At 70.2% G+C, this 112,551-nt stretch carries 101 protein-coding genes and 1 tRNA gene (2 of these 102 only partly in view); 47 read left to right on the top strand and 55 right to left on the bottom strand.

Annotated elements, in window-relative coordinates; all coding sequences use genetic code 11:
• The 3 genes in view from ric to ACZ5MC_RS12630 are tightly spaced (at most 32 nt apart) and all read left to right on the top strand, a layout consistent with a single transcriptional unit that may run on beyond the window.
• On the top strand, positions 1-29 hold the 3' end of the coding sequence (gene ric / locus ACZ5MC_RS12640; RefSeq protein WP_306600838.1) for an iron-sulfur cluster repair di-iron protein. The gene continues 694 nt to the left of window position 1, outside the view; only the last 29 of its 723 coding nucleotides appear in the window; the start codon falls outside the window, past its left edge; it ends in the stop codon at positions 27-29.
• Positions 30-61: 32 nt separating this feature from the next.
• On the top strand, positions 62-2,320 hold the full coding sequence (locus ACZ5MC_RS12635; protein WP_306600837.1) for an exo-beta-N-acetylmuramidase NamZ domain-containing protein: 2,259 nt from the start codon (positions 62-64) through the stop codon (positions 2,318-2,320).
• The gene (locus ACZ5MC_RS12630; protein ID WP_306600836.1) at positions 2,320-2,787 is read left to right on the top strand and encodes a GNAT family N-acetyltransferase; all 468 of its coding nucleotides are present in this window, start codon (positions 2,320-2,322) and stop codon (positions 2,785-2,787) included. The genes ACZ5MC_RS12635 and ACZ5MC_RS12630 overlap by 1 nt, the downstream gene beginning before the upstream one ends.
• On the opposite strand, the gene ACZ5MC_RS12625 is transcribed toward ACZ5MC_RS12630, so the two are convergent.
• Genes ACZ5MC_RS12625 through ACZ5MC_RS12615 form a run of 3 tightly spaced genes read right to left on the bottom strand, consistent with a single transcriptional unit; the run spans position 2,716 to position 6,284 of the window.
• A complete protein-coding gene (locus ACZ5MC_RS12625) occupies positions 2,716-3,504 on the bottom strand; it encodes an N-acetylmuramoyl-L-alanine amidase (RefSeq protein ID WP_306600835.1) in 789 nt (262 codons plus the stop codon). The genes ACZ5MC_RS12630 and ACZ5MC_RS12625 overlap by 72 nt on opposite strands.
• Complete coding sequence (gene lysA, locus ACZ5MC_RS12620) at positions 3,501-4,850, bottom strand: diaminopimelate decarboxylase (RefSeq protein ID WP_306602280.1); 1,350 nt, start codon at positions 4,848-4,850, stop codon at positions 3,501-3,503. The genes ACZ5MC_RS12625 and lysA overlap by 4 nt, the downstream gene beginning before the upstream one ends.
• 21 nt (positions 4,851-4,871) lie before the next feature.
• Positions 4,872-6,284: a M15 family metallopeptidase gene (locus tag ACZ5MC_RS12615; protein ID WP_306600834.1), complete on the bottom strand. Its 1,413-nt coding sequence runs from the start codon at positions 6,282-6,284 to the stop codon at positions 4,872-4,874.
• Positions 6,285-6,319: 35 nt separating this feature from the next.
• Between ACZ5MC_RS12615 and ACZ5MC_RS12610 the strand changes: the two genes are divergently transcribed.
• From ACZ5MC_RS12610 to ACZ5MC_RS12595, 4 genes are read left to right on the top strand one after another with little or no spacing between them, the layout of a single operon-like run.
• Positions 6,320-7,228, top strand: coding sequence for a serine hydrolase (locus ACZ5MC_RS12610; RefSeq protein ID WP_306600833.1), 909 nt, complete (start codon positions 6,320-6,322; stop codon positions 7,226-7,228).
• 55 nt (positions 7,229-7,283) lie between these two features.
• Positions 7,284-8,156 (top strand): C40 family peptidase, encoded by an 873-nt coding sequence (locus ACZ5MC_RS12605; protein ID WP_464515951.1) that lies wholly within the window; start codon positions 7,284-7,286, stop codon positions 8,154-8,156.
• Positions 8,153-9,283, top strand: a complete 1,131-nt coding sequence (locus ACZ5MC_RS12600; RefSeq protein ID WP_306600831.1) for a dipeptide epimerase — start codon at positions 8,153-8,155, stop codon at positions 9,281-9,283. Before ACZ5MC_RS12605 ends, ACZ5MC_RS12600 begins: the two co-directional genes overlap by 4 nt.
• Complete coding sequence (locus tag ACZ5MC_RS12595; RefSeq protein WP_464515950.1) at positions 9,280-10,377, top strand: gamma-glutamyl-gamma-aminobutyrate hydrolase family protein; 1,098 nt, start codon at positions 9,280-9,282, stop codon at positions 10,375-10,377. Before ACZ5MC_RS12600 ends, ACZ5MC_RS12595 begins: the two co-directional genes overlap by 4 nt.
• On the opposite strand, the gene ACZ5MC_RS12590 is transcribed toward ACZ5MC_RS12595, so the two are convergent.
• From ACZ5MC_RS12590 to murQ, 6 genes are read right to left on the bottom strand one after another with little or no spacing between them, the layout of a single operon-like run.
• The gene (locus ACZ5MC_RS12590; RefSeq protein ID WP_464515949.1) at positions 10,364-11,137 is read right to left on the bottom strand and encodes an N-acetylmuramoyl-L-alanine amidase; all 774 of its coding nucleotides are present in this window, start codon (positions 11,135-11,137) and stop codon (positions 10,364-10,366) included. The two genes, ACZ5MC_RS12595 and ACZ5MC_RS12590, sit on opposite strands and share 14 nt — an antisense overlap.
• The gene (locus ACZ5MC_RS12585) at positions 11,134-12,078 is read right to left on the bottom strand and encodes an N-acetylglucosamine kinase (protein WP_464515948.1); all 945 of its coding nucleotides are present in this window, start codon (positions 12,076-12,078) and stop codon (positions 11,134-11,136) included. Before ACZ5MC_RS12585 ends, ACZ5MC_RS12590 begins: the two co-directional genes overlap by 4 nt.
• Positions 12,065-13,528 carry a glycoside hydrolase family 10-like protein gene (locus ACZ5MC_RS12580; protein WP_464515947.1) on the bottom strand — a complete coding sequence of 488 codons (1,464 nt, stop codon included), beginning with the start codon at positions 13,526-13,528 and terminating at the stop codon, positions 12,065-12,067. Before ACZ5MC_RS12580 ends, ACZ5MC_RS12585 begins: the two co-directional genes overlap by 14 nt.
• Positions 13,510-14,625, bottom strand: coding sequence for an acyltransferase family protein (locus ACZ5MC_RS12575; RefSeq protein ID WP_464515946.1), 1,116 nt, complete (start codon positions 14,623-14,625; stop codon positions 13,510-13,512). The genes ACZ5MC_RS12580 and ACZ5MC_RS12575 overlap by 19 nt, the downstream gene beginning before the upstream one ends.
• Positions 14,622-15,887: an MFS transporter gene (locus ACZ5MC_RS12570; protein WP_306600825.1), complete on the bottom strand. Its 1,266-nt coding sequence runs from the start codon at positions 15,885-15,887 to the stop codon at positions 14,622-14,624. The genes ACZ5MC_RS12575 and ACZ5MC_RS12570 overlap by 4 nt, the downstream gene beginning before the upstream one ends.
• A gap of 1 nt (position 15,888) precedes the next feature.
• Positions 15,889-16,776, bottom strand: a complete 888-nt coding sequence (gene murQ / locus ACZ5MC_RS12565; protein WP_464515945.1) for an N-acetylmuramic acid 6-phosphate etherase — start codon at positions 16,774-16,776, stop codon at positions 15,889-15,891.
• Positions 16,777-16,862: 86 nt separating this feature from the next.
• Here murQ and ACZ5MC_RS12560 point away from each other — a divergent pair, with 86 nt between their 5' ends.
• Both ACZ5MC_RS12560 and ACZ5MC_RS12555 read left to right on the top strand, forming a co-directional pair.
• Positions 16,863-17,876, top strand: a complete 1,014-nt coding sequence (locus ACZ5MC_RS12560; RefSeq protein WP_464515944.1) for a glycoside hydrolase family 3 N-terminal domain-containing protein — start codon at positions 16,863-16,865, stop codon at positions 17,874-17,876.
• A gap of 15 nt (positions 17,877-17,891) precedes the next feature.
• Positions 17,892-19,391 (top strand): sodium:solute symporter, encoded by a 1,500-nt coding sequence (locus ACZ5MC_RS12555; RefSeq protein ID WP_306600822.1) that lies wholly within the window; start codon positions 17,892-17,894, stop codon positions 19,389-19,391.
• A gap of 13 nt (positions 19,392-19,404) precedes the next feature.
• Here the strand turns inward: ACZ5MC_RS12555 and ACZ5MC_RS12550 are convergent, their stop codons facing one another.
• The 12 genes from ACZ5MC_RS12550 to ACZ5MC_RS12495 form a co-directional block, all read right to left on the bottom strand.
• The gene (locus ACZ5MC_RS12550) at positions 19,405-19,557 is read right to left on the bottom strand and encodes a hypothetical protein (RefSeq protein WP_306600821.1); all 153 of its coding nucleotides are present in this window, start codon (positions 19,555-19,557) and stop codon (positions 19,405-19,407) included.
• Positions 19,558-20,161: 604 nt separating this feature from the next.
• Positions 20,162-20,479, bottom strand: a complete 318-nt coding sequence (locus tag ACZ5MC_RS12545; RefSeq protein ID WP_306600820.1) for a GxxExxY protein — start codon at positions 20,477-20,479, stop codon at positions 20,162-20,164.
• 601 nt (positions 20,480-21,080) lie between these two features.
• Positions 21,081-24,008, bottom strand: coding sequence for a TonB-dependent receptor (locus ACZ5MC_RS12540; RefSeq protein WP_306600819.1), 2,928 nt, complete (start codon positions 24,006-24,008; stop codon positions 21,081-21,083).
• Positions 24,009-24,262: 254 nt separating this feature from the next.
• On the bottom strand, positions 24,263-25,663 hold the full coding sequence (locus tag ACZ5MC_RS12535; protein WP_306600818.1) for a M14 family zinc carboxypeptidase: 1,401 nt from the start codon (positions 25,661-25,663) through the stop codon (positions 24,263-24,265).
• Positions 25,663-26,709, bottom strand: coding sequence for a S66 peptidase family protein (locus ACZ5MC_RS12530; protein ID WP_306600817.1), 1,047 nt, complete (start codon positions 26,707-26,709; stop codon positions 25,663-25,665). The genes ACZ5MC_RS12535 and ACZ5MC_RS12530 overlap by 1 nt, the downstream gene beginning before the upstream one ends.
• 175 nt (positions 26,710-26,884) lie before the next feature.
• Complete coding sequence (locus ACZ5MC_RS12525) at positions 26,885-29,116, bottom strand: NADP-dependent isocitrate dehydrogenase (protein WP_306600816.1); 2,232 nt, start codon at positions 29,114-29,116, stop codon at positions 26,885-26,887.
• Between the two features lie 86 nt (positions 29,117-29,202).
• Entirely contained in the window at positions 29,203-30,477 is a 1,275-nt protein-coding gene (locus tag ACZ5MC_RS12520; protein ID WP_306600815.1) for a chloride channel protein, read from the bottom strand.
• A gap of 20 nt (positions 30,478-30,497) precedes the next feature.
• Positions 30,498-31,055: a hypothetical protein gene (locus ACZ5MC_RS12515; protein ID WP_306600814.1), complete on the bottom strand. Its 558-nt coding sequence runs from the start codon at positions 31,053-31,055 to the stop codon at positions 30,498-30,500.
• Between the two features lie 77 nt (positions 31,056-31,132).
• Positions 31,133-33,442 carry an alpha/beta hydrolase gene (locus tag ACZ5MC_RS12510; protein ID WP_306600813.1) on the bottom strand — a complete coding sequence of 770 codons (2,310 nt, stop codon included), beginning with the start codon at positions 33,440-33,442 and terminating at the stop codon, positions 31,133-31,135.
• Between the two features lie 3 nt (positions 33,443-33,445).
• Positions 33,446-33,781, bottom strand: coding sequence for an STAS domain-containing protein (locus ACZ5MC_RS12505; protein ID WP_306600812.1), 336 nt, complete (start codon positions 33,779-33,781; stop codon positions 33,446-33,448).
• 78 nt (positions 33,782-33,859) lie between these two features.
• On the bottom strand, positions 33,860-34,858 hold the full coding sequence (locus ACZ5MC_RS12500) for a tRNA-dihydrouridine synthase family protein (protein ID WP_306600811.1): 999 nt from the start codon (positions 34,856-34,858) through the stop codon (positions 33,860-33,862).
• A gap of 2 nt (positions 34,859-34,860) precedes the next feature.
• Complete coding sequence (locus ACZ5MC_RS12495; RefSeq protein WP_306600810.1) at positions 34,861-36,282, bottom strand: MFS transporter; 1,422 nt, start codon at positions 36,280-36,282, stop codon at positions 34,861-34,863.
• Between the two features lie 186 nt (positions 36,283-36,468).
• On the opposite strand from ACZ5MC_RS12495, the gene ACZ5MC_RS12490 reads away from it, so the two are divergent.
• The 3 genes from ACZ5MC_RS12490 to ACZ5MC_RS12480 are packed head-to-tail and all read left to right on the top strand — an operon-like array spanning position 36,469 to position 39,847.
• A complete protein-coding gene (locus tag ACZ5MC_RS12490) occupies positions 36,469-37,299 on the top strand; it encodes a class I SAM-dependent methyltransferase (protein ID WP_306600809.1) in 831 nt (276 codons plus the stop codon).
• A 47-nt stretch (positions 37,300-37,346) separates the two neighbouring features.
• Entirely contained in the window at positions 37,347-38,213 is an 867-nt protein-coding gene (locus tag ACZ5MC_RS12485) for a hypothetical protein (RefSeq protein ID WP_464515943.1), read from the top strand.
• Complete coding sequence (locus tag ACZ5MC_RS12480) at positions 38,210-39,847, top strand: hypothetical protein (RefSeq protein WP_464515942.1); 1,638 nt, start codon at positions 38,210-38,212, stop codon at positions 39,845-39,847. Before ACZ5MC_RS12485 ends, ACZ5MC_RS12480 begins: the two co-directional genes overlap by 4 nt.
• A gap of 101 nt (positions 39,848-39,948) precedes the next feature.
• On the opposite strand, the gene ACZ5MC_RS12475 is transcribed toward ACZ5MC_RS12480, so the two are convergent.
• The 10 genes from ACZ5MC_RS12475 to ACZ5MC_RS12430 form a co-directional block, all read right to left on the bottom strand.
• The gene (locus ACZ5MC_RS12475) at positions 39,949-40,992 is read right to left on the bottom strand and encodes an ABC transporter ATP-binding protein (protein ID WP_306600806.1); all 1,044 of its coding nucleotides are present in this window, start codon (positions 40,990-40,992) and stop codon (positions 39,949-39,951) included.
• The gene (locus ACZ5MC_RS12470; protein WP_306600805.1) at positions 40,993-42,678 is read right to left on the bottom strand and encodes an ABC transporter permease; all 1,686 of its coding nucleotides are present in this window, start codon (positions 42,676-42,678) and stop codon (positions 40,993-40,995) included. It abuts the gene before it with no gap.
• Position 42,679: 1 nt separating this feature from the next.
• Complete coding sequence (locus ACZ5MC_RS12465) at positions 42,680-43,681, bottom strand: ABC transporter ATP-binding protein (RefSeq protein WP_306600804.1); 1,002 nt, start codon at positions 43,679-43,681, stop codon at positions 42,680-42,682.
• A 1-nt stretch (position 43,682) separates the two neighbouring features.
• Positions 43,683-44,669: an ABC transporter substrate-binding protein gene (locus tag ACZ5MC_RS12460; RefSeq protein ID WP_306600803.1), complete on the bottom strand. Its 987-nt coding sequence runs from the start codon at positions 44,667-44,669 to the stop codon at positions 43,683-43,685.
• Positions 44,670-44,720: 51 nt separating this feature from the next.
• Positions 44,721-46,664 carry an APC family permease gene (locus ACZ5MC_RS12455; RefSeq protein ID WP_306600802.1) on the bottom strand — a complete coding sequence of 648 codons (1,944 nt, stop codon included), beginning with the start codon at positions 46,662-46,664 and terminating at the stop codon, positions 44,721-44,723.
• 163 nt (positions 46,665-46,827) lie between these two features.
• On the bottom strand, positions 46,828-47,589 hold the full coding sequence (locus ACZ5MC_RS12450) for a cyclic nucleotide-binding domain-containing protein (protein ID WP_464515941.1): 762 nt from the start codon (positions 47,587-47,589) through the stop codon (positions 46,828-46,830).
• On the bottom strand, positions 47,590-48,042 hold the full coding sequence (locus tag ACZ5MC_RS12445) for an RrF2 family transcriptional regulator (protein ID WP_306600800.1): 453 nt from the start codon (positions 48,040-48,042) through the stop codon (positions 47,590-47,592).
• A gap of 140 nt (positions 48,043-48,182) precedes the next feature.
• Positions 48,183-48,962 (bottom strand): ABC transporter permease, encoded by a 780-nt coding sequence (locus tag ACZ5MC_RS12440; RefSeq protein WP_306600799.1) that lies wholly within the window; start codon positions 48,960-48,962, stop codon positions 48,183-48,185.
• Positions 48,955-49,692, bottom strand: a complete 738-nt coding sequence (locus ACZ5MC_RS12435) for an ABC transporter ATP-binding protein (RefSeq protein ID WP_306600798.1) — start codon at positions 49,690-49,692, stop codon at positions 48,955-48,957. Before ACZ5MC_RS12435 ends, ACZ5MC_RS12440 begins: the two co-directional genes overlap by 8 nt.
• A gap of 67 nt (positions 49,693-49,759) precedes the next feature.
• Entirely contained in the window at positions 49,760-51,433 is a 1,674-nt protein-coding gene (locus ACZ5MC_RS12430) for a M4 family metallopeptidase (protein WP_306600797.1), read from the bottom strand.
• Between the two features lie 199 nt (positions 51,434-51,632).
• Between ACZ5MC_RS12430 and ACZ5MC_RS12425 the strand changes: the two genes are divergently transcribed.
• From ACZ5MC_RS12425 to ACZ5MC_RS12400, 6 genes are read left to right on the top strand one after another with little or no spacing between them, the layout of a single operon-like run.
• The gene (locus ACZ5MC_RS12425) at positions 51,633-51,857 is read left to right on the top strand and encodes a HypC/HybG/HupF family hydrogenase formation chaperone (protein ID WP_306600796.1); all 225 of its coding nucleotides are present in this window, start codon (positions 51,633-51,635) and stop codon (positions 51,855-51,857) included.
• Positions 51,854-52,948, top strand: coding sequence for a hydrogenase formation protein HypD (gene hypD / locus ACZ5MC_RS12420; protein ID WP_464515940.1), 1,095 nt, complete (start codon positions 51,854-51,856; stop codon positions 52,946-52,948). The genes ACZ5MC_RS12425 and hypD overlap by 4 nt, the downstream gene beginning before the upstream one ends.
• Before the next feature lie 13 nt (positions 52,949-52,961).
• A complete protein-coding gene (gene hypE / locus ACZ5MC_RS12415) occupies positions 52,962-54,002 on the top strand; it encodes a hydrogenase expression/formation protein HypE (RefSeq protein WP_306600795.1) in 1,041 nt (346 codons plus the stop codon).
• A 16-nt stretch (positions 54,003-54,018) separates the two neighbouring features.
• Positions 54,019-54,912 (top strand): polysaccharide deacetylase family protein, encoded by an 894-nt coding sequence (locus ACZ5MC_RS12410; protein WP_306600794.1) that lies wholly within the window; start codon positions 54,019-54,021, stop codon positions 54,910-54,912.
• Positions 54,913-54,965: 53 nt separating this feature from the next.
• Positions 54,966-55,742 (top strand): tyrosine-protein phosphatase, encoded by a 777-nt coding sequence (locus ACZ5MC_RS12405; protein ID WP_306600793.1) that lies wholly within the window; start codon positions 54,966-54,968, stop codon positions 55,740-55,742.
• A gap of 57 nt (positions 55,743-55,799) precedes the next feature.
• Positions 55,800-57,836, top strand: coding sequence for an SPFH domain-containing protein (locus tag ACZ5MC_RS12400; protein ID WP_306600792.1), 2,037 nt, complete (start codon positions 55,800-55,802; stop codon positions 57,834-57,836).
• Positions 57,837-57,919: 83 nt separating this feature from the next.
• Here ACZ5MC_RS12400 and ACZ5MC_RS12395 read toward each other — a convergent pair whose 3' ends face one another.
• Together ACZ5MC_RS12395 and ACZ5MC_RS12390 are read right to left on the bottom strand one after the other, a co-directional pair.
• Positions 57,920-58,369: a GNAT family N-acetyltransferase gene (locus ACZ5MC_RS12395; RefSeq protein ID WP_306600791.1), complete on the bottom strand. Its 450-nt coding sequence runs from the start codon at positions 58,367-58,369 to the stop codon at positions 57,920-57,922.
• An 84-nt stretch (positions 58,370-58,453) separates the two neighbouring features.
• Positions 58,454-59,146, bottom strand: a complete 693-nt coding sequence (locus tag ACZ5MC_RS12390) for a hypothetical protein (protein ID WP_464515939.1) — start codon at positions 59,144-59,146, stop codon at positions 58,454-58,456.
• 151 nt (positions 59,147-59,297) lie between these two features.
• Here ACZ5MC_RS12390 and ACZ5MC_RS12385 point away from each other — a divergent pair, with 151 nt between their 5' ends.
• Positions 59,298-61,646 carry a winged helix-turn-helix domain-containing protein gene (locus ACZ5MC_RS12385; RefSeq protein ID WP_306600789.1) on the top strand — a complete coding sequence of 783 codons (2,349 nt, stop codon included), beginning with the start codon at positions 59,298-59,300 and terminating at the stop codon, positions 61,644-61,646.
• Positions 61,647-61,655: 9 nt separating this feature from the next.
• Here the strand turns inward: ACZ5MC_RS12385 and ACZ5MC_RS12380 are convergent, their stop codons facing one another.
• Positions 61,656-62,708 (bottom strand): threonine aldolase family protein, encoded by a 1,053-nt coding sequence (locus ACZ5MC_RS12380; RefSeq protein WP_306600788.1) that lies wholly within the window; start codon positions 62,706-62,708, stop codon positions 61,656-61,658.
• Positions 62,709-62,759: 51 nt separating this feature from the next.
• Here ACZ5MC_RS12380 and ACZ5MC_RS12375 point away from each other — a divergent pair, with 51 nt between their 5' ends.
• The 9 genes from ACZ5MC_RS12375 (at position 62,760) to ACZ5MC_RS12335 (ending at position 69,612) form a co-directional block, all read left to right on the top strand.
• Entirely contained in the window at positions 62,760-63,641 is an 882-nt protein-coding gene (locus tag ACZ5MC_RS12375) for an undecaprenyl-diphosphate phosphatase (RefSeq protein ID WP_306600787.1), read from the top strand.
• Positions 63,642-63,736: 95 nt separating this feature from the next.
• Positions 63,737-63,934, top strand: a complete 198-nt coding sequence (locus tag ACZ5MC_RS12370; protein ID WP_373432565.1) for a helix-turn-helix transcriptional regulator — start codon at positions 63,737-63,739, stop codon at positions 63,932-63,934.
• 2 nt (positions 63,935-63,936) lie between these two features.
• Entirely contained in the window at positions 63,937-64,134 is a 198-nt protein-coding gene (locus tag ACZ5MC_RS12365; protein ID WP_306600785.1) for a hypothetical protein, read from the top strand.
• A gap of 49 nt (positions 64,135-64,183) precedes the next feature.
• Complete coding sequence (locus ACZ5MC_RS12360) at positions 64,184-64,948, top strand: ABC transporter ATP-binding protein (RefSeq protein ID WP_306600784.1); 765 nt, start codon at positions 64,184-64,186, stop codon at positions 64,946-64,948.
• On the top strand, positions 64,945-66,156 hold the full coding sequence (locus tag ACZ5MC_RS12355; protein ID WP_306600783.1) for an ABC transporter permease: 1,212 nt from the start codon (positions 64,945-64,947) through the stop codon (positions 66,154-66,156). The genes ACZ5MC_RS12360 and ACZ5MC_RS12355 overlap by 4 nt, the downstream gene beginning before the upstream one ends.
• Positions 66,157-66,196: 40 nt before the next feature.
• Positions 66,197-66,715, top strand: a complete 519-nt coding sequence (locus ACZ5MC_RS12350; RefSeq protein ID WP_306600782.1) for a hypothetical protein — start codon at positions 66,197-66,199, stop codon at positions 66,713-66,715.
• Positions 66,716-66,722: 7 nt separating this feature from the next.
• Positions 66,723-67,712, top strand: coding sequence for a gluconeogenesis factor YvcK family protein (locus ACZ5MC_RS12345; RefSeq protein WP_306600781.1), 990 nt, complete (start codon positions 66,723-66,725; stop codon positions 67,710-67,712).
• 44 nt (positions 67,713-67,756) lie between these two features.
• Positions 67,757-68,878, top strand: coding sequence for a DUF4388 domain-containing protein (locus tag ACZ5MC_RS12340; protein WP_306600780.1), 1,122 nt, complete (start codon positions 67,757-67,759; stop codon positions 68,876-68,878).
• Positions 68,879-68,907: 29 nt separating this feature from the next.
• The gene (locus ACZ5MC_RS12335; protein ID WP_306600779.1) at positions 68,908-69,612 is read left to right on the top strand and encodes a hypothetical protein; all 705 of its coding nucleotides are present in this window, start codon (positions 68,908-68,910) and stop codon (positions 69,610-69,612) included.
• On the opposite strand, the gene ACZ5MC_RS12330 is transcribed toward ACZ5MC_RS12335, so the two are convergent.
• Together ACZ5MC_RS12330 and ACZ5MC_RS12325 are read right to left on the bottom strand one after the other, a co-directional pair.
• Positions 69,609-70,157, bottom strand: coding sequence for a GNAT family N-acetyltransferase (locus ACZ5MC_RS12330; protein ID WP_306600778.1), 549 nt, complete (start codon positions 70,155-70,157; stop codon positions 69,609-69,611). The two genes, ACZ5MC_RS12335 and ACZ5MC_RS12330, sit on opposite strands and share 4 nt — an antisense overlap.
• 65 nt (positions 70,158-70,222) lie before the next feature.
• A complete protein-coding gene (locus ACZ5MC_RS12325; protein ID WP_306600777.1) occupies positions 70,223-70,507 on the bottom strand; it encodes a 2Fe-2S iron-sulfur cluster-binding protein in 285 nt (94 codons plus the stop codon).
• A gap of 239 nt (positions 70,508-70,746) precedes the next feature.
• Here ACZ5MC_RS12325 and ACZ5MC_RS12320 point away from each other — a divergent pair, with 239 nt between their 5' ends.
• From ACZ5MC_RS12320 to ACZ5MC_RS12290, 7 genes are read left to right on the top strand one after another with little or no spacing between them, the layout of a single operon-like run.
• Positions 70,747-70,839 carry a potassium-transporting ATPase subunit F gene (locus ACZ5MC_RS12320; protein WP_306600776.1) on the top strand — a complete coding sequence of 31 codons (93 nt, stop codon included), beginning with the start codon at positions 70,747-70,749 and terminating at the stop codon, positions 70,837-70,839.
• A complete protein-coding gene (gene kdpA, locus ACZ5MC_RS12315; protein ID WP_464515938.1) occupies positions 70,836-72,587 on the top strand; it encodes a potassium-transporting ATPase subunit KdpA in 1,752 nt (583 codons plus the stop codon). The genes ACZ5MC_RS12320 and kdpA overlap by 4 nt, the downstream gene beginning before the upstream one ends.
• Positions 72,588-72,596: 9 nt before the next feature.
• Complete coding sequence (gene kdpB, locus ACZ5MC_RS12310; RefSeq protein WP_306600774.1) at positions 72,597-74,696, top strand: potassium-transporting ATPase subunit KdpB; 2,100 nt, start codon at positions 72,597-72,599, stop codon at positions 74,694-74,696.
• Between the two features lie 8 nt (positions 74,697-74,704).
• Positions 74,705-75,274, top strand: a complete 570-nt coding sequence (gene kdpC, locus ACZ5MC_RS12305) for a potassium-transporting ATPase subunit KdpC (protein ID WP_306600773.1) — start codon at positions 74,705-74,707, stop codon at positions 75,272-75,274.
• Entirely contained in the window at positions 75,271-75,450 is a 180-nt protein-coding gene (locus ACZ5MC_RS12300; protein ID WP_306600772.1) for a hypothetical protein, read from the top strand. The genes kdpC and ACZ5MC_RS12300 overlap by 4 nt, the downstream gene beginning before the upstream one ends.
• Position 75,451: 1 nt before the next feature.
• Entirely contained in the window at positions 75,452-76,930 is a 1,479-nt protein-coding gene (locus tag ACZ5MC_RS12295) for an ATP-binding protein (protein WP_306600771.1), read from the top strand.
• A complete protein-coding gene (locus tag ACZ5MC_RS12290; protein ID WP_306600770.1) occupies positions 76,927-77,622 on the top strand; it encodes a response regulator in 696 nt (231 codons plus the stop codon). Before ACZ5MC_RS12295 ends, ACZ5MC_RS12290 begins: the two co-directional genes overlap by 4 nt.
• On the opposite strand, the gene ACZ5MC_RS12285 is transcribed toward ACZ5MC_RS12290, so the two are convergent.
• Positions 77,612-78,838: an IPT/TIG domain-containing protein gene (locus ACZ5MC_RS12285; protein WP_306600769.1), complete on the bottom strand. Its 1,227-nt coding sequence runs from the start codon at positions 78,836-78,838 to the stop codon at positions 77,612-77,614. The genes ACZ5MC_RS12290 and ACZ5MC_RS12285 overlap by 11 nt on opposite strands.
• A 235-nt stretch (positions 78,839-79,073) precedes the next feature.
• Here ACZ5MC_RS12285 and ACZ5MC_RS12280 point away from each other — a divergent pair.
• Positions 79,074-79,149, top strand: a tRNA-Ile gene (locus ACZ5MC_RS12280).
• A 40-nt stretch (positions 79,150-79,189) separates the two neighbouring features.
• Here the strand turns inward: ACZ5MC_RS12280 and ACZ5MC_RS12275 are convergent.
• On the bottom strand, positions 79,190-79,345 hold the full coding sequence (locus tag ACZ5MC_RS12275) for a hypothetical protein (protein WP_306600715.1): 156 nt from the start codon (positions 79,343-79,345) through the stop codon (positions 79,190-79,192).
• Positions 79,346-79,595: 250 nt separating this feature from the next.
• Between ACZ5MC_RS12275 and ACZ5MC_RS12270 the strand changes: the two genes are divergently transcribed.
• Positions 79,596-79,925 (top strand): TfoX/Sxy family protein, encoded by a 330-nt coding sequence (locus tag ACZ5MC_RS12270; RefSeq protein ID WP_306600714.1) that lies wholly within the window; start codon positions 79,596-79,598, stop codon positions 79,923-79,925.
• On the opposite strand, the gene ACZ5MC_RS12265 is transcribed toward ACZ5MC_RS12270, so the two are convergent.
• Positions 79,912-80,763: an MBL fold metallo-hydrolase gene (locus tag ACZ5MC_RS12265; RefSeq protein ID WP_306600713.1), complete on the bottom strand. Its 852-nt coding sequence runs from the start codon at positions 80,761-80,763 to the stop codon at positions 79,912-79,914. The genes ACZ5MC_RS12270 and ACZ5MC_RS12265 overlap by 14 nt on opposite strands.
• 42 nt (positions 80,764-80,805) lie before the next feature.
• On the opposite strand from ACZ5MC_RS12265, the gene ACZ5MC_RS12260 reads away from it, so the two are divergent.
• Positions 80,806-81,873 carry an NAD(P)/FAD-dependent oxidoreductase gene (locus tag ACZ5MC_RS12260; RefSeq protein WP_464517785.1) on the top strand — a complete coding sequence of 356 codons (1,068 nt, stop codon included), beginning with the start codon at positions 80,806-80,808 and terminating at the stop codon, positions 81,871-81,873.
• A complete protein-coding gene (gene ribA, locus ACZ5MC_RS12255) occupies positions 81,870-82,604 on the top strand; it encodes a GTP cyclohydrolase II (RefSeq protein ID WP_306600712.1) in 735 nt (244 codons plus the stop codon). Before ACZ5MC_RS12260 ends, ribA begins: the two co-directional genes overlap by 4 nt.
• On the opposite strand, the gene ACZ5MC_RS12250 is transcribed toward ribA, so the two are convergent.
• Entirely contained in the window at positions 82,605-86,069 is a 3,465-nt protein-coding gene (locus ACZ5MC_RS12250; protein ID WP_464515937.1) for a PAS domain S-box protein, read from the bottom strand.
• Between the two features lie 281 nt (positions 86,070-86,350).
• Between ACZ5MC_RS12250 and ACZ5MC_RS12245 the strand changes: the two genes are divergently transcribed.
• From ACZ5MC_RS12245 to ACZ5MC_RS12230, 4 genes are all read left to right on the top strand, one after another.
• The gene (locus ACZ5MC_RS12245) at positions 86,351-87,778 is read left to right on the top strand and encodes a hypothetical protein (RefSeq protein ID WP_464515936.1); all 1,428 of its coding nucleotides are present in this window, start codon (positions 86,351-86,353) and stop codon (positions 87,776-87,778) included.
• Positions 87,779-87,849: 71 nt separating this feature from the next.
• A complete protein-coding gene (gene xdh, locus ACZ5MC_RS12240) occupies positions 87,850-90,450 on the top strand; it encodes a selenium-dependent xanthine dehydrogenase (RefSeq protein ID WP_306600709.1) in 2,601 nt (866 codons plus the stop codon).
• A 10-nt stretch (positions 90,451-90,460) separates the two neighbouring features.
• A complete protein-coding gene (ygfK, locus tag ACZ5MC_RS12235) occupies positions 90,461-93,754 on the top strand; it encodes a putative selenate reductase subunit YgfK (protein ID WP_464515935.1) in 3,294 nt (1,097 codons plus the stop codon).
• 27 nt (positions 93,755-93,781) lie between these two features.
• The gene (locus tag ACZ5MC_RS12230) at positions 93,782-95,032 is read left to right on the top strand and encodes a carboxylate--amine ligase (protein WP_306600707.1); all 1,251 of its coding nucleotides are present in this window, start codon (positions 93,782-93,784) and stop codon (positions 95,030-95,032) included.
• On the opposite strand, the gene ACZ5MC_RS12225 is transcribed toward ACZ5MC_RS12230, so the two are convergent.
• A complete protein-coding gene (locus ACZ5MC_RS12225; RefSeq protein ID WP_306600706.1) occupies positions 95,029-95,439 on the bottom strand; it encodes a hemerythrin domain-containing protein in 411 nt (136 codons plus the stop codon). The two genes, ACZ5MC_RS12230 and ACZ5MC_RS12225, sit on opposite strands and share 4 nt — an antisense overlap.
• A gap of 353 nt (positions 95,440-95,792) precedes the next feature.
• Between ACZ5MC_RS12225 and ACZ5MC_RS12220 the strand changes: the two genes are divergently transcribed.
• Entirely contained in the window at positions 95,793-96,038 is a 246-nt protein-coding gene (locus ACZ5MC_RS12220; protein ID WP_306600705.1) for a hypothetical protein, read from the top strand.
• A 45-nt stretch (positions 96,039-96,083) separates the two neighbouring features.
• Here ACZ5MC_RS12220 and ACZ5MC_RS12215 read toward each other — a convergent pair whose 3' ends face one another.
• The 13 genes from ACZ5MC_RS12215 to mgtE form a co-directional block, all read right to left on the bottom strand.
• On the bottom strand, positions 96,084-96,353 hold the full coding sequence (locus ACZ5MC_RS12215; RefSeq protein ID WP_306600704.1) for a hypothetical protein: 270 nt from the start codon (positions 96,351-96,353) through the stop codon (positions 96,084-96,086).
• Positions 96,354-96,372: 19 nt separating this feature from the next.
• Positions 96,373-96,555: a hypothetical protein gene (locus tag ACZ5MC_RS12210; RefSeq protein WP_306600703.1), complete on the bottom strand. Its 183-nt coding sequence runs from the start codon at positions 96,553-96,555 to the stop codon at positions 96,373-96,375.
• A gap of 150 nt (positions 96,556-96,705) precedes the next feature.
• Entirely contained in the window at positions 96,706-97,074 is a 369-nt protein-coding gene (locus ACZ5MC_RS12205) for a VOC family protein (RefSeq protein ID WP_306600702.1), read from the bottom strand.
• 52 nt (positions 97,075-97,126) lie between these two features.
• Positions 97,127-97,894 carry an alpha/beta fold hydrolase gene (locus tag ACZ5MC_RS12200; protein WP_306600701.1) on the bottom strand — a complete coding sequence of 256 codons (768 nt, stop codon included), beginning with the start codon at positions 97,892-97,894 and terminating at the stop codon, positions 97,127-97,129.
• Positions 97,891-99,465 (bottom strand): hypothetical protein, encoded by a 1,575-nt coding sequence (locus ACZ5MC_RS12195; RefSeq protein ID WP_306600700.1) that lies wholly within the window; start codon positions 99,463-99,465, stop codon positions 97,891-97,893. Before ACZ5MC_RS12195 ends, ACZ5MC_RS12200 begins: the two co-directional genes overlap by 4 nt.
• Complete coding sequence (locus ACZ5MC_RS12190; RefSeq protein ID WP_306600699.1) at positions 99,456-100,202, bottom strand: ABC transporter ATP-binding protein; 747 nt, start codon at positions 100,200-100,202, stop codon at positions 99,456-99,458. The genes ACZ5MC_RS12195 and ACZ5MC_RS12190 overlap by 10 nt, the downstream gene beginning before the upstream one ends.
• A gap of 34 nt (positions 100,203-100,236) precedes the next feature.
• The gene (locus ACZ5MC_RS12185) at positions 100,237-101,994 is read right to left on the bottom strand and encodes a hypothetical protein (protein ID WP_306600698.1); all 1,758 of its coding nucleotides are present in this window, start codon (positions 101,992-101,994) and stop codon (positions 100,237-100,239) included.
• A 56-nt stretch (positions 101,995-102,050) separates the two neighbouring features.
• On the bottom strand, positions 102,051-104,066 hold the full coding sequence (locus ACZ5MC_RS12180; protein WP_306600697.1) for a methyl-accepting chemotaxis protein: 2,016 nt from the start codon (positions 104,064-104,066) through the stop codon (positions 102,051-102,053).
• Positions 104,067-104,126: 60 nt separating this feature from the next.
• Positions 104,127-105,539 (bottom strand): NAD(P)(+) transhydrogenase (Re/Si-specific) subunit beta, encoded by a 1,413-nt coding sequence (locus tag ACZ5MC_RS12175; RefSeq protein ID WP_373432563.1) that lies wholly within the window; start codon positions 105,537-105,539, stop codon positions 104,127-104,129.
• Positions 105,540-105,541: 2 nt separating this feature from the next.
• Entirely contained in the window at positions 105,542-105,823 is a 282-nt protein-coding gene (locus ACZ5MC_RS12170) for an NAD(P) transhydrogenase subunit alpha part 2 (protein WP_373432562.1), read from the bottom strand.
• A 20-nt stretch (positions 105,824-105,843) separates the two neighbouring features.
• On the bottom strand, positions 105,844-106,983 hold the full coding sequence (locus ACZ5MC_RS12165; protein ID WP_306600694.1) for a Re/Si-specific NAD(P)(+) transhydrogenase subunit alpha: 1,140 nt from the start codon (positions 106,981-106,983) through the stop codon (positions 105,844-105,846).
• A 59-nt stretch (positions 106,984-107,042) separates the two neighbouring features.
• The gene (locus ACZ5MC_RS12160) at positions 107,043-107,864 is read right to left on the bottom strand and encodes an ATP-binding protein (RefSeq protein WP_306600693.1); all 822 of its coding nucleotides are present in this window, start codon (positions 107,862-107,864) and stop codon (positions 107,043-107,045) included.
• Between the two features lie 193 nt (positions 107,865-108,057).
• A complete protein-coding gene (gene mgtE, locus ACZ5MC_RS12155; protein WP_306600692.1) occupies positions 108,058-109,446 on the bottom strand; it encodes a magnesium transporter in 1,389 nt (462 codons plus the stop codon).
• Between the two features lie 80 nt (positions 109,447-109,526).
• On the opposite strand from mgtE, the gene ettA reads away from it, so the two are divergent.
• The 3 genes from ettA to tnpA all read left to right on the top strand — a co-directional run bounded on the left by ettA (position 109,527) and on the right by tnpA (position 112,408).
• The gene (gene ettA / locus ACZ5MC_RS12150) at positions 109,527-111,209 is read left to right on the top strand and encodes an energy-dependent translational throttle protein EttA (protein ID WP_306600691.1); all 1,683 of its coding nucleotides are present in this window, start codon (positions 109,527-109,529) and stop codon (positions 111,207-111,209) included.
• Positions 111,210-111,267: 58 nt separating this feature from the next.
• Complete coding sequence (locus tag ACZ5MC_RS12145; protein ID WP_306600690.1) at positions 111,268-111,861, top strand: methylated-DNA--[protein]-cysteine S-methyltransferase; 594 nt, start codon at positions 111,268-111,270, stop codon at positions 111,859-111,861.
• Between the two features lie 115 nt (positions 111,862-111,976).
• Complete coding sequence (gene tnpA / locus ACZ5MC_RS12140; RefSeq protein ID WP_306600627.1) at positions 111,977-112,408, top strand: IS200/IS605 family transposase; 432 nt, start codon at positions 111,977-111,979, stop codon at positions 112,406-112,408.
• 110 nt (positions 112,409-112,518) lie between these two features.
• On the opposite strand, the gene ACZ5MC_RS12135 is transcribed toward tnpA, so the two are convergent.
• On the bottom strand, positions 112,519-112,551 hold the end of the coding sequence (locus tag ACZ5MC_RS12135) for a S9 family peptidase (RefSeq protein WP_464515934.1). It continues 2,373 nt past the right edge of the window; 33 of the gene's 2,406 nt are visible here — the last part of the coding sequence; its start codon lies off the right edge, out of view; the stop codon is at positions 112,519-112,521.

The raw sequence follows: 112,551 nt of genomic DNA, 5'->3' as shown, positions 1-112,551 counted from the left end.
CAGCCGAAATGGAGACTGCGAAGGCCTGAGAAAAAAGCGGGAAGTTGGAGTAGGCTGGGTCATGCGAATCATGGTCCTCCTGCTTTCCGCATTCGTGCTGAGCGCGCAGCCGTTCAACCCGAAAGGGCTCGACGAGCTCAGGGCCGCCCTCGCCGGCGCCATCGAGCGCAAGGTCACGCCCGGGGCCGTGGTGTGGGTGGGCCACGGCTCCGGGGACGCCCACTGGGCCCAGGGGAACCGCGCGCTGGTGCCCTCGGTGGAACCCATGACGGAAGCCACGGTCTTCGACGTGGCCTCCCTCACCAAGGTCGTCGCCACGCTCCCCTCCGTCCTGCTGCTGGTGGAGCGTGGCAAGGTCGACCTGTCGGCCCCGGTCCGCGCCTACCTGCCGGAGTTCGCCAGCGGCGAGGTGACGGTGCGCCACCTGCTCACCCACACGTCCGGGCTGATCGCGGACCTGGCGCTCACCGAACCCTGGAGCGGGTACGAGGAGGGCATCCGGCGGGCCTGCGCCTGCGTGCCGGACCCGCCTCCGGGCCGGGAGTTCCGATACAGCGACGTGAACTTCATCCTCCTGGGCGAAATCGTGCGCCGGGTGTCGGGGCAGCCCCTTGACCTCTTCGCGGCCCGCGAGGTGTTCGGGCCGCTGGGCATGACCTCTTCCACCTTCCATCCGGACCCGTCGCAGGTCGCCCCCACCGAGCGGGACGAGCACGGCGTCATGCTCCGGGGCGTCGTCCACGACCCGACCGCGCGCCGCATGGGCGGCGTGGCGGGGCATGCCGGGCTCTTCTCCACCGCAACCGACCTCGCAACGTACGCGCGCTTCCTGCTGCGCGGCGGCCCCCTCCTCAAGCCCTCGACCCTGGCGCTGATGCGCAGCGTCCAGACCCCGGCCTCGGTGTACGAGCGCCGGGGCCTCGGCTGGGACCTGGACTCCGCGTTCAGCCGGCCCCGGGGCGCCCTCTTCGGGCTGGGCTCCTTCGGCCACACGGGCTGGACGGGCACGGCCCTGTGGATGGACCCGGCCTCGGAGACCTTCTACGTGCTGCTCACCACCCGCCTCCACCCCGACGGCAAGGGCGTGACGCGCGAGCTGTACTACGAGGTGGCCACGCTCGCGGCCCGCGCGTCGGGGCTCACGGAGCGCCGGGACGGGACGCTGTTCCCCCGCGCCAAGGACGAGGTGCCCACCGCGCTCAACGGCATCGACGTGCTCGAGCGCACCGGCTTCGCCGCCCTGAAGGGCCTGCGCATCGGCCTGTGCACGAACCACACGGGCATCGACAACGAGCGCCACGCCACGGCCGATGTCCTCAAGGCCGCGCCCGGCGTGCGACTGGTGCGGCTCTTCAGCCCCGAGCACGGCATCCGCGGCCAGCTGGACCAGGAGGGCATCCCGGATTCCGTGGACGCCCGCACCGGCCTGCCGGTGGTCAGCCTCTACAAGGCCGGCCAGCGCGCGCCGTCGCCCGCGGATCTGGCCGGCCTCGACGCCCTGGTCTTCGACGTCCAGGACATCGGCTGCCGCTTCTACACCTACATCGCCACCCTGAAGGGCTGCCTCGAGGCCGCCGCCGCCGCCGGCATCCCCCTGATCGTCCTGGACCGGGTCAACCCCGTGCGGGGCGACCGGGTCGAAGGGCCCGTGGTCCCGTCCGAGTTCGGGTTCACGGCCTGCCATCCCGTCGCCATCCGCCACGGCATGACCGTGGGCGAGCTCGCCGGGATGTTCAACGGCGAACTCAAGCTGGGCGCCAGGCTCCAGGTGGTCCAGGTGCAGGGCTGGCAGCGCGGGCAGTGGCTCGACGCCACGGGCCTGCCGTGGACGGACCCCTCGCCCAACATGCGCAACCTCGACGCCGCGGCGCTGTATCCCGGCACCGGCCTGCTGGAATCGGCCATCAGCGTGGGCCGGGGCACGGATACGCCCTTCCAGGTGCTGGGCGCCCCGTACGTCAACGACCGTGCCCTGGCCTTCGAGCTCAACAAGCTGGGGCTGCCCGGCGTGCGCTTCGTCGCCGTGCGGTTCCGCCCCGCGGCCAGCGTCTTCAAGGACCAGGACTGCGGCGGCGTCCGCATCCTCCTCACGGACCGGGACGCCCTGCGGCCCGTGGAACTGGGCCTGGCGGTCGCCCACACCCTGCGCCGGCTGTACGGCAAGGCCTTCGACCTGGCCAAGCTCAACCGCCTGCTGCGGGACGACGCCTCCATCGCGCTGCTGGCCGCGGACAAGCCCTTCCAGGCCGTCGTGCGGGGCTGGGAGGAGGCCCGGGACGCCTTCCTGAAGCGGCGCGCGCCCTTCCTCCTCTACCCCTGATGGACGCGCTCTCGATCCGGCCGCTCCACACCGACCTCGAGCCGGAGCTGTGCGCGGACCTCCTGGCGTCCTCGGACCCCTGGCGGACCCTGGGCATAGGCCGGCCCTCCCTCCTGGCCCAGATCCGGGACCCGAGCCGGGAGCGCTACGTGGCGCGCGCGGGCGACCGCCTCGCCGGATTCCTGATGCTCAACCTGCAGGGCGCCTTCGTGGGCTACATCCAGGCGATCTGCGTGGCGCCCGGCTTCAGGAACCTGGGCCTGGGCGCCTCGCTCATCGGCTTCGCGGAGGAGCGGATCTTCCGGGACTACCCCAATGTCTTCCTCTGCGTCTCCGCCTTCAACCACGGCGCCCGCCGCTTCTACGAACGGCTGGGCTACCGGGTGGTGGGGGAGCTACCGGATTACCTGGTTGCCGGGCAGTCCGAGATCCTGATGCGGAAGACCCGCGGTCCCAAGCTGCCTTGACTGCAGGTTGAAGAGGATCCTCCGGTCCAGGCCGTCCAGCTCCCCGGCCTCGGTGGCGCGGTAGTGGAGGTGGAAGGCGCCCAGGGTGGCGGCGGGGTTCTTCAGGGAGTAGCCCAGGATCCGCAGGGCGGCCCAGGGGTTGAAGTCCGCCGGGGGTTCCGGCAGCTCGGCGTCGGGCCACAGGCCGAAGCCCTTCTCGGCCAGGAGCTTCCAGGGGAAGGCCGCGTTGGGGTCGTGCTTGCGCACCGGGTCCACGTCGGCGTGGGCGATGATCTGGGTGCGGGGGATGTCGTAGCGGCGCACCAGGTCGTCCAGCAGCACCAGCAGCTTGTCGATCTGGGGCTGGGCGAAGGGCTCGAACCCGTTGTTGTCCAGCTCGATGCCGATGGAGAGGGAATTGATGTCCCGGGAGGCCCCCCAGGTGCCGCCCCCCCCGGCGTGCCAGGCGCGGTGGTCGTCCGAGACCAGCTGGGCCAGGCGCCCGTCCCGGCCGATGAGGTAGTGGCTGCTCACGGGCCCGCCGGAATTCGCGGTCTGGAGGACCTTCAGCGCCTCGTCGAAGGTGTTGCAGGCTGTGTGGTGGATGATGACCATCTGGGGCCGGCGGGCGTTGAAGTTGGGCGACGGGGACCACTGGGCCAGCGGATTGCGGGGAGCATGGTGGCAGCCGGCGCAGAGGAGCAAGAGCGCGCCGAGCGCGATGCCCGGGGCCCTCACTTGCCGGTGTTCCGGAAGATGTCGGCGAAGCCCGCGCGGCGGCGGATGACGCGCACCTTGGCGCCGTCGACCAGGAGCTCGGCGGGCATCGGCCGGGAGTTGTACTCGCTGGCCATGGAGAAGCCGTAGGCGCCGGCGTCCAGGATGGCCAGGAGGTCGCCCGCCGATGCCCGGGGCAGGGTGCGGGCCTCCGCGAGGATGTCGCCGGTCTCGCACACGTCGCCGGCGATGTCCACGGTGACCGGGTCCGCGGTCTTCCCCAGGACGCGCACGCGGTGGTAGGCCTGGTAGAGGATGGGGCGCATGAGGGTGTTGAAGCCCGCGTCCACGTTCACGAAGGTCTTGACCGGGGTCTGCTTGACCGTGTTGACGCGCACCAGGACGAAGCCGGCGCCGCCCACGAAGAAGCGCCCCGGCTCGAGCCACAGGGTGGGCTCGTAGCCCGCCGCGGCCACGCCTTCCTTCCAGATGGGCTCCAGGACCTTGGCCAGCTCCCCGGGGGACATGACCTCCTGGCCGTCCTTGTAGGGGATGCCCAGCCCGCCGCCCAGGTCCACGAAGGCAAGGCGCAGGCCCAGCTTGTCCTTGAGCTCCTTGACGAAGCCCAGCATCTTCCTGGCGGTGAGGGCGTAGCCCTCGGTCTCGGTGATCTGGGAGCCGATGTGGCAGTGCACGCCCTCGATGCGGATCCCGGGCATGGCCTTGGCCTTCTCGTAGGCCCGGAAGGCGATGCCGTCCTGGAGGTGCAGGCCGAACTTGGACTCGGTGATGCCGGTGTTGATCTGGTGGATGGTGTGGGGGTCCACGCCGGGGTTGACCCGGAAGCTGATGCGGGCCTGCTTCTTCTGCCGGAGGGCCTCGGCCTGCGCCTGGCCCAGCTCGTCCATGGAGTCCACGTTGAGGACGGCGCCCAGGGCGATGGCGCGCCGCAGTTCGGCGGGGCTCTTGGAGGAGGAGGTGAACATGATCTCCGGGCCCTTGTAGCCCGCCCTCAGGGCCCACTCGATCTCGCCCTGGGACACCACCTCGGCCCCGAGGCCCTCGCTTTTCAGGAGGCCGATGATCGCGGGGTTGGTGTTGGCCTTGAGGGCGTAGAGGAGGCGCAGCTTGGGGAACCTGGGGGCGAAGGCGGCCTTGAGGGCGCCCACCTGGCCGAGGATGTGGGCCTGGTCGTAGACATAGACCGGCGTGCCGTGGGCCGAGGCCAGGGCCTGGAGGGTCCTCGCCACCCCCGGGTCGCCGGCCCTGTCCGCCCTGACGGCCACGAGGGCTTCGTGGACGGTGGGGTCCGCGGCCCGCACCAGGGCCGGGGCGAGCAGGAGAAGGGCGAGGCTGAGGGGGCGCATGGACACGGGGACTCCCGGTTCTTAGGGGTTGAGGGCGGCGGGCAGGTGCCAGGCGGCGCTCGCGGCATCCAGCAGCTCCCCGGGGAGCTGCACGAGCAGGGGATTGCGCGCGGGATCCAGCCACGTCAGGACGGTGAGGAGGTCCTCCGGGGCCAGGGCGGTGCAGCCCGCGGTGCCGCCGCCGGGGGGCGGGGCCACGTGCAGGAAGATGCAGCTGCCGGCGCCCTTGACGGGGCGCTGGTCGTTGTAGTGGATCACGGCCAGCCAGCGGTAGTGGTCGGTCTCCAGGCGCATGCGCTCCGCGGAGCGCCAGGTGGGGGCTGTGTCGGCGGTGCTGACGATGCGGCCGTAGTCGGCGTGGTCGGGGTCGTCCACGCAGCGGTCGCATTCGGTCGAGGAACGGTAGGGCAGCTTGACGCCCTCGGGCGCCCGGGGCGCGTAGCCCCACATGCCGCCGAAGGTCAGCACGCCCGCGGGGGATCGGCCGTCGCCTTCGCGCTTGGCGGGGCCCGGGGCGGGGGCCGCGGGCGCGCCGTCGTCGCTGCGCCAGGCCAGGCCGGATTTCCCGAGCCACACCGGGAGCGGGGCCCCGGCCTTCACGAGGGTGCCGCCGACCCGCTCGAAGCGCTGCATGCGGCCCTGGACGGCATTCCAGCCGGAGGTGGTGACCAGGAGCACCTGGCCCGCCGCGGCGAACTCCGCCGACCGGTCGCGGATGGCTTCGAAAGGCACGTTCAGGACGCCGTAGCCGGGGCTGGAGGCATGGTCGAAATGCCACCACTCCTCCTTGAGCACCCGGAAGCCCTCCTTCTCCATGGCGGCCCTCAGCAGGTCCCGGTTCCGCCGGGCCTGGGCGTCGCCGCCCGCGTAGGCGGCGTGCGACTTCGGGGACATCTCGTCGTAGGCGCTGGGCATGGGGAGGGGGGTCCCGTCCGGCCCGAGGAGGTCCACGTCCACCGCGCACCCGCGGTTGTGGACAGAGCCCTTGGCGGGGTCGGCCACGTAGTCCCGGTCGGCCTTCGGCGTGGCCTCCCAGAAGACCCGCGTGACCCACCAGGGCCGGTAGGCGTCGTGGACCCGCAGGCGCAGGCCCGTGGCCTGGAGGGCGCGGTCCGCCCGCAGGAGGGCCTCGGCCACGGGGCGCTGGAGGAAGGCCCGGGCCTGGGCGTACACCGGGGCCTTGAGGAAGTTGTCGCGGGTGGCGTAGCGGATGTCGAGGCGGATGGAGGGATCCAGCTCCACCAGGTCCGGCGCGGCCGTGCTCCTGGGAAACGCGGGCATCGCCGCCGCCCGGGATTCGGCGATCAGCTCGTCGAGCCTGGGGGTCTGCGCGCCCAGGGACAGGGCCAGCGCGGCCAGCACCGCGAAGGGAATCCGGCCGCGCCCTCCCCGGTACGGAGCGGCATGGGTTCCACGGATGCTGGGGTTGGACATAACGTGAGCATAATGGATTTGTCCCAGGAGTGGAAATGCTCAGATCCTTCCGCGCGTGCGCCCTCTGCCTCGTGGCCGCGGCCAGCCTCCGGGCCCAGGCGGACCCCTCCTGGGCCTGGGCCCGCATGACCCGGGACGTGACCCGGATCGCCGATGCCGCGGAAGGCCGCGTGGGCGTGTTCATCCAGAGCCTGGACACGCGCGAGACCTTCTCCCTCCGGGCCGACGAGGTCTTCCCCGCGGCCAGCACCATCAAGCTGGCCCTCCTGCTGGAGCTGTACCGCCAGTGCGAGAAGCCGGGCCCCCGTCTCACCGATCCCTACGCGGTGGACCCCCGGGACCTGGCCGAGGACAGCGCCATCCTGGGCAACCTCGCCCCCGGCACCCGCCTCACCCTGCACGACCTGGCCCTGTTCACGGTGGTGGTGAGCGACAACAGCGCCACCAACATCCTCATCGACCGGGTGGGCATGGACCGCGTGAACGCGGCCCTGGACGCCCTGGGCCTGACGCGAACCCGCCTGCGCCGGAAGATGATGGACGCGAAGGCCGCCGCCGAAGGCCGGGAGAACGTCGCCACCCCCCGGGAGCTGGCCCGGCTGGTCACCGAGATCCACAGCGGCCCCACCCTCTCCCCGGCGTCCCGGGCCGGGCTCATGAAGCTGCTTTCGATTCCCAAGGACAGCTACCTCTCCCGCCTCCTCCCGGACGGCCTGGTGGTGGCCGACAAGACCGGCTCCCTCCAGGGGGTGCGCAACGACGTGGGCATCGTGTTCGTGAAGGGCCGCCCCTTCGTCGTCGCCGTGATGGCCTCCCACCTCCGGGACGACCGCGAAGGGGAGGCCGTCATCGCCCGCATCGCCCGGAAGGCCGCGGCCTGGATGGAGCTGGCCGGGGCCTCCTCCCCGGAGGGCAGGGTGTCGGGGACGCTCCAGGTCCCCTAGGTCCTTGCCTTGTGACATGATGTATCAGCCAGCTCTCTCCAGTCCGAGGTACCCCATGCGTCCTGCCTTCATCCGCGGCCTCATCGCCTCCCTCCTGATGGTCCTGCCCGGATGGGCCGGGGATCCGCAGGCCCACGTGGTGACCCGGCCCGTCGTGAACGTCTTCTCGGGCCCCCGGGAGGACGCCGACGTGGTGTCCCAGGCGCTTCTGGGCGCGCGCGTGGTGGAACTGGAGCGAAAGGACGGCTGGGTGCGCATCAAGGGGGACGACGACTACCCCGGGTGGGCCGAGGCCTCGGCCCTGCGGGCCCTGAAGGCCGGCGAGGGCTACCCCGCCGGGACGATGGTGGAAGTGGACGTCCTGGGCGCGAACGTGTACCGCGAGCCGGACGTGACCAGGCACGCGCCCCTGCTCACCGCGCCGTTCGGCGCGCGCCTGGAGCGGGTCCCCGGACCCATGGACAGCGCGCGCTGGCTCGGCGTGAGGCTCCCCGACGGGCGCGGCGCCTGGATCCAGAGCGGCGACGTGCGCACGGACTTCAGGCCCATCGGCATCGAGGCCTCCCTGGAGCTGGCCCGGCGCTTCCTGGGCGTCAACTACACCTGGGGAGGGTGCTCCTCCTTCGGGTTCGACTGCTCGGGGTTCACCCAGGCCATCATCCGGCGCCGCGGGGCCATCATGCCCAGGGACGCCAACGTGCAGGCGGAATGGAAGGGCCTGGTCCCGGTGCCGGACCGCGCCGCGCTGGAACCCGGCGATCTGCTCTTCTTCGGCAGGGACAAGGACCACATCAGCCACACCGGGATGTACCTCGGCAAGGGCGCCTTCATCCACGACACACCCAGGAACCGCCCCATGGTGCAGATCTCGGAGCTCGCAAGCCCCGAATGGTCCGCGATCCTCGTGGCGATGCGGAGGCTCAAGTGAAACGACGCGAACTCTTCCAGGCAATCGCCGCGGCCACCGCGGGTTCCGCGCTCCTCGGGAGGGACCTGCTGGAGACCCCCGCCGCCAGGCCCGCGGCCCCGAAGGCCGCCGGCTTCACGACCCGGATCCGCCGGCTTGAACTGCGGCACACCTGGACCACCACCATGTCCTCCAGCGCCTACCGGGACACGCTGCACACCCAGTTCACCCGCGACGGGATCACGGGCTACGGCGAGGGGGCCGGCATCGTGCGCTACAAGCAGGACGCCCTGGGCGGACAGCACGCCCTGGAGGCCGTGAAGGCGCTCATCACCGGCGGCGACCCCTGGAGCTTCGACAAGCTCCTGGCGGAGCTGGACCGCCGCCTCCCCGGGCAGCGCGCGGCCCTGGCCGCGGTGGACCTGGCGCTCTTCGACTGGATGGGCAAGAAGCTGGGCGTGCCCGTGTGCCGCCACTTCGGGCTGGACCCGGCGGATGCCGCGGTCACCAACATGTCCATCGGCATCGACACCCCGGAGATCACCCGCCAGAAGGTCCGCGAGGCCGAGGACTTCCCCTTCCTGAAGGTCAAGGTGGGCCTCGCCACGGACGAGGCCACCATCGAGGCGGTGCGCAGCGTCACGAAGAAGCCGCTCCGGGTGGACGCCAACGAGGGCTGGACCTCGAAGGAGGAGGCCGCCCGCAAGATCAACTGGCTCGAGTCCCAGGGCGTGCAGCTCATCGAGCAGCCCCTTCCCGCGCACATGGTCGAGGAGACCCGCTGGATCCGGAACCACGTGCACATCCCGATCTTCGCGGACGAGGCCTGCCACGATGCCGCCGACATCCCCAAGCTGCGGGACGCCTTCGACGGCATCGTCGTGAAGCTGGACAAGGCGGGAGGGCTCCTGGAGTCCTACCGCCAGCTCACCGTGGCCCGGGCCCTGGGCATGAAGACCATGATCGGGTGCATGGTCTCCAGCTCCTGCTCCATTACGGCCGCCGCCCACCTCTCCCCCCTGGCGGACTACGCGGACCTGGACGGGTTCCTCCTCATCGGCAACGACCCCTACACGGGCGTCACGGCAAGCAAGGGCAAGCTCATCCTGCCCGACGCCCCGGGCCTCGGCGTCCGGCTCGTGCGATGAGGCTCCTGGCGCTGGCCCTGGCCTTCTGCCTGGGCCTCGGCGCCCAGGAGCGCTTCCTGGACGCCCCCCGGCCCCCGCAGGACGGGCCGCGGCTCGTGGTGTTCAACCCGACGGTTTACAACCTCCGGTGCCTGGCCGCGCTGCGGGAGAAGGGCATCCTGGACGTCCCCGGACTCACGGTGGTCGGCGTCTATCACGTGAAGCAGAAGGAGGACTTCGAGGCTTCCCGGAAGTTCGCCGGGGACCACGGCTACGCCTGGGTGAAGTTCCACGCCGTCTCCGCGGCCCTGGCCGAGGCGGACCTGTTCAGGCCCAACGCCTGCACGCCGGAGTTCGAGGCCGTCGCCGCGAAGTCCGACGGCGCCGTCTTCTTCGGCGGCCCGGACATCCCGGCGGCCATCTTCCACCAGAAGACGAACTTCCTCTCGGAGGTGGACGACCCCCACCGGAACCGGCTGGAGCTCTCCGCCATCTTCCACCTGCTGGGTGGCACCCAGGACCCGGGCGCCAAGCCGCTCCTGGCAGCGCGGCCGGCCTTCCCCGTCCTGGGCATCTGCCTGGGCTTCCAGAGCCTGAACGTGGGCACGGGCGGGAGCCTGGTCCAGGACATCTGGACCGGCATCTACGGCGCCGCGAGCTACGAGGACGCCATCGCCCTGGGGCCCGAGCAGTGGCACAACAACCCCTACAGGCGCCTGCTGCCGCAGGAGAAACTGATGTCCTACAACTTCCACACCCTCCAGCTGAGGGAGGGCCGGTTCCTGAAGGAGAGCGGCTTCGGCCCGGCGGACCATCCGCGCATCCTCAGCTCCCACCACCAGGCGGTGGTGGAAGCCGCAGGGGGCTGGTCGGTCCTGGCCACCTCCCGGGACGGCAAGCTGGTGGAGGCCATGGAGCACAAGCGGTTCCCCAACGTCCTGGGCGTGCAGTTCCACCCGGAGCACTTCCAGCTCTGGGAGACGGAACCCCGCTTCCGGCAGCGCCCGGAGGACGTTCCCGTGAGCTACAACGCGATCCTGGCGGGGACGCCCCGGAGCCTGGAGTTCAACAAGGCGGTTTGGGCCTGGCTGGGGAAGGCGCTCAGGGCGCGGTAAGCACGTCGAGGATGGCGGCGGTCTCGGCGTCGGGCCTGCCGTCGTAGACCGCCGGGCGGTACTTCATCTGGAAGTTGCCCAGGATCCGCGTCGTGGCCGCGTCGAACTGGCCGCTGGCGGTGATCTCGAAGCCGTGCTTCGCCAGCCGCGCCTGGAACCAGGCCGCGTCGGGCAGGGCGGCCTCGAAGGCCGGCCTTCGGGCGGCCACCTTCGCGGCGTCGGGCCAGGTGATCAGGCCTTCGTCGGCCAGGCGCTTCCAGGGGAAGGTCGGGCCCGGGTCCACCTTGCGCATGGGCGCGATGTCGCTGTGGCCGAGCACCCGGTCGGGGCGGATCCCGTGGCGGGCGACGATCTGCCTGACGAGCTCGACCACGGTGTCGACCTGCTCCTTGGGGTAGGCGTGGTAGACGATCTTCCCGTCCGCCCCGGCCACGTCGCCCAGGTTCTGGATCTCGATGCCGATGGAGGCCGCGTTGAGCTGGGTCTGCCCCTTCCACGAGCTCGCCCCCGCGTGCCAGGCGCGCCGGTTCTCGTCCACGAGGCGGTAGACCTTCACCGGGCTGTCCCGCACCAGGTAGTGGGCGCTCACGTTGTCCTCGGTGAGGATCTTCATGGAGCGTTCCCAGGGCTCGCCGGTGAAGTGCAGGATGAGGAACTGGGCCCGGCTGTCCTGGCTCCTGGCCGGGTGGGAGGTGTCGATGGCGGGCCGGGCGCAGCCCGCCGCGAGGAGAAGGAGGAGGCAGGGAAGGGCGAGTCTCATGACGGGTGGTCCTCGGGGGGGACGCCGGCGGCGGCCAGGGCGAGTCGGGCCGCGGCGTGCTCGCCGCGGCTGGCACGGACGGCGAAGTCGGTGCCCGGTGGCAGCGCCTCGCGCATGGTGTCGGGGATGAGGGGATGGAGGGTGGCGGCGCGGCCGCTGAGCGCCACGGGGCGGGGCCCGTAGCGGTTCAGGAGGGACACCGCGAGACGGGCCAGCTCGGCGCCCGCGGCGCGCAGGATGTGGCGGGCCGCGGGGTCGCGGTCCGCGGCCCGGGCCACGGCCAGGGCGAGGCGGCCCACGTCGCCGCGGCTGCCGGCGTACACGGTCCTGCGGGTGTTGGCCCAGTCGGGGCCGCCCACCAGCTCGAAGAGCTCCCGGGCCAGGGGGGACGCCTTCCAGGCTCCGGGATTCTCGTCCTCGGCGCGCCACACGTGGCGCAGCCCCTCACGGGCGATCCAGAAGCCGCCGCCCCCGTCGTCGATGAGGACGCCCCGGCCGCCGGCGCGGTGCATCTCCCCGCCCTCGTCGATGAAGACGGCCACGGAACCGGTGCCGGCGTACACCACGTAGCCCTGGCCCGGCGGGAAGAGGTCCAGGTAGGTGGTCTCGATGTCGCTGCTGAGGGTGACCGCGCTTTCGGGCAGGCCCAGCGGCGCGGCCACGAGGCGCGCCAGGACCTCGCCCGCGGAGCTGAACCCCGTCAGGCCCGCGTGCACCCGGGAGGGGCTTCCCGCGGCCAGCACGTCCCGGGCCAGCTCCTCGAGGACCGCGGCCACGCGGCCCTGCCCGGGCCCGAAGAGGTCCATGGCGCTGAACCCGGGAACGGAGCCTTCAGCCACGATGTCCCCGGGAGGCGTGGCCAGGGCCCAGCGGGTGGCGGTGCCCCCGGCGTCGATGCCCAGGGCCAGGAAACGGGGCGGTTCATGATCAAGGGGTTCCATGCTGTGCCTCCGGAAGGACGGCCGCGAGCGGACTCTCGGCCCCCGAGCGCCCCACGGAGGAGGCCCAGACGGACCCCAGGGGCGAGCCTTCCCACCGGGCGGGGAGGATCCCCGCGCCCCCGGGAAGGGCGAAGAAGCGCCAGGTGGACCCGTAGCGGGCCCAGAGGGCCAGGAGCCAGGGCGGATCGTCCACCTGGACCCGCAGGCCCGCGGCGGAGCGCGTGGTTCGAACCACGGGGGCCGGCGGCGGGACGGAGCCCAGCCAGGGCGAGGCGGGAACCAGCGCGGGGCCGTCGTAGGCCAGGGCCGCGCCGGCCTCCCCCTTCAGGGCCTTGATGCTGAAGTGGGCGTGGCCGCCGCTGTGGCGGTCGCGGGCCTCCCGGATCTGCTCCAGGATCTCCTCCGGGGGCCAGGGGTCGGGACCGAGGGTGCGGCTGGTGAAGAGCCCGGGCCACACGTGGCGGCCCAGGATGTTCCGGCCCTGCCAGTAGTCCAGGAGGGGCCCGAAGGGCTGACCCGGGGAATCGCGCTTCCAGTAGAGCTGGGGCGCGAGGTAGTCCATCCAGCCGCGGGCGAGCCAGGTCTCGACGTCGGCGTAGAGCTCCTCGTACTGGCTGAAGCCCGGCCCGGGCCGGCCGACGCCGAAGGGGCTCACGCCCACGCGCACCTCGGGCTTCACCCGGTGGACCTCCTTGTAGAGGCGCTCCACGAGGGTGTCCACGTTGCGCCGGCGCCAGTCGGGCCGGGACAGCGCGCCACCGGCGGCCTGGTAGGCCCGCCAGGAGGGGTCGTCGGGGAACTCCACCGGCCGGCCCTCGGCGTCCTTGACGGGGTAGGGGTAGAAGTAGTCGTCGATGTGCACGCCGTCCACGTCGTAGCGGCGCACCACGTCCAGGATGACGGCCAGGGCCTGTTCCACGGCCCCGGACTCCCCGGGGTCCAGCCAGAGCTGGTCGCCGTAGGACCGCACCAGCTCCGGCCGGGCCTTCCCCACGTGGGAGGGCGCCAGGGGCGACTGCGCGGAGGAGGGCCGGGCGCGGTAGGGATTGAACCAGGCGTGGAGCTCCAGGCCCGCGGCGTGGGCCTCCCGGATCCAGAAGGCCAGGGGGTCGTAGTACGGCTTCGGGGGCCGGCCCTGCTCCCCGGTGAGGTACTCGGACCAGGGTTCCAGGGTGGAGGGGTAGAGCGCGTCGGCGCCGGGGCGCACCTGGAGGATGAGGGCGTTCAGGCCCCGGGCCCGGGCAAGGGCGACGAGGTCCCGGGCCTCCTGCCGCTGGGCCTCGGCGCCCAGGCCCGGGCGGCTGGGCCAGTCGATGTTGGCCACGGAGGCCACCCAGGCGCCCCGGAACTCCCGGGGGGCGGGGGGAGGCGTGCGGCGCAGCGGCACGCAGCCCAGGAAGGCCGCGAGGGCGGCGAGGGCCGCCAGGCGCTTCAGACCTTCACGAACCACTTCTTCCTCCACATGGCCCAGGCCACGGCGAACATGGCCAGGTTGAACAGGATCGCGAAGAGCAGGGAGGCGTTCACCGGGGAGACGGGGAGGGACGCCAGGGCCCCGAAGGCCCGCTCCTTGAGGGGGACGCCCCCGGCGCGGACCAGCTGGATGGCCCGCGCGGCGATGCCCGACAGGACGAAGAGGAAGAGCGCGTTCATGCCGTAGATGGTCAGCGGCAGGCAGACCTTGCGGGCCGCCTCCCGGAAGCCCGCGGGAGCCTCGTCCAGGGCCGCGTGGCAGGCGGCGAGCCCCAGGAGGGCCCAGCCGCCGGTGAACAGCACGAAGGACGGCGTCCAGAGGCTCTTGTTGATGGGGATGGCCCGGCCCAGAAGCCAGCCCAGGGCCAGGAGGACCGCTCCGCCCAGGAGCAGCCCGCGCCACTTGGCGTGGCGACCCGCGGGGGCGGACAGGTGCCTCCCGGCCAGGGAGCCCAGGAGCAGGGTCGCCGTGGCCGTGAGGGTGCCCACGAGCCCTTCGGGGTCCCAGGTGCGGGCGTGGGCCCACAGGTGGCCCGGAAGGACGAGGCGGTCCAGCCAGGCGCCGAAGTCCAGCCCGGGCAGGAGGCGGCCCGCGGCCGCCACGCCGTCGGTCCCGGGCACGGGCACCGCCAGTTCCAGGACGAACCAGAGCCCGCAGAGGCCCAGGATGGCGGCCACCGCGGCCCGCTCCCGGCCCCAGAGGACCACGGGCCCGCCCAGCGCCAGGCAGAGCGCGATCCGCTGCAGGACGCCCAGCACGCGCACGGTGGAGGGCTGGAAGGCCGGGATGAGGTTGAGCCCCAGCCCGATGAGGAAGATGACCGCGGCGCGCCGAAGCAGGATCCGGTAGAGGCCTGCGGCCCCTCCGCCCCTGCCGGCCAGGGAGATCGTCATGGCCAGGCCCGCGGCGAACAGGAAGAAGGGGAAGATCAGGTCGGTGAACGTGCAGCCGTTCCACGCCGCGTGGTCCAGGGGGCCGTAGACGTGCATCCAGCTGCCGGGGTTGTTCACCAGCACCATGGCCGCGATGGCGAAGCCGCGGAAGGCGTCCAGGGACGCCAAGCGCCGGTTCATGCCTGCTCCCTGCGTCCGAAGGCCGCGTCGATCTTCAGGAAGGCCGTGAGGACGATGGAGGGCAGGGTGGAGAGGCACACCCAGAGGAAGAAGCGCAGGTACCCGAGGTGCTCCTGGATCCAGCCGCTGGCCATGCCCGGCAGCATCATGCCCATGGCCATGAAGCCGGTGGCGATGGCGTAGTGGGCGGTGCGGTGCTTCCCGGCCGAGATCATCACCATGAACATGATGTAGGCGGTAAACCCGAAGCCGTAGCCGAACTGCTCGATGGCGACGGCGGTGGCCACGGTGCCCAGGCCCGCGGGCCGGAGCGCGGCCAGGTACACGAAGGCCAGGTTCGGAAGGTGCACGGCCAGGGTCATGGGCCAGATCCAGCGCCGGAGGCCGAAGCGGGAGATGGCCCAGCCGCCGGCGATGCCGCCTGCGGTGAGGGCGACCATGCCCACGGTGCCGTAGGCCAGCCCCACCTGGGCGGTGGTGAGGCCCAGGCCCCCCCGGGCGGCGGGATCCAGCAGGAAGGGCGTCACCATCTTGATGGCCTGGGCCTCCCCCAGGCGGAAGGTAAGCAGGAACCCCAGGACCAGGACGATGTCCCTGCGCGCGAAGAAGGACGTGAAGGTGGCGAGGGACTCCCGGAGGAGCCCGGCCGTGCCCCGGGAGGGACCGTCGGCCGGAGGCCGCGGCAGGGACCAGCGGTGCCAGGAGAAGAAGCCCAGGAAGGCCGCGCCCAGCACCATGAAGACCGCCGCCCACGCGTGGCGGGGATCCCCGGTGCGCTCGGCGAGCTTGCCGGCGGCGAGCACCAGGCCGCCCTGGGCGGTGATCATGGCGGCGCGGTAGAAGGCGCTGCGAAGGCCCACGTAGGCGGCCTGGCGCTTTTCCGTGAGGCCGAGGAGGTAGAAGCCGTCGGCGGCGATGTCGTGGGTGGCCGAGGCGAAGGCCACGATCCAGAACATGGCCAGGGTGAGCCGGAAGAAGCCCGGGGCCGGCGCCAGGAAGGCCAGCAGGGCGAAGGCCGCGGCCAGGACGCCCTGGAGCGCCACGACCCAGCCGCGCTTGGTGCCCAGGAGGTCCACCAGGGGGGACCAGAGGGGCTTGACGACCCAGGGCAGGTAGAGCCAGCTGGTGTAGAGGGCGATGTCGGTGTTGCGCACGCCGAGGTTCTTGTAGAACACCACGGACAGGAACATCACGGTGACGTAGGGGAGCCCCTGGGCGAAGTACAGCGAGGGCACCCAGGCCCAGGGCGACCTCTCCTTCACGCTAGGCCCCCAGGGCGGCGCGGACGCTGCCCCGGACCGCCGCGAGGCGTTCCCGCGCCTGGTCGGGGGCGAGGCCCAGCCGGAGGGCGACGATGGCCGTCTTGACCTGGCCCCCGCAGGCCTCGAAGGCCTCCCGGGCACGCTCCTCCGGGGCCCCGGAAGCCGCCTCGATGAGGCGGATGGCCCGGCGCACCAGCTTGGCGTTGGTGGCCCTGACGTCCACCATGAGGTTCCCGTAGACCTTGTTGAGCCGCACCATCACCGCCGAGGAGAAGGTGTTGAGGGCGATCTTCTGGGCGGTTCCGGCCTTGAGCCGGGTGCTGCCGGAGATGACCTCGGGGCCGGTGTCGAGGGTGATGCCCACCTCGGCGCCCGCCGCCAGGGGCGAGCCCGGGTTGTTGGCGATGCCGATGGTGAGGGCCCCTGCGGCGCGGGCGGCCTCCAGGGCGCCCAGGGCGAAGGGCGTGGCCCCCGAGGCGGCCAGCAGGAGCACCACGTCGGAGGGGCCGGGCCGCAGCGCGGCGAGGTCCAGCGCCCCCCGCTCCCGGTCGTCCTCGGCCCCTTCCACGGCCAGGTGCACCGCCGTGGGCCCCCCCGCCAGGAGCGCCAGGGCGCGTTCCGGGGGCCAGGAGAAGGTGGGATGCAGCTCGACGCTGTCCAGGAGCCCCAGGCGCCCGGAGGTGCCCGCGCCGACGTAGATGATCCGCCCGCCCTGCTCCAGGCGCCCGGCGGCGGCCTCCACGGCCCGGGCGAGCCCGGGCGCGGCGGCGCGCACCGCCAGGGCGGCAGCCGCCTGGTCGTCGATGAAGGCCTGGACCAGTTCGAGGGTGCCGTACTCGTCGAGGCGTGCGTGGCCGGGGGAGGTCTGTTCGGTGCGGGGCAGGGCCATGTTGATGAGAACTCCCGGCTTAGTGAATGTTTATAAAAATGTTACAGTATTCACAACCCCGACGTGTCCAATTTATGGGAGATCCTTTGATCCCTTCTGCCGCCGAAACGATCTGGATGGGCGTCCACGCCCGCGATGCCGCCGATGTGCCCGGCGAGACCGTCCCGGGGGGCGTGGTGATGTTCGCCCGCAACCTCGACCCGGACCCCGTCACGGGCCCGGCCCGCTGCCATGCCCTCCTCCGGGACCTCCAGCTCCGCTGGGGGCGCGAGGTGCCGCTGGCCATGGCCATCGACCAGGAGGGGGGCCCCGTCTCGCGGCTGCTGTGCTGGGTCGGGGAGACGCCGTCGTTCCGGCGCATCTGGACCGGCTCCGGCAGGGAGGGCGCCCGGGCCTGGGGCCGCCTCTGGGGCGAGGGGCTCGCGCTCCTCGGCTTCAACATCGACTTCGCGCCGCTGGTGGACCTCCACGACGGCATTCCCGGCACGGGGCTCGGGGACCGCCGCGCCTCCGCGGATCCCGTCGAGGCCGCCCAGGCCGCAGAGGCCTTCCTGGAGGGGCTGGAATCCACGGGCGTCAAGGGCTGCCTCAAGCACTTCCCGGGCCTGGGGGGCACGAAGGTGGACAGCCACCGCGCCCTGCCCGAGCTCTCGGACCCGGAGGCCATCCTGCGGGCCCTGGAGCCCTTCCGCACCCTGGCGCGCCCCGATCGCCTGACCATGGTGGGCCACGTGCGCACGCCCTGGAGCGGGGACCTGCCCGCGAGCCTCCACCGGGGCCACGTGGCGGGCAATCCCTGGGGCATCCCCGGGGCCTGGGTGACGGACGACATGGAGATGGGCGGCGTCGGGGGCTTCCCCTGGCCCGAGCGCATCCGCCTGGCCATCGAGGCCGGCCACCTGGCCCTGCTGGTGTGCCAGACGCAGGAGGCCCTGGAGGCCTCGGTGGCGGCCCTGCGCACGCTCCCCCCGGAGGCGGTGGAGGCCGCGGTGCAGGCCGGCCGCGCCTACCGCCGGACCCTCGCGGAGCCCGCCGGGACTCCCTTCGATCAGCGCGCCTGGGAAGCCTGGGTGGCCCGAGTGCGGCAGGCCGCTGTCTAGAGAAAGGCGCGAACAATGGGTTTCAGGCTTCTCGACTACGTCATCGTGATCGTCTACCTCCTGGGGGTGACCCTCGCGGGCATCCTGATCTCGGGCCGCCAGCGGTCCTCCCGGGACTACTTCCTGGGCGGCAAGGAGATGTCCTGGTGGTCCGTGGGCTTTTCCATCGTCGCGAGCGAGACGAGCACCCTGACCTTCATCAGCATCCCCGGCCTGGCCTTCAAGGGGAACATGCACTTCCTCCAGCTGGTGGCGGGCTACTTCATCGGCCGGCTCATCGTGAGCGCGGTCTTCATCCCGGCCTACTACCGCGGCGACCTGGAGACGGCCTACGACTTCCTGGGCAGACGCTTCGGCCTCCCCCTGCGCAAGTTCACCTCCAGCGTGTTCATCGTGACCCGCGTGCTGGCTTCCGGGGTGCGGCTCTTCGCCACGGCCATCCCGGTGCACCTGATCACCGGGCTGGACTATCCCGCCAGCATCCTGCTCATCGGGGGCTTCACCCTCCTCTACACGTACCTGGGCGGCCTGAAGGCGGTGGTGGCCATGGACGTGGTGCAGCTCTTCATCTACCTGGGTGGGGCGGTGGCGGCCATGGTGCTCATCCTCCACCGGCTGCCCCACGGCTGGGCGGATGTGGCCGCCTTCGCCACCGCCAACGGCCAGGACAAGTTCGCCTTCATCAACACCGCCACGGGGGGCTCCCTGCGGGGCTTCCTGGCCGCGCCCTACACCCTCCTGGGCGGCGTCCTGGGCGGCACCTTCCTGACCATGGCCTCCCACGGCACCGACCAGCTCCTGGTGCAGCGGCTCCTGGGCTGCCGCACCCGACGGGACTCCCAGAAGGCCCTGATGCTGGACGCGAGCTTCATCCTGCTCCAGTTCGGCTTCTTCCTGGTGCTGGGCCTGTGCCTCTACGCCTTCTACGGCGGGGTCACCTTCCAGCAGCTGGGCCTGGCCACCTCGGACGAGGTCTTCCCGAAGTTCATCGTGGAGAACCTCCCCACGGGCGTGGCGGGCCTCGTGGTGGCGGGGGTCCTGGCCTCGGCCATGGGCACCCTGTCATCGTCCATCAGCTCCCTGGCCTCGGCCACGTACCTGGACCTCTTCCAGCTCACCCCGCTGGCCCGGGGCCTGGACGCCAAGGGCGAGGTGCGATGGTCGCGGATCTTCACCCTGGTGTGGGGCGTCCTCCTCATCGGCGGCGCCATGCTCTTCACCGACACGAAGAACCCCGTGGTGGAGCTGGGCCTGAAGATCGCCTCGGTCACCTACGGCGGGCTCCTGGGGACCTTCTTCCTGGGCCTGTTCTTCCGCAGGACGAACCAGGCCGACGCCCTCACCGGGTTCGTGTGCGGGCTGCTGGCGATGGTGGGGGTGCTGGCCTTCACGCGGATCGACTTCACGTGGCACACCCTGATCGGGAGCGCCGTGACGATCCTGGTGGGGAACGGCTGCAGGGTGGCGCGGGGGTGGCTCGCGCCTGCCGTGCATGTGGAAGCCGGCCAGGGCTGATTTGTGGGGCTTCTCACCTCGATTTCCGGCAGAAGATCGAGACGGCGACGTAGCCCGTGAGGAGTCCGGGCAGAATGGATCCCATCCCGGCCCCGGTTTTCAGGCAGAGGACGAGGATGGCCATCGAACCCAGAATCAACCCAATTGCCCCGCGGGTGCGCGTCATGGGTACGGTTCTCCATGGAACTGGCCAGGACTCGGAGGTTCACATGACGTTCGGCGCCCGATGAATGGGAGAAGCCAGGGAGGAAGCGAGGTTCGAGGAATAGGTGGGGCCACCTCCGGAGGCGTGGGTCAGGCAATATCCCATCCCCCCGGCAAGAGCCCCACCGAGTGCCCCAGGTCCGGCTCCCTGGGGGCCACCCAATTGATAGCCTCGGAGGCCACCGCCGAGAGCCCCTCCGATCATCCGGTTCTCCAGATCCCTGCCAGAGAAGCTGGAGGGACGGGCGGGGCTGATCAAGGGGCGGCCGGATCCCATGGTTGCTGCAAACATCCCGCCGCGAACCTCCTGCGATTCGAGATCGGAAAGAGACCTCAACGCCTTGCCAATTCGCATGCCATCCTCCTCTCCTTGGTCAGGGAAGGTGGTGACACCTTCCTCAGATCAAAATGCGAAGGCCGGATTTGAAGTTTCCGGGACCTGAATGGACAGGGAGCCTTATTCGGCAGATTCGCATTCGCCAGCACGGTCCAAAAGAGGGACTTGTTGCGGACCGGCCCAAACCGGGCCTTCCATGTAGTTTGACTGGGTGGGCCGACCCTACGGATTAGCCTTTCGACCCACCACGCAAGGAACCGGCGCTCTGGAGTCGTGGACAAAAAGCTGAACGGTGCGCCCGGAAAGCCGGTGCGGGGAGGAAGGATGACATAGACAACCTGAAACCTCGCAATGGGACCCGGCGGGTAACCACCCCATTGTAATAGACCTCGATTCCCTGCTGCTGGACCACCTTGACCTTGGCCTTCCGCAACTCGTGGGCCAGGGCGTTCTCATACGCCTTTTCCACGAACCCATTGCCAAGTTCATTTGCAACCCTGAAGCAACTGCCGATGATCAGGCCGGTGAGCGGATCCTGGATGGCCATGCCGTGCCCCGATTTCTACGTGCCGACACACCCGTGATAGGTTCTGCCGGGGATGCACGGGGACTTTTGCAACAGATAGAGCAGTGCTCTATCTGTTGCAAAAGTGGGATGGAAAGGGATGAAAGAAGGGCAAAGGAACATCCGATCACCGCTCATGAGGCTCACCCTACGGCAGGTCAGATTGCCTCGGTTTTGTTACCACTTCAGAGCTCCTTGATAGGCAGCAGCGGCCTCCTTCCATCCTGGATTTTCGACAACTCCAAGATGCCTGAAGTCCACTGCTGCCGACTTGTTATCCGATGAATCCGGCGAACTCCGTCGAAGGGCCTTTCGCCGAAGGCGCCGAGGAAACCGAGGATCGCCGAGGAATAAGAGAAGATCTTTTCTCGGCGAACCTCGGCTCCTCGGCGCCTCGGCGATAGGCTTTTCGTTTCGAACTACCTTGGTGACGGGATCAGGACGGTCTACGACCACCCGTCCCAGGGCCCTTCTCAAGAGGAGGCCAAAGCGAGTGTGGGTCGAAGCCTTCACTCAATTCCGTGAAGAACAAAAAAAGGGAGCGGCATGGCCGCTCCCTTTCCTCCAACGGTGGCGTCGGGGATCAGAACCAGAACTTCACGCCGAACTGGGTGCGGCGGGGCAGCATGTAGGTCTGGGCATATCCGAAGGCGCCGCCGTTGGCGCTCTGGTTGTAGGAGGTGACGGTCTGCCGGTTGAAGACGTTGAACAGGTCCACGGTGGCCGAGAGGCCCATCCGCTTCTGCTGCCAGAAGGTCTGGGTGTAGCTGAGGTCCATCTGGTAGTGGGAGGGATTCACCCGTGAACCCGCGGGCTCCGCGTAGCGGGCGGTATCGCTGGTGCTGGAGGAACCGGTGGCGGTGATGAGGGCCTGGTAGACCTTGTAGTCGGTCCTCTGCCAGTGCTGCCCGGTCTGGTAGACGCCGTAGATGCCGAGCTTGCCGTTCCAGGGGAAGCTGTAGCTGCCGAAGAGCTTGACCTTGTGGCGCTGGTCGCCGGCGAGGTTGCCGTACTTGTTGTCCCAGATCTGGGTGCCCGCGCTGTCGGCGATGTTGGAGGAGCCGACGAAGACGTTGGCGTCGTTGGCGGAGCCGTTGGTGGAGTTGTCCTGGTCGAAGTTGCCGTAGTAGTGGCTCCAGGTGTAGGAGAGGCTCGCGAAGAGAGGGCCACGGGTCCACTCGGTCTCGGAGGACACTTCGTAGAACTTGGTGAAGGCGCCGTCGAGTTGGGCGATGACCGCGGAGGTGTTGCCGTTCATGGCCCCGCCGTTGGCGCCCAGGTTGCTGAGCTTCGTGGCGAGGTCGGGGATGTAGAGGGTGTGGGGGACGTCGGAGGGGGCGTTGTAGACGACCCGGGAGTTGTTGGGGGTGTCTTCCCAGAAATTGACGCTCTTGCGGTAGCGGGCGTAGAGGCGGGACGTGAGGCCGTGGCCGAAGTCCCGGGTCGTCCCGACCATGAACTCGTCAGTGTGGCGGGGCTTGAGTCCGTCCTGGTAAAGCTTGCCCTGGGACACGGCGTCCGCGCCCTGGCCGATCATGTGGCCCGTGGAATCGAAGTAGACGTTGATGGTGCCCACGAGGTTCCGGGCCCAGGATGATGCGCGGGGCAGGGAGGAGGTGGAGGGCACGTACCGCGCGTAGTTCGCGTAGATGGTGTCCTCCTTGTGGTAGTTCCAGGTCACGCCCAGGCGGGGCTGGAGCGTGTCGGCCCACTTGATCTCATGCTCGAGATATTTGGCTCCGGGGGCCAGCGAATAGCCGCCCGCCGTGGTGGAATCCGAGCGGATGCCCATGCCGTAGAGCTTGTCGTTGCTCACCAGCACACCGACGTTGAAGGTGAACTTTTCCCACCGGATCTTGTCGTTCACCTCGAAATTCTGGGATACATACTCTGAATGGATCTGCGGGGCGTGGCCGAGACCCTGCTGGTAGGGTGAAGCCACGTAGGCGTAGACCAGGCCCACGCCGCTGATCGCAGTGGTGGGGATCTTCACGTTTGTGGGGTTGGTGGCGATGGAGCCCCAGCCGTTGGAAACGCGGTAGAGATCCTCCATCTCCTTCCAGTACTGGTAGCCGACATGCAGATCGTGGGTGACGGCGGAGCCGTACGTGCCGTCCCAGGCCAGCTGGTAGTTCTTGCGGAAGAAATTGTCTGTGTTGATGGAGGCCGCGGAGCCGACACTGCCGCCGCCGACGAAGCCCGCCGCGGTGGTTGGGGTCCCGGCGGGGGCGTTGGCCCCGGGGTACCCGTAGCGGTTGATGAGGGCGATAAGGGTCGCATTGGACCCCGCTTGGGCCACGGTGGGGATGGAGAGATTGCCCTGGGTGTCCAGGTTGTTGACGTCGAGCACGGAACTGCCGTCCAGGGCCGGCTTGGCGCCGGAGAAGGTGTTCGGGTGGTCCTGGGTGTAGAGGGCGAAGTTCGTGTATTTGAAGTTCAGGAAGTTGTTGGGCGTGACGGACCAGGAGGCTTCGAGGGTGGTGATGTAGGTATTCGAATCACCCCCGTTGGCCACGGACGGCGGCGAGAAGGAGCCGATGCTGGTGTTGTGCTCGGTGTGCTCGGAACGGCGGTGGCTGACATGGAGGAGGAGGTTGCTGAGGGGAGAATAGGTGAGCTTGCCGAAATACTCCTTATGGTCGGTGCTGAATTCGGGAACCGGGCCGTACAGGTTGGAACCGTTCTTTCGGGTGTCCTTCGGCTGATAGAAGGACGCGAAGAAGAACAGGCGTTCCTTGATGATGGGCCCGCCAACGCTGGCGATGGCATAGGTCGAGTTGGTCTCGAACGCCTGGGTGCTGCCCGCGGGACGGCGGGCAACCATGCTCGACGGCACTGCGATGTAGGAGAGTTCGCCGGCGAAGGTGTTGGTGCCGGACTTGCTGATTGTGTTCATCGTGAAGCCTGCGGACCGGTTGAAATCGGTGGCCGAGGCGCCGCCCTTGGTGATGGCGACCTGGTCGATGTCGTAGGAGGCGGTTCCCGCTCCCAGGCCGATCGACCCATACATGGGAAGGTTGATGTTGACGCCGTCCATGAGGTGGACGTTGTCCTGGCCGCTGCCGCCCGCGTTGGGATCGCGAGTGCCCTGGCTGGTCAAGGCGACCCCCGGGATGAGCTTGAGGATGTCGCGGTAGCCCTGCCCCACCGGCATGGCGGAAAGCACGTCGGAGCCGATGAAGGTCTTCAATTCGGCCGAGGACGGGTCGACCTGGCTGACCTGGCCCACCACTTCCACGACCGTGGACTGCACGGCGGCCTCGTTCATCACCACGTTGATGGTGGAGGTCTGCTGGAGGGCCACGGAGACCTTGCGCTTTTCCGTGGTGCGGGTCGGGTGGGTGAAGGTGAGGTTGTACTCGCCCGGAGGCAGGAAGGGCAGCCGGTACTCGCCGAGTTCGCTGGTGACCACCCTGCGGCCCTGGGGCAGGACGTTGCCGCTGACATCCACGTGAATGCCCGCCAGGGCCTTCCCGTTCTTCGCGGTCACCTTGCCGAAGATCGAACCCACCTGCTGCGCGGAGGCGGGTAGTGCGACGATTACGAGCGCAAAAGCTCCAAGTTGCCGAAGTTTCATAGAGTTCTCCACGGCTGGGAGGGCGGATCGCCCCCGGGTGATACATGACGTTTTTTAGGTGTTCTGACCTGGAGTATACCGCTCCCGGCCCCAATGGCTACTGCAATTACACGGCTTCGTCACATTTCTGTCACGATCCCGCGACAGGTGGGGAAAGGCGTATTTTGCCAACCGGGAATGAGTGTTCGCTAGTTGACCTGGGCGGCCACGGGGCCTTCAACCCTGCCGTGGACGACCGCGCCCGCAAGGTTCAGAATTCCGCCCGTGCCGGGCCGGTAGAGGAGAATGGCGCCGCGGTAGCCGGGCCTCGCCACGGCACTGTCCCCCAGGCCGCGGACGGCGGCCGCGAGCCTGGCCTCGGTGGCTTCGGCGAGGCCGCGCGCGTGCAGGTCGGCCCGCAGCGCGGGCCAGTCGGAGGGCCCCAGGGGCCAGGGCACGGCCAGCATGCCGCTGGCGTCCAGCTCGGTGAGGCCCAGGGCGTACGACAGGTCCCCCAGGTCCTGGAGGGCGGGTTCGCGCCGCGGGGCGTCCCCCCGGAAGGGGCCCTGCACCACGAAGGAGAGGTCCGCGGTGAACGGAGCCAGCCCGCGTCCCTCGGCCAGCCTGACGTTGCGCACGACGAGGGTGGCGATGGCGTCCCGGGTGTTCAGGGGGATCTTCGGGTAGTCGGCGAGGTCCAGGGCGTCCAGGGAGCCGTCGGCGAATGCGGAAAGCGAGCCCAGGAGGGCCACGAAATTGAGTCTTACGAGGCGCTCGGCCTCGTTGGGCCCGGACCAGCCCCCGGTCTCGATGAGGAGGGTGGCGGTGCCCCAGCGGGTCATGGAGTCGCCGAAGGCGCGGGGGGTGTAGTCCATGTCGTAGCGGCCCACGCGGCCGGGGGCGAAGGGGGTGACGAGCTGCTGGACCTTCACGGCGAGGCGCCGGGTCAGGCGCGTGCCGGGCGTGTCGGTGAAGGCCTCGTCCCCGGGCACCGAGAGGAGGGAGATGGCCACCTGGCGGCCCCCGGCGCCCGCCTTGACCAGGGGGTTCTGGTTGTGGAGGTTGTAGCCGAGCATGGGCCGGGTGCGGTCCCGCACCGCCTTGAGGAGGCGTCCTTCCGGCGAGGAGAGGCGCAGGGCGTCGCGGTTGATGTCGATCTCCTGGGCGTTCCGGCGCTGGGAGCGCTCGGCGCCGTCGGGGTTCAGCATCGGGATGATCCAGAGGCTGACCCTCGAGAGGAAGTGCTGGACCTCGGGTTCGTCGCGGTTCATGCCAAGCCAGTTCATGAGGTCCAGGAGGGAGGAGGTGGCGGTGGGCTCGTCGCCGTGCATCTGCGACCAGAGGAGCACGCCCCTGGGGCCGGTGCCCGCGCGAAGCACCTGGATCCTGCGGCCCTCGGCGCTCAGGCCCTCCTCCACGACCGTGAAGAGCCCCGGATGCCGGGTCTGGAGGGCCGCCAGGGCGACCTGGAGGCCCGCGTGCCTGAGGGCCCACGGATCCGCCGGGGACACGCGCGCCTGGGGCCACTGGTCCCACAGCGCCTGCGCGGACCAGGGGGCCGCGGCCGCCAGGGAGCAGGCCAGGGTCAGGAGGGCGAGGAGGGGCCTCATCACCGGACCGCGGGTTCGAGCATCGTGATCGTCCCGCGCGCGGCGTCGATCTCCGCCTGGACGCCCACGGGCACCATGAACTTGTTCTCGATGTGCCCGATCATCGCGCCTGCCCAGGCGGGGACCTTCAGCGGACGGATGTGGTCGTTCAGCACCTCCTCCATGGACAGGGAGCCGTGCCCGTCGCCCGGGTCGCACTTGGTGCAGTTGCCGAAGACGAAGCCCGAGATGCGGTCCAGGATCCCGGCCAGCCGGAGCTGGGTCAGCATGCGGTCGATGCGGTAGATGTGCTCGTTGGTGTCCTCCAGGAAGAGGATCGCGCCGGTGAAGTCGGGCACGTAGGAGGAGCCCAGCATGGCGGCCAGGACCGTCAGGTTCCCCCCCAGGAGGCGCCCGCGGGCGGTCCCCGGGGTGATGGTGTGGATCCGGTCCCGGGTCTGCACGAGGCTGTCCCCCGTGATTTTGGGGTTCTCCATGACGACGGCCTCGGCCTTGAAGAGCACGCGGCGCAGCCAGTCCACGGAGTAGGCGTTCCACACCGAGGCCCCCACGGGGCCGTGGAAGGTCACCAGGCCGGTCTTCGCGTGCACGGCGTTGAGCAGGGCCGTGATGTCGCTGTAGCCGAGGAGGATCTTGGGGTGGAGGGCGATGGACCGGTAGTCGATGAGGGGGAGGATGCGGTTGCAGCCCCAGCCGCCGCGCACGCAGAGGATGGCGTCCACCGTGTCGTCGGCGAACATGGCGTTGACGTCGGCGGCGCGGTCCTCGTCCCTGCCGGCGAGGTAGCCGTAGCGGTCCAGGACGTGCCTGCCGACCTTGGACTTGAGGCCCAGGGCGGCGAGGGCCTCCTGGATGAAGGTGATCTCGTCGGACTGCCACGTGGCGCCGGCGGGGCTGACGAGGCCAACGGTCTGGCCCAGGGCGAGGCGCCGGGCCCTGAAGGTCCCCGGCTTGGAGGTCTGGGCCGCCAGGAGACCGGGCGCGAAGGGGACCGCCGCAGCCGCGAGAAGGGACGACTGCAGGAAGGAACGGCGATTCTGGGTCATGGCTGCCTTTCTGGTCTCCGCGAGACGCCGCGAGTCCCCAGCGCCTCCGCGTTCATTCCAATTCTTGACTTGGTGGAAATGGTAATCCAACGCCCGGGCGTCCAGGCCGTTCCAAGAGAAGAAATAAACGCGGAGATGCAGAGGACTCGAGGCGGATCGCGAGGAAAAGATTTTTTTAAGCGATGGCGTCCACGATGGCGTTGAGGGTGGGGCTGGGGCGCATGGCCCGGGAGGTCTTCTCGAAGTCCGGGTGGTAGTAGCCGCCCATGTCCACGGGGCTGCCCTGGGCCGCGATCAGTTCCCCGTTGATCTTCGCCTCGTTGGCCTGCAGCTGCGCGGCGACCTTGGCGAAGCGGGCCTGGAGGTCGGCGTCCTTCGTCTGGGCGGCGAGGGCCTCGGCCCAGTAGAGGGCCAGGTAGAAGTGGCTGCCTCGGTTGTCGATCTGGCCGACCTTGCGGGCGGGGTTGCGGTTGTTGTCGAGGAACTTGGCGTTGGCCTGGTCCAGGGTCTCGGCCAGGAGGAGCGCCTTGGCGTTCTTGAACGTCGCGCCCAGGTGCTCCAGGGAGACGCCGATGGCCAGGAACTCGCCCAGGGAGTCCCAGCGCAGGTAGCCCTCCTGCTGGAACTGCTGGACGTGCTTGGGGGCCGAGCCGCCCGCGCCCGTCTCGAAGAGGCCGCCGCCGGCCAGCAGGGGCACGATGGAGAGCATCTTCGAGCTGGTGCCCAGCTCCAGGATGGGGAACAGGTCGGTGAGGTAGTCCCGCAGGGCGTTGCCGGTGACCGAGATGGTGTCCTTGCCGGCGCGGGTGCGGGGCAGGGTGAAGCGCATGGCTTCCACGGGGCTCAGGATGTGGATCTCCAGGCCGGCGGTGTCGTGGTCCTTCAGGTAGCGGTCCACCTTGGCGATGAGCTGGGCGTCGTGGGCGCGGTTCCGGTCCAGCCAGAAGACCGCGGGGGCCCCGGTGGCCCGGGCGCGGCTCACGGCCAGGCGCACCCAGTCCCGGATGGGCAGGTCCTTGGTCTGGCACCCGCGCCAGATGTCGCCCTTCTCGACGGCGTGCTGGAGCAGCACGGCGCCGGAGGCGTCCACCAGCCGGATGACGCCGTCGGCGGGGGCCTTGAAGGTCTTGTCGTGGGAGCCGTACTCCTCGGCCTTCTGGGCCATGAGGCCGACGTTGGAGACGCTGCCCATGGTGGCCGGGTCGAACTGCCCGTTGCGGCGGCAGTCCTCGATGGCCTCCTGGTAGAAGGTGGAGTAGCAGCGGTCGGGGATGACGCACTTCACGTCCTGGAGCCTGCCGTCGGGGCCCCACATCTTGCCGGAATCCCGGATCACCACCGGCATGGAGGCGTCGATGATGACGTCGTTGCTGGCGTGCAGGTTGGTGATGCCCTTGTCGGAATCCACCATGGCCAGGGCCGGGCGGGAGGCGTAGACGGCCTTGATGTCGGCCTCCACGGCGGCGCGCTGGGCTTCGGGCAGCTTGGCGAGCTTGGCGTGAAGGTCGCCCAGGCCCAGGTCGGGGTTGATGCCCAGCTCCGCGAAGAGGGCGGCGTGCTTCTGGAAGACGTCCGCGAAGAAGACGGAGACGAAGTGCCCGAAGATCACCGGATCGGAGATCTTCATCATGGTGGCCTTGAGGTGCACGGAGAACAGGACGCCCTCCTTCCTCGCGGCCTCGATCTGCTCGGCGATGAAGGCGCGCAGGGCCTTCACGCTCAGGAACGCGCCGTCGACGACCTCGCCCTCCTGGAGGAAGAGCCTCTCCTTGAGGATCTTCACGGCGCCGTCGGCGTCCACGAACTCGATGCGCGCGTTGCCGGCCTTGGCGACGGTGACGGACTTCTCGCTGCCGTAGAAGTCGCCGGCGTCCATGTGGGCCACGTGGGCCTTCGAGTCGGGGCTCCAGGCGCCCATGCGGTGGGGGTGCTTCTGGGCGTAGCGCTTGACGGAGAGGGCCACGCGGCGGTCGGAGTTGCCTTCCCGGAGCACGGGGTTGACGGCGCTGCCGAGGACCTTGGAATAGCGGGCCTGGATGGCCTTCTCGGCCTCGCTCGCGGGGGCCTCGGGGTAGTCGGGGATGGCGAAGCCCTGGCCCTGCAGCTCCTTGATGGCGGCCTTCAGCTGGGGGATCGAGGCGCTGATGTTGGGCAGCTTGATGATGTTGGCGTGGGGCAGCTGGGTGAGCTCGCCCAGGTAGCTGAGCTCGTCGCGCACCCGCTGGCCCTCGGCCAGGTTCTCCGGGAAGGCCGCCAGGATCCGGCCCGCCACCGAGATGTCCCGGGTCTCCACGACCACTCCCGCCGCCTTGGTGAAGGCGTTGACGATGGGAAGCAGGGAGTAGGTGGCCAGGGCGGGGGCCTCGTCGATGCCCGTCCAGATGATCTTTCCAGTTTCCGCGCTCATAGTACCTCGTCTCGGGACCCAGTCGTTTGGGTGAATCCAACATGATAGAACAGATTGTCCGGGCGTTCCTTTCTGTTCCCTTCCGGTCAGCTGCCTTCGCGCACCACGACGTAGGAGACGGTGGTGGCCACCAGGGCCGGCACCACGAGGGCCGCCTGGCCCGTGGTCTCGGCCAGGAAGACCACGGGCACCAGGAGGCTCTCGTTGGTGGCGCCCGCCATGGCGGCGCCTCCCACGAGGGTCAGGTAGCCCTGGGTGCCCAGGTGGAGGAACCCGTCGAAGGCCGTGCCCAGGGCGCAGCCCATGGTCAGGGAGGGCAGCCAGAGGCCGCCGATGCCGCCCCCCGCGAAGGTGAGGGCCGTGGCGGCCAGCTTGAGGACCAGGTAGGCCGTGGCGTGGCCGGGCAGGGTCCCTCCCTGGAGCAGGGCCTTGATCAGCTCGAGGCCCCCGCCCTGGGTGACGGGCAGGTCGTGGAACAGCAGATGCCCGGGCAGCGCCAGGAGGCAGAGCCCCGTGCCCGCGGCCAGCCCGCGCCACAGCAGGGGCGACCGCCCAAGCAGGGCGTCCAGGGCCTTGCGGACCCGCAGGTAGAGGGTCGCGGCCAGGCCGCACAGGAGGCCCAGGCCCAGGGCCCAGGCCAGCTCCCGGGCCCGGAGGGGCAGCATGCCCCGGGGCAGCGGAAGGAGGGGCTCGTAGCCCATGAGACCGGAGAAGACCACGTAGCCCGACGCCGCCGACACGAGGCAGGGGATGAGGGACTCGGCGGCGAGGTGGCCGTGGTGCTCGGCGGCCATGAGGGCGCCCGAGAGCGGGGCCCGGAAGACCGCCGCCAGGGCCGAGGCCGCCCCGGCCCGGGCCATGACCAGGGGGGGGCGGGCCAGGCGCCTCACGACGCCCAGGTAGTTGGCCGAGGTCCTCAGCACCCGGTGGTACTGGAGGCCCATGGCCGCCCCGAACCACTTTCCGGGCCCCTCGATGCCGGCGCTGCCGCCGAACCCGATGGTCAGGGCGCAGCCCACCACCTTGCCCAGGGACCGCAGGAAGGGGAAGGCCTGGTAGGGGTCCGTGCGGGCCAGGTCCAGGTCCCGCGCCAGGGAGACCTCACCGAGCCGGGTGAGGCGCAGCCAGGCCGTGGTCAGGAAGAGACCCGCGGCCGGGAGGAGGAGGGTGAGCCGGGTGCGGCCCCCCAGGTGCTGGATCCACGGCTCGAAGCGCTCCAGGCAGAACAGGGCCAGGGCCACCAGGAGCCCCACCGCCGCGCCCAGGGGCAGCATCACCCCGACGATGTGGCGGGTGTGGGCCAGGAACCTCAGCCGGGTGGTGCGGGTGGGAAGCAGGATGCGTGCTTTGGAAAGAACCATGAAGACGGGTCCCGGGCCCGTCAGTCCAGGATATCAAGAGTCGAGGCGGGGGGCTGGCCCGGCACCGGCTCCTTCTCCCCGTGGGGGCCGTAGCCCGTGAGGGGCGAGCTGCCGGCTCCGTGCTGGTCCTTTTCCCGGGTGGGTTCGGGATGGGTGGAGGAGGTCACGGCCGGGACGTCCAGCCTGCGGAAGGGGAAATGGAACTCCCAGAGCGCGTCCAGCTCGGAGGCGTTGACCCCGGCGGGGGTCCTCACGAAGCCGCCGCCCAGGAGCGTGGCCGTGGCGCCGGGGGGAAGGCCGCTGAGGAGGGTGGAGACGTCCGCTCCGGAGCGCATGGCGGTGAGGACGGTCTGCTGGGCCACGGCGGCCTGCTCCACCTGGGCGGCGATGTCCTCCGCGTTCAGGTCGAGGGTGTCCGCTGACGCGGGGGTGGCGGCGGCCGTGATGGCCGTGAGGGCGACGTCGAAGGCGGGGGTCGCCGCGGGGGAGGCGGCGGCCGGGTCCGTGGCGGTCACGGCCTGGCTGACCGTCGTCTGGGTCAGGGGGAGGGTGGTGGTTGTGATGGCCGTAATGTCCATGGTGCGGCCTTCCTGCCTTCTCATCGGCAAAAACATCCCATCCGTTAGGGTGGCCGCCCGGATTCTACCAATCTCTTTCAGAAGGTGAAACCGACTTCGTCCAGCAGCACGACCCCCCGGTCGGTCCGGTCGAACACGAACCGGATCTCCCTCAGGCCCCGGGGGTTCCAGGCGGGCTCGGCCTCCCTGAAGAGGGCAAGGGGCAGCTCGAAGGTCTGGAACACGGGCTCCCAGGCCTGTTTGAAGGCCGCCTTGTCGAGGGCTGCCCACTTGGTGAACCGCACCTTCACCACCGGCTGCAGGGGCCGGACGCGGCTCAGGGGGACCCGGGCCACGGTGCCGTCCGCGGCCACCAGCTCCACGGTGAGGTCGATGGGCTTCTTCGCCCCGGATGGCGGCTGGTCGGACGGGTCCTCGTCGGTATCAGCCAGGGAGAAGACCAGGCGTGCGGAGGCCGTCAGGTTCCAGTCCAGGGGCGGCAGGGCGATGGCGTAGGAGGGGACCTTCTCCCGGGTGCGGATCCAGCCAAGGGTCACGGCCTTGTCCTGGAAGGACCACTCGCCCCGGCCCTCCACGGTGCGCTCCCGCCACCGGGCCAGGTTCGAGCCTTTCTGCACGGCCCCGGGCAGGGTGGCGCGCGTGAGGTCCAGTCCCCCGTCGAAGGTGGAAACGGCCCGGAAGGTGGCGTCCTCGAACTGGTTGAGGAGCAGGACCCGGGGCAGCCAGGGCGCCGCCGTCGCGGGGTCCCGGAACATCGGCAGGTACTCCCGGTGCCCGTGGAGCGTGGCCTCCAGGAACCCGGAAAGGAAGACCTTGGCCACCCGCCGTTGGTCCTCTCCGGCCATGAGGGCTCCGGTGCCCAGGAACCAGGACAGGGGGGGATCCGCGTCATGCCGGCCCCAGGCGGTGTTGAACTGGCCGTGGTTGGCGCGGTAGACCCAGAGGGCCGCCTTGAAGCCGGGGCCTCCCGAAGGGAACCGGGCGCGCTTGTAGGGGCGGTAGCCCGCGAACATGGACACGTCGCTGTCGTGGCTGCCCTGCAGGACGAGGTAACTGACGTCCTCCAGGGGGATGGGCTGGCCGGAGGGTTCGTACTGGCCGTCGATGGGCGCGATGGCCGCCACCGCCTTGATGGAGAATCCGAAGGCGAAGGGCAGGGCCGCGTTCTCCGGGTCGCAGGGGAGCCGGTTGAAGGCCGCGGCCAGGGCCGCCGCCTCCCCGCCCCGGGAGTGGCCGACGAGGGCGACGTTATCCAGGTCCACCTTGCCCTGGAAGGGGTTGCCCGCCTCGGCGTTCCAGCCGCGCCACGCCTCCAGGTGCTTGAGGAGGACCCAGGCCCGGGCCGCGTTCTCCTTGTCGATGCCGCCCTCCCAGGACCCGTTCAGGAAGTTCTCGTCCACGGAGACGAAAATGAAGCCCCGGGAGGCCAGGAGGTCCCCCAGGTACTGGTAGCCGCCATCGGAGAAGTTCTGGGCGGTGTGGTTGCCGTGCACGGCCAGCACGAGGGGGAAGGGGCCCTTGCCCTCGGGGTAGGTGACGCGCCCGTTCAGGGGGAAGGCCTCCTTGCCGAAGCCCCAGTACCTTTGCCGGATCCGCGCCTTGAGGCCCTTGAGGTCCGGCAGCAGCAGGGATGCGTCCACGGGCCGCGTCCTGAGGGCGGCCGCGGGCCCGAACTCCTTCCTGTGCCTGTCGGCGCCGCTGCCGTAGAAGAGCGTGGCGGTCTTCCAGAGGCCCGGGGCGCCGGGATCCGGCGCCTGGAGGGGCTCCGCCTCCCGGACCTGGGGCGGCGGCAGGAGGTAGGGGTCGGAACCCGGCCCTGCGAGCCGGAGCGCCAGCAGCGCGCCCAGCGCCAGGGTCGCCGCCGCCAGGGCCGCGGCCGCGCCCAGGTGTCCCCAGCCGGCCTGCCTCCCGCGCACGAGGACGGAGATCCCGCCGCCCAGGGCTCCGGCGGAAAGGATGGCCGTCGCGGCCAAGGCCAGCGCGAAGGGAAGGGGCACGTCCAGGACGGCCAGGATGGCCGTCATCGCCGCCAGGGAGCCCAGGGCTCCGAAACAGAACCGCCAGGGCCACGCCGCCGCCACGGCCCGCACGAGGACCACGATCCCGCCGGCCGCCAGCAGCGCGAAGGCGGCGGCCACGAGGCCCAGGACCCCATCGGGCACCCACCCCAGGCCCGTGCGGAGGGTCGTCCCCAGGAAGGCGCAGAAGGCGAGCATGGCCGCCATGGCCCCCAGGGCGAACCCCGGCCAGGCATGCCCCGCGAAGGCGGAGGCGCCGCCCCAGGCCGCCCGGATGGGCCGTTCGCACCACCTTTCCACCAGCAGCCTGAGCCGCCCCCCGGCAACGGGAGGCGGGTCGGGCGCCGGGACCGGCGGTTCCTCGATCAAGGCCTAGAACCCGGCCAGCGCCTCGGCCTCGGTGTCTTTCACCTCGAACACGGAATGCAGGCTGGTCATCTGCATGAGGTTGAAGATCCTGGAATTGAGCCCGCAGATGCGCAGCTCGCCCTTGCGGTTCTTGATGGAGGTGTAGCAGCCCACCAGCTCGCCCAGGCCCGAGGAATCCAGCACGGACACCTTGGTGAAATCGATGAGGATCTTCCGGTGCCCCTGCTCCAGGCACTGCCGCACGGCCTCGCCCAGCTCCTGGTCGCCGTCGCCAAGGGTGACCTTGCCCTGGGGGGCGATGATGTGCACGGCGTTGACATCACGTTCCTGGATCTTCATGCTGCCTCCTCCTTGAGATGAACGTTGCCTGACCATGAGGAATCCGGAGGGATCCGTCAAGGGGTTCGATGGAAAAATTCAGGTGAAGGACAGGCCCTTGCCCGGGTTCAGCCCCGGCCCCGACTCCAGGAACCGCAGGGCCGCCTCCCTTATCTCCGCGGGGGTCGCGGCCTTCTGGAGGCTGGAGTAGAACACGTGCCCGAACATGAAGTTCTTGGCGAAATAGTAGCTGAAGTCCATGAGCCGCCCGAAGGCGCGCTCCGGGGGCATATCCTCGAGGGTATAGCGGTAGAGGCGGTCCCACACCTCGGCGTGGTCGATCTCCCCCGTCGGCAGGCCCGCGAATTCGCGGAAGATCCAGGGCTTGACCACGGCGATGCGTCCCAGCATCAGGCCCGCGAGCGGTTCGAAGAAGGCCCGGTTCCGCTCGATGTCCAGGGGGGAGCAGATGTCCCCGTTGCCGATGACGGGCAGCCTTGTGCGGGCCGCGATCCAGGGGAACTCCTCCCACCGGGGGCGGCGCTTGAGCTTCTCGCCCGAAAAGCGCACGTGCACGGTCAGGGCGTTGACGCCCACGTCCTCGAAGAGCCGCACGCGCTCCAGGAAGCCTTCGCGCCAGTTCCCGGGGTCGTCCCCCAGACGGACCTTCACGGTCAGGGTGCCGGCATAGCTGCGGCGGATGCGCTCGAGCACGTCGCGGAGCCGGGGGAAGTCGGCGCAGAGGGCCACGCCCCAGCCGCTGGCCTTGACCTTGGGGGCGGGGCAGCCCAGGTTCAGGTCGATGGCCGCCGCGCCCAGCTCCGGGAGCTTGCGGATGACGGCCTCCAGGTCCTCGCGGCCCGATGCGCCGAACTGGTAGATGACGGGGCCCTCGCAGTCCCGGCGCTTCGTGAAGGAGGACTCCCGGGTCTTCTCCTGGAGGAAGGCCCCGGCCGACAGCATCTCGGTGAAGAGGGCGCCGTAGCCGCCGAAGTCCGACAGGAGGCGGCGGAAGGCGGAGTTGGTCACGCCCTCCATGGGCGCGAGGAAGAGGGCGGGGGCGAAGGTCCGGCCGTCGATGTCGATCCGCTCGAACACAGTCAGGCCTCCCCGCCGTGGCGCGTGAGGCTCGCCCAGGCGCCCAGCAGGGCCAGGGCGGCGCCTGCGTACATGGCCGCGCTGTATCCCCAGGCGAATGCGCCCGCGGCGGGGCCCGAGGCCTTGGCCAGCAGGAGGCGCCAGCCGCCGCTGCCCAGGCGGCTTGCGGCGATGCCGCCCAGGAAGGCCACCGAGAGCGCCTGGCCCGTGACGCGCATCGTGGCCAGGAAGGCGCTGGCCACCCCCAGCTGCGTGCGCGCCACGCTGCCCATGATCGCGCTGGTGTTGGGGGCGCTGAAGGCCGCCATGCCCAGGCCCACCACCGCCAGGGAGCCCACCACCTGGGCCAGGCCCGCGCTCCGCCCCAGGGAGCCCAGGAGGGTCATGCCCGCGGCCACAAGCACCATGCCCGAGGTGGCCAGGGTGCGCGAGCCCATTCGGTCGCTGAGCCGGCCCGCGAAGGGGCTCAGGAGGGTCATCATCACGGGCTGCCCCATGAGCACCCACCCGGCGACCCGGGCCGGGTGGCCCAGGACCAGCTGAAGCTGGACCGCGGTGAGCACGCTCACGGCGTAGAGGGCCATGTAGTTGAGCAGCGCGGCGAGGTTGGCCGCTGCGAAGAGCCGGTTCCTGCGCAGCAGGTCCAGGTCGATCAGCGGAGAGGCCACGCGCTTCTCCCAGGCCAGGAATCCCCAGAGGGCCAAGGGCGCGATGGCGAGGATCCCCCAGGTCTGCCGGGACCACAGCCCCCACGCCGACGAGAAGGTGAGTGGCACGATGAGGCTCACGAGCATCACGCCCATGAGGGCCGCGCCGCCCAGGTCCATCTTCGCGCCGCGCCCGTGCTGCGTCTCGACCCCGGGCAGCAGGTTCAGGCCCCAGACCAGCGTGAAGAGCCCGATGGGCAGGTTGATGAGGAAGATCCAGGGCCAGCCGAAGTGGTCCACCAGATACCCGCCCAGGGGCGGCCCCACGCTCAGGCCCGCGTACACGGCCATGACGTTGATGCCCAGGGCCCGCCCCCGCTCCCGGGCCGGGAAGGCGCTGGTGACGATGGCCGCGGAGGTGGCGCTGAGCAGGGCTCCGCCCACGCCCTGGAGGACGCGGCTGGCCACCAGGGTGGCGCCGTCGACGGAGGAGGCCGCGGCCGCAGAGCCCAGGGTGAAGATGACCAGGCCGGCCTGGTAGAACCGCACCTTGCCCCACTGGTCCGCCAGGCGCCCCAGGGGGATGAGGGTCACCGCCATGGCCAGGAGGTATGAGGCCTGCACCCACATGGACGCGGCGAAGCTGAGGTGCAGGGCCGGCCCCATGCGGGGCAGGGCCACGGACACGATGGACCCGTCCAGCGGCGCCATGAACGCCCCCACGGAGGTGAGGGCCAGAAGTGCCCAGCGGCGGGGGTTTTCCTGCTGTGTGTCCAAACGTCCTCCAGGGCCGGCCGCAAAAGCAGGCTGTGAAGCCATTATGGCCGGGCCCTGCCTCCGGGGAAGCCGCCGGATCCCGTCCGGGAGCGATATTCGAGGCTTCTCAAGGGATTCTCCGGACTGCGCCCGGGCGCGCCGAATCCCGGCTTGATTCCCGCACGCGCTCCAACTAGGCTAGCCCCCATGCAGCCTGGAGAGCCGAGCCGAACAGCCCTGGGAGCCGCGACCCACCGGGCCGTGCATCAGGTGCTGGAGAACGGGCGCATCTTCACGGATCCCCTGGCGGGGCGGATCCTGGGGCCGGAGGCGGCCTCAGCTGTCAGGCGGGCAGCGGGCGACGTCTCCCTGCGCCAGCTCAGGCTCTTCATCGCGGTGCGCACCCGGTTCGCGGAGGACGCCCTGCGCACCGCCTTCGCCCGCGGGGCCCGGCAGCTGGTGGTGCTGGGCGCGGGGCTGGACACCTACGCCTACCGCAACCCGCTGGGCGAGGAACTGGACATCTACGAGGTGGACCACCCCGCGACCCAGGACTGGAAGCGCCGGCTCCTGGCCGAGGCGGCCATCCCGGTGCCGGACAACCTCACCTACGTGCCGGTCGACTTCGAGCGGGAGACGCTGGAGGACGGCCTCACCCTGGAGGGCTTCGACCCCGGCAAGCGCACCTTCTTCACCTGGCTGGGCGTGGTGCCCTACCTGACCGAGGAGGCGGTGTTCTCCACCCTGGCCTTCATCGGGGCCCTGCCGGGGGGCGCCCAGGTGGTCTTCGACTACGGGAACCCGCCCGGGCAGGCTCCTGGCGCGGCGATGGAGTCCCTTGAGCGGCGCGTGGCCGCCGTGGGAGAGCATCTGCGGAGCCGCTTCGAGACCGACGAGCTGCACGCCAGGATGCGGGCCCTGGGCTTCCGCTCCATCGAGGACCTCGGCCCCGCCGGGATCCGGAACCGGTTCTTCGCGGGCCGAGGCGGCGCCCCTCTGGAGCGGGGCGGGCACATCCTGCTGGCGACCACGGGCTGAGGGGCGCCGGGGAATGGTATAGTTCTGCCAATCCATAGGGACAGCCCGTGATCCTAGCACCCAGCCTCCTGCTCCTGCTCTGCCTCCAGCCAGCGCCGCAGGCGTCCGCGGACCGGGCCGCCATCGCGGCCCGCCTCCAGACCCTGCGCGCGGCCAAGGACTGGGCCGCCATGGCCGATCTCATCGAGGCTCTCCCCGCCCCGGCGCGGGCCGAACTGAGCTACGCGTGGCTGGAGGCCCTCTCCAAGGCCTCCAGGTGGGACCGGCTCCTGGCGGTCACCGAGGAGCTGGCCCGCACGGGGACGGGGCCCTCAGGCCACTTCCTGGTGCGGTTCAAGGGGGCGGCCCTGTCCCACCTGGGCAGGCACAGGGAGGCCCTGGAGTGGTACCGGGAGGCGGGGAAGGGCGGGGACGTATCGGCCTGGATGGAGGCCGCCGACGAGGCCTCCGCCATCCCCGACTGGAAGGCCCTGCTGGAATGCGCCGAGGCCCTGGTCGACCGGTACCCCACCAACGGGGCCTACCTGGGCCTTCGCGGGGAGGCCCTGGCCAAGCTGGGCCGGTTCGCCGAGGCCGAGCCCGTCCTCGACGAGGCCGTCCACCTGGCGCCCAAGCGCGCCATGAGCTGGGCGGATCTTGCCTGCTGCATGAACGAACGGGCCGCTTACCCCGAAGCCCTGGAGGCCGCGGGCAGGGCGGTGGCCCTGGATCCCCGGCTCATCGAGGGGTGGTGCAACCGCGGGCGGGCCCAGATGGGGCTCAAGCGCTACAAGGAGGGCCGGGACGACTACGCCGCGGCCCTGGCCCTGGGCGCCAGGGATCCCGCCCTCGCGCGGAACCTGAAGCTGAACATCGAAATGGCCGACAAGTACCTCGCCTACCGGGCCCCGAAGCCGGTGCAGGGCCGCCGGTGAGCCCTGCCGCGGCAGGCCTCCTGGCCCTGGCGGCGGCCGCCCTGCCGCCGGTGACGCCCACCTGGCACGAAGCCCGCAGCGCCCATTTCCGCTTCTTCACCAACGGCGGGGAGAAGGACGGTGCGGAGCGGGTGCGCGCCTTCGAGGCCCTTTACGGGATCCTCCGGAACACGACCCCGGATCTCCGGGTGCGCAGGCCCCAGGCAGGCCTCCAGCTGCCCTGTTTCGTCTACCTGTTCGGGTCGGTCGAGGGTTTCCGGTCCTTCAGCCGCACCCCCGACGAGGCCGGGTTCTTCGTCCAGCACCCCGACGGCGGCTACATCGCCCTGAATTCCGATTCCAGCCAGGGCACGGAGACGGCCTATCACGAGTACCTCCACCAGTACCTGGCGTTCAACCACCCCGGTGTCCCCCTGTGGCTGAACGAAGGACTGGCCTGCTTCTTCCAGACCCTGCGCCTGGAAGGGCAGGAGGTGGTCCTGGGCACCCCGCCGGCGGGCTATCTGCCGGCCCTCGCCGCCGGAGGCTGCTTTCCCGCCGCGCGCCTCCTGGCCCTGGATCCCGCTTCGCCCGAATACGCCCGGGGCCCGGAGCGTCAGCGGGTGTACGCCACGGTCTGGCTCCTGACGTCGTACCTCGTGACGACCGGGGAGGAGCGCCGGGCCAAGCTGGGCGCCTTCCTGGACCTGATCGGCGCGGGCCGGTCCGCCCAGGAGAGCTTCGAGCGGGCCTTCCAGTGCGCCCCGCAGGCCCTGGACCGGGAACTCGCCGACTACCTCGCCCTGTTGGCGCGCACGCGGCAGATCCATACCTGGACCCTCCAGTTCCGGCACCTCCAGGTGGACGCGGCCTTCACGTGGAACGAGCTCACCCCGTCCGAAACCCTGGCCAGGCTGGGCCTCCTGAGGCTCGCCCCCGGCCACGGCAGCCTGGAATCGGCGGCGGATCTTTTCCAGGCGGCCCTGGAGGCCGACCCCCGGTGCGCCACCGCCCGGTTCGGCCTGGGGCTGCTGGCCGCGCTGGACCCCGGCAGGGGCGACGCGGCCGGCAACTTCCGCCAGGCCTCCCTGGCCGAACCGGACAACGCCGTGTACCACTATTTCGCCGGCATGGCCCTGGGTGGCGGGGACGAGGCGCGGACCCACCTCCGGCGCTCCCTCCAGCTGGGCTGCCCCTTCCCGGACACCCTCCTGGCGCTGGCGCGGCTGGTGATGGCGGGAGGGGCCCCCCAGGAAGGGGAACTGGCCCTGCTGGAGGACGCCTGCCGGGCGCGGCCGGGCCAGTACGGGATGAAGTACAGCCTAGCCACGGTCTACGCCCAGGCCTCCCACCCGGAACAGGCCAGGGCCCTCCTGCGGGAGGTGGCCGCCCAGACCCTGGAACCCCATCTGGCGCGGGCCGCGCAACTGGAGCTCGAGGCCCAGGTCCGGAAGGAGGTGGAACGCCTCGCCGCCCTGGGGATGGAGGCCTTCAGGGGAAAGCGCTATGGGGAGGCGGTGGCGCGGATGGAGGAGGCCCTCCGCGCGGCGCCGCCGGCCATGGTGAAGGACCTCCAGGAGAACCTGGACCGCATGCGGATCCTCATCGACCTGCGAAGCAGGCCGCGCCCACCCGTCCCCGGCCGGAAGGGCTGAGGGCCGCCGGCTGGCCCGTCGCCAATTATTACTAAAACAATAAGAAAATTTTACAATGGGAGGATCCCACCCAAATGGGCGCCGGATCTGCATGCCACATCCTATTCGTAGGCCAGGAACGTCCTGATCCGCAACCCCACCGGCGCGCCTTCCTCGAAGCGGGCGTGGCGCGCGCCCTTCTGAACCCGCACCTCGTGGGGGCCGACCTGGATGCGGTAGTCCACCGTCTCGCCCAGGTAGACGCGCCGTGCCACGACGCCCCGCACGCCGCCTGCGGGCACCAGGTCGATGGCCGTGGGGCGGCAGGCCAGGGTCCACGCGGAAGCCGCGACCGGCGCGGTGCCCTCCACGGCCCCGGCCTCCGGCGCGCCCTGTACGAAGATCCCCCCTTCCCGCGTCTCCACGGGCAGGAAGTTCGACAGCCCGATGAAGCTGAACACGAAGCGGCTCGCGGGGCGCTCGTAGATGTCGATCGGGGCTCCCACCTGCTGCAGGACGCCGTCGCGCATGACCAGCATGCGGTCGGAGATGGCCATGGCCTCGGCCTGGTCGTGGGTGACGAACACGATGGTGAAGCCCAGCTTGCGCTGCAGGTCCTTGATCTCGAAGCGCATCTCCTCCCGGAGCCTGGGGTCGAGGTTGGACAGGGGCTCGTCCAGGAGCATCACCTGGGGGTTGACGGCGATGGCCCTGGCAAGGGCGATGCGCTGCTTCTCGCCGCCGGAGAGTTCGCCCGGGAAGGCGTGCTCGACCTTCAGGAGGCCGGTGTAGTCCAGCGCCCGCCGGGTGCGGGCCTGGATGTCGGCCCTGTTCATGCCCTTGATCTTCAGCGGGAAGGCCACGTTGTCGAAGATGTCCAGGTGGGGCCACACGGCGAATGCCTGGAAGACCATGCCGAAGTCCCTTTTCTCGGGAGGAAGGTAGTAGCGCTTCGCGCTGCTCGAGAAGATCCGGCCCCCCACGCGGATCTCGCCCTCGTCCAGGTCCTCGAACCCCGCGAGCATGCGCAGGGTGGTGGTCTTGCCGCAGCCGGAGGGGCCCAGGAGGGAGAAGCACTCCCCGTCCCGGATCTCCAGGTCCAGGCCGTCCACGGCCGTGACGGCGCCGAAGCGCTTGGTGACGTTGGAGAGGGTCACGGTGGCCATCTAGACCCCCTCGATCTTCGCGCGGGTGACGCGCTTGATGACCAGCTGCCCGATGACGATGATGACCAGGGCGATGGCGGCCAGGGCGGCGGCGTACACCGTCTCCCCGTCCTCGTTGAGCGTGTAGATGGCGACGCCGATGGTGCGGGTGTGGGGGCCGTAGAGCAGGACCGACGTGGTCAGCTCCCGCAGCGCCGGCAGGAAGATGAGGAAGAACGCGGCCACCATGCCGGGCTTGATCAGCGGGAGCACGATGTCGCGCATGGCCTCCCACTTGGAGGCGCCGCAGGCCCGCGCCGCCTCCTCCAGGCTGTCGTGCACCTGCTCCAGGGCCGCCGAGGTGGACTTCAGGGAGAAGGCCATGTACCGGGCGATGTAGGCCACGAAGATGATCCAGGCGGTGTTGTAGAGGTTGACCCCGAACCTGCCGCTCCACATGAGGATGACGCCCAGGGCGATGACGGTGCCCGGCACCGAGAAGGGCAGCACCCCCAGGAACTCCAGCAGGAACTTGCCCCGGATGCGGGTCTTCACCAGCACGTAGCTGATGAGGGTGCCGATGAGCATGGTCACCAGGGCCGCCGACAGGGACAGGTAGAAGCTGTTCCAGATGGCGTCCCGGGTGAGGTCCCAGTGGAAGAGGATGTACGTGAAGTTGGTGAAGGTCATGTTCTCGAGCCTGAAGGCCAGGCCGTAGGTCTTCAGGGTGCCCACCAGGAAGATGGTGGCGGTGGGCAGAAGCACGGTGACGGCGATGTAGGCCACGCAGAGCACCAGCAGGGGCCACCTGAGGCCGCGCAGCTTGAGGACCATGGGGCGCATGCTCTTGCCCGAGATCACCTGGAAGCGCCCGGACTTGAGGATGAAGCCCTGGAGGTACAGGATGGCCGCGGCCGAAAGCACGAGGATGCTGGAAAGCATCGTTCCCACTCGGATGGCCTCGAAATTGCCGCCGCTGGCGTAGATCTTCTCGTAGATCTTGGTGGGTATGATGAAGATGTTGCGCTCGGTGCCCAGGATGGCGGGCACCCCGAAGTGGGCCAGGGAGTAGAGCGCCACCAGCAGGGACCCGGCCAGGATGCTGGGCATCATGAGGGGCAGGGTGATGCGCCGGGTGATGGTGAAGAGCCCGGCTCCCGAGATCCGGGCCGCCTCCTCCAGGGTGGGGTCCATGCGCTCAAGTGCGCCCGATACCTGGATGAAGACGAAGGGAAAGAGATACATGGTCTCCACGGCGATGATGCCGCCCAGGCTCATGATGTTGAAGACCGGGTCCTCCAGGTGGAAGAGGTCCATCAGGATCCGGTTGATGTGGCCGCCCCGGGGGGAGAGGAGGATCTTCCATGCCAGGGCGCCGATGAAGCTCGGCAGCATGAAGGGCACCAGGAACAGCACCTTCATGGCCGCCTTGCAGGGCAGGTCCGTGCGGGACACGAGCCATGCGAAGGACACCCCGATGATGGTGCTGAAGACCGTCGTTCCGCCGGCGATCACCAGGGAGTTCCGGAGGGCCTCCAGGGTGTCGGGCTGGGCCAGCAGCGCCAGGGCGCCGGGGATGTTGGGCTTGCCGTCGACCACGAAGGCGTTCCAGAAGATGAGCAGGATGGGCACCGCCACCACCACCACGAGGATGAGGATGGAGAGCACCAGCAGGAACTCGGCCGCTCCGAAACGCCGCCTGGGCATGTCAGGCCTCCCTTTCGAAGGGCCGCAGCCGGTGGAAGCGCACGGAGCAGGGGTCGCCCTCGCGGGGGAGGCCGGCGGCCGCGATCTCGGACGTCTCCATCTGGATGCGGCACTCCCGGCCGCCGATCTCCACCCGGAAGTCCACCACCGCGCCCAGGAGGGCCACCCGGCGCACCACACCGGCCACGCCGCCCTCCTTCACGAGCTCGGCCTCCATGGGGCGGAAGCCGCCCAGGGGCGCACCCTGGGGCGCGCCCGGAACCAGGGCCATGTCCACGAAGCTGGTGACCCCCATGAACCTGAAGACCTCCAGGTCCGCGGGCTGGTCGTAGATCTCGCGGGGGGTGCCCACCTGGCGCAGCCTGCCGTCCTGGTCGAGGATTCCGATGCGGTCGGAGAGGGCCAGGGCCACCTCCTGGTCATGGGTGACGTAGAGGATGGTCGCGCCGTGGCGGCGCTGCAGGTCCTTGATCTCGAAGCGCATCTCCTCGCGGAGGTTGGCATCGAGGTTGGAGAGGGGCTCGTCCAGGAGCATGACCTCGGGGCGGGCCACCAGGGCCCGGGCCAGCGCGACGCGCTGCTGCTGGCCGCCGGAGAGCTGGGAGGGATAGCGCTCGCCCAGGGCCCCCAGGCCCACCTGGTCCAGCATGGCCTGGACCCGGGACGCGGCGTCCGCGGCCGGGCGGAACTTCAGGGGGTAGCGCGTGTTGTCCCGCACCGTGAGGTGGGGCCACACGGCGTAGTCCTGGAAGACCACGCCCAGGTTCCGGTCCTCGGGGGGCACGTTGACCCCCTGGCCCGACACCAGGCGCCCGCCGATTCGGACCGTGCCGGCGTCCAGGGTCTCGAATCCCGCCACCAGCCTCATGAGCACGGTCTTGCCGCACCCCGAGGGCCCCAGGAGCGTGAAGCACTCCCCGTCCTCGATGGCCAGGCTCAGGTCCCGCAGCACCGGCTTCGGACCGAAGGCCTTGGAGACCCCTTCGATGGCGACCCGGCCCATGTCAGCGCATGGTCTTTTCGAACTGCTTGATGAAGCCTTCCTTCAGCTTGATGGCGGCGGGGTAGTCCAGGTGGATGGCGCGCTTGATGGCCGCCTCCGGGGCCACCAGGCCCTGGGCGGGATCGATGGGCACGTCGGACCGCGCGGGCAGCGTGCCCGAGGCGGTGACGATGGCCTGGCCCTCCCTGGACAGGAGGAAGTCCACGAACTTTTTCGCAGCGGCCTTGTTGGGGCTGCTCTTGAGGATGGCGACGGGGCTGGGGATGACGAGCATCTCGGGGGGGTAGACCAGCTTGAGGTGCGCGCCCTTCTGGATCTTGTCCAGGACGATGTAGTCCACGCCGATGCATAGGGTGAAGTCGCCCGAGGCGGTGTCGTCCACCACCTGGCCGGAGCCCTGGCCGATCTTGGCGCCGTTGGCCTTGAGCTTGGCGAAGTAGTCCCAGCCGAACTTCTCCACCAGCATGGCGCAGCTCATGAAGGAGGTGCCGGAGAGGGCGGGGTTGGCCAGGGTGACCTTGCCCTTGAAGGCGGGGTCCAGCAGGTCCGCCCAGGTCCTGGGCACCTTGCCCGCCTTGGCCGCCTTGTCCGTGTTGTAGGCGATGCCCAGCGTGCCCAGGCGCGCGATGGCGAAGGTCCTGTCGGGGTCGGTGACCGTGCTGCGGATGTGGACGGCCTCCGGGGAGGCGTAGGGCTCGAACATGCCCTCGGCCTTGAGCTGGAAGAAGTCGGGCACTTCGCTGTGCCAGAGGATGTCGGCGGCCACCTTCCCGGCCTGGCGCTCCGTGGCGAGCTTGGCCATGACCTTGCCGGCCCCTGCGGAGTAATAGTCGAAGGAGATGCCGGGCTGCTTCTTCTTGAATGCGTCCCGAAGCCTGCCCATGAGGCTCTCCTTCATGGACGTGTAGAGCATGACCTTCTCCTGGGCCTGGGCGGTGCCCCCCAGGAGGGCCAGGGCCAGGAACAGAGGTGCGAAGCGGCTGCGCATGGCTTCCCCCATATGGAACGGATTTGCCCCATTATGGGCCCGTTGGGGGAACTAGAGAAGGTGCGGATCCAAATGGTAGGGAATGGAGATCACCACGATCTTCGGCCGGGTGTAGAGGTAGGCCTTGAGGCGGAGGGCGGTCTGGTTGTGGAGCAGCTGGCCCCACCAGTTGTCGGTGACGAACTCGGGGACGATCACGGTGATGGTGATCTCCGGCTCGGCCCTGGACATGCGGTCCACCTCTGCGAGGATGGGCTCCACCGTCTTCCGGAATTCGCTCATGACCACCCGCAGGGGTATGCCCTCGCAGTAGCGGTGCCAGTCGGAGTTCAGGCGCTCCCACTCGGAACTGTGGTGGCCGTGCGCGTCGGGGAAGTCGACGGTGAGGGCCTCCACCTGTCCGCGATCGGCGATGGCCTTGGCGTACCGGATGGCCTCCAGGGTGCCCCGGTGGATGCGCGAGACCAGCACCACCACGCGGTTCTTGCGGGGGTAGACCTCCTCGGTTCGGCTGGCGGCGAGCAGGGACCTGATGCGGATGTAGTGGCGGTGGATGCGGAAGAAGATGATGACCAGGGTCGGGACGAGCACCACGATGATCCAGGCTCCGTGGACGAACTTCGTGACGGCGATGTCGAGCATGACGACGCCCGCCGCGGCCGCGCCGACGCCATTCAGGAAGGCCTTGAACATCCAGGCCGGTTCCGTCCTCTTGCGGTTGACCCAGTGCATGACCATGCCCGTCTGGCTCACGGTGAAGCCGATGAACACGCCCAGGGCGTAGAGGGGCAGCAGCAGGTCGGTGTTGGCGTGGCAGACCCACACCAGCAGGCAGCTCACGAAGGTGAGGATCAGGATGCCGTTGCTGAACACGAGCCGGTCGCCCTGGCTCGTGAGCTGCTTGGGCAGGAAGCCGTCGGTGGCGTGGAGGGCCGCGAGGCGGGGGAAATCGGCATAGGCCGTGTTGGCCGCCACCACCAGGACGGCGAAGGTGAAGCCCTGGGTCAGGTAGTACATCAGCTTGGGCAGGCCGTGGGTCACGTCCCCGTAGATGGCCTTGCTCAGCTTGGAAAGAAGGGTCTCCGCCACCTGGCTGGCGTCGGCGCTGTGCGTGTAGACCACCCCGAGCCGGGAGGCCAGGAAGGTGATGCCCAGGAACATGATGCCAAGCAGCGCGATCATCCAGACCATGGTCTTGGCGGCGTTCTTGGCGGCGGGCTCGCGGAAGGCGGTGACGCCGTTGGAGATGGCTTCGACCCCCGTCAGGGCGGTGCACCCGGCGCTGAAGGCGCGCATGAAGATCCACACCATGGCGAAACTGCCCAGGTGCGTGGCGTGGCGCACGGAGTCATGCACCATGACGGGCGTGGGCCCGCCGATCAGGATGGCCCGCACGACGCCGGTGGCGAGCATCACCATGATGAGGAAGACGAAGCCGTAGGTGGGTACGGCGAAGAAGGCCCCCGACTCCTTCACGCCGCGCAGGTTCAGCACGGCGATGAAGCAGATGGCCAGGATGGTGATGGGCACGTTGTGCTCGCCCAGGGAGGGCATGGCCGAAGTGATGGCCGCCACGCCCGAGGAGACGCTGGCGGCCACGGTGAGGATGTAGTCCGTGAGAAGGGCGGCGCCGGCGGTCTGGGCCGCGAGCTCGCCCAGGTTCTCCTTGGCCACGATGTAGGCGCCGCCGCCGCCGGGATAGGCCATGACCGTCTGCCGGTAGCCGATGCCCAGGATGACCAGGAGGCCCGCGATGCCCAGGGCCACCGGGATGGACATTCCGTAAAGAGCGGCTGCCGCGGCGGCAAGGCTGACCCCCGCCAGGCCATGCAGGTTGCTGGACAGGCTGGCCATGATCTCCTGGGTGGCGTAGGCCACCGAGGAGAGCGCGTCGGAGCTGAACACGGAAAGCCCGACGAAATTGCTCACCTTGGTGTGCTGCGTCTCGTCACTGGCCAGTCGGCGCCCCAGGATGAGTCTTCGGAATGGCTGCATGGGGTGTTTCCTTGGCAGAGGTAAGTTATCAGACTATCCAGGAAGGGACCGCCATTCCACACCGGACAGGCCCGGACCTGCGGCACGGCTGCGTGGCGTTAAGATTTCGTATAGATTTGCCCTGGGTATCCCCAGGGGGGGCAGCCGCAACTTCCAGAAATGACTATCCCATCGCCTTGAGCACCAGGTCCGGAAAGCAGCGCACCACGTTCTCCCGGTCACCGGCGCCCAGCACGGCCAGGAAGGCCATGCCGTCCACGGTGGCCGTGGCTCCGTGGGTCCCGCCCCGCAGGTAGGCCCCCAGGTCCACGAAGCCCTGGGGCAGGCTTTCGGGGGTGACGGTCTCCACGCCTTCCCCCCGCTCCAGGCGCAGGGCCCCGGCCATGAGCTGGTGCAGCTCCCCGGCGGGCTCGCCCTGGCGGAAGAGTACCTCGCCGTCCTGGGCCATCCGCCGGCCCGGGTTCAGGGCGAACCGCGCCTGGAGCCTCGACAGGGACTGGAGGGTCTCCTGGAGGCGCCGGGAGAACTGCATGCAGATCACCCGGGTGAGCATGGGGAAGCCTTCGATGATGCGGTCGATGTGGGCCGGTTCCAGGCGCAGCACCCGGCTCATGCCGGCGCTGCGCACCGAGGCGGTGCGCCGCAGGGCGCCCAGGTAGGCCATCTCGCCCACGATGGCCACCCCGTCCTCGGCCGTGAGGCAGGCCAGGACCGCCGGAGGGCCGCCGGGCAGGGCCGGGGCCCGCTCCACCACGAGGCCGCCGGTGAGGAGCACGAAGATCTCCTGGGATTCCTCGTCCTCCCGAACGAGGAACTCGCCGTCCCGGTAGACGCGCGCTTCGATGTCAGGGGCGCTCGCGAGCAGCTGCCCGATCTCCGGATGCAGATCCAGAGGGGTGCCGGCGAGGTCGAAGGGCTCGGGCATTTAGTCCTGGGCGACGGATTCCGCGGGGGGGTGGGCCAGGCGATGGGTGCGCTCGAAGCGGGCCACGTCCGACAGCGAGCACTTCTGCAGCTCGTTGTAGATCCGGGTGCGCTCCTCGGTCCAGAAGGCGTGCACGGGGCAGGCGCGCTCGTCGGAACAGACGGTCAGGCCCAGCAGGCAGCTGGTTCTCCACTCGTCCCCGTCCATGGCGTTGGCGATCTGCTCCAGGGTGATCTCGCGGGCCGGGCGCACCAGGATCACGCCGCCCTTGCGGCCGCGCTTGGTGTCCACGAGCCGGGCCTTGCCGAGGGCGTGGAAGACCTTGGAGAGGTAGGGGCCGGGAGCGCCGATCCACTGGGCGACGTCCTGGACCATGATGGGCTCGCCTCCGGGATCATCGAGGCAGCTGAGGGCGAGAATGGCGTAACCGGCGGATTGGGAAAGTGGGTGCAAGGTCGAGTCCCGGGAAGGAGGCGTGAACGCCTAACATAAACGATGGGAGCGTCCTCATTTGGATGCAAGGACTTCTTAGCGGAATAATCCCTTTCCCATACGGGAATTTCCCCACCGAAACGGCTCCGGCGCGCTCGGGACTACTTCATTTTCACCAACTTGCCTTCCCGGCGGGCCTTGGCGAGGGCCCACTGGGTGAAGACGGCCCCGGCCGCCAGCCAGGGAAGCAGGGTGGCCAGGAAAACCACGGGTTCGGCGGGGGCCTGCCCAAGGGTCGACTTGAGGAGGTTGAAGGCGTGGGTGGTGGGCAGGATCTGCGCGAAGGCCTGCACGGGCCGGGGGAACACGGTGACGGGGTAGAAGACCCCGCTGAGCACCGCGATGACGTCCGGGAAGGCGAAGATGAAGGCGAAGGCGTCGCCCCGCTTCAGGAAGGCGACCCCCATGCTGAACACCGCCAGCACCAGCCCGCAGGCCGCACAAGCAAGCAACCCGACGAGTGTGGCGAGGGGCGCGCGCACCGTGAAGCCGAACAGGATGCGGCCCAGGAGCAGGAAGGAGAAGGCGATGACGAGGATCTTCACGACGGCGCTGACGGCCCCGCCTAGGACGAACTCCCACCACTTCAGGGGGGCGATCATCACGTGCTCGATCATCCCCTGCCAGTAGTTGTCCATGTAGAGCTGAACGGCCTCCATCTGGAAGTGGTAGATGATCCGCCAGCCCAAAGCCCCCAGCACCACCAGGCCGATGACCCGGGGATCCTTCGTGAAGGACTGGGCGAAGAGCCCCATGCTCAGGAAGAGGACCAGGGGCCACAGGGTGACGTCCAGCAGCCGGAACGCGTCCCGGCGCATGCTCAGGGTGATGTGGTAGGCGTGGGCGTAGACGCGCCGGCAGGGGGCTTTCAGCTCAAGCACCTTCCACCTCCAGGGTCTGGCGGGTCAGGCGCAGGAACACGTCCTCCAGGGTCGGCTCCGGCAGGCCCGGGCCGCGCACCAGGGCCTTGAGGGCGGCCGGGGCGCCCTCGGCCACGATGCGGCCCTCGGCGATGAGGGCGATGGTGGAGCACAGGTCCTCCGCCTCGCGCATGTAGTGGGTCGTCAGGAGGATGGTGCAGCCCTGGCGGTTGATGTCGCGCACCAGCTCCCGCACGGTGAGGGCCGCGTCCACGTCCAGGCCCACGGTGGGCTCGTCCAGGAAGAGCACCCGGGGCCGGTTGATGAGCCCCTTGGCGATGAAGAACCGCTGGCGCCAGCCGCTGGAGAAGTGGGCCACCTCCTGGTTCCGCCTTTCCCAAAGGCCCGTGAGGCGCAGGACCTCCTCCACCCGGGCCCTGGGGGCGTCGTACAGGTGGGCGTAGTAGGTCAGCAGCTCCCGGGCCGTGACCTTCTCGATCACGCCGCTGAAGCCCCGCACCATGTTCACGAGCATCTGGACGCGATGCAGGTGCCTGCCCACGTCCAGCCCGCACACCTCCACGGTGCCCTCGTCGGGGGCCGTGAGGCCCACCATCGTGGCGATGAGGGTGGTCTTGCCGGCCCCGTTGGGCCCCAGGAGGCCGTGGATGGCCCCCTCGCGAATGGTGAGGTCCACCCGCGAAAGGGCCCGGCGCCCCCTGGCGAAGGACTTGGAAACCTGTCGTGCCACCACCGCATCCATGGAACTCCCCGATAGGAACGATCCTACCTGGGTGCGGAGAAGGCGCCTCGGGTTCCTAACGCGTCCTCCTCCCCACATGGATGGCCCGGAAGGCCTTCCCCACGGCCTGCATCTCCGGGCCGCCGTCGCCGTAGAGCTCTTTCGCGCTCTGGAGCGCGCCCTCCCGGGCCTGGCGGTAGCCGCTGGCGGGGGTGAGGCGGGTGCTGAGGGTCCGCCACCAGATGCGCAGGGCCTTGTCGTTGCCGATGCCCTCCATGCCCCCCGGCAGCCGCGGGCTGAAGGCGGGACTGTCCGGATCCGCGCTGGCCCCCTGGGCCAGGAAGTAGAAGGCCCGGTTCATGGGGCCCGAGGCGTGGTGGGGGTCCAGGTCCTTGAGGCCGGGGCTCCACTCGTCGGGGCTGTGGCCGTCCAGGCTGGGGCGGTCCAGGTGGCGGAAGGGGGTGTCGCCCAGGTCGGCGCCGATGGTCCAGGGGCCCCGGGTCTCCGGGACCCGGGAGCCGAGGCCCTGGCCGTCCCGGCCGTAGAAGCGGATCAGCACCCCGAAGATGTCGGAGTTGGCCTCGTTGAGCCCCCCGGACTCGCCCTGGTAGTCCAGGTCCGCGGTGGCCGTGCACAGGCCGTGGGACACCTCGTGGCCCACCACGTCCAGGGACGTGAGCACCCCCAGCCTCAGCCCGTCCCCGTAGGTCATGCAGAAGCAGTCGTCGGACCAGAAGGCGTTGTCGTAACCCTCGGCGTAGTGCACGTAGTTGACGGGCGCCGTGCCCTTGCCGTCGAGGCCGTCCCGGCCCAGGACCTGCTGGTAGAAGTCCCAGGAGGTCTGCAGGCCGTAGTGGGCGTCCACGGCCGCGGTCTGGCCGTTGGGGGAGGCCGGGCCCCGCCCGGGGTCGTAGTTCCGGCCGTCGCCCCACGTGCGGGTCGGATTCCTGAAGGGCTCCCCCGGTCCGGAGGTGGACCCTGCCAGGTTGCGGGTGGCGAGGCCCCCCCGGGTGGGGTCGGTCAGTTCGAAGCCGTCCAGCGCCTGCATGATGTGCAGGGGCACCAGGCCGCTGTACTGGGAGTTCCCGAGGCCGTGGGCAGGGCGCCCCGGCAGGGCGGCGGAGCGCCTGCGCCGGGCCGTGAACAGCGTGGACCAGGCCTTGAGGACGGCCCCGGTGTGGGCGTCCACCAGGAGATCCTCGCTGCGGGTCTCCCCGGGGCCGTTCTCCAGGGCCGCGTGGAGGTGGTACGCGAGGTGGTGGCCCAGCACCACCTGCGCCACGGAGGGGTCCGTGGCGTCCGGCGCGTCCCCGGCGTCCGCGGGCGTCGCGGTCTCGGACCAGATCACCAGCTCCGCCCGGGGCGGGTCCGCATAGGCGCCCTCGGGGGCCAGGCGGTCCTGGGCCACCGCCAGGGCCTCCGCGGGGGCCAGGTTCGGGGTGGGCTCCACCCGTATCCCCCGCACCAGGGCGTCGGTCATGGGCGGCGCGTCCCCCGCGGGGGCCATGTGCACGATGGCCTGGCCCCCCCATACCGGGAGCCCGCGGTAGGTCTGCCGGAGCCGCACATGGACCTGCCCCAGCTCGTCGCGCATCTCGTCCTTCACGACGAAGTCGTCGGACGCCCCCAGCCCCAGGGCGGACCGTGCCTCCCGCAACCGGGCGATGACCTCGCCGGAGACCTCCGCGGCGCGGGAGGGAAGGGTCCCCAGGGCCAGAATGGGGAAAAGGATGAAGAAGGACTTGAGCATGCACACTCCTTCCTGCCCGGGTGGCCAAGGCGGCCGGCCTTGATTCGGGTGAGCTGCTGTTCTGATGCCCGGGCGCGAGGTCCCGTGCCCAAAGGCAAATCCATAAATTGACGGTAGTTATATTCACCATTCCTAATCAATCCTGGCTTCAGGCGCCGGCCTGGATATCCTTGAACCCATCAACAGGAGGGAGTTCTCCATGTGCCTGGGCATCCCGGGGAAGGTCGTGGACGTGGAGGAGGGCCCCCTGCGGCTCGGGCACGTGGCCTTCGGGGACGTGGTCAAGGAGGTCTGCCTGGCCTTCGTGCCCGCGGCCCGTCCCGGGGACTACGTGGTCGTGCACGCGGGGTCGGCCATCGAGGTGATCGACGAGGAGAAGGCCCTGAGGGCCTTCGAGGCCTTCAGGCTCATGGAGGGCCCTTGAGGTTCGTGGACGAGTACCGGGACGCCGCCGCGGCGCGGCCCTGGATCGAGGCCATCTGGGCCCTGGTGACCCGCCCCTGGGCCATCATGGAGGTGTGCGGGGGCCAGACCCACAGCATCGTGCGCTTCGGCATCGACGAGCTGCTGCCCCCGGAGATCCGCCTCATCCACGGCCCGGGCTGCCCCGTGTGCGTCACGCCCGTGGAGCTGGTGGACAAGGCCGTGGCCATCGCCTCGCGGCCGGACGTGATCTTCTGCAGCTTCGGCGACATGCTGCGCGTGCCCGGCAGCGGGTCGGACCTGCTGGAGGTGAAGTCCCGGGGCGGCGACGTGCGCATCGTTTACTCGCCGCTGGACGCCCTGAAGGTCGCCCAGGACAACCCCCTCAGGAAGGTGGTGTTCTTCGCCGTGGGCTTCGAGACCACGGCCCCCGCCAACGCCATGGCGGTGGCGGAGGCCCGGCGGCGGGGGCTGTCCAACTTCTCCGTCCTGGTCTCCCACGTGCTGGTGCCGCCGGCCCTGGAGGCGGTGCTGTCGTCCCCGCAACGGCAGGTGGACGGCCTCCTGGCGGCGGGCCACGTGTGCGCCATCATGGGCACCGGGGAGTACGAGCCCATCGCGAAGCGCCACAGGGTGCCCATCGTCGTCACCGCCTTCGAGCCCCTCGACCTGCTCCAGGGCATCCACATGGTCATCCGGCAGCTGGAGGAGGGCCGCCACGAGGTGGAGAACCAGTACGACCGGCTCGTGCGCCCCGAGGGGAACCTGCCGGCCCGCGAGCTGGTCCGGGAGGTCTTCCGGGTGAAGGATCGCGCCTGGCGCGGCATCGGCGTCATCCCCATGAGCGGGCTGGGCCTGCGCGAGGCCTACGCCGCCTTCGACGCGGAGCGGGTCTTCGACGTGGAGGGCGTGGGCGGGCCGGAGTCCCCCCACTGCCGCAGCGGCCTCGTGCTCCAGGGGATCATCCGGCCCCGGGAGTGCCCGGCCTTCGGCACCCTGTGCACGCCCGACAACCCCCTGGGGGCCACCATGGTCAGCAACGAGGGGGCCTGCGCGGCCTACTACCGCTACCGCCGCCACGCCACGGACTGAGGACGGAGAACGCATGGACTTCCAGCTGAACTGCCCCGTCCCCCTCCGGCACGACACGATCCAGATGGCCCACGGCGGCGGGGGGCGGATGATGCGGGACCTGCTGGAGGCCGTGATGCTCCCGGCCTTCCGCAGCGAGGCCCTGGACGCCCGCCACGACGCAGCGGTCCTGTCGGTGGACGGCTGCCGCCTGGCCTTCACCACCGACACCTACGTGGTGCGGCCCCGCTTCTTCCCGGGCGGGAACATCGGGGAGCTGGCGGTGTACGGCACCGTCAACGACCTGGCCATGGCCGGCGCCCGCCCCCTCTACCTCAGCGTGGGGATGGTGCTGGAGGAAGGGTACGCCATCGAGGAGCTGCGCCGGGTGGTGGCCTCCATGAAGGCCGCCGCGGACCGCTGCGGCGTTTCCATCGTCACCGGGGACACCAAGGTGGTGGACCGGGGCAAGGGGGACGGCCTCTACCTCAACACCGCCGGCATCGGCGCCGTGCCCCGGGGCCTCCAGGTGGGACCCGCCCAGGTGCGGCCCGGGGACGCCGTGCTCGTCAGCGGCGACGTGGGCCGCCACGGCGTGGCCGTCATGTCCGTGCGGGAGGGCATCGCCTTCGGCACGCCCGTGGAGAGCGACTGCGGGCCGCTCCACGGGCTCGTGCGGGCCCTGCTGGACGGGGGCGTTGCGCCCACCTGCCTCCGGGACGCCACCCGCGGAGGCCTGGCCGCCGTGCTCAACGAGATCGCCACCGACGGGCGCGTGGGCGTGGAGGTGCTGGAAGCCGACATCCCCGTCATCCCCGGCGTCGAGGGCGCCTGCGAGATGCTGGGCCTGGACCCGCTCTACGTGGCCTGCGAAGGGCGCATGGTGGCCTTCGTGCCCGGCGACGCCGCGGCCCGCGCCCTGGAGATCCTCCGCGCGACCCCCGGCGGCGAAGGCGCGGCCCGCATCGGCACCGTCACGGAAAAAGGCCCCGGCACCGTGATCCTGCGCACCCGGCTGGGGACGAGGCGGATCCTGGACCTGCTGTCGGGCGAGCAGCTGCCGAGGATCTGCTGAGGCACTACACTGGGTCATGCGCCTTCCGGTCCTCCTGCTTTTCGCATCCCTCCTCCAGGCCCAGTCGATCGCCCTCAGCTTCGACGACGGCCCCGCCCCCGGGCAGAAGGTCGCCCTGGACGCGGCCGGGAAGAACCGGGCGATCCTGGCCGCGCTGGAGGCCGCCAAGGTGCCCTCGGTCCTCTTCGTCGCCGGGAGCAGGTGCCTCGATGACCCCGCCGGGCGGGCCCTGGTCAGGGCCTGGGGCGAGGCGGGGCACCGCATCGCGAACCACAGCTACGCCCACGCCTACTTCCACGCGAAAAAGGCCACGCTGGAGGCCTTCGAGGCCGACTTCGAGAAGAACGACGCCTTGATCCGGGGGCTTCCGGGCTACGCGAAGTGGTTCCGCTTCCCCTACCTCAAGGAGGGCGACACGGCCGCGAAGCGCGACGGCGCGCGGGCCTTCCTCAAGGCCAGGGGCTACCGCAACGGCCACGTCACCATCGACGCCAGCGACTGGTACTACGACCAGCGGCTCCATGCCAGGCTCGCCAGGGAACCCGCGGCGGACCTCGCCCCCTACCGGCGGGCCTACCTGGACCACCTCCGTGACCGGGCGGCCTACTACGACGGCCTGGCCCGCAGGGTCCTGGGCCGGGACGTCCGGCATGTCCTCCTGCTCCACCACAACCTGATCAACGCCCTCTTCCTGCCGGACGTTATCGGGATGTTCAGGGACCTGGGGTGGACGTTCATCTCCCCCGCGGAGGCCTACGCCGATCCCGCCTATGCCCTCGAACCCGGTGTCCTGCCCGCGGGCGAGAGCCTCGTGTGGTCCCTGGCGAAGGAGAAGGGCGTCCAGGACTTGCGGTCCCCGGGCGAGGATGGCGCCTACGAGCAGCCCAAGCTGGACGCGCTGGGGCTCTAGGAAAAAAGCGGGACAGGGTGTATGCTGGATCCCCACGAACGACAGGACCGCGCATGCCCCTGGATGGCCAGACCAAGACCCCCGACCGCCACCTCCGCCTCGAAGGCGTCCGCAATTTCAGGGACCTGGGCGGCTACCGGGCCCATGGCGGGAGGACCGTGGCCTGGGGCCGGCTCTTCCGGTCGGGGCGCCTCTCGGGCCTCACCGGCGGGGACCGGGCCCGGGTGGGGGCCCTCGGGCTGGACCTGGTGGTGGATTTCCGCCAGCGCTCCGAGTGCGACCTGGAGCCCTCGGCCTGGGCTTCCGGGGCCGCCCCCCGGACCGAGAACCTGGAGATCGTCCCGGGCAGCCTGGAGGGGTTCTTCGCCCCGGACGGCACGGCGCGGACCGCGGCCTTCATGGAGCAGCTCTACCGGGTCCTCGCCCTGGAGCACGCGGAGGTGTACCGCGCCATGTTCGCCCACATCCTGGCGATCCCCGACGCCCGCGTCCTGCTGCACTGCGCGGCGGGCAAGGACCGCACGGGCTTCGGCAGCGCCCTGCTGCTCCTGGCCCTGGGCGTGTCGCGGGAGGACGTCATGGAGGACTACCTGCTCACCTCCCGGTGCCTGGATGTCGATGCGGAAATGGACACGGTGCTGGCCGTGGCGCCGCACCTGCTGAAGCCGCCCATGACCCGGGAGGGCGTCCGGCCCATGTTCGAGGTGCGCAGGAGCTACCTGGAGTCCGCCTTCAGCGCCATGGGCGGCGTCGAAGCCTACCTGGAAGGACACTTGGGCCTGGGGCCGGACGAGCGCGACAGCCTGCGGGAGCGCTACCTGAGGGCCTGATCCCCCCGGGATTTTCCAGGCTGATACACTGGGGCATCCAAATCACAAGGAGCCACCATGGAGTTGGTGTCAGGGATTCCCGTCTTCCAGATCCTGGCCTGGGCCGTCGCGGCCCTGGTGCTGCTCCTCCTGCTTTCCAAGACCGTGCGCTACATTCCCAACACCCGCGTGGGCATTGTGGAGAAGCTCATCAGCAACCGGGGGTCGGTGAAGTCCGGCTTCATCGCCCTCTCCGGGGAGGCCGGGTTCCAGCCCGAGGTGCTGCGCGGCGGCTGGCACCTCTTCATGCCCTTCATGTACCGCATCCACAAGGTGCCCCTGGTCACCATCCCCCAGAGCAAGATCGGGTACGTCTTCGCCCGGGACGGCCATGACCTGCCCCCCACCCAGACCCTGGCCTCCAACGAGGCGACCGACGGCTTCCAGGACGTGCGGGCCTTCCTGAGCGCGGGCGGCCAGAAGGGCCCCCAGCGCGGCCTTCTGCGGGAAGGCACCTACGCCATCAACCTCGCCCAGTTCGTGGTCCTCACGGAGGACCAGATGTACTACCTCCCCATGGACCGCAGCGAGCTGGACTCCTTCACCAAGATGTCGGCCGTCATCGCCGAGCGCGGCGGCTACCGCCCCGTGATCATCCGCGGCACGGACGACGCCGTGGGCATCGCCACCGTGCACGACGGGCCCTCGCTGCCCTCCGGCGAGATCATCGCGCCCACCGTGGGCCAGGACCTGACCAAGACCGCCAGCTACCACAACAACTTCCAGGACGCGGACAAGTTCCTCAAGGCGGGCGGCTTCCGGGGCCGGCAGTACCAGGTCCTGGTGGAAGGAACCTACTACATCAACCGCCTCTTCGCCACGGTGGAGCTGATCCCCAAGACGGTGGTGGAAGTGGGCAACGTGGGCGTGGTGGTGTCCTACACCGGCGAGGCCGGCCTGGACATCAGCGGCACGGAGTACCGCCACGGCGAGCTGGTCACGCCGGGACAGCGCGGTGTCTGGAGCGAGCCGCTCCTGCCCGGCAAGTACGCGTTCAACACCTACGCCGGCAAGGTCCTCGTGGTGCCCACCACCAACTTCATCCTCAAGTGGAACAAGTCCGAGGTGGGCTCCCACAAGTACGACGAGAACCTCTCCGAGGTGAGCCTCATCACCAAGGACGCCTTCGAGCCCAGCCTGCCGCTGTCCGTGGTGGTGCACATCGACTACCGCAAGGCGCCGCTGGTCATCCAGCGCTTCGGCGACGTGAAGAAGCTCGTGGAGCAGACCCTCGATCCCATGGTCAGCGCCTATTTCAAGAACATCGGCCAGACCCGCACCCTCATCCAGCTCATCCAGGACCGCTCGGCCATCCAGGACCAGAGCGGCGTCCAGATGAAGGAGAAGTTCGTCCAGTACAACCTCGAGCTGCAGGAGGTCCTCATCGGCACCCCCACCAGCGGCGCCGCGGGCGGCCAGATCGAGCAGATCCTCATGCAGCTGCGCAGCCGCCAGATCGCGAACGAGCAGGTGGAGACCTACGAGCGCCAGGAGAACGCGGCCGTCAAGGAACGGGAGCTGCGCGAGGCCGAGGCCAAGGCCAAGCAGCAGACCCTGCTCACCGAGTCCGAGATCGCCATCAACGTGCAGAGCAACGCCGGCAAGGCCGACTACGCCCGCGCCCAGCAGCAGGCCGCCCAGATCCAGACCCTGGCCTCGGCCGAGGCCGAGAAGCTCCGCCTCATGGGCGAAGGCGAGGCCAAGCGCATCAAGTCCCTGGCCGAGGCCGAGGCCGAGAAGGCCGCCCGCGTGGGCATCGCCCAGGCCATGGCCATCGAGGAGCAGGTGCGGGCCTACGGCGGCCCGCAATTCCAGCTGGTCCAGCAGGTGATGAACCGCTTCGCCGAGGCCATCCAGTCCTCCCAGGTGGACGTGGTGCCCAAGATCAACATGGGCGGAGCCGGCGGCGGCGGGAACCTCATCGAGAGCCTCCTGGGCGTGCTGCTGTCGGACAAGGTGGGCGAGATCGTGGGGGTCGCCCCCACCGCCCCCCGGGACCCGGCCGCCCTGGCCCTCAAGGAGGAAATGATGAAGAAGATGGGGAAGAAGGACTGAGCCCGAAGGCCCTCTTCAACAATCTTTTCTCGGCGAACCTCGGCCCCTCGGCCACCTCGGCGAGGAAAGCGGGACGGGCCTTCTCAGGCCTTTTCCGCCAGGTGGGCGAACTCCGCCCGGAACGCCTCGTAGGAGGGCAGGGGGTCCTCCCGCTGCAGCTTCCACCCGGTGGTGATGGGCTCCCAGCCCAGGTGCGCGTAGTAGTCCCTGGCCAGGGGCGAGGCCGAGAGCACCCACTGGATGCCCGGGCCCAGGGTCCGGGCCTCCTCCAGCAGGCCCCGGCCCACCCCCCGGCCCTGGTAGGCGGGGTGCACGGCCAGGTCGCAGATGTAGCCGTCGAAGGCGTGGTCCGTCCAGCCCCGGGCCAGCCCCACCAGGCGCTCCCCGTCCCAGGCGGAGATCACCACGTTGGCATGGTCGAACATGGCCCCGAGGCGCGCCGGGTCGCCGATGGGGCGGCGCAGGGGGGAGGCGGCGTAGAGCGCGGCGATGGCGTCCAGGGCGGGGCGGGGGTCGTGCTGAAAGCGGATCACGTGAGGACCTCCAGGCGGTCCTTGCCAGGGTAATGGACCCGGCCCGGGGCCGCCAGGGCTTCCCGGGCGCGGGTCCGCCCCGGGTCAGTCCCACGCCCTGGAGATCTGGATCACCTGCGTGGTGGCCGTGCCGAAACCGGTGGCGTCCGTGAGGGCGGGGCCCTCCCAGCGGGTGCGGTCGCCCTCCGCGCCGAAGACGTAGGCGTGGCCGTCGGGGCCGTGGAACCGTCCGGACCAGGTCTGGAGGTCGTCGAAGGAGGAGGCCCAGGTGACCGCCAGGGGCACCGGCACCAGCGCGGGCGCGGGCGGCGGCGCTCCGGTGGGGACCATGAAGGTGCGCATGTCCACGGAAATCTGGACGAGGGTGGCGGTGATCTCGCCGATCTTCACGCCGCGGTCGAAGGAGTCGGCCTCGTCGAACCTGGCGCCGGGGTTCTCGTGGTACCAGATGGTCCAGGTGGCCTTCTGCTGCATGACGAGCTGGGCGCCCTGGGGCACGACGGAGGGAAGGCCGTCCCGCTTGAAGCGGAAGGTGAAGTAGGCGCGGGTCTCGGGGGACTCGGCCCCGTCCTTGAACATGGGGCCTGGGTACCCGGCCAGGTAGGTGAAGTAGCCCAGGCCCTCGCCGCCGTCGGCGGTGATGCGCTGGGTGAAGGCCATGGCCACGGCGTTCCCCCGGGTCTGGGCGATCACCTTGGCGCGCCACGGGGCCCAATCGCCCTGGCCTCCCAGGAGGATGCTCCCGCCCGCCGCCAGCGCGATCGCGATTCCGGTCATCCTGCGGTTCCTGCTCATGTCCTGCCTCCTTGGGGGGGCGCCACGGGCGCCCGGATCCTTCGGCAGCAGGGTCGGCCCGGCCCCCCGGGAAAGCCTGACGAAAGTCTCCAGACTTTCTGAAGCCGCATGGGAAAAATGCTATATTCATGGAATGCCCGCAGGACAAATTCAGGGGGAGCGGTTCCGCATCGGCGACCTGACGCTGGACGTCGCCTGCGGCAGCCTGCAGAGGGCCGGAGAACGGGTGCCGCTGGCCCCCAAATCCCTCCAGCTCCTGGCGGAACTGGCGCGCCAGTACCCGAAGGTGGTGCGCCGCATCGACCTCATCGAGGCCGTGTGGGCCGACGAACTCATCACCGACCAGACCCTCTCCCAGCGCGTCTCGCTCCTGAGGCGGGAACTGGGGGACACCGCCGGCGAGCCCACCTACATCGGCCGCGCCTGGGGATGCGGCTACCACCTCATCGCCCCCGTGGAGGCCATCGCCGACGGCGAAGTCCCGGTCCCGGCCAGGACCACGGTGCTGGTCCTGCCCTTCGACCACCTGGGAGCCGAAGGGGACCCCGGGTTCGGGGAAGGGCTCGCGGAGGAGATCACCGCGGGCCTCGCGGCCCTGGGGGGCCTGGCTGTGGCCTCCCGGACCACGGCCCTCCAGGCCAAGCGCCTGGACCGGCCCCTGCGGGACTTCTGCCGGGAACTGGGCGTCGATTTCCTCCTGGAAGGGACGGTGCGCTGGGCCCCGCTGCCGGCGGGGGGCCTGGAGGGGCGGTTCACCGCCCAGCTGATCCGGGCCGCCGACGACACCCACCTCTGGGCCATGCACCTGGACATCCCCCCGGGGCCCATCCTGGAAGCCCAGGCCTCCCTGGGCCAGCGGGTGATCCTGAAGGTACGGGAGAGCGCCGCGGAGGCGGCCGTCACCGCGGGCGGCCTGCGCCTGGCGGTCATGCCCTTCCGGGGCGAGGGCGCGGCCCCCGGGGACGCCTGGCTCGAAGCCTGGCTCGCGCACGCCCTCGGGTTGGAGGCCCGGGACCGGGGGGCCGCCCTGCCCGGGTCCCATTCCGCCGTCGCGAACCTGCTGCCCGTGCCGGGCGGGGACTGGGCCCCGGAGGACCTGGCCCGGGCCGCCGGGCTCCTGGAGGTCCAGTGGGTGGTCTCGGGGAGCTTCGTGCGCATCTCCGGGGGCCTGCGCCTCACGCCCCGGCTCTACGACGCCGTCTCGGGCCGGGCCTACGCATGGGAGCCCCTGACGGGCACCTGGGACGACCTGGGCGGGCTGCTGGCCCGGGTCATGGACCGGCTCCAGGAGGCGGTCCGCGGACCGGGGCGCGATACGGGGCCGGACCGGCTGGGGGCCTTCGAGGCCTATGCCAGGGGCAGGAAACGGTTCTTCGCCAAGGGCAAGAACGCCCTGGAAGAGACCCGGCGGAACTTCCAGCAGGCCCTGCGCCTGGATCCCGGCTACGCCATGGCCCACTCCGGCCTGGGTTCCGTCCTCGCCCTGGGGTACATCCAGCGCACCGACCCCGCCTGCCTCGCCCAGGCCGCGGACCACCTCCACCGGGCCCTCGTCCTGGATCCGGAGATCACTGAGCCCTACCCCTGGCTCTGCTACGTGCTGATGCGCCAGGGGAACCTGGAGGAGGCGGTGCTGATGGGCCGCAAGAGCGTCCTGCTGCAGCCGGACTATGTCTACGCCCACTACTTCCATGGCCTGGCCCACCTGGTGCTCGCCGAGCGGGATCCGGGGGGACTGGAGGAGGCGGAAACCTGTTTCCGCGCGGCGGTGGAGGTGGACGCCACCCACATCCCCGCCTGGATCTGCCTCTCCTCGTGCGCCCTGCAGCGGGGCGACTACGCCGGGGCCCTGGAGACCGGGATCCGCGCCACCGCCCTGGAGCGCGGCGGCGTCACGGTCAGCCTGTTCCCCGGCAACGAGGCCTTCCTGGGCCAGGTCCACCTGCGCCTGGGCGACCTGGACACCGCCGAGCGCTGCTTCCGCACCGCCGCCGAGGTGATGGAGCGCACCGACCACGCCCTCCGCGAGGCCATGCTGGGCCTGTGCGCCTGCGGCGTGGGGGAGGCGCTCCTGCGCAGGGGGGATCCCTCCCGGGCCCTGCCGGCCTTCCGCAAGGCGTGGCAGCTGGCCTCGGAATTCCCCTCCATGCTGGGCGCCGGGCGCCTCCGCCTCCTGGCCGGCGCCGGCCTGGCCTCGGCCTACGCAATCACCGGGTCGCGGGACAAGGCCCTCGGGCTTCTGCGCGCCGCCTCCGTGGAGGAGGTGCGGCCCGAGACCTGGCTCGCCGGGGCCGGCAAGGCCCAGATCGCCTACGGCCTGGCCCTGGCCTGGCTCCGCTGCGGCGAGACGCAGGCCGCCCTTGACGGCCTGGCCTCGGCCGTAGCGTGCGGCTGGCGGGACCAGGCGTGCCTGGCCGGGGATCCGGACCTGGCCCCCCTGCGCGGCCTGCCGGGGTTCCCCGGGGGCCTCCTGAATACGTAGACAGGCTCCCTAGATCATCGGCCTGACGCCCTCCCAGGTCGTCACGAGGCGGTCCGAGATGGCGCGGATGCGCTCCACGGCCTCGGCCACGTCGGCCAGGGAGAGGTCGCGGTGGGTGATGAAGCGCAGGGCGCCGCCCACGGGCAGGACGCGGACCTTGGCCTCCTCGAGGATGGCCAGGGCCGAGGGCGCGTCGGGCACGGGGACCAGCAGGATGTTGGTCTCGGGCACGGGCACCTGGAAGCCCATGGACCGCAGGCCGTCGGCGAGGACCCGGGCCTTTTCGTGGTCCTCGGGAATGCGGGGCAGGTAGTCCAGGGCCTCCAGGCCCGCCGCGGCCATGACGCCGCCCTGGCGCACGCCGCCGCCCAGCATCTTGCGCAGGCGCCGGGCGCCTTCAACCGCGTCCCGGCTGCCGCAGAGCACGGAGCCCATGGGGGCGCCCAGGCCCTTGCTGAGGCAGACGCTCACGGTGTCGGCGCCCCAGGCCATCGCCTCGAGGGAGGCGTTCTGCGCCGCGGCGGCGTGCCAGAGGCGGGCGCCGTCCAGGTGGACCTTGAGGTCGCGGCCCTGGGCCTGCTCCACCAGCGCCCGGTGCTCGGCGGCCGAAAGGCAGGTGCCCCCGGCGAAATTGTGGGTGTTCTCGAGGCAGAGCAGGGAGGTGCGCAGCGAGTAGTAGGGCCCGGGCGCGCCCGCGGCCTTCCAGACCTGCATGGGGGTGATCCTGCCGGGGCCGCCCTCCCAGGGCAGGGCCTCGGGCATGCCCTGGGCCAGCCAGGCCGCGGTGCCCAGCTCGGAGCCCAGCACGTGGGCCTGGGCGGGGGCCAGGAACTTCCCGCCCCGCCCCAGGTGGAGCATGAGGGCGATGGCGTTGGCCATGCAGCCCGTGGGCGTCCACAGCCCGGCCTCCTTGCCCAGGAGCCCGGCCACGCGGCGTTCCAGGCGGTCCATGGTGGGGTCGCGGTCGAGGACGTCGTCGCCCACCTCCGCTTCGGCCATGGCCTTCCTCATCCCGGGGGTGGGCCGGGTCACGGTGTCGGAGCGGAAGTCCAGGGATCTCATGGTCCCGATTGTAGCCCTTTTTTTTGCTACCCTGGACGCTACGGAGCCTCCATGACCCTTCTCATCGCGATCCTTCTGGGCCTCATCCAGGGCCTCACCGAATTCCTGCCCGTCTCCTCCACGGCCCACCTGACCCTCGCGGAGAACCTGCTCCTCAGGCAGAGCATGCCCCTGGCCTTCGACGTGCTGCTCCACGTGGGGACCCTCCTGGCGCTGATCGTCTACTTCCGTTCCGAGATCCTCCACATGCTCCGCGGCATCGCGGGCAAGGATGCCGAGGGCCTTCGCCTGGCGGGGTGGATCCTCCTGGCCATGGTGCCCACCGTGGTCTTCGGCTTCGCCACGCGCCACCTGAAGGAGACCGCCAAGGCCCACATCTGGGTCTACGGCGTCTGCCTCCTGGTCACCGCGGCCCTGCTCTTCGCCGCCAACAACCTCAGCGAGAAGAACGACGAGGCCCGCGGCCTGGAGGAGATGGGCCCCTGGGACGCCCTGGCCGTGGGCACCATCCAGGGCATCGGCGGCGGCTTCGGGCTCTCCCGCAGCGGCTCGACCATCGCCATGGGCGTGTTCCGGGGCCTCAAGCTGCCCAGCGCCACCCGCTTCAGCTTCCTGCTGGGCATGCCCACCATCCTGGGCGCGGCGGTCCTCGAGGGCACCCACATCCTCAAGCCCCTGCTGCGCCACCAGCCCCTCCCCGCGGAACTCGCCTTCCCGGCGGGCTCCATCAGCCCGGCCGTGGCCTGCGCCGTGGGCGTGGCCGTGTCGGCCGTGTCGGGCTACTTCGCCATCGGGCTCCTGGACCGCTTCACCCGCAGGCCCCGGCTCAACCCCTTCGCGTTCTACTGCCTCTGCGCCGGCGTGGCCCTGATCATCCTGGGGACGGTGGGGAGCAAGGGCTTCTTCTACGCCCAGGGCGTCTCGCTGCCCTGAAGTGAGTCAAGCATGCTTGACATGCCCCGCGGATGAGCCTAGCTTGGTGTCAAGTTGAGTTGACACTTCCCGGGAGCCCCATGGCACGTTTCGTCGTGCACAACCGAGTCCGCGAGTCGAGGCAGAACCTCGGCATGACGCAGCAGGACCTGGCCGACGCCGTGGGGGTCTCCCGCCAGAGCATCAATTCCATCGAACAGGGGAAGTACGTCCCCAGCCTCCCGCTGGCCCTGCACCTGGCCCGGGTCTTCGGCGTGGCGACGGACGCGCTGTTCGAACTGAAGGAGAGCTGACGATGTTCGACGAGCGCATGATCCTCCACCGGTACAAGGCGACGAGCCACGCCGCCATGGCCGGCGCCCTCGCCACCGGGTTCCTGTATTTCCGCAGCTACTACCGGGGCGAGGGCTTCCGCAAGGACCTCTTCTTCATCCTCTGCGCCATGGCTGTAACCAAGGTCGCCGCCCTCGTCTACTTCCGCCTCAGGGACTAGAGCCCCTGCTAGAATTTCCGCAACCTGAACCCCGAAACAAGGAGATGGCTTGATCCAGATCACGGACATCTATAAATCCTTCTATGTCAAGGACAAGAAGTCGCGATCCAAGATGCGGATCGAGGCGGTCCGGGGCATCTCGCTCACGGTGAAGCCGGGCGAGATCTACGGCCTCCTGGGCCCCAACGGCGCGGGCAAGTCCACCACCCTGCGGATGATCGCGGGCCTCATGGTCCCCGACGGCGGCACCATCGAGGTGTGCGGCATCGATTCCACCCGGGAGCCCGAACGGGCGCGCTCCACCATCGGATACCTCTCCACCGACCTGAGCGTCTACAACCGCTTCACGCCCCGGGAGCTCCTGAAGCTGTTCGGGGAGTTCCAGGGCGTGGACGCGGCCGTGGCCGAGCGCCGCGGCCTCCACCTCCTGGACCGCCTCCACATGGCGGAGTTCGCCGACGTGAAGATGGAGGGCTTCTCCGGCGGGCAGAAGCAGAAGGTGTCCATCGCCCGGGCCCTGCTCCACGACCCCAAGGTGGTGATCTTCGACGAGCCCACCACGGGCCTGGACGTGCTCACCGCCAAGACCGTGCTCGACCTCCTCCGGATCATGAAGGCCGAGGGGCGCTCGGTCATCGTCTCCACCCACGTCATGCCCATGGTGGAAGCCATCTGCGACCGCGTCGGCATCATCTTCGAGGGCACGCTCCACGGCGACGCCTCGCCGCGGGAGATCCTGGACCGCTGGGGGGTCAAGACCCTCGACGAGGTGTTCTTCCAGCTTGTGGCCGACAAGGAAAGGGGCGTGGCATGAGGGGGGCGCTGCTGATCGTGAAAAAGGAGTTCATGGAGCTGTCCAAGGACCGCAAGACCATGTTCTTCACCTTCGTCATGCCCCTGGTGCTGTTCCCGCTGCTGTTCGGGATGATCGGCAAGCTCGGCAAGAGCGACAAGGCCGAGCGCACCGGGCGCCCCAGCCGGGTCTGCGTCCTGGACGCCTCCGGCGCCCTCGCCGCCGTCCTGGGGGCCAGCCCCAAGGAGTTCCAGGTGGTGGAGCGGCCCTCCGGGGACGTCAAGCAGGCCATCCGCGACCAGAAGCTGGAGATGGCCCTGGAGATCGAGCCCCAGGCCGCCGACAAGCAGCGCCGGCAGGAGACCTGGTCCGTCAAGGCCGTCTACGACCGCAGCGACGAGTCCTCCGCCCTGGCCCTGGACCGGCTGAAGAAGGCCGTGTCCAGCCGGGACAAGATCGTGGTCCAGGAGCGCCTCAAGGCCATGGGCGCCTCCGCGCAGCTCGCCGTGCCCACCCGCATCGAGCCCGACGACGCCGGGGGCGCGAGCCGCGCCCTGGGCAAGGCCCTGGGGTCCTTCCTTCCCTACATGGTCATGATGATGATGTTCGCGGGGGCCATGCAGCACGGCATCTACGCCACGGCGGGCGAGAAGGAGCGGGGCACCCTGCTCAGCCTCCTCTCCACCAGCATCCCCCGCAGCCAGATCATCATCGGCAAGCTCCTGTACGTCTTCTCCATCGGCATCATCGTGGCCATGATCAACCTCCTCAGCATGGCCTTCGCCGTGACCCGCCTGGTCGCGGCCGAGGCGGCCTCGGCGGGGCAGGCCGGTCACGCCATGCCGGGCCTGGGCGCCCTGGCGTCGCCGGCGACCCTGGGCCTGACCTTCATCCTGATGGTGCCCCTGGGGCTCTTCTTTGCGAACTTCATCATCCTGGCCGGCATCCAGGCCAAGAACACCGTCGAGGCCGGCACGGCCATCATGCCGGGCATGGTGGTGGTGATCTTCCTGGGGGTCTTCTCCATGGCCCCCGGCATCGAAAAGATGGCTTTCCTGCCTTACGTGCCGGTGGTGAACGTCAGCCTCGCCATCCGCAAACTCTTCAGCCAGCAAGCCAACTACTGGGAATACACGGTTGCGCTCCTCATGACCATCGGTCTGGCCTGCCTCATGACCTGGCTATCCACCCGCCTGCTCAAGCGCGAATCCGCTATATTCAAGGTTTAGGGTATAGTTGAATTCCGTCGATCATTCCGAGGTATCAAGCATGGCAACAAAGCCCAAGACATCCGAAAGCCAGGCTCCCGTGAAGGACGCATCGCTTGACGTGTTGCTCGCCAAGGCGCTGGAGCAGTTCAACGCCGGCTCGCTGAAGGAGGCCTCCGCGGCCTTCGGGACCCTCCTGGAAGAGGCGATCAAGCGGGAGGAGCTGCGGCTCGGCCGCACCGCCCAGGGCTACCTCAAGGCCATCCAGGCGCGCCTTGAGAACCTGGACGCCAGCCTCCCCCAGACGGCCGAGCTGTCCGTCCAGGTGGAGCTCAACCGGCGCGAGCCGGAAGCGGCCCTGACCCTGGTCGAGGAGGGCCTCAAGGCCCACCCCGGCCACGCCGGCCTCCACTACCTCAAGGCCCTCGCCCTGGCCCAGCTGGACCAGGCCCAGCCCGCCGCCGACGCCCTGACCCAGGCCACCACCCTGGAGCCGGGCCTCATCTACCAGTTCCGGCTGGAAGCGGACTTCGACGGCCTCCGGCACAGCGCCCCCTTCGCCGCCTTCAACCGCGGCTGATGCGCCCGTGGAAGGCGGGAGGGGCCTCCACGCCGACCAGCCCCTGAAGGTCGTCGCCATCGGGGGCGGTACGGGTCTGGCCGCCCTGCTCCGGGCCCTGAAGCCCGAGGCCGGCCGCACCCGGGACCCCTGGCGGCTCACGGGGATCGTGACGGTCTCCGACGACGGCGGCTCCAGCGGGCGCCTCCGGGACGAACTGGGCGGCATCCCCCCCGGGGATCTGCGCAACTGCCTGTCGGCCCTCACCCGCGAGGAGTCGGTGCTCTCCGAGCTCCTCAACTACCGGTTCTCGGGGGACGGGTCCCTGGCCGGGCACTCCCTGGGCAACCTGATGCTCCATGCCATGGCCGACCTCACCGGCGACTGGGTGCGGGCGATCCGGGCGCTCTCCAACGTCCTGGTGACGGTGGGCCGCCTCTACCCCTCCACGGTGGTGCCGGTGGTGCTCAAGGCCGAGGACATGGAGGGCCGCCGCTACACCGGCGAGACCAACGTGAACTCCTGCACGCCGCCCCTGGCGCGGTTCTGGGCGGAGCCCCTGGACGCCGAGCCCCTGCCCGAAGCCATCCTGGCCATCCTCCAGGCCGACCTCATCCTCCTGGCCCCGGGCAGCCTCTACACCTCAACCATCGCCTCCCTCCTGGTCACCGAGCTCCGGGAGGCGGTCTTCCGCACCGGCCACCCGGTGGTGTACATCGCCAACCTCATGACCGAGCCCGGGGAGAGCGCCGGACTGGACCTGGAGGCCCACCTCGCCGCCATCCAGTCCCATGCCCACCTGGCCGTGGCCGCCGTCATCGCCAACACCGCGCCCCTGCCGCCCAACCTCATGCGCCGCTACCAGCAGGAGGGCGGGACGCCCCTGGTCGCCGACGCCCGCGTCATCTGCGGCGTGCCGGTTTTTGCCTATGCCCTCCTGGACCCGGAGGCGGAGATGGTCCGGCACCATCCCATCCTCCTCAACCGGGCCCTGCGGGACGTCATCGCAACTTTGTAGCCGCAGGCCCGAATACAGATAACATTGGGTACCGGAGTCGAGGAATGGGCATAAAAGGCGATCTTTCCACCATGGGCCTGGAGGACATCCTCCAGTGGCTGTCGGTGGGCAAGAAGACCGGCATCCTCGAACTCAAGGGCTTCCTCCACACCAAGCGCGTGGCCTTCTCCGACGGGCGCATCACCAGCGTGTGGTCCTCCGACCCGCGGGAGTACCTCGGCCAGTACCTGCTGGCCTACAACCGGATCACCGAGGAGCAGCTGCGCGAGGCCCTGGCCACCCAGGAGGACGAGAACCAGCTCCTGGGCCGCATCCTGGTCAACCGCCAGCTGGTCACCGAGGCGGAGATCCGCCGCATCGTCCAGCTGAAGGTGGAGGAGTCCGTCTACGACACCTTCCTCTGGGACACCGGCACCTTCGAGTTCCATGACGGCCAGCCCCCGCTCCAGAAGTCCATGCTGCTCAGCCTCGAGGTGACCGGCATCGTCCTCGAGGGCGCGCGCAGGACCGACGAGTGGAAGCGCATCCGCAAGGCCATCAAGGGCGGGGACGCCGTGGTGGTGGGGGTCTCGGAGGCCATCGCCGAGATGCTCCCCCTGGCGCCCGAGGATGCCGACATCCTCACGCGCATGGACGGGCACAAGACCATCGACCAGCTCGTCATCGAGATGCGCGTGCCCGAGTTCAAGGCCAACAAGCTGATCTTCGACCTCTCCGAGAAGGGCATGGTGCGCATCCTCCACCCGGGCGGCAAGCTGGGGGAGCAGTCCAGCCTGCAGCTGCAGCGCGCCCGGCAGCTGGTGGAGCGCCAGAAGCTGCAGGAGGCCCAGGTCGAGCTCCGCAACCTCCTGGCCGAGCAGCCCCGGCTCCAGGAGGCCACCCGCATGCTGCAGGTGGTCGAGCACATGATGGAGGAGAACACCATCGACGAGACCCTGGTGCCGGAGCTCGCCGTGAGCATCGAGGAGCTCATGCAGGCCCAGCTGGGGCCCAACGAGGCGTTCCTGGCCACCCGCGTGAACGCGGTGTGGAGCATCCATGACATCATCTCCATCTCCCCCTTTCCCCACGACGAGTGCCTGGCCATCTTCTCCAAGCTGCTCAAGCGTGGGATCCTGAAAGTGCAGAAATCACCTGGGGGCGCCCAGCCCGGCTACCGGCGCTAGGTCCCCCGAGCCCCGGAGGCCCTGTGCGAATGCCTAACCCCTGGATCTACGCCATCCTGGCCCTTGCCCTGTCCGTGCCCGCGGCCGCAGCCAAGCCCAAGCCCGCCCCCAAGGCCAGCCCGGCCCAGGCCCAGATCCGGAAGCTCACCCAGGAGCGGGACGAACTCAAGGAGCGCCTCGCGGCCACCGAGAGCATGCAGGAGGACCTCGCGGCCGCCAAGAAGAGCCGCGACCTGGCCCGCCAGGAGACCGAGGCCGTCAAGCGGCAGCTGGACCAGATCAAGGGCGCCCTCGCCGAGAACCAGGGCAGCTCGGACACGATCCTGAAGGAGCTGCAGAAGGCCAAGGATGAGGCCGCCGCGGCCCAGGCGACCATCGAGACCCTGAAGGACGAACTGGCCAAGGCCAACGAGCGCAAGGCTGCCGACGCCAGCAAGGCCGTGGTGCCCATAACCCCCGACATCACCCCCGCCAAGCCCATGAACCTCAACAAGGTGACCCCGTCCCCGAAAAAGGTGAGCGGCGTGGTCGTGGTGAACGTCCTGGTGAGCGAGAACGGCGAGGTGCTGGACACGCGGCTTCTGCAGGGCCTGCCCGGCGAGGGCGAGTGGGTGACCAAGGCCCACGAGGCCTGCCTGGAGGCCGCCAAGCGCATCGTCTTCGACCCCGCCCGGGGTGCCGACGGCACGACCCGCGTGCGGGTCTGGCAGGGCGTCGGATTCAGACTGGACTAGCCCTCCCGGCGATCCCCGGCCACGCGGCCATCCAGGTGGAAATAGCCCAGGGCCCGGAGGCCCAGCCGCTTCCTGCGGCAACCCCGGCCCACCAGGCGCAGGCCGGCCTTTTCCGCGAGGCGGATGGAGGCCACGTTCTCCTCCTGGACCAGGTACCAGAGGGTCCGACCGCCGTGCCGGCGCAGGATCGCTCCCAGGGCCAGCAGTCCCAGGCCCCGGCCCCTCAGGGCGGGATGGGTCCAGAGGCCGGCGATCTGCAGGTCCCCCGCGGCCATGAACGGGAACCGGAAATGGGCCGGGAAGAGGCACGCCCGGTGCACCAGCAGGCTCCCCTGGGAGATCAGGAGGACGCTGAAGTCGCGGTTGGCGAAGATGTGCAGGAGGTGGAGGAGGCTCCAGGCCAGGAAGGGCAGCATCGGCAGGGCAGGGTGCAGGAGCTGGCTCCAGGAGGGTCGCCAGAACTGCAGGCGGAACTCGCCCGCGGGCTGTGGAGGCGGCGCTTCGGCTGCCTGGTAATAGCGATAGCTTGGAGAGGAGGCCGACATTCCCGAACCATCGGCCGCTCACCCCGTTCATTAAAATTTGACCCAACCGGATGCCGCCGGGCGGGCTATTCGACCTTGCAGGTGACATCCCCGCTGGCCCAGGCCTGGCAGCCCAGGCGCTGTCCCGGCGCGGCCTTGAGGACCTTGAGGATGCGGGCCTCGGTTGCGCCCACGGGGGACAGGTGCTCGGCCCCCTCCTCCACGGTGACCAGGCAGGTCCCGCACCGGGCGTGGCCTCCGCAGGTGTGCGTGAGGGGCACCTCCCCGCGGGCCGCGGCGGCCAGGATGGAAAGTTCGCGCTCCAGGTCGATTTCGACCGTCTGCCTGCCTCTTAATGTGACCTTGAACATGGTGCTCCGGAGCATGGGGGAAGGCAGGGATAAGTCTATGCCTGTGCAATTCTAGGCTGCGGACGGGGACGGGGGAAGACCGCATGTCCGAACATCGTTTTCGGAACGGGACGTGGCGGCTTCAAGGCAGGCGTGCCGGCAGCCCCGCCCAGGTTCCCTTTACGAAATCTTAATGTTTCGCAATGCAACGTTAACGCTCCATTGACGGCGGGTCTTCCACCCTCAGGTGGGAGGTTTCCATGACAGCCATCCAGATCCTCGCGGCGGTCCTGACGCTTGGGCTTCTCATCTACCTCGGCATCGCCCTTCTCGTTCCGGAGCGCTTCCAATGACGGCCAACAGCATCATCCAGTTCGCACTGTTCCTGGGGGTCCTCCTCCTGGTCTCCAAGCCCCTGGGCGAGTACATGGGCCGCGTGCTGGACCAGGAGACCACGTTCCTGGATCCCGTGGCGGGCCCCGTGGAGCGCGGCATCTACCGCCTGGCGGGGATCGCCTCCGACGAGCGCATGGACTGGAAGCAGTACGCCGCCGCGGTCCTGGTGTTCAGCCTCCTGGGCCTCCTGTTCCTGTTCGGGCTCCAGCTGGTCCAGCACCGGCTGCCCTTCAACCCCCAGCGCCAGCCGGCGGTGCCCTGGGGCGTCGCCCTGAACACGGCGGTGAGCTTCGTCACCAACACCAACTGGCAGGCCTACGCCGGCGAATCGACCATGAGCCACCTCACCCAGATGCTGGGGCTCACGGTGCAGAACTTCCTTTCCGCCGCCAAGGGCATCGCGGTGCTGGCGGCCCTGGCCCGGGGCATCCGGCGCCGGAAGGCCACCTTCCTGGGGAACTTCTGGGTGGACCTCACCCGCATCACCCTCTACATCCTGCTCCCCCTGGCCACGGTCTTCGCCCTGTTCCTCGTCAGCCAGGGCGTGGTGCAGACCCTGGGCCCCAACCCGGTGGCGCACTTCCTGACGCCGGTGGCGGGCGCCGACGGCAAGCCGGTGCTGGACCAGGTGATCGCCGTGGGCCCCGTGGCCTCGCAGGAGGCCATCAAGATCCTGGGCACCAACGGCGGTGGCTTCTTCAACGCCAACTCCGCCCACCCCTTCGAGAATCCCACGGCCCTCACGAGCCTGGCCCAGGTGCTGGCCATCCTCCTCATCCCCGCCGGCCTCTGCCACGCCTTCGGGCGCATGGTGCGGGACCGTCGCCAGGGCTGGGCCATCCTCTCGGCCATGACGGTGATCTTCGTGCTGGCGCTGGGTGCCCTGCACCTGGCCGAACAGAAGGGGAATCCGGCCTTCCGGTCCCTGCCCGTGGCGCAGGCGGCCGTGTCCACCCCCGGCCTGGAGCAGTCCGGCGGCAACATGGAGGGCAAGGAGGTGCGCTTCGGCATCACCGGCACCACGCTGTTCGCCACCGCCACCACCGCCACCTCCTGCGGGGCCGTCAACGGCATGCACGACTCCTTCACGCCCCTGGGGGGCATGGTCCCCATCCTGCTCATGGACCTGGGCGAGGTGGTCTTCGGCGGCGTGGGCTCGGGGCTCTACACCATGCTCATCTTCGCGATCATCGCGGTGTTCATCGCCGGCCTCATGGTGGGCCGGACCCCCGAGTACCTGGGCAAGAAGATCGAGGCCTTCGAGACCAAGATGGCCTCCCTGGTGATCCTGATCCCCGCGGCCTCGGTCCTCGTGTGCACGGCCCTGGCGGTCACCCTTCCCGCGGCCGTGTCCAGCCTGTCGAACCCCGGCCCCCACGGCTTCAGCCAGGCCCTCTACGCCTTCAGCAGCGCCTCCAACAACAACGGCAGCGCCTTCGGGGGGCTCGGCGCCATCACGAACTTCTACAACCTCGCCACGGGCATCGCCATGCTCCTGGGCCGCTATGGCACCATCCTGCCCGTGCTGGCCGTGGCGGGCTCCCTGGCGAAGAAGAAGCGCACGCCCCCGGGGGCGGGGACCCTGCCCACCCACACCCCGCTCTTCGTGGCCCTCCTGGTGGCCGTGGTGCTCCTGGTGGGCGCCCTGACCTTCATCCCCGCCCTGGCGCTCGGCCCCGTCGCCGAACACCTCTCCCTGCTCTAGGTGACACCCATGCGCACCTCCACCTCCTTCGGGGAACTCCAGCCCAGGCCGCTGTTCGAGCCGGCCATCGTCAAGCGCGCTGCGCTGGCCGCCTTCGGCAAGCTCAACCCCGTCCACCAGCTCAAGAACCCCGTGATGTTCACCGTGTGGGTGGGCAGCGCCTTCACCCTGGTCCTGTGGGTCCAGGCCCTCCAGGGCAGGGGGGACGCCCCGTCCGGATTCATCCTGGCCATCTCCCTCTGGCTCTGGTTCACCCTGCTCTTCGCCAACTTCGCCGAGGCCATGGCCGAGGGCCGGGGCAAGGCCCAGGCCGACAGCCTGCGCAAGGCCAAGCGCGACGTCACCGCCAAGCTGCTCAAGGAACCGAAGTACGGCGCCCCCTGGGAGAGCGTGGGGGCCTCCTTCCTGCGCATCGGCATGCCCGTGCTGGTCGAGGCCGGGGACACCATCCCCGGCGACGGCGAGGTGATCGAGGGGGTGGCCTCCGTGAACGAGGCGGCCATCACCGGCGAATCGGCCCCCGTGATCCGCGAGTCCGGCGGGGACCGCTCCGCCGTCACCGGCGGCACCCAGGTGCTGTCGGATTGGCTGGTGGTGCGCATCGCCTCCAACCCCGGCGAGACGTTCCTGGACCGCATGATCGCCATGGTGGAAGGCGCCAAGCGCAAGAAGACCCCCAACGAGATCGCCCTGGACATCCTCCTGGCCGCGCTGACCATCATCTTCCTTCTGGCCACCGCCACCCTGCTTCCCTATTCGGTCTACAGCGTCAAGGCCGCGGGGCAGGGCAGCCCCGTGTCCCTCACGGTGCTCGTGGCCCTCCTGGTGTGCCTGATCCCCACCACCATCGGCGGGCTCCTCAGCGCCATCGGCATCGCCGGCATGGACCGCATGGTGCAGGCCAACGTCATCGCCACCTCGGGCCGCGCGGTGGAAGCCGCGGGCGACGTGGACGTGCTGCTCCTGGACAAGACCGGCACCATCACCCTGGGCAACCGCCAGGCCGTGGCGTTCGTGCCCGCCGAGGGCGTGGACGTCGCGCACCTGGCCGACGCCGCGCAGCTCAGCAGCCTCGCCGACGAGACCCCCGAGGGCCGCAGCATCGTGGTGCTGGCCAAGGAGCAGTACGGCCTGCGGGAGCGCGACATCCACGCCCTGGGCGCGAAGTTCATCCCCTTCACCGCCCAGACCCGCATGAGCGGCGTGGCGCTTGAGGGCCGGGAGATCCGCAAGGGCGCCGTGAGCGCCATCGAGGCCTGGGTGGAGTGCGCGGGCGGCGAGTTCCCCGCGTCCCTGCGGGTGGCGGTGGACGGCATCGCCCGCAGCGGCGGCACCCCCCTGGTGGTGGCCGAGACCGACGGGAACGGGACCCGGGCCCTGGGCGTGATCAACCTCAAGGACATCGTCAAGGGCGGCATCCGCGAGCGCTTCGCCGAGCTGCGCGAGATGGGCATCCGCACCGTCATGATCACCGGGGACAACCCGCTCACCGCCGCGGCCATCGCCGCCGAGGCCGGGGTGGACGACTTCCTGGCCCAGGCCACCCCCGAGGCCAAGCTCAAGCTCATCCGCGACTACCAGGCCGGGGGGCGCCTGGTGGCCATGACCGGCGACGGCACCAACGACGCCCCGGCCCTGGCCCAGGCGGACGTGGCCGTGGCCATGAACACCGGGACGCAGGCCGCCAAGGAGGCCGGGAACATGGTGGACCTGGACTCCAATCCCACCAAGCTCATCGAGATCGTGCGGATCGGCAAGCAGATGCTCATGACCCGCGGCTCGCTCACCACCTTCAGCATCGCCAACGACGTGGCCAAGTACTTCGCCATCATCCCCGCCGCCTTCGCCGTCACCTACCCCCAGCTGAAGATCCTCAACGTCATGGGCCTCCACAGCCCCGGCAGCGCCATCCTCTCGGCGGTGATCTTCAACGCCCTGGTCATCGTCTTCCTGATCCCCCTGGCCCTGCGGGGCGTGGCGTACCGGCCCCTGGGCGCGGCCGCGGTGCTCCGGCGCAACCTCCTGGTGTACGGCGCCGGCGGCATCGTGGTGCCCTTCATCGGCATCAAGCTCATCGATCTCGCGCTCGTCGCAGCCCATCTGGTCTGAGGTCCGCCATGTCCCTGCTCCGTCCCGCCCTCGCCGTCACCGGCTCCCTGGTCCTCATCACCGGCCTGGCCTACCCCCTCGCCCTCACCGGGGCCGGCCGGGCCCTCTTCCCCGGCCAGGCCCGGGGCAGCCTCATCGTCCGGGACGGCCGGGTCCTGGGGAGCCGCCTCATCGGCCAGCACACCGAGGATCCGGCCTTCTTCTGGGGCCGGCTCTCGGCTGCGGCCTTCCCCACCGACGCGGCCAATTCCTCCGGCTCCAACCTCGCCCCGTCCAACCCGGCCCTCAAGGCCGCCGCGGAGCGCCGCATCCAGGCCCTGCGCCAGGCCGATCCCGGCAACCCCCTCCCGGTGCCTGCCGACCTGGTCACGGCCTCGGCCAGCGGGCTGGACCCCCACATCACGCCGGCGGCCGCCGACTACCAGGTGCGGCGCGTGGCCCGGGTCCGGGGCCTGCCGGAGACCGAGGTCCGCGCCCGGGTGGCCCAGGCCACTTCCGGCCGGCTCCTGGGCCTGTTCGGGGAACCCCGGGTGAACGTCCTGGAGCTCAACCTCGGCCTGGGGGAGCGCAAGCCATGACCGGACTCTGGTTCCTTCCCATGGCGATCGCCGTCGGGGTCGCCGGCACCCGGACCTGGCTGCAGGTGCGCCACTCCCTCAGGATCGCCAGGGACAGGGCCCCCTGGCTTCTCCCTGTCCTGGCGTGGCTGCCCCTCGTATGCTGGATCCTGAGCAGGTTCGTGACCCAGGATTGAGATGACCCCAGCCGGAACGCCCCGATGGATGTGGCTTGCCGCGGCAGGCGCGGTGGCCGTCACCACCGCGTGCGGTTTCGTGGTGAACCGCTACCTCCAGCTGGCGGACCTGGTGGTGCTCTACATGCTGTGCATCACGGTGGTGGCCACCCGCTTCGAGAAGGGGCCGGCCTTCCTCGCCACGGCCCTCAGCGTGGGCTGCCTGGACTTCTTCTTCATCAAGCCCTATCTGACGTTCTCGGTGCACGACGCGAGGTACATGGGCACCTTCGGCATGATGATGGGCGTGGGCTGGATCGTGGGGAACCTGGCCGGGCGCATCCGCGCCCAGGCCCGGGAGGCCGTGGAGCGCGAGCGGCACACCACGTCCCTCTACCGCCTGGGGGGCATCCTGGCCGAGGGGGGCGACGCGGCGGCCATCCAGGAGCGGGTGGAGACCTACCTCGGCCGGGAGCTGGGCGGCCCGGTGCTGATCCTCCTGCCGGGTCCGGGGGGCGATCTCCGGGCCCGGAGCGGGCTGAACCCGGACGAGCTGGGCGTGGCCCAGTGGGCCCTGGCGAACCGGAAGGCCTCCGGCGCGGGCACCCCGAACCTGCCGGGCTCCCGGGCCCTGTTCCTGCCCATGGGGAGCCCGAGGTTCGCCGAGGGGATCCTGGCCGTGTTCCCACCCACCACCGCCGCCCGGGACCTCCTGGAGAGCATGGCCGCCCAGGTCTCGCTCGCCCTTGGGCGGGCGCGCCTCGCCTCCGAGCGTACCGAGGCCCGCATCCGGGCCGAACAGGAGCACCTCCGCAGCATCCTCCTCAGCACCATCTCCCACGACCTGCGCACCCCGCTGGGCACCATCACCGGCGCCTCCAGCACGCTGCTCGACCCCGGTCCCGAGGCCACCGCCGAGGACCGGCGGATGCTCCTGGCCACCATCCATCAGGAGTCCCGCCGCCTGGAGAAGCTCGTGGACAACCTCCTGGACCTCACCCGGCTGGAGTCGGGCCAGGTGCAGGTGAAGAAGGAGTGGGTGCCGGTGGAGGAGATCGTGGGCTCGGCCCTGAACCGCCTCGAGGCCCAGCTCGAGGATCGCGCCGTGGCCCTGGACCTCCGGGAGACGTGGATCCCCCTGGACCCGGTGCTCATGGAGCAGGTGCTCCTGAACCTCCTGGACAACGCCCTGAAGTTCAGCCCCCCCGGCTCCACCCTGGACATCGCCTGCAGGGCCGACGGGGACGCCGCCACCCTCGCCATCACCGACCACGGCCCCGGCCTGGAGCCCGGCGAGGAGGAGCGGATCTTCGAGAAGCTCTACCGGGGCAGCCGCTCCGCCTCGGCCCCCGGGGCCGGCCTGGGCCTGGCCATCTGCCGGGGCATCATCCAGGCCCACGGCGGCTCCATCACCGCCCGGAGCGCCCCCCAGGGGGGCACCCGGATCCTCATCACCCTGCCCCTGGAGGGCGTGCCTCCCGCGCTGGACGACTGCCCATGACCCAGGACCACCCCCTCATCCTCGTCATCGAGGACGAACCCCCCCTCAGGCGCTACCTGCGGGCCACGCTCCAGTCCTTCGGCTACCGGGTGGAGGAGGCCGCCACCGGCGCGGAGGGCAAGGGCATGGCCGCGCGCCTGAACCCCGACGTGGTGCTCCTGGACCTGGGCCTGCCCGACATGGACGGCCTGGACCTGGCCCAGGAGCTCCGCGGCTGGAGCAGGGTGCCCATCATCATCGTCAGCGCCCGGGGCAAGGAGGAGGACAAGATCCGCGCCCTGGACGTGGGCGCCGACGACTACCTCACCAAGCCCTTCGGCTCCGGCGAGCTGCTGGCGCGCATCCGCGTGGCCCTGCGCCACGCCGCGGAGGTGGCCGGCGCCGCCCCGGAGGCCGTGGTGGAGATCGGCCCCCTGAGGATGGACTTCGCCAGCCGCGAGGTCACCGTGGAGGGCGTCGAGGTGCACCTCTCGCCCAACGAGTTCGCCCTGCTGGGCGTCCTGGCCCGCCACGCCGGCAAGGTCCTCACCCACCGCCAGCTCCTGCACGAGGTGTGGGGCGGCGTGGCCTCGGCCCAGCCCACCTACCTGCGGGTCTACATGGCCAACCTGCGCAAGAAGCTGGAGCCCGATCCGGCCCGGCCCAGGCTCCTGCTCACCGAGCCCGGCGTCGGCTACCGGCTCAAGGCTTGACCAGGGACGTTCTCCTCAGGAAGATCACCCCCGTCTCGCGGACCAGGTTCCCCTGGGGGTCCAGGAGGCCGTTCAGCTCGGAGGCTTCCACCTTGTACGGTTTGCGGGCGTCGTCGTTCACGTACCAGCCGTCCGTTCCACGGATCGCGGCCCACATGTGGCCCCGGTTCCTGAGGGTGAGGGCCGTGGGGATGAGGCCCATGGTCCCGATGCGCCTGGCGGAGCTGCTGGCCTCGTCCACCTGGTAGAGGGGGAGCCCCACGCGGGGGCTGAATTCCAGCGCCCGTTTCGGGCCCATGTGGACGAGCTGGATCCTGGCGGTGGACGGTACCTTGTAGGGGTACTGGTTTACGTGCATGCCGCTGGTGGCGAGGGTTTGGGTGGTGACATGGCTGATGTAGGCGTCAAGGCTCACCTGGCCGGAAGGACCGGAAGGGGTGATTTGCCGATCCGGGGACACGACCAGGCTGAAGGGGTGATCCTGCCAGAAGGGGATGGGGGATCCGCCGTCGCGGGTGCTCCGGTCCTTGATTCTGATGTCGAACTTCCCCTTGAGTCCGAGCACCTCGAGGATGTCGTTCAGGACGAGGTCGTCGAACCCCCCCGCCCCCTGGGTGTCCGACACATGATGCCTAAGCTTCGGGTGGTGCTGGAACGCGTCGATCAGCCCCCGCATGGGATCCTGGGCATCGGCGGGGCGCCTGTCGCCCAGGCGGATGTAGTTGAGGGTGAACCGGAGCTGCCGGCGAACGCCCGCCATCGCCGCGTCGTCGCCCGGGTGATCCCGCAGACTGTCATCCACCTCCTTGAGGCTGGCCAGCACCTTGATGGCCGCATTGAGGAAGCAGGACGACCCGGTGTTGGTCAGGCCGGGCCAGTTCTTGACCTGGCCCCGGTTGAAGGGCGCCACGTCGACGGCCGGATCGAAGTGGGTCTCCCCCGCGATGAACTCTACGGGGCTGGCGGCCTTTCCCGCCCTGCAGTGGACGCCGACCGGCCCCGACTTCGCTCCCGCCGGCACCAGCACGCTGATGACCCCGTCCGTCTCCAGGAAGTCGGTGGCTTCGACGCCTCCGAAATGCACCTTGGTGACGCCCTCGAGGTGGGTTCCCTCGATGGTGACCTCGTCGCCGGTGCGTCCCAGGATCGGATGGAGACTGGAAATGACCGGCGCGTCGGTCCTCGGGGAGGGGTCCGCCGGGACGGGACGGGCCACGGAGACGGGAGTCGAGGGGGAACCCCCGTTCCCCTTGCAACCAAGGGCGAGGATCGACAGAGCGGAAAGGGCGAAGGGAACGGGTCGGTAGGTCATACGGAGGATAAATGGTGAATCGAGTTGACGGGTTCCCAGGAAAATCGACCGAATCCTCCTTGTATTTCCCAACCCAGGGCGCAGGTCCCCGGCGGCCCGCCGTTTGTGGATTCCGGCGCTGTCGGGCTAGAATCGGAACGGCCCTATAGCTCAGCGGTCAGAGCTGGCGGCTCATAACCGCTTGGTCCAGGGTTCGAATCCCTGTGGGGCCACCACCTAGATCCTCTCGACCACCAGGTTCCCATGCCCTCCCCTTCACGTGAGGGTGTAGGGGTCGGGGGAGTAGGGGTCCGGCGAGTAGGGTCCCTCATTGAAAGGTTCCGGCAGCGGCTGGATGGGATCGGACGATCGGGCCCACCAGAACGTGGGGGAGGGGTCGCGGTAGGCGGGGTGGATCCGGGCGTCTTGCATGGTGCACCTGCGGGTTGGGAGTCGGCAGCGGGTCCCTGGATGCGTTCACCCGGGGGTGGACCGCAAGGGACCTTTGCATAACGGATGCCACAACCGGCGAGGGCCGGATCAGGGCAGTTGGCTGGAGGGGGAGTCTTCGCCCGGCCTTGGACCGATCAATTTGAAGGAATGGGGCTCCCAATGAGAAGATGCCCGTGGCCCGGCGACGGGCCTTCCCTCCTCCTACCCCTCCCTTTGCGCGAGGTTTCCCATGGCCACCAGACAGGGCACCGTCGACTACGTCCTGGATCAGCTCGGCGACGCCGGCGCGGTCTCGGCCAAGAAGATGTTCGGGGAATACGGCGTCTTCCTGGACGACAAGATGTTCGCCATGATCTGCGACGACCGGCTGTTCTTCAAACCCACGCCCGCCGGGCGCGAGCTGCTCGGCACCGTGACCGAGGCGCCCCCCTATCCGGGCGCGAAGCCCTGCTTCCTCATCCCGGAGGAGGACTGGGACGACCGGGAGCGCCTCGGGGCCCTGGCCCGGGCCACCGCCGACGGCCTGGCGGCACCGCGCAAGAAGCCTAGTCGGCGTTGACGGTCCGGAAGCCGGCGCCCTCCTCGACGATCCGCACCAGGTGGGGCAGGTGCGCACCCGCCAGGACCACGTTTGCCGCCGCGGCCTTCCGGAAGAAGGCCTGCCGCGTGCGGATCGCCCGCTCCCCCTCCAGGTCGAACGCGATGCCCGTCTCCGGCCGCGGGAACTGCACCGGTCCGAAGTGGATGAGGTCGCCGATGCACCACAGTTCCCGCCCCTCTGAGCGGAACGCGTAGACGGTGTGCCCGGCGGTGTGGCCGGGCGCGGCCAGGGCGGTCACCCCTTCGGCCACGGTGTCGCCGTCCTTCGTCAGCACGACATCGGACCCGTAGGCCGCGAAGATGGCCCGCACCTTGGGGATGCGGTCCCACAGCCGCTCGGGAAGTCCCTCCTTCGCGGTCCAGAGGTCGTGCTCGGCCCGGGCCACGCACAGTTTCGCCCGGGGGAAGGCCCGGGCGCCGTCGGGCCGCAGCAGGCCCCCCACGTGGTCGAAATGGAAATGGGTGATGAGCACCAGGTCCACCTGGGCGGGGGTGACGCCGGCCGCCGCGAGGCCTTCGGTGAGATGGCCGGAATTCTCCTCCGGGTCCTTCCCCATGCCGGTGTCCACCAGGATGACCTTGCCGGCCAGGCGCACCAGGTAGGCCTTCACGGGCGTGGTGGCGGCGGTGCGGCCATCCAGCAGGCGGACCGCTTCCGCCAGGGGGATGCCCTTGAGGAGGGAGGCCTCCAGCGAGAGGGTGCCGTCCACCAGGGGGCAGACGGTCATCCGCCCCAGGGACAGGGGCGCTTGGGCGGTCAGGGTCATGGCGGTCACCAGCAGGAGGGAGGTTCGCATGACGGGATTCTACCCGGGACCCGCAATGAGTGGGCGGTGCTGATGTTAGACTTCGCCATGGCCGATTCCTCCCCTTCCCGGGCGCCGTCCCCCTTCCTGGAAACCATCGTGGTGGGCGCGGGCGTGGCGGGGCTCAGCTGCGCGGGGGCCTTGAAGCGGGCGGGGCGCGAGGTGCTCGTCCTGGAGCGGGCCCACGGCGTCGGCGGCCGGTGCGCCACCCGGCGCTTCGACGGACAGCCGGTGGATTTCGGTCCCCTGTTCGCGCACGGGCATCATCCTGGCTTCCTGCAGGCCCTGCGCGAGGTGGACGCGGATCCCATCCGGGACTGGCCGCGGCGGGTGGAGGGCGGAGGGCCTCCCTGCCAACCGGGCGCCCTGGAGCCCACGGTGCGCCGGATCGCCTTCGCCCAGGGCATGAAGGCTTTCCCGCGCCACCTGGCCAAGGGGCTGGAGATCCACCTGGAGACGCGGGTAACGGCCATCCGGGCGGTTGAGGGCGGCTTCGAGGTGACGGCCGGCGAGGGAGCGCCCCTGCGCTGCCGCGACCTGGTGCTGGCCCTGGCCCTGGAGCAGTCCCGGCGCCTGCTGGGCACCCTGGAGCCCTTCCCCCAGGCCGCGGGCCTCCAGGCCCTCCTGGGCCTCTTCGGCAGCGTCCCCTGCCTGGCGGTCATGGCGGGCTACGCCCTGGACGCGCCGGCGCCCACCTGGGACGTGCTCTATCCGGAGGCCTCGGAGGTCCTGCAACTGGTGGCCCTGGACTCCTCCAAGCGGGAGGCCCCCCGGTTCCGCACCTTCGTGGCCCAGGCCCGGCCGAAATGGTCCCGGCAGAGGCTGGAGGCGCCCCTGGACCAGTGGGGCCGGGAGCTGCTGGACGAGGCCGCCCTCCACCTCGGCCCCTGGGCGGCCGCGCCGCTCTGGAGCTACCCGCACCGCTGGCGCTACGCCCGCCTGGGCCCCACCAGCGAGCTGGCGGAGCCGCTGCGCATCGATTTTCCCGGAGGCGCCCGCCTGGGGCTGGCCGGGGACGTCTTCTCGCCAGGAGGAGGCCTTCAGGCCGCCTGGCTTTCCGGGACCCGCCTGGCGGGCCGCCTCACCCAGGAGCCTTCATGAGCATGGATTCCAAGCTTCTCGATCTGGTCGAACGGGACCGGGAGCACGAGTGCAAGGGCTTCGGCCCCGACCAGGTGTGCGTGCGCATCGTGGCGGTGGCCAAGCTTCCCAGCCGCTTCGGCGACTTCCGCATCGCGGCCTTCTGGAACAACCGCGACCAGAAGGACCACATCGCCATCATCCACGGCGACGTGGTGGGCGCGGAGGACGTGGCCACGCGCATGCACTCCGAGTGCCTCACGGGCGACGTGGTGGGCTCCCTGCGCTGCGACTGCCGGGACCAGCTGGAGACGGCGCTCATGCGCATCGGCCAGCTGGAGCGGGGCGTCGTGCTCTACATGCGCCAGGAGGGCCGCGGCATCGGCCTGGCCAACAAGATCCGGGCCTACGCCCTCCAGGACCAGGGCCTCGACACCGTGGAGGCCAACCTCGCCCTGGGCTTCCGGGACGACGAGAGGGACTACGCCGTGGCGGCCCACATGCTGCACAGCCTTGGCATCGGCTCGATCCACCTCATGACCAACAACCCCTCGAAGGTCGAGCAGCTGACCCGCTACGGAGTGAACGTCTCCCGGCGCCTGCCGCACCTGCTGCCCCCCAACGCCCACAACCGCTTCTACCTGGAGACCAAGGCGCGGCGCTCGGGCCACTACATCGACTTCACGGGCACCACCCACCTGCAGGAGCAGAGCGACCCGGTGATCGTGGAGGGGATGCCCGGGGCGGACTGATCACAGCCCCAGCGCCGCGATGCACTTCTGGATCTCGTGGAGGTGGAAGGGCTTCTGGACGCTCACCACCCGGGGCCTTCCCTCCAGGAGCCTGGCGAGGTCGTGGTCGTTGTAGCCGCTGGCCATGATCACCGCCTGGGAGGGCCGCAGGAGCAGGATGCCGTGGAGCGTCTCGGCGCCGTTGATGCCGGGCATGTTCATGTCCAGGATCACCAGGTCCACCTCCAGGCCCCCCTGGAAGAGGTTCAGGGCCTTGATTCCGCTGTCCACGCTGTCGGCGTGGTGCCCCAGGAGGTGGAGCATGGGGACGACTGAGCCGCGGATGAGCTCGTCGTCGTCCACCAGGAGGATGGTCAGGGCCCTGGCCGGGCCCGCTTCCCGGAGGACCGCCTCGGGCGCCGCGGGAACCGCCGCGCCCGTGGGGGCGGGGAAGGTGAGCAGGACTTCGGTGCCCCGCCCGGGTTCGCTGAGGATCTCCGTGGACCCGCCCAGGGACTTCAGCGTCCCGAAGACCATGGCCAGGCCCAGCCCCGTGCCCTGGCCCTGGGGCTTGGTGGTGAAGAACGGCTCCATGGCGCGCCGGCGCACCTCCTCGGGCATGCCTTCGCCGGTGTCCCGCACCCCCAGCTGGAGGGAGCCGTCCGCCAGGGTGCGGGTGCTGATGCGGATGGTGCCGCCCTGGGGCATGGCGTCCTTGGCGTTCACGCAGATGTTCATGAGCGCGTGGTTCAGGGTCCCGGGATCGGCGTGGATGTGGGGCAGGGGGTCCTGCAGGTCGGTCTCCAGGCGGATCCGCTTCAGGGTGGTGCGGGCCAGGAGCTGGATCAGGTCCCGCACCACCTCGTTGAGGTCGACGGGGCCCATCGTGGTGGCGCCCCTTCGCGCGAAATAGAGGAGGCTCTTCACCACGTCGCGCCCGCGCAGGCACGCCCGGGTGATGGTGTCCAGGGACTGCGCCAGCACCGCGCCGGGATCCAGGTCCTCCCGGTGGGCCGAGGCCAGGCTGAGGATGGCGGCCAGCACGTTGTTGATGTCGTGGGCGATGCCCCCGGCCAGGCTGCCCAGGCTCTCCATCTTCTGGGACTGGTGCAGCTGGGCCTGAAGCTCGCTGTGGGCGGCCTCGGCCTCCAGGCGGTCCGTGAGGTCGGACAGCGCGCACTGCGTGTGCAGGAACCGCCCCGCCGCGTCGAAACCGGCGGAGCCCTCGAGGTTCACCACGAGGGTGGTGCCGTCCTCGCGGACCAGGGTGAACTGCGTGGCCGGGATCCTCCCGCCGGCCGCCCCGTGGAGCCCGCGGGCCACCTCCGCCGAGGCGGGGGTCATCAGGTCCCAGAAGGGGCGCCCGGCCAGGTGCTCCCGGCCGCAGGCCAGCATGGCCAGGAGGGTCCGGTTCACGTCCAGGATCCGCGCCTGGGCGTCCAGGGTCATGTAGCCCACCGGGGACTGCTCGAAGAGCCTGCGGTACTGTTCCCCGCTTTCGAGCGCCTCCCGTTCCCGGGCGCGGCGGTCGGTGATGTCGTGGATCAGGGAGAAGGCCACCTGCTCCCCCTCGATCTCCAGGAGCCGCGAGCTCACCTCCACGGGGAAGGTGGAGCCGTCCTTGCGCACATGGACGGCCTCGAAGCGCGCCCTGCCGGTGCGGGCCAGCTCCGCGAACTGCCCGCGGGCCCTGGGCGCGTCCCCGGGGGAGCGCAGGTCCGGCACCGAGAGCTCCCGGAACTCCGCCAGGGAGTGCCCGTAGTACTCCAGGGCGCGATCGTTGGCGTCCAGGATCCGGCCCTGGGCGTCGAAGGTGAGGATGGCGTCGTTGGCCAGGCGCAGGAGGGTCTGGTACCGGCCCTCCAGGAACCGCGCCTGCCGTTCCCGGTCCAGCAGCTCCGTGATGCGGGTGGTCTCCATCTGGCGCAGCAGCAGGCTGACGCCCAGGGCCAGGAGGGTCACCAGGCCCAGGAGGGTGGCTCCGCTGACCCAGCCCCGCGCCCGCAGGGGGCCGAAGATCTCGTCCTCGTCCACCTTGGCGACCAGGGACCAGGGCGTGCCGGGAACGCGCCTCAGCGCGGCCAGGACCGGGACCCCGCGGTAGTCCCGGCCGCGCATCAGGCCCTCGGCGCCCTGGACCGCGTGGGCGGCAGGGAGGCCGGGGTTCCCCGCGATGGGCAGCCGCAGCGCGAGGGCCGTTCCGCCGCGGTGGCGCAGCTCGTTCAGGAAGACCGCGTCGCCGCCGTCCCGGCGCACCAGGAGGGTCTCGGCGCTGGCGCTGGAGGCGGGCCAGGACTGCACCAGGGGGAAGAGGAAGGGGCCCGGATCCAGGCGCAGGAGCAGGATGCCGGGGCCCGCGGGCACCCACAGGTCCATGTGGATGCCGGCGTCGTCCCGGGCGAGGTCGTCGAGGACCACGGCCCGGGCCGCGAGGGCGGCCTGGAGCCGGGCCCCGGGGACCGGCCCACCCGCGGGCAGGCGCCTGCGGCCCAGGGCGTCGAAGAGCACCACCTCGCTGCAGGTGCCCCCCCGGCGCAGCCCCTCCATCCACTCCCCCAGCTCGCCGGCGGGTTCCGTTCCCGCCAGGAAGCGGGCCAGGTGGCCCTGCAGGAGCCGGGATCCCGCGATCCGGCCTCCGTCGGCCAGGCGCTCCCGGTGCCAGGCGGCGATCTCGCCCGCCTTGAGGTCGGCGATGGCGGCAAGCCCGTCCTGGGCGGCCTTGCGGGCGGAGCCGAGCTGGCCGCGCAGGTAGAAGGAACCGACCACCAGCACCGCCAGGGCCAGCAGGACGAAGGCCGCGATGGGGCCCCGCTCGGCGCCCCGGTCCGGCGCGCCCGGGGCGCGGAAGAGCGCCATGGGCCAGGTGTCGCGCCCCGGAAGGCCGACCAGGGCCAGGGAGGTCAGGAGCCCCGCCAGGGCCGAGGGCAGGGCCATGGGCGTGTTGCCGGACTGGTAGAGGAGGGGCGCGCCCGCCGCGTAGCTGAGAATCACCACGGCGCAGGTGGCTGCCGGGACCAGGGCCAGCATGGCCGCCAGCTGGCGCTGCCAGTGGGGCGCGAGGGGCGCCGCGCCGGGCATGGCGTACGACAGCCCGCCCAGGAGGAGGGTCACGGCGGTCACCTTGGAGACGAGGCGGAGTTCCAGGACGGCGGATAGCGGGCCGCCCATGACGAAACCTGCGAGCATCGCCAGGGCCAGGGTGACCACGACGATGCCGCACAATGAGCCCAGGCCCCGGAGCCAGCGCGTCCGCCCCAGGCGCCGCAGCAGGATGGCGGCGTCCAGAAGGATGAAGAGCGCGCCGGCCTGGGGCGCCAGGGGCACGAAGCCCCGGCCCAGGCCGCCGAGCACCGGGTGGCGGGCCAGGCCGCCCGCGAGGGCCGTCAGGGCGACGCAGGCCGAAAGGACGGCGAAGGCTTCCGCCCCCCAGGGCGGCCGGGACCGGCCGCGGGCGGGGGGCTTCTGCGTTCCCTCGATGGGTGCCATGCGTTGCCTTGGGGGATCGGGTTGAGGAGGAGAGGATGCCGATGGCGCAACTTCCATCCCCGGAACGGGTCGATGGAAATTGCGCCTTCGACTTGCAGACCACGAATCTGCCCGGCAAGGCGTTCCGCTCGTTAAACGGAACCTTTGGTCTCTTCAAGATTGGTCCCGATTGGCCGGGCGTCAAGAATATTCCCGAATTTTCGCATGGGCCTCCGGAATGGGATAAGGCGCCCATATTCTCTCGGGGCGTAAAATGGGGGATCCCGGTTCGACGCGGAGGCATGGCCATGTTCATCCCGCACCCGACGCCCCTTCTGCTCATCCTGGCGTTGGCCGGCCCGGCCGCCGCCGCCCCGAAGCTGGAAGCCTGCGCGACGCCCAGCCGGATCTGCGCCCTGCACCGGCCCCCGGGCTGGAAGGTGGAGGAGGCCGCCTCCGCCGCGTCCTACACCCTCCAGGTGGCCTCCCCTGACGGCCTGGCCCGGGTCCGGCTCCTCTGGGCCCGGGGAGGAACCCGGGCCGTGGACCTGCTGCGCGCCGCCCGGGACCGGGAGGCCGGGGCGCGGCTCTCGGACGTGTTCGTCTCCCGCGACGGGGCCCGGGCCGTGGCCACCCTGGAGTTCCGCGCCGGGGGCCGGCCCTGCCGCGGCCGGATCTTCGTCGAGGCGGGGGACGGCAGGATGGCCACCCAGTGCTACGCCGCGCCCGTGGCCCAGCTTGACGCCCTGCGCCCCGTGCTCATGAACGTGATGATGAGCGTGGCCTTCATCAAGGCGCCCGGTGGCGGCGCGCCCCCGCCGCCCTCCTGGAACCTGGTGGAGCGCCGGGCCCAGGACGGCAGCCTGCGCATGAAGGTCCCCGAGGCGTGGACCTTCCTGGCCGCCAAGGGCACCGTCATCACCGGCGCGCCGGGGGGCGGCGCCGGCTTCATCTTCACCTCCTTCGCCGGGAACCCCGCCCTGCGCGGGGCCACCGTCGCCCAGGGCGTCATCGGCCGGACCTTCGAACCCCCCGGGCGGACCCTGCCCCTCATCCTCACGGGCTTCGGCCACCACGACCCCAGGATCCTCTCCGACGCGCCGGACGCGGCGTCGGCGGCCGAGTACCGGGCCTCCACCGGCCGCCCCGCCCAGGCCTCGGACCTGGTGGCCTCCTGGACCTCCAAGGGGGGCGTGGAGTGCATGGGGGCCTTCAAGGTGATCAACGGCCTGCCCGTGGTGCTGGGCCAGTGGCGCTGCCTCATCGCCGGCGTCTGGGGCCCGCGCGGGGATTTCGGCCGCCACCTGCCCATGCTGGCGCAGGTGGCCGACTCCTTCGGGCTCAATGACGCCTATGCCAGGCGCTACATCCAGGACGGCCTCGCCAGGCTCAAGCGGATGGAGGCGGATACCGCCGCCTCCATCCGCAGCCTGAACTACGCCCGCGCCGACCTGCAGAAGGCCTGGGAGGACCGCCAGGCCCGAAAGGACTACATGGACTCCAGGTGGGACGACTACCGCCGGGGCAACAGCTACTGGGTCTCCGACCTTGAGGGCGGCAAGGTCTACCACGCCGACCCCTCGGGCACCCGCGACACCGTCACCGGCGACTACTACGAGGGCGGCGGGTACACCTACACGCACTTCGAGGGTCGCAATCCCCGGCACGCCTCCGAGACCATGCGGGAGGTGAGCAGCTACGAACTGGAGCACGGCGCGCCGCCGCGGTAGATATCGTTCACCGCGCCTGTCACCAAACCCACCCGGCCGGAGTCCAAGGGACATAGCTGGAAGGGGATCCCATGGAGTTCACGCTCAACGGCCAGGACCGGACGTTCGATGGGGATCCCTCCCGGGAGCTCCTGGCCTGGCTCAGGGACGAGGCCGGGCTCAAGAGTCCCAAGGACGGCTGCTCCGGCGAGGGGATCTGCGGCTGCTGCACGGTCCTGGTGGACGGCAGGGCCCGGCTCAGCTGCCGCATGGCGGTCAAGGACGTGGCGGGCAGATCGGTCACCACGGTGGAGGGCCTGTCCCCCGAGGAGCGCGACGCCTTTGCCGATGCCTTCGTCCTCAAGGGCGGCGTGCAGTGCGGTTTCTGCACCCCCGGCATCGTCATGAAGGCGGCCTCCATCCTCCAGAAGAACCCGGATCCCACGCGCCAGGAGATCTGCGACGGCCTCAACGGGAACCTCTGCCGGTGCACCGGCTACAAGAAGGTCCTCGACTCGGTGGAATGCGCGGCCGAGGCCCTGCGCCTGCACCGGCCCGTGGCGTTCCCCGAGGGCACGGGCGCCGTGGGCACCCGCCATCCCAAGTACACGGCCCGGGAGGCGGTGCTCGGCGAGCGGGTCTTCGTGGGCGACATGGTGGAGCCCGGCATGGTCTTCGGCGCCCTGCGCTTCTCGGACCACCCCCGCGCCAGGGTGCTGAAGGTGGACATCTCGGAGGCGCTCCAGGTGGACGGCGTCCTGGCGGTCCTCACGGCCGGGGACATCAAGGGCAAGCGCGTCAACGGCATGATCTACCGCGACTGGCCCGTGATGGTGCTGGAGGGCGAGGAGACCCGCTGCATCGGCGACGTGCTGGCCACCGTGGCGGCCGTGACCGAGGAGGCCGCCCACGCCGCCGCGGCCCTGGTGCGGGTGGAGTACGAGGTGCTGGAGCCGGTCACGGACATCTTCGAGGCCCTGGAGCCCGGGGCTCCCCAGCTCACCGACCACGGCAACGTCCTCTCGGTCACCGAGGTGCGCCTGGGCGACGCGGAGGGGGCGATGAGGACGGCCGCCCACGTCACCCGCCAGCGCTACACCACCCAGCGCATCGAGCACGCGTTCCTGGAGCCCGAGGCGGCCCTGGCCGTGCCCTGGACCAAGGACGGCGAGGCGGGCGTGAAGATCTTCGATGGGGGCCAGGGCGGCTACGAGGACCGCCGGCAGATCGCCGAGCTCCTGGACCTCCCGGAGCGGCTGGTGAACGTGGTGCTCGTCCAGAACGGCGGCGCCTTCGGCGGCAAGGAGGACCTCATGGGCCAACACCACGCGGCCATGCTCTGCCTGGCCACGGGCCGCCCCGTCATGGTCCGCTTCGACCGGAAGACCTCCCTGCGCACCCACGCCAAGCGCCACCCCATCGTCATGGACTACGAGGTGGGCTGCGACGCCGGCGGCCATCTGGTGGCCCTGGTGGCCCACATGCACTCGGATTCCGGGGCCTACGCCAGCGTGGGCATGAAGGTCATCGAACGGGCCGTGGCCCATTCCGCCGGGGCGTACGCCATCCCCAACGTCCACGTGAAGGGCACGGCGGTCATCACCAACAACGCCTCCTGCGGCGCCATGCGGGGCTTCGGCGCCAACCAGGCGGCTTTCGGCATCGAGTCCAGCGTGGACGAGCTGTGCGCCCTGGGGGGTTTCGACCGCTGGCAGTTCCGCTGGGACAACGCGCTGACCGAGGGCAAGGCCACCGCCACCGGGCAGGTGCTCACCAGCGGCGTGGGGGTGCGGGCCTGCCTGGAGGCCCTCAAGGACCGCTTCCAGGCCGCGAAATTCGCCGGCATCGCCGCCGGCATCAAGAACACGGGCATCGGCTGCGGCATGCCGGATTCCGGCAAGGCCAAGCTCGAGGTCCTGGCCGGGGGCAGGGTCGTCCTCCATCACGGCTGGTGCGAGATGGGGCAGGGGGCCCACAACATGGCCCTTCAGACCCTGGTCACCGAGACGGGCATCGACCCGGGCTGCATCGAGGTGCGGGTGGAGACGGACGCCGAGACCTGGTGCGGCATGACCACCGCCAGCCGGGGCACGTCCCTGGTGGGCAACTCCGTGCGGGAGGCCGCCCGGGGCCTGAAGGCGGACCTGGCCGCGGGCAGGACCCTGGCCGACCTGGCGGGCCGGGAGTACCGGGGCGAGTGGGTCTGCGACTGGACCACCAAGGTGGGCGCGCAGCCCCCGGAGGGCAGGCCGATCGTCACCCACTACTCCTACGGCTACGCCGCCCAGATGGTCGAACTGGACGACACGGGGCGCATCACCCGCGTCACCGCCGCCCACGACGCGGGCAGGATCATGAACCCCACCCTCTTCGAGGGGCAGATCGAGGGCTCCCTGCACATGGGCCTGGGCTACGCGGTCACCGAGGACTTCCCCTACCGGGACGGCTGGCCCGTGTCCTGGAAGATGGCGGACCTGGGCATCCTCCGCACCCGGGACATGCCCGAGCTGGACGTGATCGGCGTGGAGGTGGCGGACGCCCACGGCCCCTACGGCGCCAAGGGCGTGGGCGAGATCGGCCTGGTGCCCACGGCCCCGGCCGTGGCCAACGCCCTGCGGCAGTTCGACGGCGTGCGGCGCACCTCCCTCCCCCTCCGGGAGATGCGGCTCCTGGGCAAGAAGAACAAGGCCTGAAAGGAATCCGATGGGCAAGCCCTTCCGCACAGCGCCGCTCGAGATGCTCGCCGGCTGGATTTTCCGCGAGCTCGACGCGCGGGACACCGTCATGGGCATCCCCAAGGCGAATTTCCAGGTGCCCACCGCGGCCATGGCCCGCGAGATGTTCGGCCACGCCGTCGCCGCGCCCCTGGGCGTGGCCGCGGGCCCCCACAGCCAGCTGGCCCAGAACATCGTCTCCAGCTGGCTCTGCGGCGCGCGCTTCATCGAGCTGAAGACCGTCCAGATCCTCGACGAGATCGAGGTGAGCCGGCCCTGCATCGACGTGGAGGACGAGGGCTACAACTGCGAGTGGAGCCAGGAGCTCAAGCTGGAGGAGTCCTTCACCGAGTACCTCAACGCCTGGGTGCTCCTGCATGCGCTCGCCCACAGGTTGGGCCTGCCGGGCCCCGGCACCCACTTCAACATGAGCGTGGGCTACGACCTCAAGGGCATCCAGACGCCCCGCGTGCAGGCCTACATCGCCGCCATGCGCCACGGGGGCGCCGCCCTCGCCGACGCCGTCGCCCGGGTCGCCACGGTCTACCCCGCCGTGAAGGACCTGGACATCCCCGACGAGCTGTCCAACCACATCACCCTTTCCACCATGCACGGGTGCCCCCCCGACGAGATCCAGCGCATCGCCACCTTCCTGCTCACCGAGGTGGGGGTCCACACCTGGGTCAAGCTCAACCCCACGCTCCTGGGCGCCCCGCGCCTGCGGGGCATGCTCAACGCCACCCAGGGCTTCGACATCGAGGTGCCCGACAGCGCCTTCGACCACGACCCCAAGTTCGACCAGGCCGTGGCCATGATCCGGAACCTGGCCGCCACCGCCCGGGACCTGCCCCTGCAGTTCGGCCTGAAGCTCACCAACACCCTGGAGGTGAGGAACCACCGCACGGTGTTCCCCCCCGCCGAGAAGATGATGTACCTCTCCGGCCGGGCCCTCCACCCGCTGACCCTGAACCTGGCCCAGCTCATCTCGGAGGAGCTGGACGGCCAGGTGCCCATCAGCTTCTGCGGCGGCGCCGACGCGGGGAACTTCGCGGACCTGGTGGCCGACGGCCTGGGCCCGGTCACCGTGTGCACGGACCTCCTCAAGCCCGGCGGCTACGCCCGGCTCCAGCAGTACCTGCGCAACCTCGACGCGGCCATGGCCGGCGCCCCCAGCCTGGACGCCTACATCCTCGCGGCCTCGGGCGGCCACGGCGCCCGCTTCAACCTGGCCCGGCACTCCGTGAAGGTGACGGGCGACGACGCCTACGCCCGGCGTCCCCGGCCCCTGCAGTTCAAGGGCTCCCGGCCCCTGGGGCACTTCGACTGCATCTTCGCGCCCTGCGTGGACGGCTGCCCCACCAACCAGAACATCCCCGACTACCTCTGGCTCGTGGCCCACGGCAAGCCCCGGGAGGCCATGGAGGTGATCCTGCGCACCAACCCCCAGCCGGGGATCACCGGCAGCGTCTGCGACCACCCCTGCACGGAGAAGTGCGTGCGCATGTTCTACGACGCGCCCCTGGCCATCCGGGAGATAAAGCGGTTCGCCTTCGAGCAGGGCGGCGCCTTCCCCGAGGTCCCCGGGCCCCGGCGCAACATCAAGGTGGCCATCGTGGGCGCGGGGCCCGCGGGCCTCTCCGCCGCCTACTACCTGGCCAGGAACGGCTTCGACGCCCACGTCTTCGAGGCGAAGAAGGAGCTGGGCGGCATGGTCTCCGGGGTCATCCCGGGCTTCCGGCTCACGGGGGAGGCCCTGGGCGCGGACATGGACCGCCTGGTGGACCTGGGGGTCACCTTCCACCTGGGCGTGGCCCTGGGCCGGGACCGTACCCTCGCCGGCCTGCGGCGCGACTTCGCCTACGTCTTCCTGGGGGTGGGGGCCCAGAAGGGCAAGCGCCTGGGCATCCCCGGCGAGGAGGCCGAAGGGGTGGTGGACGCCCTGGACTTCCTGGACAAGGTGCGGGCCGGCACGCCCATGGACCTGGGCCGGCGCGTGATCATCATCGGCGCGGGCAACACCGCCATGGACGCCGCGCGCTGCTCGCGGCGCCTGGTGAAGGACGGCACCGTGACCATCGTCTACCGCCGCACCCGGGCCCAGATGCCCGCGGACCCCGCGGAGGTGGTGGACTGCCTGGAGGAGGGCGTGGACCTGCGCGACCTGCTGGCTCCGGCCTCGGTGGTGGCCGAAGGCGGCAGGGTGACGGGACTGGCCTGCGCCCGCATGGCGCTGGGCGAGCGGGACGCCTCGGGCCGGCCCCGGCCCGTGCCCGTGGAGGGCGGCGAGGAGCTCCTCCCGGCCGACACCATCATTCCCGCCATCAGCCAGGAACCGGTCCTGGACTTCCTGGAGAGCCTCCCGGTGGCGCTGCGCCGGGACGGCACCTTCGAGGTGGACCCGGTCACCCGCGAAACGTCCGTGCCCGGGCTCTTCGCCGGGGGCGACGTCGTCCACGGGCCCTCCTCGATCATCGAGGCCATCGCCGACGGCCGGGCCGTGGCCGAGACCATCGCCTGGCGCCACGGCGCGGCGATCCCCCGGGAGGCCTACCTCGAGAAGGGCGCGGCAGGGGTCGCGCTGCTGGAGAAGAAGGCCCGGGTGGCCCCCGCCCTTCAGGTGCCGGTGCTCCCCGTCGCCGAGCGCCGCGGGTTCGAGGAGGTGCTCCACTCCATCACGCCGGAGGCCGCCGCGAAGGAGGCCTCCCGCTGCCTGGACTGCGACGACCTGTGCAGCCTGTGCGTCACGGTCTGCCCCAACCGGGCCATGCTCGCCTTCCCCATGGTCCCCACGCGCCTTTCCCTGCCGGTCCTGGAACAGCGCGACGGCAGGCTGGTGTTCAAGGGCACCCGCCCCTTCGAGGTGGACCAGGCCGTGCAGACCTTCAACATCGCCGACTTCTGCAACGAGTGCGGCAACTGCACCTCCTTCTGCCCCACGGCCGGGGCGCCCTACCGGGACAAGCCCCGGTTCTGGATCGACCGGGACGGCTTCCGGGAAGCCCCGGACGACGCCTTCCGCATGAAGCGGCAGGGACCGGTCCTGGTCCTGGAGGCCCGGATCGGGGGCCGGGAGCACCGCCTGGAATCGGGTCCCGCCGGCACCGTCTACCGCAGCGGCCAGTTCACGGCGCGTTCCCGGAGCGGCTCCTGGGAGATCACGGACTGGGAGGTGGAGGGCAATCTCGCCGAGGGAACCGAAATCGACCTGTCAGGTTATGGTACGCTGATCGTACTCCTCAATGCCGGGGCGTCGGTGCCCGATCTTGCGGGAACCGGGATCTGACCGATCAGGCTGCTTGAAGGACCTGCGATGACCTGGCTTTCGAGGTATCTGGAACGGAATTCGGCGACCCTCTGGCCGGTACTGCAACCCGAGATCCAGGCCCGCATGGAGGCGATCCCGCCGGCGGTGGTGCTTCCCGTTGCCGGAGGCACGGGCCTGGGCATCCTGCGCAACCTGGGCCGCCTTGGGGTGCCCATGGTCGCCATGGACGACAACCCCTCGGCCATGGGCCTGGCGTCCCGCTACGCGATCCCGGTGTCCTGCCACGACCCGCGCCACCACGGCGAGGAGGCCCTCATCCAGGACCTGGAGCGCCTGGGCGAGGCCCTGCCGCAGCGGGCGGTCCTCTTCCCGGCCTTCGACGACCACGTGTGGGCGGTGTCCCGCCACCGCGAGCGCCTCTCCAGGTTCTACCGGATCCCCCTCGCCGGCTGGGACGTGATGCGGCGGGTGGAGGACAAGGAGCTGCAGCTCAAGGCCGCCGCCGCCGTGGGGGTCGACATCCCCAGGACCGCCTACGTCCACGCCCCCGGGGACCTGGAGGGCGCGGCCTCGGGCATGGCCTTCCCGGCCCTGTTCAAGCCCATCCGCCCCCAGGAGATGCGAAGGCGCTTCGGCTTCAAGGTGATCCCGGTCCCCACCGCCGCCGACCTTCCCGCCGCCTATGAGAAGGCCCGGATCTGCGGCCCCCTCCTTCTGCAGGAGATCATTCCCGGGGGGGACGGCGCCTTCTACACGTGCGGCGCCTACCACGACGCCGCGTCCAGGCCGCTGGGCCTCTTCGTGTCCAGGAAGCTGCGCCAGCACCCGCGCGACTTCGGGGAGGCGCGCATCGCCGAGAGCGACTGGAACGACGAGGTCGTGGCCACCACCCTGCGCCTGCTTGCCGAGCTCTCCTTCCACGGGGTCTCGGGCACCGAATTCAAGCTCGATCCGCGCGACGGAAGGCTGAAGCTCATGGAGGTGAACGCCAGGCACTGGCTGCACCATACCCTGTCCACAGCCGCCGGGGTGAACCTCAGCCTCATCGCCTACAAGGACGCCCTGGGCCAGCCCATCCAGGGCCCCCGCCAGGACGACGGCGTGCGGTGGACCGACCTCCGGCACGAACTGGAGGACAGCCCGGGTGAGATCCTGCGCGGGAAGATGGGCCTCGGGGAATTCCTGGGCGGGTTCCGCCATGCGCGCACCGACGCCGTCTGGAGCCTCGACGATCCGCTGCCGGTGTTCCGGCAGCTGGCCTCCGCGGTGGGCCGGCGTTTTTCCGGGGGGCGCTAGGCCAGGCGTTCGATGAACGGGTAGAAGTCCTGGTCCTCGGCCTGCAGGCGCCGCTCCAGGGCCTGCAGGAAGCCGAGCGTCCCGGTGCGGAAGGCCTCCGGTTCGGCGAGCACCTCCGTGGTCGCGAGCCAGCGCTTCAGGTGGGCCGTCATGGCCTCCTTGAGTCCGCCCACCTCGCCCATGTAGGCCAGGGTCTTCTCCCGGACCGCGGCGTCGGGGCTCTTGAGCAGGGTGGGATACAGGGCCCGGTCCTCGAAGGCGAGGTGGATGTTCAGCCGGGCTCCCAGGGTCACCAGCAGCTGCCGCGCCCCGAGGGCGTCGAAGGAACCCGGCTGGAGACGGTGATTCAGGTCCCCAAGGAGGCCGTGGATCTCCTCATGGTGTTCCCGGTAGCGGTCGAGGTTCATGGTCGTGCCTTTCAGGTGGAGGGCGGCCTCCAACTCCACGATGGACCGGATGGGTGCCGGGGGAATTGACGGGCATCAAGGGCCCTGGAATCAGGCCCTCTTGTGGGTCCGGACCTCCTTTGGATTCGTTGGGCCGGGCCTGGAGGATGCTGCGACCCACCGCCTCAAACCGTCGATCAGTTTGATTGGAGACGTCCTCCACGTTGAGGGGGCCGATGGCTCATGTGGGGACCTTATTGATGCGGTGGGAAGAGATGCGATGTCCAGACTCCTGGTGCGAATCCTGCATGGGTTGAGCGGGGCTTGCGGGAGCGTCCCGTTCCCAGCGGCAACCCCTTTCAACAGGAGCATCCATGGCAGCCAGATCACGCAATGCCAAGAAACCCAAGCTCGCCCTCCATCAGCAGGGCTCCAGCGCGCCCGCCGATCCGAACAACGAAGTGCCCGCGCCCGACAAGCACAAGATGAGCTTCGCCCAGCACCAGCACGAGCTGCAGGTGGAACGGACGCCCAGCCCCTTGCCGGTCCAGGACGTCACCGGCCAGCATCTCAAGGCCGGCGCCCAGCAGCACCAGCAGAAGCCCGGCGCGCACAAATAGCGGCGGCGGCCGCGGCCCGGACATGCCGGGCCGCGGGCCGGGGTCTTAGTTGGCCGCATCCTCCTCGGCTGCGTCCTCCTGCTGGTCCGCGACGGCCTCTTCCACGTCCTCGTGGCCTTCTAGCGTGACCTCGTCCAGCATGGACTCGACCACGTCATCCTCCGTCAGGGCCCCGGCCACCTGCTCGTGCAGCGGGCGTTCCCGCACCTCCAGCGGAAGCTGCGGGCGCTCGGCAGCCCGTATTCCGATGCCCAAGGATTCGGCCTCCATGGGGGTCAGGTCCAGTGGGTCCTTCTTTCGCTTCCTGCGTGCCATGGGCACCTCCATCGGCGGCCTAGAATCGGCAGCCCCGGCCTCGCCGGGCGCCCTTCGCGACTTCCCTGAGCCGCCGGGAGTGACGCAACACCACCAGCCGGGGTCCGGCATTCCGCTGGAGGGTCACGTGCCCGGCCAGCATCGCGGCGAGGAGGATGAGCGCAAAGGACAGGCTGGTGATCAGGATCGCTTCGAATTCCATGGCATCCCCCTGACCCAGGAATTGCACGTTCCGGGCCACTTGATAACCGGAATTGAATCATCCATTACGTACGGAGGTCGGCCCGCTTCCGGGGGCGGGAAGATCAAAATGAGATGACCGTCCTTTCAATTCGAGGGCGGGCCCGGCGCCTTAGGCCATCGAATGCAGCCCGAACATGTTCCCCTCGGTGTCCAGGGCCAGCGCGATGAAGCCGTACTCCCCGATGGCGAACTTCTCCTTGGCCACCTTCCCGCCCGCCTTCGCGACGCGGCCGGCCTCCACCGCGCAGTCCTTGCAGCTGAAGTAGACCAGCGTGCTGTTGCCGCCCGAGGGGCAGCCGTCCATCCGGACCAGGGCCCCGGGCGTGCCGTAGCTCGTCATGTCGCCCTGGAACGCCCACATCTCGGGTTCGGCGGCGCTCAGGCTCGCCAGCTCGGTCTGGAACACCGCCTGGTAGAAAGCCTTGGCCCGCGCCATGTCCTGCACGTAGATCTCGAACCAGCCTACGGGATTGCCCATCGCGATCTCCTTGGAAACGCGTCCAGGATTGTGCCCCAGGCCCCGCGGCAATTCAAGGGGGCGGGAGCTCCCGCACGAACCGGGCCATGGCCTCCAGGACCGGGCCCCTGGCCTGGTGGTGGGGGACGTGGCCGCAGCCGGGCACCAGGAGGCTCCGGGCGGGGCCGCGGACCCCCCGGACGATGGCCTCCACCTGCAAGGCGGAGCCGTATTCGTCGTCGACGCCCTGGATGGCAAGCAGGGGCGCGGTGATGGCCCCCAGCCGGTCCGTCATGTCCCAGGCGCGGTGCCCCGGGGAGAGCCAGACGTCGTTCCAGCCGCGGAAGACGGCGTCCACCTTGTCCCCGTGATGGCGCCGGAGACGCTCGCGCAGGGGGGTGGTCCCGAAGGCCTTTCCGGCCTCGGCCACGCCGGCGACGGTCCTGTCCTCCACGAAGACGTGGGCCGCTTCGGAGATGACGCCCCGGGGCGCGCCGGGGACCCGGGCCGCGTAGAGCAGGGCGATGCTGGCGCCGTCGCTGTGGCCCACCAGGATGGGGCGGCTCACGCCCGCGGCCTCCAGCACTTCGGGCAGGACGGCGGCCTCCCGTTCCAGGTAGCCGGGTTCCAGGGGGCCCTCCCGCTCCTGGGAGGCGCCGTAGCCGCAGCGGTCGTAGACGATGGCGCCAAGCCCCGTGGCCTCGCACAGGGCCTGGGGGAAGTCCCGCCACAGGGTGATGCTGCCCAGGCCTTCGTGGAGGAAGACGAGGACGGGATCGCCGGCCCCCAGCCGGCGCACCCGCAGGCGCCTGCCACCGGCCGTCACGTCGAAGTCGGTCACGGGTTCCTCCCCAGGGCGTGCACCAGCGCCTCCCGGCGCCGGTCGAGGTACTGCGCGGCCAGGGGCAGCGCGAGCCTGCGGTGGACCAGGACCGCGCACCCCAGCAGGAGGGCCATGACCGGCAGGAGAAGGGCCGGTGCCAGCCACACGGCCAGCGCCCAGGCCCCGCCGAAGAACGCCACGCCGGCCAGGGTCGCCCCCATGCCCAGCCACACCATGGCCGGGGAGAGGTTGTGGTTGCGCAGGCTGTCGCGGGGCATGGGGCGGGGGAGCCAGGCGCTGGTCCAGTGCCCCAGGCTCACCTGGTAGAAGAAGAGGCACCCGCTGAGGCAGAGGGCCGGGAGGGCCTGGGCCGGAGGCAGGTTGCCGGTGGCGGCCATCAGGGTCAGGAACAGCAGGGCCTGGGCGCCCATGTAGGCCAGGAGGCCCAGGGCCTTGCCGGCCAGCAGGTCGCGGGAGGTCAGCGGGAGCAGGAGCAGGGTCTTGACGCCCGGGCCGTCCAGGCCGAACTGGTTGAGCTGCATCTGGACACCGGACAGGGCGAGGTAGGCGAAGCTCGCCGGCGCGCCCCACAGCGCCGCCGTCGCGGACCGGGAGGCCGGGCCCTTGAGGAACACCAGCACCATGAGCGGCACCAGCAGCCCGAACTTGCCGAGGTGGCTGGAGATGAGGATGCGCCAGTGGAGGCGCGCCACGCCCAGGACGGGGGTGGGGAAGGACCACAGCCGCTCCCGGCCCCGGGCCTGGGGCCTTGCGCCCTCGGCCTCCCGCGCCATCAGGCGCGCCGAAACCAGGAGGAGCAGGCCCAGGGCGGCCAGGGGATAGACCTGCAGGCCCAGGGCGGCGCCCCAGTGGCCCAGGGCGGCCTCCCGGAGGCCGGCGGCGCACTGGAGGGGCGGCGTGGCCAGGAGGGCCCCGGCCAGGGCCCCGAGGGCCGGGACGGCCCGGCGGAACAGGGCGGCCTTTCCGCCCAGGGCCGGCAGCAGGGTCAGGCTCGCCCAGGCCGCCACCCCCAGGAGGGTGAGCCCCACCTGGAGCCGCTTCACGGCGCGCACCGCGAGGCTGTTGACCAGGTACTGGATGCAGAGCAGGCCCCCCACGGTCCCCAGCCAGGGCAGCGGCAGGAGCGGCAGGAGCCGGGGCCGGGCGGCCCCGGTCCCCAGCAGCAGGAAGAACGATGTCAGCGCGACGGTCAGGGGCAGGAGATCGCCCAGCCCCGCCACCAGCTCCGCCGCGAACAGGCTCCTCAATTTCACGGGAAAGGTGCGGACGCCCTCCCAGGCCAGGACCCGGCTGCCCCCGGCCACCCCTCCCGCCAGCCCCCCGAAGAGCGCCATGCCCCCCAGGATGCCGCCCAGGACCCGCGCGTGGACGGGGTTCGCCAGATCCCGGCCCAGGTACCAGCCGCCCACCAGGGCCAGGCCCAGCGTCGGCAGGGCCAACAGCAGGACCACCAGGCCCAGGAACACCCCGTACATCACCCGCCCGAAGGTCCCCAGCTCCCGCCGGGACCGGTTCCAGGTGGCCTGCAGGTGGGCCTGGAGGAGGGCGAGGGCCGGGGTCACAGCCACGAGAGCTCTCCCGTGCGGGCCCCGCCCACCAGCTCCACGAACAGGCTCTCCAGGTTGGCGGCGCCGCCCCGAAGCTCCTCCAGGGGCCCGAAGCCCAGGAGGCGGCCCTGGTCCAGGATGGCGATCGTCGGGCAGAGCTTCTCCACCACCTCCATGATGTGGGAGGTGAGGATGAGGGTGACGCCGGTGCGCTGCAGGGCGGCCAGGATGTCCTTGATGGTGCGGCTGGTCACCGCGTCGATGCCCTCGAAGGGCTCGTCCAGGAACACCACCTCGGGCCCGTGGAGGATGGCCGCGCAGAACGCCAGCTTCTTCTTCATGCCGTAGCTGTAGTCGGCCACCAGGGCCCCCTTGGCGGGCGCCAGGTCCAGCTTGCCGAAGAGCTCCTCCCGCCGGGCGTCGGCCACCGGGTCCTGCAGGCCGTACATGCGGCCCACGAAGCGCAGGTACTGGGGTCCGGTGAGGTATTCGAGCAGCGCCATCTCCTCGGGCATGACGCCGATGCGGCGCTTGATGGCCAGGTCGTCCTGGGCCAGGTCCAGGCCCAGGATCCGGATGGTTCCCCGGGTGGGCCGCAGGAGGCCCGTCACCATCTTCAGGGTGGTGCTCTTGCCGGCGCCGTTGCGGCCCAGGAGGCCGAGGAAGCTGCCCGGCGGCAACCGGAGGGTCAGGCCGTCCACGGCCACCTTGTCGCCGAAGGTCTTGGTGAGATCCTGGAGGTCGAGGGCGTAATCCATGGACCTAACCTAGCGCAAAGCGGGGCCGGGTTCCTCACAGATCCCCTTCCGCAGCCCGCCTCGGGCAGGGCAGCAGGCGCCGCACCAGATCCAGCAGGCCGGACGTCCGCGCCCGGGGGGCGCCGCTGGTGGCGCCGTCCGTCGGGCCCGAGCTGGAGAGCCCGGCCAGGACGAGAACCTCGGCCGGAGCGGTGCCGGAGGCCGCCTGGGGCGTGCCGGATACCGCCAGGACGAAGGGGATGGGCTCGGCGGTGGAGGACTCCCCTTCGGGGGCGGAGCTGGCGAGGACGGCATCCTCGGCCTCCCGCGCGTTCAGGTGGGCCATGCTCTCGGCGTTGAAGGTCTGGATGACCTCCGTGAGCCAGACCCGCGACAGGGCGGCGATCCGGAGCAGATCGAAACCCTCGGCGTAGACGGTGCCGGCCGAGAGGGCCACGGCGCCGGCCCCGGTGAACAGATCGGCGGCCTCCGCGGTGGATCCGGCCCGGGCGGCGGCGTTGGCCGCGAGGATGAGACCCCTGGAACCGGCGAACAGGCCGTTGCCCAGGCTCAGGGTCCAGTCCCCGGCCGCGCCGACCAGGCCCGCGAACTCGTCGAAGTAGGTGAACGTGTCGGAGCGGCTGCGGGCGTCGGACAGGGGCGTGGTGGGGCAGGGGGCCTGGCGCCCTCGCAGGATGCCCGCGGTCAGGCAGGCGATGCCGTGGGAATAGAGGTGGGCGATGGTGGCGTTATGGGAGCGGAACGCCTCGGCCACCTGCGCGCCGCACACGGGGAGGTCCAGGTGGTGCCGGGCCGCAAGGGCGCAGCCCTCGGACATCCCACGCAGCGCGGTATCCATGGCGGACAGGGGGGAGGTCAGGCTCGTGAGGCTGGCGTCGTCCGCCGTCTCCGGGGCACCCGTGCAGTTCAGGGCCAGGGCGTCCTGGGCGTTGGCGTAACGCTGGTAGGCGGCCCGCTTTGCGAGGGTCAGGGAGCCCACCTCGCCGAAGCCGTCGGCGACGCCCCCGATCACGTACCCGACGGCCGCCAGGCTTTCGCCCACCTGCCCCAGGGCGAAGGCGGCCGTGGCGGCGACTTCCCCTCCGCCCGCGGCCAGGAGGGCCGATTGCCCGAGGTGGAGGCCCGCCCCGGCCGCCTGCACCCGGAAGGCATCCCGGTTGAGCTGGAGCATGAGAGCCGTGGCCTGCGCGCTCACCCGGTCGAATTCCGCCAGCTGATCGCTCTGGAGCAGCGCGATGCGCTCCTTGGCCTCGGCCACGGACTCGCCGCGCAGGCACCAGCCCGCGCCCAGGACCTCCGGATCCTGGAACAGGCGCCGCGCCTGGGCCAGGATGCCCCGGGCCTGGGAGAGGACGCCGGCCCGGTAGTCCGGATCGCAGGGGGGGAGGACCCGGCCCGCCAGGGCCGCCGGGCCGCACACGGGATCCAAGGCGGCCAGACCGTTCGTGGCCTCGGTCAGATAGCGGTCGGTCGGGTCCGTCTGGGCAAGCGCCTGGAGGACCGCCGGGTCCGTGAGGGCGCTCATGCCCAGCAGGGCCATGCAGAACACCCCGCCCAGCCTGGGACGCGCTGCGGCGGGCGGGCGAAGCGCTGGCGCCTGCGGGGCCGGTTCCTCCGCGCTGCGAGCCTCCCGGGCAGCCTTCTTGCAGGCCCGGATTTCAGCCTGCAGGCGCCGGGAATGGGCCAGGGCCTTCTGGCGGCTGGTGGGCGCCGCCTGGGCCAGGGCCCCGGCGGCGAGCATGCAGGCCATGCCCAGCACCAGCCTGGGACAGCGGATCGAGTTTGCGGTCATGGACACTCCTCCCGGTCGTTCGATACGGGAGGGGTGCCCATTCTCCGGGATTGGTTTCAGACCTGGAAACGTTCCACGAGGCCCACCAGGCCTTCGGCGGTGACGGTGAGCCGGCCCGAGGCGGCGGCGGTGGCCTCCACGGTGGCCGACAGCCGGAGGCTGGCCTCGGCGTTGGCGACGGCCTTGCGGGCATCCGCGGCCACCTGCTGCGCCACGTCGGCGCTGGCCCGGGACTGCTGTTCGGAGGCCGAGCCGATCTCCATGGACATGGCGGTCACCTGCCCGACCAGGTCCTTGATGACGCCCAGGGCGTGGACGGCCTCCTGGACGGTGGTCTGGCCTTCGGCGATGGCCCGGTCGCTGCCCTGGATGAGTTCGGCGATCTCCCGGGCGGCGGCGCTGCTGCGTTCGGCCAGCTTGCGCACTTCCTCGGCCACCACGGCGAAGCCCTTCCCGGCCGCTCCGGCCTTGGCCGCCTCGATGGCGGCGTTGAGGGACAGGAGGTTGGTCTGCCGGGCGATCTCCTGGATCACCTGCACGGCGGCCACCACCTGGGCGGTGGTGTCCGCGACCCGGCCCATGGCCTGGATGGCGGCCTCCCCGGATCGGTCGCCCTGCTGGGCCGTCTCCACGGCCTTCATGGCTCGCAGATGGCTGTCCCGGGCGTGGGCGGACACGTCCTGGATGGAGCCCGACAGCTCGGCCACCGCAGCGGCCATGCGTTCGGCGGAAGCCCGCTGGTCCTCGGCGTTCCGGGCCAGTTCGCGGGAATGGGCGCTGACGGCCGCGTTGGCGGCGGCGAACGTGGCGCCGTGTTCGGTCACCCGCATGGCGTCGAAGTGGATGCGGTTGATCATGCCCTTCAGGTGGGACTGCATGATCCTCAGGGCCGCCAGGAGGCTGGTGCGGTCGCCCAGGCGGGTGCGTATCTCCGCGTGCAGGTCGCCCCCGGCGATGGCCCGGGCGATGCCCATGGCCACGAGGGGGTCGCTGCCCAGCTGGTTGGACAGGGTCTTGACCAGCCGGTGGAAGAGGAACATGCACACCAGGAAGGCGGCCAGGCCCCCCAGGGTGATGGCCCACAGGTTCGCGCGGGAGGCGCGGGTGATGCCGCCCAGTCTGGCGCGGACATCGCCCACCTCCCGCTCCCGCAGGGCCAGCACGGCCTTGCTGAGCCGGGCCGAGGAGGCGTCGAAGGTCTCCATGACCCGGTTGCCTTCGGCCTGGCCCTTGCCCCGGTAGGCCTCGTACATGGTCCGGCCGGTGGCCACCAGGGCGTCCAGGTCGCCTTCGAGGGCCCGGCCGGGGGCGCGGGGATCGTCCTGGACGCTCCGCCGGTAGTCGGCCAGGGCTGTCCGGAAGGCCGCGGCGGCGCCCTCGGCCTCCTTGAGCGCGTCCGCGTGGCCCGTGAGGCAGGCGTCGGTGAAGAACTGCTGGATCTGTACGGTCTGGTAGGCCATCTCGTCGGCCGACAGGGCCCCGGGCAGGTCCCGCTCCCCCACGCCCGTGGCGGCGTTGAAGTTGCCCATGAAGGAGAAGAAGTTGAGCAGGGAGAAAAGGCCGATGATGGCCAGGATCAGGCTGGCGGTCATCCAGATGCGGGTCGTGAAGAGCATCCGGGGAAAGGTGATCCAGGGCTGGCGGAACACCGTCTCGGCCGCCTTGCCGGCCCGGATGCCGGCATACAGGAGCTCGGCCTCCTCCACCTGGATCCGGTCGGGCTTGCTGCGGATGGAGACGTAGCCCTCCAGCTTCCCGTGTTCGACGATGGCCGAGACCGTGGTGTCCACCCAGTAGAAGTCCCCCGATTTGGCGCGGTTCTTCACCATGCCCTGCCAGGTCTCGCCGCGGCCGAGGGTGGCCCACAGGTCCGCGAAGGCCGAGGGGGGCATGTCGGGATGGCGCACGAGGTTGTGGGGCTGGCCCAGCAGCTCCTCCCGGGTGTAGCCGCTCACCCGCACGAACTCGTCGTTGGCGAAGGTGATGACGCCCCGGGTATCGGTCATGGAGACGATGAAGGCTCCGTCCTCCAGATGCCGTTCCACCCTGGTCACGGGCTGGTTGTTCCTCATCGACGCTCCCTCCGGCCTTGCTGGAAATGCCAATAACTATGGGCGCGCGGCCGGCAACCGCTAGTGCCCTTCTCCGCTGAGCTGCCGCCCCAGCTCCCCCACCACGGTCTTGGCGTCCCCGAAGAGCATGAACGTCTTGTCCAGGAAGTAGAGGCTGTTGTCGATGCCCGCGAAGCCGGGGTTCTTGGATCGCTTGATGGCATAGACCGTCCGGGCCCGGTCGGCGTCAATGATGGGCATGCCGTAGATGGGGCTGGCCTTGTCCGTGCGGGCGGCCGGGTTCACCACGTCGTTGGCGCCGATGATGAGGGCCACATCGGCTTGGGGCATATCGCCGTTGATGTCGTCCATTTCAAGCAGATCGTCATAGGGGATCTCGGCCTCGGCCAGGAGCACGTTCATGTGCCCGGGCATGCGCCCGGCCACCGGGTGGATGGCGAACTTGACCGTGACCCCGCGTTTCTTGAGCAGGTCATACAGTTCCCGCACCTTGTGCTGGGCCTGGGCCACGGCCATGCCGTAGCCGGGCACGATCACCACCAGGTCCGCCTGGGCCATGACCTGGGCGGCGCTCTCCACGGTGTCCTCCTTGTAGGTCCGGGCCGCGTCCCCGGCGGCGCTCTGCTGCGTCTGGCCGAAGGCCCCGAAGAGGACGTTGGTGAAGGACCGGTTCATGGCCTTGCACATGATGATCGAGAGGATCAGGCCCGAACTGCCGTCCAGGGCGCCGGCGGTGATGAGGAGCTTGTTGTTAAGCACGAAGCCCATGGCCACCGCGGACAGGCCCGCGTACGAATTCAGGATGGAGATGACCGTGGGCATGTCCGCCCCGCCGATGGGCAGGATGAGCAGCACCCCGAAGGCCAGGGACAGGACCAGCAGCCCCCCGAAGGCCGCGGGGGCCCAGGGGGCCAGCGGGTGCAGCACCAGGGCCATGCCCAAGGCCAGGGCCAGGGCGAAGAGCGCCAGGTTGATGACGTTCTGGAAGGGGTAGGTGACGGGCCGCTGGGGGATCCACGCCACCTCCTGGAGCTTGCCCGCCGCCAGCAGGGAGCCGGTGAGGGTGAGGAAGCCCAGCAGCACCTCGGCCACCAGGGCCGTGACGATGAAGGGGGTGAGGGCGGCCCCGTTGCGCTCGCCGTAGTACAGGAAGAACTTCCCCGTGCCCACGAGGCCCGCGGCCATGCCTCCGAAGGCGTGGCTCAGGGCGGTCCGCTGGGGCACGGCGGTGAGCGGCACCTGGGCCAGGGGGTAGCCCACCGCCGCACCCAGCACGAAGGCGCCGAGGATCCACCAATAATGGGTGCCGCCCGTGGCCAGCACCCCCGCGAGGGTGCCCCCCACCGCCAGGGCCATGGCCGCGACGCCGGCCAGGACGCCCTTGCGCGCGGATTCCGGGTCGCTCATCCACCGCAGGGACAGGATGAACAGGGCGGTGCCCGCCAGGTACATGAGCTGGACGAGGGACTCCAGGTTCACTTGGCGCCCTCCCGCTTCTTGAACATCTTCAGCATGCGGTCCGTGATGAGGAAGCCGCTGACGATGTTCGTGGTGGAGCAGAAGATGGCCGCCAGGCCCAGGGCCGTGACCCACCAGGGCTGGTGGGAGCCGGCCGAGACGATGATGGCGCCCACCACCGCGATGGCGGAGATGGCGTTGGTCAGGCTCATGAGCGGCGTGTGCAGGAGCCGGGACACGCGCTGGATGGACATGAGGCCGATGAAGGTGGCCAGCATGAACACGAAGAGCGCGCCCATGATGTCGACGGGGCCGTGGGTCACGGGTGGCTCCTTTCAAGGGCCTGGAGGGTGGGGCCGTGGACGATCTCGCCATCCCGGGTGACCACGCAGCCCTTCTGGATGTCGTCCTCCCGGTCCAGGCGCAGGCTCCCGGCGTCCTTGTCCCAGAAGGCCAGGACGAAGTTGAGGAGGTTGCGGGCGAAGAGGGTGCTGGCGGCCCGGGGCAGGGTGGAAGGCAGGTTGAGGGGGGCCAGGATCCGCACCCCGTGGGCCGTCACGGTCTCCCCGGGCCGGCTCAGGGTGCAGTTGCCGCCGCCGTCGGCCCCCAGGTCCACGATCACCGACCCGGGCTTCATGGTGGCCACGATGGCCTCGTCCAGGAGCCTGGGCGCGAAGACGCCCCCGATGAGCGCGGTGGTGACCACCACGTCCATGCCCGCGCAGTGTCCGGCCAGCATGCGGGCCTGGAGGGCCTTGTCCTCCGCGGACAATTCCGCTGCGTACCCTCCGCCGGCGTGGGCCTTCACGTCGATGCCCACGTACTTGCCGCCCACGGACTCGATCTGCTCGCGCACCTCGGGGCGCACGTCGGTGGCGCTGACGCTGGCCCCCAGGCGCCGGGCGGTGGCGATGGCCTGCAGCCCGGCCACGCCCGCCCCGATGACGAAGACCTTGGCCTGGGGCGTGGTGCCCGCGGCGGTCATGAACATCGGGAAGTAGCCCGGGAACTCAGCCGCGCCCAGCAGCACGCCCTTGTAGCCCGTGATGTTGGCCTGGCTGGAGAGGGTGTCCATGGCCTGGGCCCGGGTGGTGCGGGGGATGCAGTCGGTGGAGAAGGCCGTCACGCCCCGGGCCGCCAGCCGCTGCATGGCGTCCAGGTGCCGGGTGGGGAAGAGGGAGGCCAGGAGGATCGCGCCGGGCTTCAGGAGGTCGGCCTCGAGGGCGCCGCCGGGGCGCTCCATGGGGGCGTTGACCTTCAGGACCAGGTCCGCGTCCCAGGGATCGCCGAGCGTCGCCCCCGCCTGGCGGTAGGCCTCGTCCGGGAAGAAGGCCCGCTCCCCGGCGCCCGGCTCGACGGCCACCTCGGCCCCGGCCTGCACCAGCTTCCGGCAGGACTCGGGGTCCAGCGCGACCCGGTTCTCACCGGGCCGGACCTCGACTGGGACGGCGATCTTCATGGAGCCTCCGCGACTTCCGAATGATACGCGGACTCATGTTCACCGGAAAAGGGGGCGGATCAGGCGACCCAGTCCTCTTTTCGGATTTCCCCGTCGACGCCGACCACCACCACCTTGAGGGGCACCCGGCGCTTCGCCGCCTGGGCCGCCACCTGGGCGCAGCGCAGGAGGCCGCCGCAGCAGGGCACCTCCATGATCATGACGGTGATGGTGTTCACCTGGGCCTCGTCGATGAGGGCCGTGAGCTTGGCGACGTAGGATTCCTGGTTGGTGTCCAGCTTGGGGCAGGCGATGGCCACCTTCTTGCCGGGCAGCCACTTCTGGTTGAAGTCGGGCAGGGCGAAGGCCACGCAGTCGGCGGCCAGGAGCAGGTCGGCCTTGTGGAAGACCGGGTTCATGGGCGAGATGAGGTGCATCTGCACGGGCCAGTGGCTGAGCTGGCTCTGGAGGCCCTCGGCCGGGGCGGGGGCCGCGGCGCGTTCGAGGTTGCGGGGGGCGGAACCGGGACAGCCCATGGGTTTCTCCTTGTACGGGGGGATGGCGACCTGGAGCTCGGCCAGGTAGGCCTCGGCTTCCTTGAGGTAGGCGGTCTGGGCGTGGTGGTGGAGGTGTTTGAGGTGGGCCTTGAGGGTGTTGGGTCCCTTGGGCAGGATGTTGTCGATGGTCTTTCGCTCGTCGTACGGGGCGGCCTCCCGGGTCTCCACCTCGATGGCCCCCTGGGGGCACTCGCCGATGCAGGCCCCGAGCCCGTCGCAGGTGATCTCGCTCACCAGGCGGGCCTTGCCGTCGATGATCTGCAGGGCCCCTTCGGGGCAGCCGTCGGCGCAAAGGCCGCAGCCGTCACACAGGTCCTCGTCGATGCGGATGATCTGGCGTTCCATGGCGTCTCCCGGGGACCAAGCATGACGGGCGCGCGGGAACGGCGCCTTGATCTGGATCAAGACTTATTCGATTTTCACCTGCGCGGCCGTTTTGGGCCGGCGTGGGCGACAGGCGGTGCTCCGCCTGTCCACAACGGAGGCGTGGCTGTCGAGATTTCAGCAAGCCCTGGGACTTCAACTGCAGAATCCATGCTCAGAGGATGGTCCCCTTGAGGATCATGGAGGCCACCTGGAAGTAGATCACCAGCCCCGTGACGTCCACCAGCGTCGCGACGAAGGGGGCCGAGCTCGTCGCCGGGTCGAAGCCGAAGCGGCGCAGCAGGAAGGGCAGCATGCTCCCGGCCAGGGTGCCGAAGAGCACCACCCCGGTCAGGCTCATCCAGACGGTGAGGGCCACCAGGATGTAGTTGTGGCCGTAGTTCGCGAGGCCCATGCGCTGCCAGATCACGATCCGGGTGAAGCCGATCGCGCCCAGGCCGCCGCCCAGGGCGAGCCCTGAAAACAGCTCCCGGCGGAAGACCCGGATCCAGTCCCTCAGCTTGAGCTCCTGCAGGGCCAGGGCCCGGATGATCAGGGAGGTGGCCTGGGACCCGGAATTGCCCCCGGTGCTGATGATCAGCGGCACGAACAGGGCCAGCACCACCGCCTTGGCGATCTCCTTCTCGTAGTGGCCCATGGCCGTCGCCGTGAGCATCTCCCCCAGGAACAGCACCGCCAGCCACCCGCCGCGCTTGCGGACCATGGCCCAGAAGCCGGAATCGGCGTAGGGCATGTCCAGGGCCTCGACGCCGCCCATCTTCTGGATGTCCCGGGTGGCCCGGGCCTCGGCCACGTCCACCACGTCGTCGATGGTGATGATGCCCAGCATCTGCTGGGCCTGGTCCACCACCGGCAGGGCGACCCGGTCGTACTTCTCGAAGGCCTGCAGGACCTCCCCCACGGGCGCGGTGTCGAGCAGGGCCACCAGGCCCGGGTCGGTGATATCGGTGACCAGCATGGCCGGGTCGGCCAGGACCAGTGACCCCAGCCTCAGGTCCTCCACCAGCCTGCCGTCCTCGTCGACGATGTAGATGACATTCAGGGTTTCCTTGCCCCGGCCCGTGGTGCGGATGGCCTCCAGGGCCTCCCGGGCCGTCATGCCGGGCAGGATCGAGGCATACTGCGGCGTCATGTAGCGTCCGGCCGTGTTGTCCTTGTAGCTGAGCAGGGCCAGGCCCTGCTTCAGTTCCGATGCGGGAAGGCGACCGAGCAGTGTGTGCGCGACGGGCAGGGGCAGCTTGGCCAGCAGCTGGGTCCGGTCGTCCGGCGGCAGCGCGCCCACCAGCTGCGCCAGCTGCTCCGGGGCGGTCTTCCTGAGGATTCGACGTTGCTGGAAGGTGGGCAGGTAGGCGAAGATCTCGCCCTGGCGCTTTCCCAGGAGCCGGAGAAGGAGGATCTCCTGGGACGCGCCCACGCCCTCCAGGAGTTCGGCCACGTCCGCGGGGTGCAGCGCATCCAGGGCCCGCCTGAGGCGGTACCAGCGTCCCGCGTCCATGAGCCTGCGGAGCTCCGGGGCGGTCAGGGTGTCCTTTGTCTCCGCCATGTGCTCTCCCTCAATGGGTTTGGAACCATGAAGCCATTCAGGGCCGCCCCTGGCTTATGATGGACGCTGGAGAACCACGTATGGCCAAGCGCACCACCGATCAGCCCGAAATCATCTATTCCATGATGCGGGTGAGCAAATTCTACAACAACAAACCCGTCATCAAGGACATCTCCCTGTCCTACTTCTACGGCGCCAAGATCGGCGTCCTGGGCCTGAACGGCTCGGGCAAGTCCACGGTGCTGCGCATCATGGCGGGCGTGGACCAGGACTTCAACGGCGAGGCGGTGCTGAGCAAAGGCTACACCACCGGCCTCCTGGAGCAGGAGCCCAAGCTCGACGACACCAAGACCGTGCGCGAGATCGTGGAGGAGGGCGCCGCGGTGAAGGTTGCCCTGCTGCGCGAGTACAACGAGATCAGCGAGCTCTTCGGGGAGCCCGACGCGGACATGGATGCCCTCCTGGCCCGCCAGGGCGCGCTGCAGGACCAGATCGACACCCTGGACTGCTGGGACCTGGACGCCCAGCTGGAGCAGGCCATGGACGCCCTGCGCTGCCCGGACCCGGAGACCTCCATCAGCGTCCTCTCCGGGGGCGAGCGAAGGCGGGTGGCCCTGTGCCGGCTCCTCATCCAGCAGCCCGACATCCTGCTCCTGGACGAGCCCACCAACCACCTGGACGCCGAGAGCGTGGCCTGGCTAGAGCTGCACCTGCAGCGCTACGAGGGCACCGTCATCGCCATCACCCACGACCGGTACTTCCTGGACCACGTGGCCGAGTGGATCCTCGAGCTGGACGGCGGCCGGGGCATCCCCTGGAAGGGCAACTACTCCAGCTGGCTGGAGCAGAAGCAGGAGCGCCTGGCCCAGGAGGAGAAGTCCGACAAGGCCCGCCAGAAGACCCTGGAGCGCGAGCTGGAGTGGATCCGCATGTCCCCCAAGGGCCAGCACGCCAAGAGCAAGGCCCGCATCTCCAGCTTCGAGAACCTGCTCAGCCAGGAGAACGTCCAGCGGGAGAAGGACCTGGAGATCTTCATCCCCGCCGGCCCCCGGCTGGGCGACCTGGTGGCCGAGCTCACCGGCGTCAGCAAGGCCTACGGCGAGAAGGTGCTCTTCGAGGACCTCACCTTCGCCATCCCCAGGGGCGGCATCCTGGGCGTCATCGGCGCCAACGGCGCGGGCAAGACCACCCTGTTCCGCATGCTCGCGGGCCAGGAGGCCCCCGACGCCGGCTCCATCCGCATCGGGGAGACCGTGAAGATGGCCGTGGTGGACCAGCTGCGCCAGGGCCTGGACCCCGACAAGAGCGTGTACGAGGCCGTCACCGGCGGCTCCGACATGATCGAGATGGGCGGCAAGCTCGTCAACGGCCGGGCCTGGATGTCCAAGTTCGGCTTCTCGGGCGAGTCCCAGACCAAGAAGGTGCGCGAGCTATCCGGCGGCCAGCAGAACCGCCTGAACCTGGCCCTCACCCTCAAGAGCGGCGCCAACGTGCTGTTCTTCGACGAGCCCACCAACGACCTGGACGTCAACACCATGCGCGCCCTGGAGGAGGCCATCGAGGCCTTCGCGGGTTCGGCCGTGATCATCAGCCACGACCGCTGGTTCCTGGACCGCCTGGCCACCCACATCCTGGCCTTCGAAGGCGACAGCCGGGTGGAGTTCTTCGACGGGAACTACTCCCAGTACGAAGCCTACCGCCGCGAGCAGCTGGGCCTGGACGCGGGGCCGCACCGCATCCACTACCGGAAGCTTACGCGCTAGATTTCGCCGTGCGCGGGGCCGCCCGGTGCGTATGTTCAAGGTTACGAGGAGCCTACCCGTGGCAGCACCCCCCATCCCCTTCCACCATTACCTCCACAGCCCCCTGGGCTGGATCGGCGTTGGGCTGGCGGACGGGGGGAAGATCGGCCGCCTGGAGGTCCTGCCCGAATCCGAGGACACCCTCATCCTCACGCCCCGGAACCGCCGGGAGCCGCGGGTTCTGGATTTCCTCAAGAGCCAGCTGGACGGATACTTCCGCCGGACCCTGCGCACCTTCAACCTGCCCATCCACCTGGCGGGCGATGCCCTGGAACAGCGCGTGTGGGCGGAGACGCTCCTGCTGGGGTTCGGCCAGTGCGTGAGCCTCAAGGTCCTGGCCGAGCGGATGCAAGCAACCGAACAGGCCAACGCCGTCGCCGCCGCCCTGCGGGCCAGCCCCGTGGCCATCCTGGTTCCCACCCACCGGGTGCTGGGCTGGGAGGAGGCCGGCAAGCTGCCGCCCTGGATCCGTTTCCTCAGGAACCTGGAGGACATCGTCCCCGGCGAATCCACCGGCCTCACCGCCGCCTCGCTGCCCACCACGGCCCAGGAACTGGCCCGGGCCACCGCGCAGGCCCCTTCGGTCACGCTGCGGACCCAGGGTAAACGCTAGCAAAACCAGGAGACCCCCCGGCTCTGCCGGGGTGGCAGTAGAAGTTTGACATTTCAGGGAGTCCATCCTGGAATCTCCGATTGTGAGCCGCCAAGCACACGAAAGGAGGTCCAAGATGGACTCGTCGGAAAGTCTAAGCCACTCCCGGTGGGAGTGTAAGTACCACGTGGTGTTTATCCCAAAATGTCGAAGAAAGACGCTCTACGAGAAGTTACGACCACATCTGGGTGAGGTGTTCCGGCAACTGGCCGCGCAGAAGGAATGCCGGATCGAGGAGGGGCACCTCATGGCCGATCACGTCCATATTCTGATTTCGATTCCGCCAAAGTATGCCGTGGCGCAGGTGATCGGGTTCATCAAGGGTAAGAGCGCGATTCACCTCGCCCGCGTGTATGGGGAGAGGAAGCGCAACTTTGTAGGCCAGAACTTCTGGGCGCGCGGCTACTTCGTATCGACAGTGGGCCGAGATGAGACGGTCGTGCGCGAATACATCCGAAAACAGGAAAAGGAGGACGAGCGATTTGAGCAACTGTCCCTGTTTCGCTGACCAGGCACCTCCAAGGTGCCCATCCTATGATTCGGGGCCGCGTTAGCGACCCCGACCAGCCGCTTTGAGCGGCTCACGTTTTAAACCCCCCGGCTCTGCCGGGGGATGTCTTAGTTTCGGCCTTTGACGTAGGTCTCCAGCCA

It is taken from the genome of Mesoterricola sp. JemC181 (assembly GCF_055384585.1).
Note: the sequence above shows the minus strand (reverse complement) of the source record. Positions and strands in the feature narration are given on the sequence as shown.

Excerpts from the sequence above, each read along its gene's own strand:
- ACZ5MC_RS12335 (WP_306600779.1), top strand. The coding sequence starts at position 68,908 with ATGCCTAACCCCTGGATCTACGCCATCCTGGCCCTTGCCCTGTCCGTG.
- ACZ5MC_RS12325 (WP_306600777.1), bottom strand. The coding sequence starts at position 70,507 with ATGTTCAAGGTCACATTAAGAGGCAGGCAGACGGTCGAAATCGACCTG.
- ACZ5MC_RS12405 (WP_306600793.1), top strand. The coding sequence starts at position 54,966 with ATGCCCCTGGATGGCCAGACCAAGACCCCCGACCGCCACCTCCGCCTC.
- ACZ5MC_RS12380 (WP_306600788.1), bottom strand. The coding sequence starts at position 62,708 with ATGAGATCCCTGGACTTCCGCTCCGACACCGTGACCCGGCCCACCCCC.
- ACZ5MC_RS12455 (WP_306600802.1), bottom strand. The coding sequence starts at position 46,664 with ATGCAGCCATTCCGAAGACTCATCCTGGGGCGCCGACTGGCCAGTGAC.
- ACZ5MC_RS12375 (WP_306600787.1), top strand. The coding sequence starts at position 62,760 with ATGACCCTTCTCATCGCGATCCTTCTGGGCCTCATCCAGGGCCTCACC.
- ACZ5MC_RS12525 (WP_306600816.1), bottom strand. The coding sequence starts at position 29,116 with ATGAGCGCGGAAACTGGAAAGATCATCTGGACGGGCATCGACGAGGCC.
- xdh (WP_306600709.1), top strand. The coding sequence starts at position 87,850 with ATGGAGTTCACGCTCAACGGCCAGGACCGGACGTTCGATGGGGATCCC.
- ACZ5MC_RS12555 (WP_306600822.1), top strand. The coding sequence starts at position 17,892 with ATGGGTTTCAGGCTTCTCGACTACGTCATCGTGATCGTCTACCTCCTG.
- ACZ5MC_RS12165 (WP_306600694.1), bottom strand. The coding sequence starts at position 106,983 with ATGAAGATCGCCGTCCCAGTCGAGGTCCGGCCCGGTGAGAACCGGGTC.
- lysA (WP_306602280.1), bottom strand. The coding sequence starts at position 4,850 with ATGCGCCCCCTCAGCCTCGCCCTTCTCCTGCTCGCCCCGGCCCTGGTG.
- ACZ5MC_RS12605 (WP_464515951.1), top strand. The coding sequence starts at position 7,284 with ATGCGTCCTGCCTTCATCCGCGGCCTCATCGCCTCCCTCCTGATGGTC.
- ACZ5MC_RS12190 (WP_306600699.1), bottom strand. The coding sequence starts at position 100,202 with ATGGATTACGCCCTCGACCTCCAGGATCTCACCAAGACCTTCGGCGAC.
- ACZ5MC_RS12425 (WP_306600796.1), top strand. The coding sequence starts at position 51,633 with ATGTGCCTGGGCATCCCGGGGAAGGTCGTGGACGTGGAGGAGGGCCCC.
- ACZ5MC_RS12250 (WP_464515937.1), bottom strand. The coding sequence starts at position 86,069 with ATGGCACCCATCGAGGGAACGCAGAAGCCCCCCGCCCGCGGCCGGTCC.
- ACZ5MC_RS12215 (WP_306600704.1), bottom strand. The coding sequence starts at position 96,353 with ATGGCACGCAGGAAGCGAAAGAAGGACCCACTGGACCTGACCCCCATG.
- ACZ5MC_RS12355 (WP_306600783.1), top strand. The coding sequence starts at position 64,945 with ATGAGGGGGGCGCTGCTGATCGTGAAAAAGGAGTTCATGGAGCTGTCC.
- kdpB (WP_306600774.1), top strand. The coding sequence starts at position 72,597 with ATGCGCACCTCCACCTCCTTCGGGGAACTCCAGCCCAGGCCGCTGTTC.
- hypE (WP_306600795.1), top strand. The coding sequence starts at position 52,962 with ATGGACTTCCAGCTGAACTGCCCCGTCCCCCTCCGGCACGACACGATC.
- ACZ5MC_RS12545 (WP_306600820.1), bottom strand. The coding sequence starts at position 20,479 with ATGGCCATCCAGGATCCGCTCACCGGCCTGATCATCGGCAGTTGCTTC.
- ACZ5MC_RS12410 (WP_306600794.1), top strand. The coding sequence starts at position 54,019 with ATGCGCCTTCCGGTCCTCCTGCTTTTCGCATCCCTCCTCCAGGCCCAG.
- murQ (WP_464515945.1), bottom strand. The coding sequence starts at position 16,776 with ATGGCCCTGCCCCGCACCGAACAGACCTCCCCCGGCCACGCACGCCTC.
- kdpC (WP_306600773.1), top strand. The coding sequence starts at position 74,705 with ATGTCCCTGCTCCGTCCCGCCCTCGCCGTCACCGGCTCCCTGGTCCTC.
- ribA (WP_306600712.1), top strand. The coding sequence starts at position 81,870 with ATGAGCATGGATTCCAAGCTTCTCGATCTGGTCGAACGGGACCGGGAG.
- ACZ5MC_RS12505 (WP_306600812.1), bottom strand. The coding sequence starts at position 33,781 with ATGAAGATCCAGGAACGTGATGTCAACGCCGTGCACATCATCGCCCCC.
- ACZ5MC_RS12180 (WP_306600697.1), bottom strand. The coding sequence starts at position 104,066 with ATGAGGAACAACCAGCCCGTGACCAGGGTGGAACGGCATCTGGAGGAC.
- ACZ5MC_RS12465 (WP_306600804.1), bottom strand. The coding sequence starts at position 43,681 with ATGGGCCGGGTCGCCATCGAAGGGGTCTCCAAGGCCTTCGGTCCGAAG.
- ACZ5MC_RS12450 (WP_464515941.1), bottom strand. The coding sequence starts at position 47,589 with ATGCCCGAGCCCTTCGACCTCGCCGGCACCCCTCTGGATCTGCATCCG.
- ACZ5MC_RS12245 (WP_464515936.1), top strand. The coding sequence starts at position 86,351 with ATGGCCATGTTCATCCCGCACCCGACGCCCCTTCTGCTCATCCTGGCG.
- ACZ5MC_RS12210 (WP_306600703.1), bottom strand. The coding sequence starts at position 96,555 with ATGGAATTCGAAGCGATCCTGATCACCAGCCTGTCCTTTGCGCTCATC.
- ACZ5MC_RS12520 (WP_306600815.1), bottom strand. The coding sequence starts at position 30,477 with ATGGTTCTTTCCAAAGCACGCATCCTGCTTCCCACCCGCACCACCCGG.
- ACZ5MC_RS12300 (WP_306600772.1), top strand. The coding sequence starts at position 75,271 with ATGACCGGACTCTGGTTCCTTCCCATGGCGATCGCCGTCGGGGTCGCC.
- ACZ5MC_RS12170 (WP_373432562.1), bottom strand. The coding sequence starts at position 105,823 with ATGGGCGCGCTCTTCGTGTTCATGCTGGCCACCTTCATCGGCCTCATG.
- ACZ5MC_RS12385 (WP_306600789.1), top strand. The coding sequence starts at position 59,298 with ATGCCCGCAGGACAAATTCAGGGGGAGCGGTTCCGCATCGGCGACCTG.
- ACZ5MC_RS12535 (WP_306600818.1), bottom strand. The coding sequence starts at position 25,663 with ATGAGGCCCCTCCTCGCCCTCCTGACCCTGGCCTGCTCCCTGGCGGCC.
- kdpA (WP_464515938.1), top strand. The coding sequence starts at position 70,836 with ATGACGGCCAACAGCATCATCCAGTTCGCACTGTTCCTGGGGGTCCTC.
- ACZ5MC_RS12515 (WP_306600814.1), bottom strand. The coding sequence starts at position 31,055 with ATGGACATTACGGCCATCACAACCACCACCCTCCCCCTGACCCAGACG.
- ACZ5MC_RS12475 (WP_306600806.1), bottom strand. The coding sequence starts at position 40,992 with ATGGCCACCGTGACCCTCTCCAACGTCACCAAGCGCTTCGGCGCCGTC.
- ACZ5MC_RS12270 (WP_306600714.1), top strand. The coding sequence starts at position 79,596 with ATGGCCACCAGACAGGGCACCGTCGACTACGTCCTGGATCAGCTCGGC.
- ACZ5MC_RS12330 (WP_306600778.1), bottom strand. The coding sequence starts at position 70,157 with ATGTCGGCCTCCTCTCCAAGCTATCGCTATTACCAGGCAGCCGAAGCG.
- ACZ5MC_RS12430 (WP_306600797.1), bottom strand. The coding sequence starts at position 51,433 with ATGCTCAAGTCCTTCTTCATCCTTTTCCCCATTCTGGCCCTGGGGACC.
- ACZ5MC_RS12630 (WP_306600836.1), top strand. The coding sequence starts at position 2,320 with ATGGACGCGCTCTCGATCCGGCCGCTCCACACCGACCTCGAGCCGGAG.
- ACZ5MC_RS12635 (WP_306600837.1), top strand. The coding sequence starts at position 62 with ATGCGAATCATGGTCCTCCTGCTTTCCGCATTCGTGCTGAGCGCGCAG.
- ACZ5MC_RS12220 (WP_306600705.1), top strand. The coding sequence starts at position 95,793 with ATGGCAGCCAGATCACGCAATGCCAAGAAACCCAAGCTCGCCCTCCAT.
- ACZ5MC_RS12320 (WP_306600776.1), top strand. The coding sequence starts at position 70,747 with ATGACAGCCATCCAGATCCTCGCGGCGGTCCTGACGCTTGGGCTTCTC.
- ACZ5MC_RS12590 (WP_464515949.1), bottom strand. The coding sequence starts at position 11,137 with ATGAGACTCGCCCTTCCCTGCCTCCTCCTTCTCCTCGCGGCGGGCTGC.
- ACZ5MC_RS12260 (WP_464517785.1), top strand. The coding sequence starts at position 80,806 with ATGTTAGACTTCGCCATGGCCGATTCCTCCCCTTCCCGGGCGCCGTCC.
- ACZ5MC_RS12550 (WP_306600821.1), bottom strand. The coding sequence starts at position 19,557 with ATGACGCGCACCCGCGGGGCAATTGGGTTGATTCTGGGTTCGATGGCC.
- ygfK (WP_464515935.1), top strand. The coding sequence starts at position 90,461 with ATGGGCAAGCCCTTCCGCACAGCGCCGCTCGAGATGCTCGCCGGCTGG.
- ACZ5MC_RS12230 (WP_306600707.1), top strand. The coding sequence starts at position 93,782 with ATGACCTGGCTTTCGAGGTATCTGGAACGGAATTCGGCGACCCTCTGG.
- ACZ5MC_RS12595 (WP_464515950.1), top strand. The coding sequence starts at position 9,280 with ATGAGGCTCCTGGCGCTGGCCCTGGCCTTCTGCCTGGGCCTCGGCGCC.
- ACZ5MC_RS12290 (WP_306600770.1), top strand. The coding sequence starts at position 76,927 with ATGACCCAGGACCACCCCCTCATCCTCGTCATCGAGGACGAACCCCCC.
- ACZ5MC_RS12460 (WP_306600803.1), bottom strand. The coding sequence starts at position 44,669 with ATGCGCAGCCGCTTCGCACCTCTGTTCCTGGCCCTGGCCCTCCTGGGG.
- ACZ5MC_RS12340 (WP_306600780.1), top strand. The coding sequence starts at position 67,757 with ATGGGCATAAAAGGCGATCTTTCCACCATGGGCCTGGAGGACATCCTC.
- ACZ5MC_RS12265 (WP_306600713.1), bottom strand. The coding sequence starts at position 80,763 with ATGCGAACCTCCCTCCTGCTGGTGACCGCCATGACCCTGACCGCCCAA.
- mgtE (WP_306600692.1), bottom strand. The coding sequence starts at position 109,446 with ATGGCGGAGACAAAGGACACCCTGACCGCCCCGGAGCTCCGCAGGCTC.
- ACZ5MC_RS12225 (WP_306600706.1), bottom strand. The coding sequence starts at position 95,439 with ATGAACCTCGACCGCTACCGGGAACACCATGAGGAGATCCACGGCCTC.
- ACZ5MC_RS12365 (WP_306600785.1), top strand. The coding sequence starts at position 63,937 with ATGTTCGACGAGCGCATGATCCTCCACCGGTACAAGGCGACGAGCCAC.
- ACZ5MC_RS12615 (WP_306600834.1), bottom strand. The coding sequence starts at position 6,284 with ATGTCCAACCCCAGCATCCGTGGAACCCATGCCGCTCCGTACCGGGGA.
- ACZ5MC_RS12350 (WP_306600782.1), top strand. The coding sequence starts at position 66,197 with ATGGCAACAAAGCCCAAGACATCCGAAAGCCAGGCTCCCGTGAAGGAC.
- ACZ5MC_RS12295 (WP_306600771.1), top strand. The coding sequence starts at position 75,452 with ATGACCCCAGCCGGAACGCCCCGATGGATGTGGCTTGCCGCGGCAGGC.
- ACZ5MC_RS12160 (WP_306600693.1), bottom strand. The coding sequence starts at position 107,864 with ATGGAACGCCAGATCATCCGCATCGACGAGGACCTGTGTGACGGCTGC.
- ACZ5MC_RS12390 (WP_464515939.1), bottom strand. The coding sequence starts at position 59,146 with ATGACCGGAATCGCGATCGCGCTGGCGGCGGGCGGGAGCATCCTCCTG.
- ACZ5MC_RS12585 (WP_464515948.1), bottom strand. The coding sequence starts at position 12,078 with ATGGAACCCCTTGATCATGAACCGCCCCGTTTCCTGGCCCTGGGCATC.
- ettA (WP_306600691.1), top strand. The coding sequence starts at position 109,527 with ATGGCCAAGCGCACCACCGATCAGCCCGAAATCATCTATTCCATGATG.
- ACZ5MC_RS12275 (WP_306600715.1), bottom strand. The coding sequence starts at position 79,345 with ATGCAAGACGCCCGGATCCACCCCGCCTACCGCGACCCCTCCCCCACG.
- ACZ5MC_RS12185 (WP_306600698.1), bottom strand. The coding sequence starts at position 101,994 with ATGACCGCAAACTCGATCCGCTGTCCCAGGCTGGTGCTGGGCATGGCC.
- ACZ5MC_RS12610 (WP_306600833.1), top strand. The coding sequence starts at position 6,320 with ATGCTCAGATCCTTCCGCGCGTGCGCCCTCTGCCTCGTGGCCGCGGCC.
- ACZ5MC_RS12530 (WP_306600817.1), bottom strand. The coding sequence starts at position 26,709 with ATGACCCAGAATCGCCGTTCCTTCCTGCAGTCGTCCCTTCTCGCGGCT.
- tnpA (WP_306600627.1), top strand. The coding sequence starts at position 111,977 with ATGGACTCGTCGGAAAGTCTAAGCCACTCCCGGTGGGAGTGTAAGTAC.
- ACZ5MC_RS12575 (WP_464515946.1), bottom strand. The coding sequence starts at position 14,625 with ATGAACCGGCGCTTGGCGTCCCTGGACGCCTTCCGCGGCTTCGCCATC.
- ACZ5MC_RS12205 (WP_306600702.1), bottom strand. The coding sequence starts at position 97,074 with ATGGGCAATCCCGTAGGCTGGTTCGAGATCTACGTGCAGGACATGGCG.
- ACZ5MC_RS12400 (WP_306600792.1), top strand. The coding sequence starts at position 55,800 with ATGGAGTTGGTGTCAGGGATTCCCGTCTTCCAGATCCTGGCCTGGGCC.
- ACZ5MC_RS12470 (WP_306600805.1), bottom strand. The coding sequence starts at position 42,678 with ATGCCCAGGCGGCGTTTCGGAGCGGCCGAGTTCCTGCTGGTGCTCTCC.
- ACZ5MC_RS12490 (WP_306600809.1), top strand. The coding sequence starts at position 36,469 with ATGCAGCCTGGAGAGCCGAGCCGAACAGCCCTGGGAGCCGCGACCCAC.